Genomic DNA, 114,100 nt, shown 5'->3' with positions numbered 1-114,100 from the left:
CAGGATATCCGCAACCAAATCGTTACCATGTTCAATCCCTACAGACATGCGCACAAGACCAGGCGTGATACCCAATGCGTCCTTCTGATCCTGCGGCAAACGCTGGTGCGTCGTTGTCGCGGGATGGGTAAGTATCGACTTGGCGTCGCCAAGGTTGTTCGAGATGACCGGGATCGTGAGCGCGTTCAGGAACCGGAACGCAGCCTCTTGCCCACCCGCAAGATCGAGCGACAGGACTGTGCCCCCGGCCCCGCCCATCTGGCGAGCCACCAGATCGTGCTGAGCGTGGTCCGGATGACCGGGGTAAATCATACGCGCCAGCGCGCTATGCCCATGCAGGGCCTCGGCCAGTTGCAGCGCAGATGCGGCCTGTGCCCGTACGCGCAATTCCATCGTTTCCAGCCCTTTGAGCATCACCCAGGCGGTGAAGGGCGACATCGAGCCGCCCGTGTGCTTCATGTAAGGTTCGACCGTTTTGCGAATGAACTCTTGCGTGCCAAGGATCACACCGCCCAATGCGCGCCCTTGCCCGTCCACGTGTTTCGTCGTGGAATAGATGACAACATCCGCACCTTGGGCGATGGCATCTGAAAAAACCGGTGTGGCAAAGACGTTGTCGACCAGAACGGTTGCCCCGACAGCATGCGCGAGTTCGGACACCGCGGCAATGTCCACCACCTCTAGTGTCGGGTTGGAAATGGATTCGAAAAAGACCGCCGTGGTGCCCGGCGTAATGGCCGCACGCCACGCCTCTACATCTGTGCCGTCGACAAATTCAACCTCGACCCCGTAGCGGGTCAGGACTTCTTCCAGGACATACAGACATGACCCGAACAGCGCGCGCGCCGACACCACTCGGTCGCCAGCTTTCAACATGGACGTCAATGCCCCGGACACAGCCGCCATGCCGGATGCTGTGGCAAAGCCGTCTTCCGCCCCTTCCAGCATCGCAATCCGCTCTTCAAACATGCGTACGGTCGGGTTGCCGTAGCGGGCATAGATGAACTCGTCATCCCCCGCTTTCTCAAACCGCTGCGCGGCCTGTTCGGCGCTGTCATAGACAAACCCTTGGGTCAGAAAGATGGCTTCGCTCACCTCGCCGTACTGGCTGCGGCGGACGCCGCCATGGACGGCACGGGTGCGGGCATTCCACTTGTCGGACATGTTCAAACTCCATCGCGGGCCTGAAAGGGGTCAGGCCACAAAAAACCCCCAGACGCGGGTCAAGCGAAAGGGGGGCTTTCATCCTGACCTTTTAGCGGAAATGTTTAACGTGGCCCGCAATCCGGTAACAAATCGCCACTTGGCTGGATTACGCCTGCCCGCCAGGGGCGTCAACACCGTCACGGTGCTGTAACTTAAATTTCATGCCTGCGTCATATGGCTAGAGCATAGGAGCCCCACAAAATGTGGTAGGAGGTGCAGCATGCCCATCCTGAGACTGAACGCTGGCCCGGAGGGGCTTGTGCTGCATGGTTCCCCGGCCCCGGCCCTGCCCACGCTGCGGAACGCGGCGCGGGGCGACGGCCCAATCATCATCCTGATCCACGGCTTCAAATACGACCCCGGCACACCGCGCTTTTGCCCCCATGGCCGTATCTTCGGACGCACGCGCCACCCCGAAAGCGCGTATCACACACAGTGGCCGCGTGCGTTGGGCTTTGCTTGCGGCCATGCGGACGAAGGATTGGCGATAGCCTTTGGCTGGCGCGCCCGCGGAAATCTGTGGCGGGCACAACGCTCGGCATGGGCGGCAGGTGTCGCATTGGCGCAGGCGATCCATACGATCCGCATCGTTGCCCCCCGTCGTCCGATCCACGCCATCACCCATTCCATGGGGTCCGAGGTGATGTTCGAAGCATTGCACCACCTGCCCGCGCATGCAGTGCAGCGCATCATCACTATCACGGGCGCAAGCTATGCCAGCGCCGTGAAAACGGCGATGGAAACACCAGCAGGCCGCACTGCTGAGTTACTGAATGTAACCAGCCGCGAAAACGACGTGTTCGATGCCATGTTCGAAAAGCTGATTGCTGCTGACGTGCCACAAGACCGTGCGATGGGGGCGGGTATCAATCTGGCAAATGCGGTTACGTTGCAATTGGATTGCCCACGCACATTGGGCGCATTGACCCGGTTTGGTGGTCACATCCACATGCCCAAGCGCCGGGTCTGCCACTGGTCGGGCTACACCCGGCGCGGTGCATTGCAGTTCTACGCTCGTGCCCTGCGTCACAGCGAAGAGCTGCAATTGCATGCTCTGCAAGACGCCCTGCCGGATGCCTCTGCCCCCCGTTGGTCCCGCATCTTTGCAATGCCACATATGCCATCGGACTTGCTTGGATGGCAGAAAACCGCATCATGACCGCCGGACTGCCCGGAGGATTGCATGATCGACCTGTACTATTGGCCCACGCCCAACGGCTGGAAGGTCTCAATTGCGCTAGAAGAATTCGGACTTCCCTACAACGTCCACCTCATCAACATCGGCGCGGGCGATCAATTCAAACCCGAGTTCCTGAAGATCGCATCCAACAACCGGATGCCCGCGATCACCGATCCGGATGGACCGGACGGTGCGCCAATCTCGATCTTTGAAAGCGGCGCAATCCTGCAATACCTGGCCCGCAAGACGGGTCAGTTCGGAGGCAGGACCGAACGAAACCGTATCGCCATTGATCAATGGCTGATGTGGCAAATGGGCGGCGTTGGCCCAATGGCCGGTCAAACCCATCATTTTCTCAAATACGCGCCGCAGATGGGGCAGGACATTCCCTATGCCAAGGACCGGTACCGGAATGAAACCGCGCGCCTGTATGGTGTGTTGGACCGCCAATTGGCCGGGAATGAGTATGTGGCCGGGGATTACTCCATCGCGGACATGGCGATCTGGCCGTGGGCGTCGCTTTGGGAAGGGCAGGAACAGACCTTGGACGACAAGCCGAACCTGGCGCGCTGGTTGGACACGGTCGGCAACCGACCAGCCGTGCAACGGGGACATGCGCTGCATCTGGACCTGCGCACGACCAAGCAAAGCAAGTCGGCACAAGACACCTTGTTCAACACAAAGAACTGACCAAGACGCTCTGGGGGGAGAAACAAAACATGTTCATGGTCAGCGACTACGTGGCCCCTGAGGCGGTGATACTGTCCGCCGGTGCCGTCTTTACCATCGGCTATCTGATCACAAACCAGATCGTTCTGCGGCTCATGATCCTGCTGGGGACGTGCCTTTATACGTACTACTACTTCACCGCCGCAGACACGCCGTTGTGGGAGGCGATTTATACGTCGATGGTCATGGGCACCGCGAACCTTATCGGTCTGGGCAGCTTGCTCTGGCACCGCTCTAACCTGGCCGTGCCCGCAGCGCACCGCGATATCTATCCCTTGTTTGAAGGGCTGCCGCCAGGTGACTTTCGCGATCTGATCAAACGTGCACGTCGCCACGTGCTGGATGAACGAACGCAAGTGACAACCGAAGGGGTCCAGCCGGATAAGCTGTACTACGTGATTTCCGGCCCCATCCATATCACGAAACGGGGTGAGCGTTTTACGATGCCACCCAACCTGTTCGTGGGCGAAGTTGCCTATGCCACCCACCAAACAAGTGCCGCCACAACCCGTCTGGATGCGGGCAGCGAAGTGCTGGAATGGGACGTGGCCGAGCTGCGCAAGCGGGCGCAGAAAAACTCGCGCTTTGCGCTGGCAATCGAGGCGATGATCACCAAGGATCTGGCACTCAAGGTCGCGTTTGCGGTCGCGCCCCATTCCGGAGATTGGAACGAAGACGCGGCAAATGCGCGGAGTGCGCGGGCTTAGGCCCCCTTGGCATCCTCGTCTTCGTCCGAGATCATGTGATCCTGAAGGGCTGCGAACTGCAGAAAGATGAACAGCATCATCGCGATCGGAAATCCGAAGGTTTCGATCTTGACCCACGCATCCGTGGACATGGTCCGCCAGATGACCTCGTTCGCCACAGCAAGGGTGGCAAACATCGCACACAGCCTGCGGGTCAGGATCATCCACCCCTCGTGCCGCATGGGCACCGCATCACTCAGAACAAAGGCCAGCCAGCTTTGACCGCGCAGCAGGCCGATCCCCAGAAGCAGAGCGAACATACCGTAGACGATGCTTGTCTTCATCTTGAAGAACCGTTCGTCATTGAACCACGCGGTGAGCGCGCCAAAGAAGATGACCATGAACGCGGTGAAAATCTGCATCCGGCTCAGCTTGCCCGTCAGAGCCCACAGCACAGCCATGGCGATCAGTATGATGGGCACGAAGATCAGCGTGGCGACGATAAAGCCGGAATACTCGGTCCCCGCCATTTCATAGGTGTTGTCACGGATGCGCAGGTAGATCAGGAAAAAGACCAACGGTGGTCCCAATTCCAGCACCTGTTTCAACAGGGGATTGATCTCGCGCACGTCTGCCATGCTCTTCCTCAAGTTATCCGCCCATCTCGACGATGACCGCCCCGGCGGCGATCAGCGCCATCAAGGCAATTCTGCGCGGTCCTACCGTTTCTTTCAGCACCAGCCAACCGATGATTGCCGCAAACACGGTTGAAGTTTCGCGCAGCACCGCCGCCTCGCCCACTTTATCCAGCCGCGTCGCCATCATGATGGAGCCGAAGCTGAGAAAGGCAACAATACCGCCGATCACGCCGCGTAACATCAGTGGCGGCAGTGCGGGGGCATCCTGCATCCGGCGCCAGCGCATGTAAGCGATGGGCGGCATGAAGATACCGTCAATCATGAAGAACCACGCGAGAAAGGTGAACGGGTTCTCGGTCGCGCGGATGCCGTAGGCGTCGTAGGTCGTGTAGAGGGCGACGAAGAGGCCGGTGATGACCGCCAGACCCAGCGCCATGGGAAGCGTTTCGCGGTTGGTTTGGAGGTGGCGCAGGTTGTAGAGCGCGAGGCCGTAGATGCCTGCCAGCAAGACGCCGACACCCAGCCATTGAACGATGGTGAAGGTTTCAGAGAACAGGAAGTAGGCCCCGATGACGGTGAACAGGGGGCCGGTGCCCCGCACCACAGGATACACCACCGTGAAATCCCCCTTGGTGTAGGCCCATGCCTGCAACAGTTTGTAGCCCACGTGGATCACGAAAACGACGGCGAAGATGGGCCACATATGCGGCTCGGGCCAGGGCACCACGAAGAGGGCGAAGGGGGCAGCCATGAGGCCGTAGGAAGCGTCGATGGCCCCGCGGGTCAGCCAGGGGTCATGCCGCCCTTTTTGGAGCGCGCCAAAAACAGCGTGGAGAAAGGCCGCCAAAATGGCGAGGTACAGGGCCACGGTGTGCCCCGTTTCAGTGCCCTCAATGCTGGCCAGCCATGCGGTCATTCAGGGGCTGTCCCAGCATGGGACATTTTGCAACCCCCTGATAGAAAGCGATAAAACACCTTACAATCCCGTTAACGCGGCCGCGAAGTCCTCGGGGTCAAAGGGCGACAGATCGTCGATCTGCTCGCCCACGCCGATGGCGTGGATGGGCAGCCCGAACTTGTCGGCCAGCGCCACGAGAACCCCGCCCTTGGCCGTACCGTCGAGCTTGGTCATCACAAGGCCAGAGACGTCCGATACCTCCTGGAACACCTTGACCTGATTGAGCGCGTTCTGACCCGTGGTCGCATCCAGCACCAAGAGCGTGTTGTGCGGCGCGCTTTCATCCTTCTTGCGAATGACGCGGACAATCTTGGCCAGCTCTTCCATCAGGTCGCCGCGGTTTTGCAGACGGCCCGCCGTGTCGATCATCAGCAGGTCCGCACCTTCGGCTTGCGCCTTGGTCATGGCATCGAAAGCGAGGCTGGCAGGGTCAGTGCCTTCGGGCGCGGTCAGCACAGGCACCCCTGCCCGTTCACCCCAGACCTGCAACTGCTCCACGGCGGCGGCGCGGAACGTGTCGCCCGCGGCAATCACCACCGACTTGCCTGCAGCACGGAACTGGCTGGCAAGCTTGCCGATGGTTGTGGTCTTGCCCGAGCCGTTCACACCTACGACCAGCACGACCTGCGGCTTTTGCGGGTAGAGCGGCATTGGTTTGGCGACAGGATCCATGATGCGGGCGATTTCCTGCGCCATGAGTTCCTTGATCTCGCGCACGGACAATTTCTTGCCCATGCGCCCTTCGGCCATGTTGGCGGTGACACGCAGGGCGGTGTCGACGCCCATGTCGGCGGCGATCAGCAGTTCCTCAAGCTGTTCCAGCATGTCGTCGTCGAGCGTGCGGCGCATGACGGGGGCCGCTTCGCGGCGGCCCAGCAGGCGGCCGAGGATGCCGCGCTTGGGTTGGTCGGGCTCTGGTGCGTCGTCGACCAGCGACACGGGCGCGACCGCAGCGGGCATTGCCATCGGTTTCGGGGCAACCACTTCAGGCGCATCTTGTGCTGCGGCAACAGGTTCTTCGGTTGCGACGTCCGTCGGACGCGGTGTGGGCTCAGGCTCAGGCTCAGGCTCAGGCTCAGGCTCAGGCTCAGGCTCAGGCTCAGGCTCAGGCTCAGGCTCAGGCTCAGGCTCAGGCTCAGGCTCAGGAACGATTATCGGTTCCGGGTCGGGTGCAACAGGTGTTTCGATGGGTTCAGACACAGGCTCCGGGTCCGAAATCACCGGCGCTTCGACCGGCGCAGGTTCAGGCATCGGATCGGACACCGGCGGCATTTCGACCGGTGTAGGGGCCGGCGTTGGATCGGGTGTGGGCACGATCTCGGGGTCAGGTGCCGCAGCCTCTTCGACACCGCCGTCTTCGACAATCGCTTCCAGCCCTTCGTCAATCTTGGACGAGGACTTGAACAGCCGATCCTTGAGTTTCTTGAAAAATGCCATGATGCCCCGATACTTGATCTGATCCCTGACCTAATACGAGCGCACGGGCATGAAAAGGTATGAGTTCTGGGCCATCGCCGTGTTGGTCCTTGGGATATGGTCCCCGTTTGCTGTCCTGGCGCGGTCTCCGGGCACCTTATGTTCGACTGGCGCGCTTGGGCCCGTGGCGTGTATCCGACCCGAACACGCAGCGTTCGATATCTGTCAGCATATCGAGGGGGCAAGCCGCAGGCATTTGCTTGACCCCGGTTTCTTTGCCCGGCTGCTGTGGCAGGAAAGCCGGTTTGATGCCAATGCGCTCAGCCCGGCGGGCGCGCAGGGGATTGCACAATTCATGCCCGGTACAGCTGCGTTGCGCGGGCTGTCGGACAGTTACAACCCGGCCGAGGCGATGGAGCGATCCGCGCAGTATCTGGCGGAGTTGCTGCGCCGATACGGGAATGCGGGGCTGGCTGCTGTTGCCTATAATGGGGGCGAACGGCGTGCCGACGGGTTCATCGCGGGGGATGGTCTGGCCGGTGAAACCATTGACTACGTGCAAATCATCACGGGCCTGACTGCCGAAGATTGGCGCGATGCACCGCCCGAGCAGCACGACTTTCGCCTTGATCCGAGCAAGCCGTTCATGCCCGCGTGCCTCGCTATGGCGCGCAACCGAAAGGTCAGTGCGATCAAAGGGATACCGGGCAAGCCGACCCTTCCGAAATGGGGGGCGCAGATCGGATTTGGCAAGACCAAGGCCGCAGCCCAGAGCAAAGCCAAGGACGCGGCGCGATCTTGCCCCGCCCTCGTGGACGCGCACGTGGATATAGTGTTTGTCAAAAATCGCGTGCGGGGGCGACCCGGCTATCACATGGCGCGGGTGTCTGGACATGACCGTGGGGCCGTGTCGAAAATCTGCCAGAGTGTGCGGGCGCAGGGGTGCCCCTGCGCCGTCTACAAGAACTGGTGATCAGATTTCATCCCCGAAATGCTTCATCGTCAGCTTGATCGGGTTCGGGGCCGCCTGCCCCAGACCACAGATGGAGGCATCTGTCATGGCGGTGCAGAGTTCATCGAGCAGCCCCTGATCCCATGTGTCGGCCTGCATCAGCTTGACCGCTTTTTCGCAGCCCACCCGGCAGGGTGTGCATTGGCCGCAGCTTTCATCCTCGAAGAACTTGAGCATGTTGAGTGCTGCGTCGCGGGCGCGGTCCTGGCCCGACAGGACCACCACCGCCGCTGAGCCGATAAAGGTGCCGTGCGGTTGCAGCGTGTCGAAGTCGAGCGGGATGTCGTTCATTGAGGCCGGGAGCAGGCCCGAGGACGGGCCGCCCGGTTGGTATGCTTTGAACACGTGGCCGTCGGCCATACCGCCCGCTGCGTCGATGATGTCGGTGATCGTGGAGCCCGCGGGCAGCAGGTACACCCCCGGCTGCGCGACACGACCCGAGACGGAGTAGCTGCGCAGGCCGGTGCGCCCGTTCTTTTCGGTGCTGTTCAGCACTTCGGGCCCTTCGCGGCAGATGCGCGCGATCCAGTGCAGGGTCTCGACGTTGTGCACCAGCGTGGGCTGGTTGAAGATGCCAACTTGCGCCACGTAAGGGGGCCGGTGACGCGGCAGGCCGCGCTTGCCTTCGATGCTTTCGATCATCGCGGATTCTTCGCCGCAGATATAGGCGCCCGCGCCGCGCCGCAGGTCGATATAGCCGGGTTTCGCGATGCCTGCGTCTTCCAGCGCCTTGATTTCGCGGGCGAGGATGTCGAGCACGGCGGGGTATTCGTCGCGCATGTAGATGAAGCACGTGTCCGCCTCGACCGCCCAGGCGGCGATCAGCATGCCCTCAAGGAACAGGTGCGGGGTGCGTTCGAGGTAGTACCGGTCCTTGAACGTGCCCGGTTCGCCCTCGTCCCCGTTCACGGCCAGATAGCGCGGACCCGCGTTGGCACGGACAAAGCCCCATTTGGTGCCGGACGGGAAGCCAGCACCGCCCAGGCCCCGCAGGCCGCTTTCCTTGATCTTGGCCTGCACGTCTTCCCAATTGCCGCTGCCGCGCAGTTGCTTGAGGGCCGTGTAGCCCCCTGCGGCGGCGTAGGTGTCCAGCGTTTCGTAGTCCGGGATATGCGCGTGGGTGTCACCGGCCGCGATGGCCGCCTGCACCTTTTCCGGTGTGGCGTTGTCGATGTGGTTGTGGCCCAGTTCAAGCACCGGGGCCGTGTCGCACCGGCCCATGCAGGGCGCGCGGAGGACGCGCACTTGGGTCGGGTTAAGGCCATCTTCGAGGGCGGATTTGAGCGCTTGGGCCCCCGCCAACTCGCAGCTGAGCGAGTCGCAAACGCGGATGGTCAGGGCGGGGGTGGGACCTCGCCCTCTTTCACCACGTCGAAATGGGCGTAGAACGTGGCGACCTCGTAGACCTCGGCCATGCTGAGGCGCATTTCCTCGGCCAGCGCGCGCAGGTGGGCGGCAGAGAGGTGGCCATAGGTGTCCTGGATCAGATGCAGGAATTCGATGAGCAGATCGCGGCGGCGCGGTTGGGCGCCGAGCAGCGCTTGCACCTCTTCCCAGGCCTGATCCTTGAGCGCGCGGCCCTTGGGGCGGACACGCCCCTTGCCCTTGCCCGATTTCCAGACACCTTTGCCCTTTGCCGACTCGTCCAGCGCCATCACACGCACTCCTGCCCTGATTTGGCCGAAGAATATCAGCGCAGGCAAAGCGCGATCAGCCCAAAAGCGACGCCCCGGCACACAAATCACGCGCGTATCGTCACCATGTCGCCGCCAATGGGTCACGCTTTGGCAGCAAATTGAAGCTAAACGCATCCTCTGTCAGGCTATGATACCGTCCAACCGCGAAAACCGGAGTGATTCTGCATAGATGCCGCCGCTGCTGCCTTTTGTCGTTGCAAGCTTTTTGCCCGGTGCCTGCCTGGCGCTGGCCTGTTTGTTGGGTGGGCCATGGCCGATTGCCGCTGTGCTGGTCATCACGGTTGTTGTCTTTTTCCTCGACAAGCTGCCTGTGCGTCCAGCGCCCTCTGACGAATCCGGCCACCGGCTGTCCGAGGCCCTGGGTGTTGCCCATTTCATCCTGTTGGGCCTGACGGTTTGGGCCATGGGCACGGATCTTGCGATGCTCGACAAAGGGCTGATCGTCGTGGCCGCCGGGCTGTATTTCGGGCAGGTGTCCAACTCCAATGCGCATGAATTGATCCACCGTGCGGACCGCTGGGCGTTTCGTCTTGGCGCGGCCTGCTATGCCTCTATCCTCTTTGGCCACCACACCAGCGCACATCGTCTGGTGCACCATGTCCACGCGGCCACGATAGCCGACCCCGCCACAGCCCGTCTCGGGGAAGGCTTCTGGGCCTATCTTGCACGCGCGTGGATTGGTGGGTGTCGCGATGGCCTATACGCCGAACGCAAACGCCATGGCGGCGCGCGACTTCCGCGACCCTACCTTTTTTATGGTTTGGCGTCTGCGCTGAGCGTTGCGGTTGCTTATGCGTTGGCTGGTGGTGCGGGCATCTTCGGTCTGATCCTTGTCAGCGCGTATGCGCAGATCCAACTGATGCTGTCGGATTACGTCCAGCATTACGGGCTGATGCGGCGCAGCATGCCCGGGGGTCAGTTGGAGCCGATGGGTCCGGCCCATTCATGGAACGCACCACACTGGTACTCGGCGGCGATGATGCTCAACGCGCCGCATCACTCGGCCCACCATGCTCGCCCGGCGACAGCATTTCCACGTCTGGAACTGGACGCAGAGACCATGCCCATATTGCCCCACTCCCTGCCAGTGATGGCCGTTTTGGCGCTTGTGCCACCCCTTTGGCGGCGCATCATGGACAGGCGGGCGGAACGATGGACGGGTGCCGCGGTGCAAGGCAGGATAACGCCAGCACCCGCATGAAACGACACGTCCTCTGGCAGGTTTCGCACAGCTCTGCCACAGTGGGCGCATGATCATTCGCCTCTTGCTGATCCCGCTGGCCTTCATAGGCGCCGCCGCCATGGCAGAGCCAATGACGGCGGCCGAGTTCGAAGCCTATGTGACAGGCAAGACCCTGTATTATGGCCGGTCGGGCGAAGCCTACGGCGCTGAAATCTATCACGAAAACCGGCGCGTTACATGGTCCTTTCTGGATGGCGAATGCAGGGATGGGACGTGGTACAATGACGGCCCCCTGATCTGCTTTGTCTACGAAGACCGCCCGGATCCGCAATGCTGGACGTTTGAGAAGAGAGCCGGCGGATTGATCGCAACCTTCGAGAATGATCCTGCCAGCACCGAGCTGTACGAAGCGCAGGATGTCGGCGAAGAAATGATCTGCCTTGGCCCAAAGATCGGCGTGTGAGCCGGGCGGACGACACGTCCGCCTTACAGATCTTGCATCACCGCGCCACAGACAGGGTGTAAGGCGGAGGTCACCTCCGCCTTATCCGGCGCGAGCTATGCTATGGAGCTTTGCCCGTAAGGCGCATCTTGATGCGCCCTAGAACAGCGATCCCTGTTCTGGCGGTTTGGTTGCAGATTTCTGCGCAGTGCTTTTTCCGCCACCCAGTTTCATGCGCCCGTCAGCGAATTCGATCTCAAGGCCACTGGCCTGTTCCGCCGCGGCCCGGCTGGTCAGGATCTGCCCCTCGCCCCGCACAACGGCATACCCACGTGCCAGCGTCGCCTTGTAGCTGAGTGTTTCACGCAGCCGATCCATGGCTGCAAGCTTGCGGTGCAGCCCCTCTAATTGCCTCTGACCAGCGGCTTGCATGCGGGCCGTTGCATCCCGCAGCCGTTCCGACTTACGCGCTGCATCCTGCCCAATCCGCGTCGGGGTCAGGCGGGCCGTGCGCGCCTCCAACCGTTCGCGTTTCGCAGCAGCGACACGGGCCAAGGCCGGTTCAAGTCGCATAGACAAGGCATCAAGACGACGTCTTTCTGCCTCAAGGCTGCGTCGTAAGGTGGCCGGACGCAGGCTGCCCGACACCTCGGATAGCCGCACCTTGCGCCGTTGCACACCCGCGATCAGCGCGGGTCCAAGTTGGCCGCCCGTCACGTCAAGCCGTTGGCGCGGCCCTTCGACCAGCGCATCCGCGCGCGGCAAGGCGCGGGCCAGATCGCGCAACCGCTGTTGCCGTCGCTGCATCCCGCCACTCACCGCGCCCGTCATCCGTGCGCCTGCCTGTTCGACCCAGGCCAGCAGTTCGTGGCGCACCGGTACGGCCATTTCGGCCGCCGCCGTGGGCGTGGGCGCGCGCCGATCCGACACGAAGTCGATCAGCGTGGTGTCGGTTTCGTGCCCCACTGCCGAAATCAGCGGGATGTCCGAGGTAGCAGCGGCGCGTGCGACCGCTTCTTCGTTGAAGCCCCATAGATCTTCCACCGAGCCACCGCCGCGCGCCACGATCAGCAGATCGGGTCGGGGCATGCCGCCCCCGGGCGTCAATGCGTTGAAGCCTGCGATGGCGCGCGCAACTTCGGGCGCACAATTGGCGCCTTGAACTGCGACCGGCCAGATCAGCACCTTGCGCGGGAACCGGTCCCGCAGCCGATGCAGGATGTCGCGGATCACGGCCCCCTGCAGAGACGTCACAACCCCGATCACCTCGGGCAGATAGGGCAAGGGCCGCTTGCGGGCGTCGTCAAACAGCCCCTCGGCGGCGAGCGCCTTTTTACGTTTTTCCAGAAGCGCCATCAGCGCGCCCTGCCCCGCAATCGCGATGCGTTCGGCATTGAGTGAGAATTTGGATTGGAAGCCAGAGGCCGTCATGCGGCCTTCGGCCACGACCTCCATCCCCTCCTCGGGCATGGTGCCCAGACCGCTGACCTGTCCTTTCCACGTCATGCAGGACAGGACGTTGCGATCATCCTTGAGATCGAAATAGAGGTGGCCGGAGCGTGCCAGCACAACGCGCCCGACCTCGCCCTTGATCCGGACCCAGCCCAGTTCGCCCTCGATCAGCTTGCGCACCTTGCCCGCAATCTCGGACACCGAAAACTCGGGTGTGTTCGAACCGGGAACGGGATCGTCAAGCAGGTCCATGGGCCATCCTTGTGCTGCGGGTCCGGCCAGCTTAGAACGCGGCCAAGTGAAGGCCAAGGAGCAAGTGATGAACATTCTCATTCTGGGCGGCGGTGGCCGCGAGCACAGCTTGGCCTGGGCGGTGTTGCAGAACCCCAAATGCGACCGGCTGGTCGTAGCCCCCGGCAATGCGGGGATTGCGGCTATTGCCGAGTGCGCGAACCTGGACATCAATGATGGCGGCGTTGTCGCGACATTCGTGGAAGAAGAGTGCATCGATTTCGTGATTGTCGGTCCCGAAGCTCCGCTTGCCGCCGGGGTGGCCGACCGTTTGCGGGATGCAGGCGTGCTGGTTTTTGGCCCGAGCCAGGCTGCGGCGCAGCTCGAAGCGTCCAAGGCTTTCACCAAGGCCATCTGCGATGCAGCCAATGCGCCAACGGCCGCGTATGGTCATTTCACAGACGCGGCTGCAGCCAAAGCGTATGTCACCGAACAGGGCGCCCCGATTGTCGTCAAGGCAGACGGGCTGGCCGCGGGCAAAGGTGTCATCATCGCCGAAACCGTCGCACAGGCACATGCCGCCATTGATGACATGTTTGGGGGCGCTTTTGGCGGTGCAGGGGCCGAGGTGGTCATCGAAGAGTTCATGCAAGGCGAAGAGGCGTCTTTCTTTGTCTTGTGCGACGGGACCGACGTATTGCCCATCGGCACTGCGCAAGACCACAAACGTGTGGGCGAAGGCGACACGGGTCCTAACACCGGCGGTATGGGAGCCTATTCCCCGGCGCCCGTGCTGACCGATGACATTGCCGAACGCGCCCTTGAGGAGATCATCCGCCCGACAATGGCGGAGATGGCGGTGCGGGGCATGCCGTATCAGGGTGTGCTCTATGCCGGCCTTATGATCGAAAACGGCGCGCCGCGCCTTGTTGAATACAACGTGCGTTTTGGGGATCCGGAGTGCCAGGTGTTGATGATGCGCCTGGGCGCGCAGGCGTTGGACTTGATGCACGCGGCAGCTGAAGGCCGGTTGAACACCGCACAGGTCAATTGGGCGGAGGATCATGCCATCACAGTCGTGATGGCGGCAGAGGGATACCCCGGGGACTATGCAAAGGGGGCTGTGATCAACGGGCTCGACACGCTGCCCGCTACCGGCAGCCAGATGGTATTTCACGCTGGAACGTCAGCACGGGATGGCAAGATCACCGCATCTGGTGGGCGCGTTCTGAATGTCACGGCGCGGGGCGCATCCTTGCACGAGGCCGCCGACAGTGCCTATGCGATGATTGATGCCATCGACTTCCCCGGAGGCTTTTGCCGCCGAGACATTGGTTGGCGGGCGCTCGACTAGAACAAGCCCCGCCCCTTGCTTCCCTGTTTCAGAAAATCCCCGCCGGAGGCACCGTTCGGATGCAACCGGGCAGAGGAACTGCGACAGCTTACGACATTGGCGCTTGCGTGCAGGCCACCGGATCGTCGCTGATGTCCACAACCTCCTGCACCTCTCCCAGATCATCGGTTGAGGCGACAAACAGGCGTGCATCGCGCAGAAACGGGACCCAGCAATGCTGCACACCGGGCGGGTCGTCATCATAGTCGAAACAGACCTGACCATTGTCCGCCGTCACCATGCCAAAGGCGCAGGTCCCGTTTGCGCGAGCCCAAACAGTGCGATCGCGGGACAAGAACTGTTCGATCCCAACAGGCTGACGGTTTGGAAAGGTCGCGAAAGACGCAGTTCGGTTGGCAACCAGGTCCAGGAACTGCTCGGGCGTCAGGCGGTCCTGCGCAGCTGCAGGCGCTGCAGCAAACAGCAGGGCAACGGCCAGTCGCATCATTGGCAATCCATAGCGTGGGCAAAGGCTGGGCGGGTCGTGTCGGTGCCCAGGTACATGCGCTGAAACTGTGATCCATCCCAGCGGATGGCCACAAGGTCCGACCAGTTCGCGGTAGCCAGGATCATCTCGGGCACACCCGCGCAGGTGCGGATACCGCCTGCAATGTCCACCTCGCCGATCTTGTGGTTGGTGAGGCCCCGCAGGTCTGCGGCGGCGGTCAGCATGCCATCTTCGAAGCGCCAGATGCGCAATGTCTTGGCCAGATGCGGACGGTCGATATAGGCGATCTCGGTCACGCCATCCCCATCCAGATCAGCAGCACCAAGCGGGGCAAGCCAACGGTTGCGGGTTCCGATATGGGGCGTCTCGGTGATCTTACCCTGCGCGCCATAAATCGCAAAGGCAGCCCCGGCGGTGACATCGGCTTCGACCACCAGAACCTCGGGTGCGCCATCGCCATCCAGATCGGCAATGCGGGGGGCCACGTCTTCGAAGACGTGATCGCCGGGCAGGACAAAGCGGCGTTGCTCTCCGTCCTGCATCTCAAGCTCGAGAGCACCCCATTCGATCGCATCGCCAAGAATGCCATGAGCATACCGGTCGGTCGGATCGGCGTAGCGGGCGGCAACGATGACGTCGGCCAGGGCAGGCGCCAACGGTGCCACGAGCGCCAGCGCGGCCAGCAACACGCGCAGCGGTTGCAACGCGCCGCGGGCGGGCAGGCGCAAATGGCGCATCAGCAGACGCGGCGCCCTGATGGGCATCAGATCTGCTTTTCAGGCATCTGCACGACAAGCCCGTCCAGGGCATCCGTCACCTTCAGCTGGCAGGTCAGGCGCGAACGGGTCACATCCGGTTCGTAGGCGAAGTCGAGCATATCGGTTTCCATGTCGTCCTTCGTCGGCAATTTCTCGACCCAATCGGGATGCACATAGACATGGCAGGTAGAACAGGCACATGCCCCACCGCAATCCGCTTCGATGCCCGGAATGTTGTTGTCACGTGCGCCTTCCATGACCGTCAGGCCATTGGCCACGTCCACAACATGCTCGGTTCCGCCATGTTCGATATAGGTGATCTTGGCCATTCTCGTGCCCCCTTCAATCCGCATTCCGCATATCTCTACCGGGCAGGAGATAAGGCTGCCAGCCCCTTTTGCGACCCCCGACTTTTCCACTTGCGACATGGTACATTTGTTCTATTTTTGTTCTCATGCAGATCTACCCCTTCTCCCCGTCCGGGCATGCGCCCACATGGCCCCGTCCCCCGGCGTGTCTGCGCGCGGGCGAGCTGGATGCGCCACCGGTGAATGCGCGGGTGGCGGTGGCAGGGCTGGTGATCCTGCGGCAACGCCCTGGTACGGCCAAGGGCGTGATCTTTCTCACGCTTGAAGATGAGACGGGCGTGGTGAACGTCATCGTTTGGCGTCACGTCTACGAACGCTTTCGCCGTGCCGTGGTGGCCGGGCGCATGTTGAAGGTGACGGGCCGGATGCAGCGGGCCCACAACGTCACCCATGTGCTGGCCGAAGAGATCGAGGATATCTCGCCCCTGCTCGACCAGCTTCTGGCGGAAGGCACCGGGCGGCATATGGGAAGCGAGACACGCACAGACACCTGGGAAAGCCGCAAGGGCGACTGACGCAGCGGGGCTAGGCAGAGGCCGGGCCCGCAGCTATGTTGCCCTCAAAAGCCCAGCCAGAGGCCCGAGCATGACATTCAGACCCCTCTTCCCGGTTCTTGCCGCCGCATGCATTGTCGCAGCCTGCGCCGAAGATGGCGCAGTCACATCAACCGCAAATGTCGATCCCATTTCGCTGGCAACCGCCCCGCCCGGGGCGGCACCGGGCACATGTTGGGACAAGACGGTGAGCCCCGCCGTGGTCGAGACCGTGACCCGAAAAATCCAATTGCAACCCGCACAGATCAGCAGCGATGGGCGGGTTCAATCGCCTCCGATTTACAAGACCGAGACAAGCCAGCAGGTTGTCCAGCCGCGTCGGGAAACCTGGTATGAAATTCTTTGTGACGCTGATGTCACGCCCGACTTCGTTGCATCGGTCCAGCGTGCGCTGGAGGCGCGGGGGTTCTACAGCGGACAGATCACGGGCGAGATGGACGCCCGCACCCGGGCCGCAATCGGGCGATACCAGGCCGCAGAGGGCCTGGACAGCAAGACCCTTTCCATCGCCGCCGCCCGCAAGCTGGGACTGATCACCGTCGCCAATCCCACCGCAACCTGACGGGCGGGGCGCACCAACAGGTGCGCCTTACAGGCGGGCACATCGCTGCAAACCCTGAACGAGAAAGGCGCCCCAAGGGGCGCCTTACCTCTTCTGTATTGAGACGGTACTAACTTACTCGGCCAAACTGAGCGCCACGAAACGTGGATCACCCGCCCGACGCACCAGTAGCAGAAGCGACTTGCGCCCTGCTTCTTTCACGTCATCCAGTCGCGTCTCGAACTCGCCGATGCTGTTGACCTTTTGCTGCCCCGCTTCGGTGATGATATCACCCGCGCGCAGGCCCTTTTCGAAGGCTTCGCTGGTCTCGTCCACCTCGACAACGGCCAGACCTTCTTGATCCGCGTCAGCCCCCAGCTGTTCACGCAGCTCATCCGTCAGAGTGCTGAGCGTCAGGCCAAGCACGTCCTTGGTTTCGGCTTCGGCGGGGCCCTCTTCGGGTGCCGCAACGGCGGGCACGGCGCCTTCGGCTTCCTCGCGCCGTCCAAGCGTCACGCGCAGGGTAACTGTTTCACCATTGCGGAACACGACCACGCGCACCGTTTCACCAACGGGGCTGTTGCCCACCTGGCGCACCAGGCCGCGCGTGTCTGCAACATCAACGCCGGCAAAGCTGAGGATCACGTCGCCATCCTGCATGCCGCCATCCTTGGCCGGGCCGTCCGGGACGGATGTGACAAGAGCACCGGTTGTGCTTTTGAGGCCAATCGCTTCTGCAATGTCATCCGTCACGTCCTGAATGCGTACACCAAGCCAGCCGCGGCGGGTTTCGCCGAATTCCTGCAGCTGGTCGACCACGCGGATCACGACGTTGGAGGCCATCGAGAAGCCGATACCGATCGAACCGCCATTGGGCGACAGGATCGCTGTATTCACGCCAATCACTTCACCATCCATGTTGAACAGTGGACCACCGGAGTTGCCGCGGTTGATGGCCGCGTCCGTCTGGATGTAGTCATCATAGCTGCCGCTCAATGCGCGGTTGCGCGCCGACACAATGCCGGCAGAGACTGAAAAACCTTGACCAAGCGGGTTGCCCATCGCAACCACCCAATCACCGACACGCGCAGTGTCGCTGTCGCCGAATGGCACATGCTGCAGAGGCTCATCGGCCTCGACCTTCAGCAGCGCGATGTCCGTGTTCGGATCGGTGCCGACCAGTTCCGCAACCAACTTTTCTCCGCTGAAGAATTCGATCGTGATCTCGTCCGCGCCTTCGATGACGTGGTTGTTCGTGACGATGAACCCATCTTCGGAAATTACAAAGCCTGACCCAAGCGCCGACGAACGACGCGGCCGATCACCCTGGCCGTTGCGATCCTGGAATTCGCGGAAAAAATCTTCGAAGGGTGAGCCTTCGGGCACGATGCCTTGGGGGCCGGTCCGCCCTTCGATCACCGTGGATGTCGTGATGTTGACCACCGACGGGCTGATCTGTTCTGCCAGAGGGGCCAGGCTTTCGGGGCGCGCCTGCGCCATCAGCGCCTGCACCATAACAAAGGCCAGCGCCAAAGCGCCCAACCACAGGGCACGAAAGAGGGGCATTGGGGAAAGCCGTCCGGAGACGGCGATTGCCTGTCGCTGCATCAGGTTACTCCTGCATAGTCTTGTTGACCGTTTCGGTCATTTTGCACACGGGCGTGCGCACCTGCGCACACCGTGCATGTAGGGTTGCATCCTTGCAACATTAAAGATGGATCAGCGTCTCGTGGTTTCAACAGAGCGTGATGTGCACGTGAACATTCTGAAATGCATTGCCTTACAAACCAATAAAAAAAGCCAGCCAGATAAAGATCAGACCGGTTACGAGAACGAGCGCACCAAACAAGCGCCGGGCGCTTTCGGACATGGTGCGCAGCACCTCAAGCACGCGTTCAATGAGCGAAGGGGCCAGCACATAGGCCAGCCCCTCCACCAACATCACAAGTCCCAGGGCCAGAAGGACCCAAGCCATTACTGTCCCGCGGCAGCTGCTGCGGCAGCGGCAGCGGCATCCGCCGTCGCACCGGTCGGTGACTTCAGGTAGTTGAAGAAGTCAGAGTCAGGTGACAGCACCATGGTCGAGTTCGACCCCTGCAACGACCGCTGGTAAGCGGTAAGCGACCGATAGAATTCAAAGAATTCTGGGTCCGCGCCGAAGGCTTCCGCAAAGATTCCGTTGCGGCGGGCGTCTGCCTCACCACGAATGATCTCTGCCTGACGCTCGGCATCAGACGTCAGTTCAACAACTGTCCGATCCGCCTGCGCCCGCACCCGCTGCGCCGCTTCGTTACCACGGGCGCGTTCATCGGTCGCCTCACGCTCGCGTTCTGCACGCATCCGCTCAAAGGTGGCGTCAAGGTTTTCGGTTGGCAGGTCGGTCCGTTTCAGACGCACGTCCACCACTTCGATGCCCAGCGCGCGCGCTTCGGCGATGGCACCGTTGCGAATGCGCAGCATCAAGGCCGCCCGGTCCGAGCTGAGGATGTCGTTTGACGACACCGAACCCAGCACTTCGCGCAACTCGTTCCGCAGAATACCGTCGATCCGACGATCCGCCGACTCTTCGCCACCCGTACCAACGGCTTGCCGGAACTGGTTCACATCGGTGATCCGGTAACGGGCAAAGGCGTCGACAACGAGACGGCGATCATCAAGCGGTGTGACCTCAAGCGGTTCGACATCACGGCTCAGGATACGGTCGTCATAGCGCACGACCTCCTGAATGAGCGGGATCTTGAACGCAAGCCCGGGGTCTTCCTTGATGGCGACAACACGGCCAAACTGCAGGACAAGTGCCTTTTCGCGTTCATCCACGATGAACAGGGACGACAGACCGATGGCTGCGATTACAACGATGATGGGCAGCAGGAAAGTTGATCTCCGCATCAGTTCGACTCCGCTGGGTTACGGCGCAGCTCGTTCAGCGGCAGATAGGGCACAACCCCCTGCCCTCCGGCACCTTCGTTTTCATCAAGAATGATCTTGTCCACACGGCCAAGCACCTGCTCCATGGTTTCAAGATACAAACGCTTGCGCGTCACTTCGGGTGCTTTGGCGTACTCGCTCAGAACAGCGGAGAAACGGCTGGCTTCACCCTCTGCCTGGTTGACCTGCTGAGCACGGTAACCTTCGGCCTCTTCCAGAAGCTGGGCCGCCTGACCACGTGCTTCAGCGAGCACACGGTTGGCATAAGCGTCCGCCACGTTTTGCAGCCGGTCCCGCTCTTGTTCCGCCGCTTGCACGTCACGGAGCGCGTCGATCACGGATGCGGGCGGGTCCGCCTTGTCAAAGTTGACACGGATCACCGTCACGCCGCTTTGATAGCTGTCGAGCGTGGACTGGATCAGATCCTGCAAACGCCCTGCAATAGCACCACGATCCCGGTTCAGGATCGGTGCCAGATCGGATTGCGCGATAATCTCGCGCATCGCTGATTCCGACACAGCCCGAATGGTTGGGCGCGGATCACGCAGGTTGAACAGGAAGTTGGCCGGATCATTGATGTTCCAGACAACCTGGAAATCGATGTCGACGATGTTCTCGTCGCCGGTCAGCATCAGGCCGGCATCACCGCCACGACCACCGACGCCAATTTCTTCGGTTTGTTCGCGGGTCACGGGGATCACTTCGGCTGTCACGACGGGCCAAGGTGCAAAGTTCAGGCCGGGGCTGCCGATGGACGAAAACTCGCCCAGAAACAACTCAACAGACTGTTCTTCAGGCCGGACGGTGTAGAAGCTCGCCATCCCCCAAAGTACGAGTGCTGCAAGGGCCCCAAGGCCCAACGTGCCGCGCGTCAGGAACGGACCACCGCCGCCGCCTGAACCGCGACCGCTGCCGTTGCTGCCGCCACCACGGCCGCCCATGAGGACACGCAGCTGTTCCTGGCCCTTTTTGACCAGTTCGTCGATTTCGGGGATCTGCGGACCATCATCACCGGGCCCACGCCCGCCATTGCCGCGGCCGGGACCGCGAGAGCCATTGCCACGATCATCGTCGCCGCCGCCCGATTTGCCGCCACCCCCCCAGGGGCCGCCTGTATTGCCAGCCATGTGGTATTATTCTCCTCTTGCCGTGCAGCCAGTGCCGCACCTTGTGCATTACCTGTGATTTTTACCAGAAAATTCAAGCAGTCCGCATTGGCGTCCGCATGGTCACGATCTCTTCCGACATGGTCGGGTGCACCGCAACCGTCCTGTCGAAATCTTCCTTGGTTGCTCCCATCTTAACAGCGACACCCGCCAGTTGGATCATCTCGCCCGCATCCGGTGCGACGATGTGGCAACCCAGCACCTTGCGCGTTGCCACCGACACAACCAGTTTCATCAATACGCGATCGCTTCGTCCGGCAAAAGCCGTCTTCATCGGGCGGAACGACGTACAGTACACTTCGACTTCCTCCTGATCGCGGGCATCTTCCTCACTCAGGCCGACCGTTCCCATCTCGGGTTGGGTGAACACCGCCGATGGGATCAGGTCATGATCAACCGCTGTCGGGTTGTCTTTGAACACTGTCTCGACGAATGCCATACCTTCGCGAATGGCGACGGGAGTCAGGTTCACCCGGTTGGTCACATCGCCAATGGCATAGACGCTGTCAGCCGCGGTTTGGGAGTATTCATCCACGACGATTTCACCACGGCGACCGACCTCGATACCAACATCGTCAAGTCCCATATCAGTGCTATTCGGGTCGCGCCCCGTTGCAAACAACACCATGTCAAAAGCATTCTCGTGCCCCATCGTGGACTTGACCCAAATGGGGCCATCCCGGTGGCCCGCGTGTTCCGTGGTCGTGACACCACCATAGGCCATGACGTTGTCCTGCTGCGCGCCTGCACCCATTGCGGCATCAGATGCGGTCGGAATGGCGCCGGAATGGTCTTCCGATGCCGGTCCCATCTGAACAATGTTGGTGCCGGTATGCAGGTTGATCCCCCGGTCCCGCATGGATTCAGCAATCAGTCCCCGCGCCTCGTCATCGAAGCCACGCAGAATCTGGGCACCACGGTAATACTGCGTCACCTCCACGCCCAGCCCGTGCAGGATGCACGCAAACTCGCACGCGATGTACCCGCCACCAATGATCAGGATCGACTTCGGCAGCGTTTCAAGGTGAAAAATATCATCACTGACAATACCGAGATCGGCATTGGGTATGTCCGGTCGCACCGGTCGCCCGCCCGTGGCAATAAGGATCGTTTTGGCAGTCTTGGTCTCACCCGTTGACAGTTCGACCGTATGTTTGTCCTTCAGCTTTGCCCGTGCATCAAAGGTCTCAACACCCGAATTCTTCAGAAGACTGCGATACACGCCCTCAAGCCGATCCAGTTCAGTGTTCAGGTGGCCCCGGAACCCTTTCCAGTCAAAGGACCCAGCCGTCATCGACCACCCATAGGCTTTGCCGACCTCGGCCATTTCCCCGAACTCGCTGGCGAACACCATCAGTTTCTTGGGCACACAGCCCCGGATCACGCAGGTCCCACCATAGCGGTCTTCTTCGGCCAGTGCGACGCGCGCCCCGGCCTCACCCGCGGCCACGCGCGCTGCGCGCACACCACCAGAGCCGCCCCCGATCACAAAGAGGTCGTAGTCATAGTCCGCCATGTTTCGTGTCCTTAGTCTGCAAGGTCGGAGAACAGGTTGTCGCTTTCCAAGAAATCGAGCCGATCCTGTTCCACTGTGCCTTCATTGATATCTCGCACCTCGACCCGACCATCGCCGTAGCCGATGACAACGGCGTCACAAATATCGATGAACAAACCATTTTCAACCACACCCGGCATCTGGTTGATCACCAGGCTCAGCTGACGGGGGTTGCCAATGCGCTGCAGATGCAGGTCGAGGATGTAGTTCCCCTCGTCCGTCATAAAGGGGCGCTCGCCGTTCATGCGCAGGCTCGACTGACGGCCCAGAACGTCCATGGAGACAAGGGTTTCCTCGACCAGCGCCTGCGTGGTCTGCCAGCCAAAGGGGATGACCTCGATCGGCAGCGGGAAGGCGCCCAGATGTTCGACCTCTTTGCCTATATCGGCGATTACCACCATTTGATCAGAGGCGGTCGCCACGATCTTTTCCTGCAACAGCGCGCCGCCGCCACCTTTGATCAGGTTCAGGTCGCCATCGAACTCGTCCGCGCCGTCGATGGTGAGGTCGAGCCACCTGGCCTCGTCCAAGCTGATCACTTCGATCCCGACCTCGCGGGCCAGATCCGCCGTGCGGGTCGATGTCGGCACACCCTTGAACTGCAAGCCGCCCTCACGCACCTGTTCGCCAAGACAACGCACCAGCCAGGCGGCGGTTGACCCAGTTCCCAGACCTACGCGCATTCCATCCTCGACATAGTCGGCGGCGCGTTTCGCGGCGACGAATTTGGCCTTATCGATGGGCGACAGTTCTCCGGACATGTGTGCGACTCCCCAAATGCTGCTGGGCTTATACGCACGCGGGCGGGTTGTTGCGACCCCAAAGGATGCAATTTGCTGCACTGCGCGGCGGAAACAGACAGTCAGGCAGGCGCGCCCAGCAACTCCATCGCCTCCAGCACCTCCCCCAGGACCACTTGGTCGTCGCCGTTCAGATCAAAGGTCATCATCGCGCGCATGGCGGCCATGGCCGTTTCCGACATCCCGGCTTCCGCCTTTTTCGCGGCATGGCCCCGCAGCTCCGCCCATCGGACGGTGCCATCGCCGTCCGTGTCCGCGCTTCGATGCCAGACCAGCAACCGTCCCCGCATTGTGGCCGATGCGGCACGCAGCAGAACGTCCAGCTCGGCCCGGGTGACAGTCAGGTCATCATTCAGGTCGGCTTCGAGCAGGCGACGGATTTCGCGCGCCCGCAGGCGCGCCTGCTCCGCTGCGATTGCTGTCTCGATGTCGGCCGCGGTTAATCCTCGCGTCCCACCATAGCCAAGGATCAGGCCCGCCGCCTCCTGAACAAAGGCGTCAGGACGCGCACGCATCCGGTCCAGTGTCGCCCCCGGCGTTCGCGCAACCAGCACATCGACCAAATCCCGTCCGGACAGTTCCTGAGCAAATGTGGCCCGCCATGGCAACGCACAGACAGCCAGCGACATCAGCAATAGAATCCAGCGCATTCGACATCCTCCGTGCTTTAGGGAAGCGCACCAAGGTAAACGGGTCGTTAATCGTGGCCTTTTCTCCAACGAATTGGTCGTTTTGAGACATCGTTTGCGCCGTGGTCGAAGGTACATGGCATGCATGAGCTACGTTCTGCACTATGCGCCCGACAACGCGTCGCTGATCATCCGATTGGCGCTTGATACGATTGGCGTGCCCTACTCCACGGTCCTCGTGGATCGTTCAAAACAGGAACAGCGCAGCGCGACCTATCGCAAACTGAACCCGAACGGGCTGATCCCAACGCTCGAAACACCCAATGGCATACTGTTTGAAACAGGCGCGATCCTGCTCTGGCTTGTCGATACGCACGGCGTCATTGGGCCAAAACCCGGCGAAGCGACACGCACAGACTTTCTGAAATGGTTGTTCTATTGCTCCAACACGGTGCACCCGCACATGCAATTGCTGTTCTACCCGGACAAGTTGATGGGTAACGATCCCGGACTGCAACAGGCCGTGACAGAGGGCGCGCAACGCGCCCTGATGCGGGACTTTGCGATCCTCGAACAAGCGGCAAACCAAGCCTTCGGCGACGGTACAGCAACCGCCATTGATATTTATGTGGTCTGCATGCTGCGCTGGTGTGCAATCTATGGCCCGGACAATCGTGACTGGTTCACCCTTGCCGACAGCCCGCACCTGTCCCACATCTGCAAACGGGCGGACGCATGGCCCGCCACCGAGATCGCCAAACGGGCCGAGGGATTGGGCCCCGCACCGTTTACAGCGCCGCAGCGCCCCAACCCGCCCGAAGGATCCGCACTCTAGATGTTTCTGTCTGTATTCGAAATGTTCAAGGTCGGCATCGGCCCGTCCTCGTCGCACACCATGGGCCCCATGGTGGCCGCCGCGCGGTTCCTTGACATGATGCGTGCCTCGCCCTTCCAGTTTGCCGGGGTGCGGGCATCGCTGCATGGATCACTGGCCTTTACCGGAGTAGGCCATGCAACGGACCGGGCCACCATCCTTGGGCTTGCCGGGTTTGTGCCCGACACCTACGACCACGACAAAGCCGAAGCGACGCTGGTGGCATTGGCCGATACGCACACATTGCATCCCGACGACCTGCCTGAATTGCGTTTCAACCCTAAGACTGACCTTGTGTTTGACTACGACACGCCCCTGACCGGCCACGCCAACGGCATGATCCTGATGGCGACCGATGCACAGGGCGACATCACCCTGCAACAGGTCTTCTATTCCATCGGCGGCGGCTTCGTCATGACCGAAGAGGAACTGGCCGCTGGCAAGGCAACGGACGAAGGCGCCCCCGTCCCCTATCCCTTCAAAACTGCCGCCGAGATGCTTGAGATGGCAGACAGCTCTGGCAAGACCATTTCAGCCATGAAGCGCGCCAACGAAGTGTCACGCAACGGAGACCCGCACTTGCGGTCAGGTACAAAACGGCTGTGGCAGGTGATGAACGATTGCATCACGCGCGGCCTGACAACCGACGGCACGCTGCCCGGCGGTCTGAACGTCAAGCGGCGAGCCAAGGGCATCCATGACAAGTTGATGGAAGAGCGCGGCATGAACCTGACAGCGCCTCACACCATCAATGACTGGATGAGCGTCTATGCCATGGCCGTAAACGAGGAAAACGCGGCGGGTGGGCAAGTCGTCACGGCCCCCACCAACGGCGCGGCAGGCGTGTTGCCTGCCACCTTGCGCTACTATCTCGACCATGTTCCCGGCGCGTCCGAAGCGCATATCGAGGATTTCCTCCTGACAGCTGCCGCCATTGGAGGGCTGGTGAAGTACAACGCCTCCATATCGGGGGCCGAAGCGGGCTGCCAGGCCGAGGTGGGCAGCGCCGCGGCCATGGCTGCGGCGGGCATGTGCGCCGTCATGGGCGGCACACCACAGCAGATCGAAAACGCGGCAGAGATTGCGCTCGAGCATCATTTGGGCATGACCTGCGACCCCATACGCGGGTTGGTGCAGGTGCCCTGCATCGAACGCAACGGCCTTGGCGCGATCAAGGCGGTCAGTGCTGCCAGCCTCGCCTTGCGGGGCGATGGCACGCACCTGGTGCCGCTCGACGCCTGCATCGAAACCATGCGGCAAACCGGCGCCGACATGAGCGAGAAGTACAAGGAAACCTCGCTGGGCGGGCTTGCGGTCAACGTGCCGAACTGTTGATGCCTTCACCGTTCCGAAACACAGACAATCAGAGGGCCATGTTTTTGGGTCGGCGGGTGGGCGAATTTGCGCAGCAAAGAGTGCATCCGCAGACCAACAGTACGGCTAATCAAGCGAATTGACGCCAAATAGCGTCACCCAAGCCTCAATCCTTTTGTTGCACTCCGCCCGTCACTGGGTAGCGTGGCGCCATGACCCATGATCGCCCTCTTCTCGGCATCCTTTTGATGCTGGGCTTTTGCGTTGTCGCCCCTGTCGGGGACGCGGTGGCCAAGGTGTTGGGGCAATCGGTTCCTCTTGCCCAACTCGTTCTGGTCCGCTTCGCCGTGCAGGCAGTGATCCTGATCCCGATTGTCTGGTTCGGTCGACGGTTGTGGCGCATGCACGGACGGGTTTTGTGGTTAACACTATTTCGGACGGTGCTGCACATCCTCGGGATCGGTGCCATGTTCACAGCCTTGCAATACCTCCCCTTGGCGGATGCCGTCGCCATCGCCTTTGTCATGCCGTTCATCATGATGCTGCTGGGCAAATACGTTCTGGGCGAGGAAGTCGGCAGCCGCCGCGTCTGGGCCTGTGTCGTGGGGTTCTGCGGCACGCTCCTTGTGGTACAACCCAGCTTTGTCGAAGTGGGCTGGCCCGCTCTGCTGCCCCTTTTCGTGGCCGTGAACTTCTCTGTTTTCATGCTCGTTACACGCCAAATCGCCAAGGAAACCGATCCAATCGGCCTGCAAGCCGTGAGTGGGGTCATGGCTGTCGTGGTCATGGGGCCGCTGGTCTATTTCCTGCAGGGTAAGAACCTGCCGGGCATCGAGTTGATCACTCCGAACAGCTTTGAATGGACCCTCCTACTGGCCATCGGTGGTCTTGGCACAATGGCGCACCTGCTGATGACGTGGTCGCTGCGCTACGCGCCCTCGGCCACACTGGCACCCATGCAATACCTGGAAATCCCCTTTGCCACGATCATCGGTTTCCTCGTCTTCCGCGACCTGCCCAACGGGCTTGCCTCCGTCGGGATCTCGATCACGATTGCGGCGGGGCTGTATATTGTGCTGCGCGAGCGGGCCATCGCGCGTCTTGAGACGCCTGAACCAGCGCCTGCGTGAGCGTTGGCAGGCAGCGGCGCGGCGCAATCACGATCATCGCAGGGTCTGACATGGTGAGGGTGACAGCCCCTTCCGCTGCATTCGATGTACCAATGGCCGACATCGGGTGAAATGCCAGGCCGTCAATCGGCCAGCGCAACCCCGTCGACGTCCCTTCGACCGCCGCCAGCGGGTAAAGCGATACAACATCGCCGGGCCGTGTAGCCAAGGCCAGGCGCGCCGGACACAGAAAGACGATCTCTTCTCGCCCAATAAGAATACAGGGCCGGTCTGCATAGCGCACCAGGACACTGAAACAGGCCAGTTGATGATCCACCCGCCCCCCAAAAAGCCTGCGGCCAGAACCACGGGGGCGGAAATATGGCGCAGCGCCTTGTCAAAGTCGGTGCTGTTCTGCTCTGCGATATGATACTGACGATCAGCAGGCACCTGGCGCAATATGTCCGGCGTAACCGAGTCGAAATCACCGATTACGGCAGCCAGATCAATGCCCGCCTCAAGCGCAATCTGCGCGCCTCCATCCGCTGCAACGCATGGACCTGCAAGGGCTTGAACCTCGGCCACATCGGCCAAAGTGGCCTCACCACCGCCAAACAACGCAACGGGGTCAGAACTGTAAACAATAGGGGAAGTCATGCGGGATTAATGCAATTTTTGGAAACAGATCACAATGTCGCCTTGAAATGATACCCTCAACGGCACAGATTCGGGCAGCTTTAGCCCGGCGCGCCACCTAGGACGACCTTTGCGTATCAGCAGAGGACGAGCATCCGATGATGAATAACAATAAGATACTGACAGTCTCCTACGGCACATTCTCGTGCACGTTGGAAGGATTCGATGACAGCTTCGGCACCATGAAGGCGATTGCGGAGTACTTCCGCGATCTGGCGTCCGATGACAGATATTTCGGGGCAGAGCCCCCGCAACCCGATGCCGAGATGTTGGCCCGCATCGCCGAGCGCGAGATTTCGCGCCGCGTGGAAGCGCGCGAGCAGGAAGGCCGAATTGTTCTGAGCGCGGAAACGCAACAACCCGAGGCCAGCGTGGCGTCGCCGGTTGCCCTTGCCGCAGCAGCAGCCCCGATTGTCGCGCCCGCGCCCAAGACCGAAACGCCAGCGCCGACACCTGACGCGACGACGGACACCGACGCACAGATTGCAGACGCGGTGAGCGAAGCGGCAATCGACGTGGCTACAGACGAGACAACGGAAGACGACTCTGTCGATCTACCGATCGATCCTGCAGAAGCTGACGTTGCGACCGAAGCCGAAGCCGAAGCCGAAGCATTCTTTGCCCAATCGACAGTCGATACAACCCCTGTCGAAGCCGAACTGGTCGATGACGCGACCGCTGCGGACATGGCCGATGCGGCACCTGACAGCATTGCGGCAAAGCTGCAGCGCATCCGCGCTGTGGTCTCGCAAAGCCAGGACGAGGCAGAAGACGAAGAGATGTTCGAAGACGAACATGCCGAGGCCTTTGCCCCGGCAGTCGATTTCGAAGATATCACCGAAGCTGTAGACGAAGATGTTGCGGCTGAAGATATCCGCATCTCTGCCGCCGAAGACTTTGAAGCGGCCCATGACGCGCTGGCTGACCAAGCCGATGATGACGAAGACGACATCGGTGACATCCTGGCCCGCCTTGAAGCCGATAAATCTGATGCACCGGTAGAAGCAGAAGCAGAAGCAGAAGCAGAAGCAGAAGCAGAAGCAGAAGCAGAAGCAGAAGCAGAAGCAGAAGCAGAAGCAGAAGCAGAAGCAGAAGCAGAAGCAGAAGCAGAAGCAGAAGCAGAAGCAGAAGCAGAAGCAGAAGAGGTGATCGCGGCCGCGTCCGATTCGCAAGCAGATGATGATGATGATCTTGGTCTCGACACGCTGGCGGCACTGATGGCAGCCGATGACGATGCACCTGCATCGGAAGAGGACGTCGCCGACAACCTCTTTGACGACAGCGCAGAGGCCGATGCGCCCGAAGCGGAGGAGGCACCCGCCCACCCCCGCGCACGCGTGATCAAGGTCAAGCGCGCGGACATCGACGCGGCCATTGCCAGCGGTGCGCTTGAAGAGGTCGAGGACTTGACCGCCGAAAGCACCCTGTCGGCAGAAGATGAAGCCGAACTGCTGGCTGAACTGGCCGAGGTCGAGGCGGAGTTGCCGATATCAGAGGACGTCGACACAGACATTGACGGCGACGCCGACATTGATGAAGTCGAAGCTGAGGCAGACACGTCCGAAGAACCCGAAGCCGTCAAAGATGATGACGTGCAACGCCTGATGGCCGAGGCCGAAAACCAGATGGATGAACCGGAAGGGTCGCGCCGCCGCAACGCCTTCCAGCATCTCAAGGCTGCGGTCATGGCCAAAAAGGCGGATGCCGACATCGGCAAGAAGGACGAGGAAGAAGAAGGCGCGTTCCGCTCTGATCTCGCATCCGTCGTCAAACCACGCCGTCCCGAAGCCCGTAGCGAAGGTGCGAAGCGCCCGAGCAGCGACCGCCCTGCACCGCTCAAGCTGGTTGCGGAACAACGGGTTGACGTTGACGCGGCGCCCAAGGGTCCTGTCACACCGCGCCGTGTGGCTGCGATGGATGACGGCACAAGCACCGAAGACGCGGGCAATTTCGCTGACTACGCGTCCGAAATGGGCGCGCATGACCTGCCGTCCTTGCTGGAAGCCGCCGCAAGCTACCTGAGCTTCGTGGAAGGTCGCGATCAATTCTCGCGCCCGCAGCTGATGACCAAAGTGCGTCAGGTCGAACAAGGCGACTTCAGCCGGGAAGACGGGCTGCGCTCGTTCGGCCAGCTACTGCGCGCGGGCAAGATCGAAAAGATCAGAGGCGGCCGTTTTGCCGTGACAGGCGATATCGGCTACCGCCCGGACCAACGCGAAGCGGGCTAAGTCCAGCAAATGAACTCTTGAAAGGCGCCCTTGAACAGGCGCCTTTTTTCATGGCTGATGCGCATATGAGCTTTCCAGACCAACCCACACTGACCGGTCCCACCCTTCATCTGCGCCCCTTGCAGGCCGAAGACGAAGGCGCGCTTGCGCGCGCGGCATCCGATCCTGCCATCTGGGCGGTGCACCCGTCACCGGACCGCTACAAGCCAGAGGTGTTCGCGCCCTATTTCCAGATGCTTCTGCGCGAAGGCGGCACGCTTGTCGCCACGGACCGGGCCAGCAATGACATCATTGGCTGCTCACGCTACTACCCGGCCCCGGAAAGCCCTGGCGAATATGGAATCGGCTTCACCTTCCTGACGCGCGCCTATTGGGGCGGTGCCGCGAATTGGGAAATGAAATCTCTGATGCTGGATCATGCCTTCCAGTACATGGAGGCCGTCTGGTTCCACATCGGTACCGATAATGTCCGCTCACAAAAAGCCACTGCGAAACTCGGCGTCGATCACGTCGCAACCGAAACGCGGACGCTCAGCAGTGGAACAGCCATTTATGAATGCTACCGGCTCAGCAAAGCCACATGGCAGGCGCGTCAAGCGTCGGGGTCAGGCTGACCGATCCCCTTGAAGACAAACTTCAGGGGGAAGGCCCAGATGACACCCAACCCGACATAGATCAGCAGCTCAACAAGGATCGGGGGCCGGTCGAACAGCCCCACGATGGACACAGCCGCCACGATATAGAGCGGCAGCGCCACGATCAGGATCAACAGGGCGAGCCATTTCCGGGTCTTGTAGCGCAGCGCCATGCGAGGCTCCTCAGTCGGCAAAAGGGTCCCGCACCAGGATCGTATCCTCACGCTCGGGCGATGTGGAAAGTAGCGCGACAGGGCAGTCGATCAACTCTTCGACCCGGCGCACATATTTGATGGCATTGGCCGGTAGATCGGCCCAGCTGCGCGCGCCTTCGGTCGATTCCGACCAACCCGGCATCTCTTCGTAAACCGGCGTACAGCGCGCCTGTTGGTCTGCGGCTGTGGGCAGATAATCCAGCGTTTCGCCATCCAACTCATAACCCACGCAGATTTTCAGCGTTTCGAACCCGTCCAGCACGTCCAGCTTGGTCAGCGAAATCCCGTTCACGCCAGAGGTCGCACAAGTCTGGCGCACAAGGCAGGCATCGAACCATCCGCAACGGCGCTTGCGACCTGTCGTGGTGCCAAACTCATGCCCCCGCTCGCCCAAACGCTGACCATCGGCATCTTCCAACTCGGTCGGAAACGGCCCCTCGCCCACACGGGTGGTGTAGGCTTTGACGATGCCCAGCACGAAATCGATGCTCCCAGGGCCCATGCCCACACCCGTGGCCGCTTGCCCTGCAATCACGTTGGACGAGGTGACAAAGGGATAGGTGCCGAAGTCGATATCCAGAAGCGCGCCTTGCGCCCCTTCGAACAGGATGCGTTTCCCGGCCTTGCGCGCCTCGTTCATCACCTTCCAGACAGGGGCGGCATATTCGAGAATGGCGGGCGCCACCTCGCTCAGCTTGGCAATCAGCGCATCGCGATCCACCGGATCGAGGCCAAGCCCACGGCGCAGTGCATCGTGATGCACAAGGGCCCGATCCACCCGCAGTTCCAGTGTCGCGGCATCGGCCAGATCAGCCACACGCACAACGCGGCGCCCCACCTTGTCTTCATAGGCGGGACCGATGCCGCGCCCGGTTGTGCCAATCTTGGCCACGGAATTCTGAGCTTCGCGCGCCCGGTCCAATTCCCCGTGAATCGGCAGGATCAGCGGCGTGTTCTCGGCAATCATCAGCGTCTCGGGCGTGATCTTCACGCCTTGGGCACGCAGAGTCTCAATCTCAGACACAAGGTGCCACGGGTCCAGTACCACGCCGTTGCCAATGACAGACAGCTTGCCGCCGCGCACCACGCCCGAAGGCAACGCATGCAGTTTGTAGACCTCGCCATCAATGACCAGCGTGTGCCCGGCATTGTGTCCGCCCTGAAAGCGGGCGATCACATCGGCCCGCTCGCTCAACCAGTCGACAATCTTGCCCTTGCCCTCGTCGCCCCATTGTGCGCCGACAACCACCACATTGGCCATTTGATGCCCTTTCAGAAAGCAAACCCGCGTCCGTATAGCGATACGCACGGGCAAGGCAAACCCGTATCTGTGTTTCTTCTGACGAAAAATACCACCGCCGGAGGCACCTGCGGCTTGCGACCCACGCAGGTTTCAGGCCATCAACGCATCAGCACGATCCAAGGACCAACCCCCATGGGCTTTTTCGCACGCTGGCTTTTCGCCTTTGGCCTTCTGGCCGTCACCTATAATCCGACCGAATACAACTACGTCGCATGGGCCGCGCAACACGGGCCAGGCAACCTCTCGATTGCGGTATTGGCAGGCCTTCTTCTTCTGATCGGCTACATCATCTACTTGCGCGCCACGCTACGATCGATTGGCGGGTTCGGCATGGCACTGGTGCTGGCTGTCGTCGGCGCCGTGCTTTGGGTGCTGTATGATCTGGGCTTGCTCACATTGGACAACGGCAACCTCAACACATGGCTGGGCGTGTTCGCCCTGTCACTTGTGCTGGGGGTCGGCCTGAACTGGAGCCATGTGCGGCGGCGCCTGTCGGGGCAGGCGGATATGGACGACGTGGACGAGTAGCCACCGCGCCAAGATTTTTCGCCGAAAAATCTAACCCTTGGGGGCCAGCCCCCAAACCCCCGAAGTTTAACTGGCAAGATGAAGGATCATTCCAGTGTCACGGGCTGCCCATGTGGCGTGCGCAGATAGGCACCCTCCCACTCCGCGCGCATATCCGAAAGCGCAGCCGCTTCGGCGGCCCCTGTTTCGGTCAACAGCGCCTCGAGTGTTTCGAGCCACGCGACGAAGTAATCGTCCCCGCCATTCAACTCTTTCGCCAGGCCGTGCCGCTTTAACGTTGCGCCAAAGCGCGCAGCCCAGTCGGGCCAGGCAAAATGCCCTGCCTCGTTCAAATGCACGGTCAAAGCAAAGAGCTGCGCGTGCCATGGGGCTTCAAAACTCGGCTCGGGCGTCATGTGGCTGACAGGTAGCTTTGCCACAGGTCAAGGATCACCTCGTCCTCAGGATGTTCCGGATGCGCCCAGATGTCACGGGCCTTGACGGCCACCGCGTAGAGCGGTTCGGGCGCTTCGCCCATTCGGTGCGCATTGCTGTCTGGCAAAACATGCGTGCCATGCTGTCGCACGATCGTGCCCTGTGCACCTGTCGCATAGGCAGGCAGCCGGGTGTGCCCGCCGGGCACCTGCATATTCTCCGGCATTGATCGAATGCGCACAGTATCTCCTGCAACAAAGAGAGATGCGATGTTGCTGGGTCGATTTGCGGGACCACCCTTGGCCAGGACCCCGGCAACGGCAGCCGCTGGCAATCGCTTGTCCGCCAAATCGCTTGGCCCCAGCGCAGCCCCTTCCGCCAGCTCTTCGCGGGTCACCGCCCCCGTATCGACCAAAAGATCAGCCAGCGCTGCCATCCATTTTTCGTAGTAGGAAAAGCGCGCATAATCCTTGGGAGACAGACACTCCCGCGCGTGACGCGACACATCAATATTCCACAGCCCCAACGACCCGCAGGCCAGCGTGATGGCCAGCGCGCGCGGATGCCAGTCGGCGTGAAAGATCACGTCCTCCGCTTCGGGCACGACGGGGCCATCCCCGAAGCGACCGCCCATATCGTGCACACGCGTCATGGCAACACCGCCAAACCACACCCAATCATGCTGTCACGGGTCACCAGTTCCATCAGCGCGGCCTGGTCCATCCCTTCCGTCCCATCGGGTTGTTGCGGCAGAACAAGGTACCGCACCTCTGCCGTCGAGATCCCACACACGTAAGGCCTGCCCCTCGGGCAAAGTCACACCGAACTCGGCCAGCACCTTGCGCGGTTCACGCACGGCGCGGGATCGGTAGGCATCCGACTTGTACCAGCCCGGCGGAATGCCGAGCAAAGGCCACGGGTAGCAAGAGCAAAGCGTGCAGACGACCATGTTGTGCACAGCTTCCGTGTTCTCGACCACCACCATGTGCTCACCCTGCCGCCCGTAATAGCCCAGCTCGGCCAGCACCGGATCGGCGTCGTCCAGCAAGGCCGCCTTGAAATCGGGATCAGACCACGCCCGGGCCACCACGTGGGCGCCGTTCTTGGGGCCGATCTTGTTTTCATAGGTGTCGATGATCTCGTCCAGAGCGGCGGGATCAATCAGCCCCTTCTGGGTCAAAATGGTTTCCAGCGCCTTGACCCGCAACGCGGGGTCCGAAGGCAACAATGAATGCGGGTGATCGTGGTCGGAATGGTCATGTGGCATGACCTGATCATGGAACCCCGCGTACACAAATGTCCAGAGGCCGAAACCGCCCTTGCCCCGCTTCGCAAACTTGCATAGATACCGCCCATCGCGCAGCAAAGAGCCTTGAACGCTTCATGGAAAATGTCGTCCTGATCATCCACCTGATCCTTGCCCTCGGCCTGATTGCCGTGGTGCTGATGCAGCGCTCCGAAGGGGTGGGCTTGGCATGGGCGGCGGCGGAGGTGGTGCGGCCACGGGCCGACCAGCAGCGACCGCACTGGGCAAAGTGACCTGGATCCTCGGGATCGGGTTCACCATCACGTCGATCACGTTGACGATCATCGCGGCACAGAACGCATCCGGCACGTCCGTCATTGACCAGTTGGGCATCACACCGCCCGCGCAGAATGCGCCCGCCGACGATCTGGTGCCGCCAGGTGGCGACCTGTTGCCGCCGACCGGTGACGACGACGCGCCGCTGGTCCCCAGCGCCGACTAAACAAAACCTTGCGGGGATGCGAAAAGCTGCAACATCATGTTGCGGCCTCCTTGCCCCGTTGAACCGAATCCTGTTATACTGAGGCCCCGTGGGGAACGCTTTCACGCGTCTGCTCACAGTGGCCTTGAGGCCTGAATGAACCACGGGGGACTGCACCACATGGCACGCTACATTTTCATCACGGGCGGCGTTGTGTCATCGCTGGGCAAAGGGTTGGCATCGGCTGCCCTAGGCGCGCTTTTGCAGGCCCGTGGCTTTTCCGTACGGCTGCGCAAGCTGGACCCCTATTTGAACGTCGATCCCGGCACCATGTCACCCTTTGAGCACGGCGAAGTGTTCGTGACAGATGACGGGGCAGAGACCGACCTCGATCTTGGCCACTACGAACGCTTTACCGGCGTGGCTGCGCGCAAAACTGATTCCGTTTCCTCCGGCCGCATCTATTCCAACGTGCTCGAGAAAGAGCGGCGCGGCGACTACCTCGGCAAAACGATCCAGGTCATCCCCCACGTCACGAACGAGATCAAGGATTTCATCGAGATCGGCGATGACGAGGTCGATTTCATGCTGTGCGAGATTGGCGGCACCGTGGGCGACATCGAAGGTCTGCCATTCTTCGAAGCCATCCGCCAGTTCAGCCAGGACAAGCCCCGCGGCCAGTGCATCTTCATGCACCTGACGCTGCTGCCATGGATCAAGGCGTCCGGCGAATTGAAAACCAAGCCGACCCAGCACAGCGTCAAGGAACTGCGGTCCATCGGCATTGCCCCGGACATTCTGGTCTGCCGGTCAGAGGGGCTAATCCCGGAAAAGGAGCGCGAGAAGCTTGCCCTCTTCTGCAATGTCCGCCCCGACAGCGTGATCGCCGCACAGGACCTTGGCACCATCTACGACGCCCCCCTTGCCTACCACGCCGAAGGGCTGGATCAGGCCGTCCTCGACGCCTTCCAGATCAGCCCGGCGCCCAAGCCGGATCTGGCCAAGTGGGAAGACGTCAGCGACCGCATCCACAACGCGGAAGGCGAAGTGAAGGTCGCCATCGTCGGCAAATACACCCAGCTTGAAGACGCCTATAAATCGATCGCCGAGGCACTGACTCATGGCGGCATGGCGAACCGGGTCAGGGTCAAGGTCGAGTGGGTCGATGCCGAACTGTTCGACAACGAAGACCCCGCCCCCCATCTGGAAGGCTTCAATGCCATCCTCGTCCCCGGCGGATTTGGCGAACGCGGCACCGAAGGCAAGATCAAGGCGGCCGAGTTCGCCCGCACCCGCAAGGTCCCATACCTCGGCATCTGCCTTGGCATGCAAATGGCAGTGATCGAAGCGGCGCGTAACGTGGCTGGCCTGAAAACCGCAGGGTCCGAGGAATTTGACCACGAGGCGGGCAAGAAACGGTTTGAACCTGTTGTCTACCACCTCAAGGAATGGGTGCAGGGCAACCACAAGGTCGAACGCAAGGTGGGCGACGACAAGGGCGGCACCATGCGACTGGGGGCCTACGACGCCACATTGACGGCAGGCAGCCGCGTGGCCGAAGCCTACGGCACCACGACGATCGACGAACGCCACCGCCACCGCTACGAGGTCGACATCAAGTACCGCGAGCAGTTGGAAAAAGCGGGGCTCAGCTTCTCGGGCATGTCGCCGGATGGCCGCCTGCCAGAGATCGTGGAATGGTCAGATCACCCGTGGTTCATCGGCGTGCAGTTCCACCCCGAACTGAAATCCAAACCCTTCGACCCGCACCCGCTGTTCCAGGATTTCGTGCGTGCGGCCAAGGATATGTCACGGCTGGTGTGACCGCCAAACGGCGCGCGTGCTGTAAATCACTCGCGAAATTCTCGCAAAACGAGTAGTATCCTCCGCATTGAACACACTCAATTTCGGAGGGCGCCCATGTCGTTATTTCAAGTGGGGCACGATCGCTACGCCGCGGCGGGACACGGCGACAAATACGCGGCCATTGATCAGCGCGCACTTGCGCGGGTGGTCGGCAGTGTCGCGGTTGGATTGCCCATTATCCTGTGGATCGCGTCTCACCTGCCCTCGGACAATCCATATATCGACACCTGCTTCCGCTATTCGATCAGCCATTTCTACTACGCACCGCTCTGGGGCACTGTGTTTACAGGTGCACTATGCTTCATCGGCGCCTACCTGATAGTCTACCGTGGCGAAGACAGGCTGGGAGCCGAAAACCGACTTGCAACATATGCCGGGATCGGAGCCTTCGGTATCGCCCTCTTTCCAACCAGCGGCTGGGGGTGCGACGCCAACATTTTTGCGGCGCGGCCGAAACTGACTATGCGCCTTGTCGACGGTGCGCCCGCGCTGGACGGCGCCTTTGATCCGATCACCGCGTTTCGGCTTTTTGAATACGCAAGCGTCATCCACTACGCGTCCGCTGCCGTCGTGTTCTTCTTCCTCGCCTGGTTTTGCTTTTTTGTGTTCACAGCCGTGGATGACAACCAACGCGATGCACTCGGAAAGCCGACGCGGGTCAAGGTCATCCGCAACACCTTTTACTATGCTGCGGGCACTGTCATCGTGCTGGCGATCCTTGCCATGGGCAGTGCCGCGTTGATCCCATGGCTGACGGGCGTACCCTGGCCGTGGTGGGATGCCGGCAACTGGACCTTCTGGTGCGAGGCCGCCGCGTTGATTGCTTTCGGTGTCTCCTGGCTTGTCAAAGGCCGGTTCATCACCTGGATCGAGGACGAAACCTGAGCTCGTCCGCGCCGCAATCAGGACCCACTGTCGCGGATTGGCTGAAAAGAACGCCTGGCACATCACGACCCCGTGACCCCGGTTTATCCGACGTGATACTCTCTTACGTCATAGGCAACCGCCACCCGAGGAGACATGCCCATGACCACCTCATTCCACCGACGCACCGTTCTGGCCACCGGTACAGCCGCCCTGCTGACATCCGGTCTGACCGTCCCCGCCCGCGCCGCGGGCCTTGCCCCGACCCCGACCATGCGCGGCGGCGCCAATAACTACCGCCCCGGCGCGCCCATCGTTGACCGTATCGGCGGCGGCGGGTTTCTGATGACCGGCACCGTCCTCAACGCAGGTGACGGCGCGCCTATCCCCAACGCCCGTATCCAGATGTGGGCGCACACAACCGAAGGGCATGAACGGGACGAACGCAGCCACGGGGCCACGCTCACAGATGCACAGGGCCGGTTCCAGATGGACATGCCGCAAATCGTTCCGGCCTTTGGCCAACCGCACGGGCATCTCGCCTATGATGCCGAATTCGACGACAACGGCTTCCAAACCGTGTTCCTGCGCCCGATCATGTCCAGCGCCTCTGATACTACGCTCGACGTGCAGTTCGTCCTGCTACAGGGCTGACAGCCCCCATGCGCGGCATCATTCCGTGGACCGCGCTGGCTGCCGCAATTGCTGCACCATTGGTAGCCGCAGGGTTCAGCCCGCTCTTGCAATGGCGGGACGGTATCTACATCGCATCGGGCTTTGCGGGCATCTTCGGCATGACGCTCCTGCTGGTGCAACCGCTTCTCGCCGCTGGTGATCTGCCCAACCTGCCCCAGACCCGCGCGCGCCGCCTGCACCGCCTGACCGGTGTGCTTCTGTTGGGGGCTGTTGTTGGTCACGTCATAGGTCTCTGGATCACAAGCCCACCGGATGTGATCGACGCGCTGACCTTCACCTCGCCCACGCCGTTTTCGGTCTGGGGGTCATCGCCATGTGGGCCGTGTTCGCCGCCGCCCTCATGGCCGCCCTTCGCAAACGCATCACCGTCCGCCCGATGACATGGCGACGGGCGCATGTGGCGCTGGCCCTGACAATTGCCATCGGCACGGTGATCCATGTCCTGCTGATCGAAGGTACGATGGAGACCGTCACCAAGTACGGCCTGAGCGCCTTGGTCCTATTGGCCGCCCTCCGGATCGCCCCGCGTCTACGCCCCCGACGACGTTAACGAAGTGGCAGGATTTGGCAGCGCACGGCCCGTTAACCCGGCAAAAGCAGCGCAACCGGTGTACGGGGGTGCACAGAGGGTGCACGCGGGGTGACAGACCGATTCCCCTTGTTTTGCAGGCATTAACGCGCATATCCGCGTTGATGCACGGATCAGGCCGTTAACCGTTGCGCGTACGGTGCTCTGCGGGCCATAAGCCCCCATGCTCAGCTACCAGCACATATACCACGCCGGAAACCTTGCGGATGTTCACAAGCACAGCCTTCTGGCCTGGATGCTGGACTACCTCACCCGTAAGGACAAACCGGTCAGCTACATCGAAACCCATGGCGGTCGGGCACTCTATGACCTGTCGTCCGACGAAGCGCTCAAGACCGGCGAAGCGGCACAGGGTATTGCGCGGGTGCAAGACTGGTTTCCAAGTGATCATCCCTACATGAGATGCCTTCAGCAAACCCATGAAATACATGGTGAAAGTGCTTATCCTGGCTCTCCCATGATCGCGGCACAAACGCTTCGGGACAATGACGTGCTGACGGTGGCAGAACTGCACCCCGCAGAACACAACGCTCTGGAACTGGCGCTACCAACGGCCAAGATCCACCGCGCCGACGGCTTTGCCATGGCCCATTCAATCCTGCCTCCGACGCCGCGGCGCGGCCTGATGCTGATCGACCCCAGCTTTGAGGTGAAAGAAGATTACGCAACGATCCCTGGGCACATCAAAAAATACACACGTGCGTGGAATGTGGGCATTATCGTCTTGTGGTATCCGATCCTGACATCAGGTGCGCATAGCAACATGCTGAAGACGCTTGGAAAAGACCACCCAGGCGCACTGCGACACGAAGTGAGGTTTCCCCCCGCACGCCCCGGCCACGGCATGGTTGGGTCTGGCCTTTTTGTGATCAATCCGCCCTTCGGTCTTGCCGCACAGGCCGCAAATCTGAAAACTCGCTTTGACCAATTGAAGTGACACGCCATGTTCGAACGCCTTTTCCCCAAAAGACCCAAGGAAACCAAACCTTTGCCCGAACCCACGCCGCAACTCGCCCTTGGCGCGCTGCTGGTGCGGGTCGCGATGGCCGACCGCGAATACCAGGCACCGGAAGTGGCCGCGATAGACAAGATCCTGTCAGCGACCTTCGACCTGAAACCACTGGAGGCCGCAAAGTTGCGCGCCACCTGCGAGGCGCTGGAGCGGCACGCACCCGGCACGCCCGAATTCGCGGATATCCTAAGGGAAACAGTGCCTTATGCCGACCGACTTGGCCTTGCCATGGCCATGTGGCAAGTGTTGCTCGCCGACGGTGAACATGCCGGGATCGAAGAGGACGTGCTGCACCAGATCGAGGCCGCACTTGGCATCACGCCCGACGACAGCGCCGACATTCGCACCCGTGCGCTTGGCGAATAGGCCCAACCGCCATATATCCGCACCCATGTTCCAAGACCTCCTCAAACGGCTGATCCAGCCCGAGCCCGCCCCGATTGCCGACGCAGATGCGCGGCTGGCCCTAACCGCATTGCTGGTGCGCGTGGCCCGCTCCGACTACGATTACTCCGGCGACGAACGTGTATTGATCGATCAGATTACACAGGATCGATACGGGCTTTCACATAAGGAGGCCAATGCCTTACGAGCTGAAGCCGAGGCAATGGAAGCCGACGCCCCAGACACCGTCCGCTTCACCCGTGCGATAAAAGACGCCGTCGCCTACGAAGACCGTCTGGCCGTTGTCGAAGCGCTCTGGAAAGTGGTGCTTGCAGACGGACAGCGCGCGCAGGAAGAGGATGCGCTCTTGCGCCTTGTCACCAACCTGCTGGGCATCACCGATCAGGACAGCGCCAAGGCGCGCCAAAGGGTTACCGGGTGATTGCATCGCTCGGCATGTACGACATGCCACATCTGCGCGACGCCCATGACAGATACTGGGCGGGGATACGCACCGCCCTTGGCTATGGACCGGATCAGCTGAACCGCGGTGGAGCTCCTTGGACTGAATGGCAATCACCGGACCTGCTCCTTGCACAGACATGCGGGCTGCCATTCAGGGCACGACTCCATGAAAAGGTGACCCTCGTCGGAACACCGGACTATGACCTGCCCAACTGCCCATCGGGCCACTATTTCAGCTACCTGATCCGACGCCACGATGATCCGCGCGCCCTTACAGAATTATCTCGGCGAGGCGTGATGGCGTTCAATGATCCATTGTCGCAATCAGGCTGGGCTGCGCCATTGGCACACCTTGAAGAACGTAAGCTTCGGCCAAGAAAGACTCTGCAAACACAAGCGCATATCGAAAGCATCCGAACGGTTCTGAACGGACAGGCGGATTTTGCCGCCATCGATGCGCTGACTTTCCTTCTTTGGGCTGCCGAGCACAGTGACGCCGCCGCATATCTGGACGCCTTCGATCGCACGATGCCCACCCCGGCACTGCCCTATATCACGGCGCTGGAACGCGATCCGAAACCAATATTCGATTCCATCGCAACCGCTGTTTCAAACTTGACGCACGAAGATCGCTGCGCCCTGCGCCTAAAGGGCATCGTCAATCTCCCGCCATCCGCGTATCTCGCCTTCCCGATTCCGCCCGCACCTTGATCAAAGCGGGTTCTCCCTACGTCAATTTGCGCAAATGGCAGGCAAAACGTCCCTTTTGCCCGTGGACAAGGCACATGTTTTCCTCCCTTATACCGGCTGATCGAAACAAGCGCAGCCAACCCACGTGTCAGACACTTCCGTTATTGAAATCCGAAACCTGCACAAGGCGTACGGTCCGCTGGAAGTGTTGAAAGGCGTGGATATTCAGGCAAAACGGGGGGATGTCGTATCCCTCATCGGGTCATCCGGGTCAGGAAAATCCACGCTTCTGCGCTGCTGCAACCTGCTTGAAGACAGTCAGCAAGGCGATGTGGTGTTCAAGGGTGAGCAGGTGACGTGGAAAGGCAGCGACCATGGCCGCCGTCCGGCAGATCCCAAGCAAGTGCTGCGTATCCGTACGAACCTGTCCATGGTGTTTCAGCAGTTCAATCTGTGGGCCCACATGACCATCCTGCAGAACGTGATGGAAGCGCCCGTGACCGTCCTGCGCCGCGATCCGGCCGAGGTGGAGCAGGCGGCACGAAAATACCTCGACAAAGTGGGCATCGGCGACAAATGCGACGCTTATCCCGCCCAGCTATCGGGGGGCCAACAACAACGCGCCGCAATTGCCCGCGCGCTGTGCATGGAACCCGAAGCGCTGCTGTTTGACGAACCGACAAGTGCCCTGGACCCAGAACTGGAACAGGAAGTTGTCAGGGTGATCAAGGACTTGGCCGCCGAAGGGCGGACCATGCTGATCGTCACCCATGACATGAAACTGGCCCATGATGTCAGCGACCACGTCGTGTTTCTGCACAAGGGCCTGATCGAAGAACAAGGACCGCCAGATGAGTTGTTTGGCGCGCCCAAATCAGAACGACTGCGTGGGTTTCTATCTGCAACCCACGCCGCGTAACCAATAATCAACGGGAGAAACTCACATGAAATCCATCCTTCTTTCGACCGTCGCAGTTGCGATGACAGCCACCTTTGCCATGGCCGACGGCCACAGCGTCGTGCGCATGGGCACCGAGGGCGCCTACCCTCCCTACAACTTCATCAATGATGCTGGCGAAGTTGACGGGTTCGAACGCGAAGTTGGCGACGAACTGTGCGCGCGCGCCGAACTGACCTGTGAATGGGTCACCAACGAATGGGACAGCATCATCCCCAACCTCGTGTCCGGTAACTACGACACGATCATCGCGGGCATGAGCATCACCGACGAACGGGATGAGGTCATCGACTTTACCCAGAACTATCTGCCGCCAGAAGCCTCCCGCTACGTGGGCCTGTCCGAAGACGCAGACATCAACGGCATGGTTGCCAGCCAGGTCAACACGATCCAGGCCGGCTACGTGGCAGACAGCGACGCGACACTTCTGGAATTCGCAACCGCAGAAGAGTTGATCGCCGCCGTCAAGAGCGGTGAAGCGGACGCCGTTTTCTTCCAGGGCTCCTTCCTTGAGCCCATCGTGGCCGAAGATCCGGAAATCGTTTGGGTCGGTGAGCCCGTACCCCTCGGCGGCGGCGTCGGCATGGGCGTGCGCGAGACCGACGGTGAGATGAAAGCCAAGTTCGACGCGGCCATCACTTCGATGAAAGAAGATGGCACACTGAACACAATGATCACAAAGTGGTTCGGCGACGAAGCAGAACTCTTCTAAGCCAGCACAGGACGTGAAGGGGAAGGTCGCAGCCCTCCCCTTCACTCGCTTCACGACGCTGCGCGCCCTGAAATATTGAGGCCTCTCATCTTCAGCTTCTGCACAGACCCGAGCACCCTGCCGGATTGGCAGTGGATGGCCTGTTACCTGACCACGACGAAACACATTTCGCTCTATTGGTCGGTCCTGACCGTTCTGTTGCTGCTGGCGATTACGGCGCCTGCCGCCTTGGCCTTCGGATTTGCTGGTGCCTCTGCCGCACGGTCGCGTACTGCGCCGGTGTCCTGGATCGGCAGGGGGTATATCGCAGTTGTGCGCGGCGTGCCTGACGTCGCATTCTTCCTATTCTTCGTGATCGCCCTGGACCAGGGGATCGAATACCTCCGCCACAAGACGCTGTGCCCCGATTGGTCAGAGCCGATCCGCCAGGGCAACGACTTTGTCGTGTGCCAGGCAGCCAAGATGCCGCTGGGCAACGCGCCGCAATGGGTGCACGAAACCTATGGCTTCGCCATTGCCGTCCTGACCTTTGCCATCGTGTTTGGCGCCTTTTCGGCCAACGTTTTGTACGGCGCGATGCAGGCCGTGCCACGCGGTCAGCTCGAAACCGCTGAAAGCTACGGCATGACGCCGCGCCAGACCTTCTGGCGGGTCCTGGTGCCGCAGATGTGGGTCTATGCACTGCCCGGCCTGTCGAACTTGTGGATGGTGCTGATGAAGGCCACGCCGCTGCTGTTCCTGCTTGGGGTCGAGGACCTCGTCTATTGGGCGCGCGAGCTGGGCGGCATCAAGACCCCCCGTTTCACAGATTACCCCCATGGCGACTGGCGCATGTGGTACTTCCTCGCCCTTCTGATTTTCTACCTGCTTTTCACCCGTGTGTCCGAGATCGTGCTGGCGCGACTGATGACCCGGCTGAGCCACGGACAGGCCACGACCGCTGGCGATGCGCAGCGCAAGAGGACGCAAGCGTGAAGGGCTATACGTCTACAGAAGCTCAATCGAGCAAGGGCGGTATCACATGACCTGCCTTGAAACGATTCAGGCCTATGCGCTGCGGTCCATCGGTATCGGGGAGCGCCGCCTGCCCCGAGATGACTTTACCTTGTGCGAACAGGTCACGCTGATCGGTTCGGGCATGATCTGGAACATCTATTTCGGCGTGCTGGCGATGCTGGCCGGTTTTGTGCTGGCCACGGTACTGGCCCTGGGCAAGGCATCAACCACGCCGAGCCTGCGCAAGCCGTCGGAGTGGTTCATCTTCGTCTTCCGCGGCTCGCCGCTGTTCATTCAGTTCTTCTTTGCTTACTTCGTTTTCCTCAGCCTCAAGAACGTGCACCCGTTCTTTGGCCCATTCGCGGCAGCGTGGCTCGGGGCGCTGATCGTTCTGTTCTTCAACACGGCTGCCTACTCTGCCGAAATCTTTTTCGGGGCCCTGCAGTCCATCCCCAAAGGCGAGGTCGAGGCCGCCGATGCCTACGGCCTGACGGGATGGTCCCGCTTCCGCCGGGTCGTATGGCCCACGATGCTGCGGTTGGCGTGGCCCGCTTATACGAATGAGGCGATCTTCCTGTTTCACGCCACCACACTCGTGTTTTTCTCGGCCTTTCCGGTACGAGGACAGCAAGGCGATGCGCTGTACTACGCAAGCTATTTCGCAGACAAAACCTTCAACCCCTTCATTCCGTACCCGATCTTGGCGGCGTATTTCATCTTGCTGACACTGGTGATCATTGGCTTTTTCGGGGTCGTCAATCGTCGCCTGAATCGGCACCTGCCCGCCAACACGCGCCAGAAGATAAAGCTGCGCATGAACCTGATCCGGTGAAGATAGAATGCCTCCGGCGGTCGTATTTTTAGTCAGAAGAAGAACGTGATGCACGATTGGCTGGTTGATAACCCTGAAATACGTGCGATCCGTGTCGCAGCCGCCGATCTGAACGGTGTGGCGCGCGGCAAGCGGATGCCGGTGCGCTTTGCCAACAAGGTCACGGAAAGCGGAACGCGCTTTCCCATGTCTGTCCTCAATCTCGATATCTGGGGTGAGGACATCGAGGACAGCCCCCTTGTGATGGAGACCGGTGACCGGGACGGCGTATTGCGCCCGACCGAGCGTGGCTTTGTCCCGATGCCTTGGCTGAATACACCAACGGGTCTCCTGCCGATCTGGATGTTCCATGAAGATGGGCGGCCCTTCATGGGCGATCCCCGTCACGCGCTGGCGGCAGTCCAGAACCGGTTCGCTGCAAAAGGACTGACACCAGTTGTTGCCGTCGAGCTTGAGTTTTTTCTGATCGATGACACAGGCAGTCGCCTCCGCGTGCCCCCGTCGCCGCGATCCGGCAAGCGCCGCGTGGCCGGAGAGATCCTGTCCATGCGCACGCTCGACGCCTTCGACGACTTCTTTACCGAGCTCTATGACGCCTGCGAGACGATGGACATCCCCGCCGACACCGCCATTTCCGAAAGCGGGCTGGGTCAATTCGAAATCAACCTGATGCATCAGGCCGACGCGCTGAAGGCTGCTGATGACGCTTGGCTGTTCAAGATGCTGGTCAAGGGTCTGGCGCGCAAACACGGCTTCGCCGCGTCCTTCATGGCAAAACCGTATCCTGACTACGCAGGCAACGGGCTCCACATGCACTTCTCGGTACTGGATAAGAATGGCCAGAACATCTTTGACGACGGGACCGAGGCGGGCACAGATGCCTTGCGACACGCCGTGCAGGGATGTCTTGCCGCAATGCCCGGGTCAATGCTGATCTTTGCGCCCCATGCCAATTCCTATGCGCGGCTGGTGCCGGACGCCCACGCACCAACTGGCATCGCATGGGCCTATGAAAACCGCACGGCGGCCATCCGCATCCCGTCCGGCCCCGCGGCCGCCCGCCGCATCGAACACCGGGTGGCCGGAGGCGACGTGAACCCGTATCTCTCCGTCGCTGCCGTACTCGGCGCCGCCCTGAACGGGATCGAGGACGCAAAGGACCCGCCCGCCCCAATCACCGGCAACGCCTACGCGCAGGATCTGGAGCAGGTTCCCAGCACATGGGAAGACGCCATGGCGGCCTTTGCCGACAGCCCGCATATCGCACGCATCTTCGACGCTGAGCTGATCCGCAACATGGACATGACCAAGCGGCAGGAAGCGCGCTACATGGCCGAACTCACGCCAGACGAGCAGACGGAAATCTACCTCGACTCTGTCTGAACCGCGCACTATCTTCGGCCCGTAACCCTCAGGTGATCCATGAAAATCGGCATTCTGCAAACCGGTCACGCGCCCGACGAAGTGTTGGGAACGCTTGGTGACTATGACACCATGTTCGCCCGCCTGCTGGACGGGCACGGCTTTGAGTTCGAAACCTTCAACGTGGTGGACATGGACTTCCCGGACGGGCCGGATGTGTGCGACGGATGGTTGATCACCGGGTCGAAACATGGCGCTTATGAAGATCACCCGTTCATCCCCCCGCTCGAGGACCTGATCCGCGGCATCCACGCGGCAAGCCGCCCGATGGTTGGCATCTGTTTCGGCCACCAGATCATCGCACAGGCCATGGGCGGCAAGGTCGTGAAATTCGACGGTGGCTGGTCGGTGGGACGGCGGGAATACAACTACAAGGGCGAAACCCTTGCCGTGAACGCATGGCATCAGGACCAGGTCGTCGAAGTGCCGGAAGGGGCCGAGGTTATCGCTTCGAACGATTTCTGCGAGAACGCGGCGCTGGTCTATGGCGACCGCATCTGGACCATACAGCCCCACCCCGAATTTGGCGCCAACATGGTGGATGCACTCGCCACCCATCGCGGACCCGGAGTGGTGCCCGACCCGCTGCTCGACAATGCGCGGGCGCAGCTGGACGCCCCCATACAAAGCCAAAAGGTGGCCGATGAAATGGCGGCCTTTCTCAAGCAGGGGGCTCTAACACATGTCTGACGACTGGACATCCAAGCTGCCCGAAGCGGCGCGTGTCTACCTCGAAGGTAAACGGCTGGACGAAGTGGAGTGCATCATCGCCGACTTGCCCGGCATCGCACGGGGCAAAGCGGTGCCTGCCTCGAAATTCGTACGACAGGATTACTTCCACCTGCCCGACAGTATCTTCTACCAGACCATTACCGGCGATTGGGGTGAGGCCGCAGGCGAAGACGGGTTCATCGAAAAAGACATGATCCTCAAGCCCGACATGTCGACTGCAACAGCGGCGCCATGGACAGGTGACTGGACCCTTCAGGTGATCCATGACGCCTATGATCGCAAGGATCAGCCCGTGCCCTTCAGTCCGCGCAACGTGCTGAAACGGGTTGTGCAGCTCTACAACGACAAGGGGTGGAAACCGGTTGTGGCGCCAGAAATGGAATTCTTCCTGATCGCGCGCAACCTGGACCCCGCGCAGGAAATCAAACCCATGACAGGCCGCTCCGGCCGCCCGGCGGCGGCGCGACAGGCCTATTCCATGACGGCCGTGGACGAATTTGGCCCTGTGATCGACGACATCTATGACTTTGCCGAGGCGCAAGGGTTCGAAATTGACGGCATCACGCAGGAAGGCGGCGCAGGCCAGCTTGAGATCAACCTGCGTCACGGCGATCCGGTCAAGCTGGCGGACGAGGTGTTCTATTTCAAACGCCTGATCCGCGAGGCGGCACTGCGTCACGATTGCTTTGCCACCTTCATGGCCAAACCCATCGCGAACGAACCCGGAAGTGCGATGCATATCCACCATTCGATCATCGACATGGAAACAGGCCAGAACCTTTTCGTGGGTCCGCAAGACGGCGACACCGACGCGTTCTTCCACTTCATAGCGGGCCTGCAGAACCATTTGCCTGCAGCGCTTGCAGTCATGGCGCCGTTCGTCAACAGCTACCGCCGCTACGTGAAAGATCACGCTGCTCCTATCAACCTCGCTTGGGGCCGTGACAACCGCACAACAGGCATCCGTATTCCCCTGTCCGAGCCACAGGCGCGGCGCGTTGAAAACCGGATCGCAGGCATGGACTGCAACCCGTATCTTGGCATCGCCGCATCACTGGCCTGCGGCTATCTGGGTCTTATTCAGGAACAGCGCCCCTCGGCCCAATTCCGGGGCGACGCCTATGAAGGCGACGGAGACATCCCGCGCGTGCTGGGGTCGGCACTGGACCTGTTTGACCAAGCCACTGACCTGCACGCGGTGCTGGGCGAAGAGTTCGCGCGTGTCTATTCGATCGTCAAACGCGCCGAATATGACGAGTTCCTGCAAGTGATTTCCCCATGGGAGCGCGAGCATTTGCTACTGAACGTCTAAGTGGCAACCCGGCCCTTCGGGGAGGATTTTTCGGAAACAGGGAAGATGGACCTTCTGACCGCCAACGATCAACCGGGGGCTTATCCCGATAGCTGGTATGCCGCGACAGCCGATAGTCCGGCGCCCCGGGCGCCGTTACAGGGGTATCTACAGGCAGATGTGTGCATTGTCGGTGCTGGATATACAGGGCTGTCCGCTGCACTGCATCTGGCACAGGCCGGACGGCGCGTTGTTGTGTTGGAGGCGCATCGCGCAGGCTTTGGCGCCTCCGGCCGCAATGGCGGGCAATTGGGCACCGGCCAAAGGGTTGAGCAGCCATACCTTGAGAAGATCGTCGGATCCGAGACTGCACGGCGTCTTTGGGACATGGGGCTGGAGGCGACCGACCTTGTCCGGCACCTGATAGACACGCACCGGATCGATTGCTTCTACCGCCCCGGCATCGCCTGGACTGCGGAAGACGAAAGCGATGTGGCGGACCTGCACGCCTATGCAGATCACATGGACCGGCACTATAACCACCGCGTCGACGTACTGGACCGGGATGCCTTCCACGCCATCTGCCCCTCACCTGCCTATCGCGGCGGTGTCATTGATCACAAATCCGGCCACCTGCACCCGCTGCGCTTTGCCCTCGGGCTGGCGACCGCCGCGGAAAGGGCCGGGGCAACGATCCATGAAGGCAGCACTGTCACCGGCATCAAAAACGGTGCACGGATCACGCTCACGACCGACAATGGCTCTGTCACGGCAGATCACGTCATCCTCGCCTGCAACGGCTACTTGGGTGGGTTGAACGCCCCCGTCGCTGCCCGCGTCATGCCCATCAACAATTTCGTCGCCGCCACCGCGCCGCTGGACGACCCTGCCAGCGTACTGACACAAGACATCGCCTTATCGGATAGCCGCTTTGTGGTGAACTACTTCCGGCTGAGCCATGACAACCGCCTGCTGTTTGGTGGGGGTGAAAGCTATGGCTACCGCTTTCCCCGCGACATCGCGGCGAAGGTGCGCAAACCGATGACCCAAATCTTTCCGCATCTCGCTGATGTGCAGATCGACTATGCTTGGGGCGGAACGCTTGCGATCACGATGAAGCGTTTGCCTTACGTGGCCCGGCTGGCGCCCAACATGCTCAGCGCTTCGGGCTATTCCGGGCATGGCGTGGGTACAGCGACCCACGCAGGCATGCTGATGGCACAAGCGATCCAAGGGCACACAGATGGCTTCGACACTATGGCTGCCATCCCCACAACGCCTTTCCCGGGAGGGGCCAAACTGCGCAGCCCGCTCCTCGTCCTCGCCATGACCTGGTACGCTCTGCGCGACCGCCTCGGCCTGTAACGGCAAGCTTAATTCAGCTCAAACGTCACAAAACCGTTTCCTTTTGCGTCTATCGGATTTACAAAAACGAAAACCGATCATAAGGATTCTGAATATGTCTCTCCCCGACATGCACAGTGCCGAACCCATCCCCGCCGCCGCAAGACAAGAGATCGACCGCCTGCTGAGCTCCGGCGACCTCTTCCGCTACACAGCATCCGAAGGTGCACCCGTCTCGCTTCTCGAAGCCGAATTTGCAGAACTGATGGGCAGCAAGTTTGCCCTCGCCGTCTCGTCCTGCTCTGCCGCGCTTTTCCTGTCGCTCAAGGCGCTCAATCTGCCACGCGACGCGCGCGTCCTGATCCCCGGCTTCACCTTTGCCGCCGTGCCATCATCGGTCTTGCACGCCGATTGCCTGCCGATCCTGTGTGAAGTGGACGAAAATTACCGCGTCAACATCGATGACTTCGTTGAGAAGCTGCCAAGCGTACAGGCCGTTATCATCAGCCACATGCGCGGCCACACGTCCGACATGGACGCGATCATGACCCTGTGCACCGCCGCCGGCATCCCGGTGATCGAGGATGCGGCCCACTCGCTCGGCACCCTCTGGAACGGGCGCAAGATCGGCACGATCGGCACAATCGGCTGCTTCTCATTCCAGTCCTACAAGATGATCAATGCAGGCGAAGGCGGGATCATGATCACCGACGACGCCGATCTGGTCGCGCGCGCCATCATCATGTCGGGCGCATACGAACATAACTGGAAGAAACACCCGGTCCTGCAGGACGCCTTTGCCAAGCACCAGAACAAATGGCCGCTCTATAACCTGCGCATGTCGAACCTGAGTGCCGCCGTCATTCGGCCGCAGCTGCCCCACCTCGCCCACAGGGTCGAGGACGGGCGGCGCAACCATGACCATGTCGCCGCCTTGCTGGATCAAAGCCCGCATATACACGTCCCTGCCCCGCTGCATGGCGAGGTGCGCGCCCCGGATTCTGATCCAGTTCAACCTGATCGACATGAGCGATGCGCAGGTCGATAGTTTTGTTGCCGCAGCGGCGCAGACCGGGGTAAAAGTACAGGTGTTTGGCGCCAGCACGGACAACGCCCGCGCCTTCTGGAACTGGCAATTCATCCCCAACTTGCCAGAATTGCCAAAAACCCGTGCCATGCTGATGCGTGCCTGTGATGTGCGCCTGCCCGTGCATCTGCCCAAGGACACGCTCGACGCTGTGGCAGAGGCTTTGCTGTCCGCCGTGGCAACCGCAACAGAACAGCAAGCGGCCTAAGACCTTTCTCCGGCCCCAATGCGTTTCGGAACACGCATTGGGAAATGGGCGATGCGTGCCGGACTTGCAACAGACACATGGTGCAGTAGCGTGAGGGCATGACAGATCTCTCGCAGGGCGCCGCCTGGATGGCTGGCCACATCATCCCTATCTCAGACGCGGCTATTCCCGTCACCGACTGGGGGCTCACCCATTCCGACATCGCCTATGATGTGGTGCCGGTCTGGCGCGGCGCGTTCTTCCGCCTGAACGACTATGTCGACCGTTTCATCGCATCGCTGACGGCAGGCCGGTATCACATCAGCATGGACCACGCGGCGATTTGCGACGCACTCCACCAGATGGTCGCCGCTAGCGGCCTGCAAGACGCCTATGTCGCCATGGTCGCTGCACGCGGATGCAACCCAGTGCCCGGCAGCCGTGATCCACGCGACTGCACAAACCATTTCTATGCCTGGTGCGTGCCCTATGTGCACATCGTCAAGCCAGAGGCGGCAGAGCAAGGCACATCAGTCTGGATCGCCAAATCCGTCCGCCGCATTCCGGCAGACAGCGTGAACCCACGCGTCAAGAACTACCACTGGGGTGACTTCACCTCGGGCCTGTTCGAGGCCAAGGAACAAGGATTTGAAACGACGCTCCTGCTTGACCACGATGGAAACGTGACCGAAGGACCCGGCTTCAATGTCTTTGCCGTCTTCGGGGATCGCGTGGTGACCTCAGACCACGGCGTACTGCACGGCATCACCCGGCGCACAGTGCTGGAGATGTGCGTTGAAGCCGGACTGCAAACCGAAACCCGCCCCCTACCGCTTGAAGAGTTTCTGGAGGCGGACGAGGTGTTCCTGTCCTCCTCGGGTGGGGGTGTCATTCCTGTTGCACGGGTGGATGACCGGGTGTTTTCAAACGGCACGGCAGGCGCGATCGCATCAGACCTGCGCACCCGCTACTTTGACTGGATCACGCGCCCGCAGCACAGGATCGCTGTGGATTACATCGGTTGATGCAAAAGCATCATTGGATCAACGGTCAGTACCCGCCGTGCAGACCAAGCAGGCAATGAGGGGTATCGCTCCAGCCCATCTCCTCGCGTGGCGCAATATGTGTCTTGGAGAACTACCGATCCGCCGCATCATCGAAAACGGCCATCATGGCACCTCTCAGGCGCGCAACATCGTCGTCAACTGATGCGGACAGATCGCATTCGAATGACGGCAGTACCTCGATGCGGATCGTTCCGCTTCTGGGCAGGTGTTTGCCGCGCGGCAACAGGCGGTCGGAGGCATGAATGACGATGGGCCGTATTGTCCTGCCGGTGGCGCGGGCGACAAGTACCGCACCTGCCTTGAACGCGCCAAGACTTTCGGACCCGGTGCGCGTGCCCTCGGGGAAAAGCACGACAGAGCGGCGGGCGGGCATGGCGTGGACGGCAGCGGTGAGTGTCTCAAGCGCAACCGTACCGCTACTGCGGTCAATCTCCACCAGTCCCGCGCCCTTGAACCCATGGCGCAAGAGGGCCGCGTCGCATAACTCCTTCTTGGCGGCGAAGGTGATCCATTTGGCGTCGGGCATCACGTCCATCAGAGCGAAACCATCCAGGTGGCTGCGGTGGTTGATCACGATGATGCTGCCAGTGTCGGCGGCCAGCGCGGCCCTGTCGGCCTCTGTCATCTCTGTCCGGATGCTCAGCAGCCACAGAAGCCGCGAACAGGCACGTTTGACCAGTGGCCAGTACCAGCCGCGAAAACCCTGCCTTTTACCACAAAGCAGGGGCACAAAGGCGATATAGAGGAAGTAGAAGGGGCCCAGCAGAAACAACACGGCGCGCTTTATGACGCGCAGGCCAGCAGGGTCGGTGGCCGCTGGTGCGGCCCGTCCGTTCGGAGGTTGAAGTGACATGGCTCCCCGTCGCATGTGCTGTCTGCCGGGGATGTTCACGAGGGTTCTTCGTGGCGCTTTTGCCGCCTGCCCTCTGGGCGCGTGGCCCGACAAGCACCCTGCGCCCCGCCTCTATGCGGCAATGGGCGCGGCGCATCAACAGAAAGTCGGATACCGGTGATTGGCCTCAATGGCGGGGTTGGGCTCTTTGCGGACCTTAGCCCATCTAATGTCTATGGTCGGCAGAGCGGACTAGGCTGCCTTTTGGTAGTCTTCGACCAATGGCAGCTCGCAGTTGTTGAGCTCATCCTGCAAAGTCGGCTTTGTTGGCGTGGTGCAACAACTGTATACATGTCATAATTGCGGTCCAGTTCCGGTATACAATGCCTGCATGAAAGAACCAATCACGATCCAACCATCTCGGTTTCGCGTTGCTAGCCATGAAATCATTTTCTGTTGCATCGCCCTCGTTTGGCCTCTGATTTATGTGGTCGACATCCACTGGGCAGGTCACATTAATCCCTTTTCCAAGCTGATGTTTGCCGTTTTTGGCGTGGCTGGCTTAGGATGGGCGATTTTTAGCTCCCGCAGGATCTAGCGGATTTTCCAGTCTAAACGTGCATGGCGGGCAACCATCGGCAACGGCAGACTGCGGTGGGAATCGGGTATACCCTCCATGGGACTTCCGCTAGATATCGCATTGGCCGATATCGCGACCGCCATACAGGTCAAGACGTTCAAAACAGTCATCGACAGCGACGGTGAATACACAGAATTCGATGAATTCTACGAACTGCGTTTGACCGATGGGCGCGGGTTGTCATTTGATCGTGAAACCGTTGGAATTTATCCTGATCGTGTGTTCAAGGCATTGGAAAAACACGGTGTGACCTATGAACGCTGGCTGCAAAACACCACCAAACACAGTACCAATCATGCGCGCGTACGGGTCGATTAGCACTCCAAGCACGGAAACCAAGGTTTGATGGTTCAGTCATCGACGAACGCAAAGGCTGACATTCGTTACATCCGCAGCAATTGTCGAATGGGCTCAAACCGGACATCCGACACCAACGAAATACCCTGCATTCCTATCTCTAAAACCAACGTCATCAGGCGTTGAGACAACCGCTCCTGCGCCAACGAACTCCCCTCAGAGTCCAGAACGTCGCTCTCAGGCCAGTCGGTTCGCATGCGGGTCGACGCAGACCGCCATGACACGGTTCACTCTCCCCAAGACCCAGAGAGAGGCAAGCCATGTCACAGATCCGCACCCGATCCGGTGGTCGCGCCAGCCGGCGCGCCCTTCGCTCAGCACCCAATGTCACCATGCTCCCGGGGCTCAGGAATACCCTCCCCTGGTGCGAGATCATGGATGGGTCAAAGGTGGAACGGATCGATGCCGCTTCCATGGATATCCTCGAAAACGTAGGCGTCGTGTTCCGTGATGACATCGCGCTGGCCGACTGGAAAGCTGCCGGGGCCAAAGTGGTGGGCGAAACCGTCTATCTTGACCGTGGCCTTGTCCGCGACCTGATCTCGACGATCCCGTCGGACTTCACCTATCACGCCCGCGACCCTCAAAAGAACGTGCGTCTTGGCGGGCGGCACAGCATCTTTGTGCCCATGACCGGCGCACCGTTCCTGCGCGATCTTGAGGACGTGCGGCGCAACCCCACGCTCGACGATCTGGCGATGTTTCACAAGCTCAGCCACATGATGCCCAGCCTGCATTCATCCGCTCACCATATCGTCGAACCCTACGATCATCCGATCAGTCACCGCCACCTGCGCATCACTTATTCGTCCATGAAACATTCGGACAAGACGTTCATGGGCATGACCACCAGCCCCAAGAACGCCGAGGACGTGATGGACATGTGTGCGATCCTTTTTGGCGAGGATTTCATGGAGGATCACCCGGTCACGACGGGCAATTGCAACGGCAACTCCCCCTTGTGTGGGACGAAACCATGCTGGGGGCCATGCGCGCATTTTCCAAGCGCAATCAACCGGTTCTCTGCTCGCCCTTCGTGCTGGGCGGGGCCAACACCCCGGCCTCGGTAGCCGCATCCGTCGCACAGTTGAATGCCGAGGCACTCTCGGCCCTCGCCTACACCCAGGTGATCCGGCGCGGTGCGCCTGCGATCTATGGCCACTACCTGTCCACCGTGTCGATGAAGTCCGGCGCGCCGATGGCGGGTACGCCTGAAATCTCCATGATGAACTTCATGATCGGCCAGATGGCCCGGTTCTATGACGTGCCCTGGCGCACCTCGAACACGCTGGGCGGGGCCAAGACCTTTGATGCGCAGGCGGGGTATGAAAGCGCCACGACCCTGTCCGCCGTGATGCATGCGGGGGCCAACTACATCTGGCATTCCGCGGGCTGGAACGAGGCGGGTATGCACTGTTCCGTCGCGAAATTCATCGTGGACGCCGAACAATGCGCCATGGCCTATCGCATGGCCGAAGGGCTGAAATGGCACGACTTCGAGGTCGCTCTGGCCGCCGTGCCGGATGTGGGACCGGGCGGGCACTATCTGGGCCACCCCCATACGCAAGAGAACTTTCAGACAGCCTTTTTCATGCCAGACCTCTTCGACAACAACTCGATCGAGCAGTGGCAGGCCGAAGGATCAAAAGAGATCACGGAACGTGCCCTGGCACACGCCGTCAACCTTTTGGCAACCTATGAGGAGCCAAAATTGGATGAAGCCGTGGATGAAGCGCTGCACGACTACATCGCAAGACGGGAGCGGGAGATACCGGCCGCAGATGCGTTGAACCAGGACTACTGATATATGAAGGAATTGTGAGTAAAATGCTGATTTGTCTCTTTTTGAATATTTTGACGGTAAAGTCTGTGCGTGAGAGCCCCGCAAAGTTGACTTTCAACTACTCACCACCAGCCCGCCACTCCTTCCACCGCAAATAAGCGTTCGCACCAAGCGTCGCAAAAGGCTGCGGCGGCAGGCGTTTCGGCTCCGCTTCTGCCTCGAAATGATCCGCAATCTCAGACGGCTGACCACAGCACCGATCTGCCGCCGCGATGCCCGTCAACGTGCCCCGCGCCGTGCCCAATCCGTTCTGCACACAAGCACTGAACAACCCCTGCTCGATCTCACGTGCATGGGCTACACCGTTCAGAGACAGGCACAAATGCCCACCCCACACCTGGGCCTGACGCACACCCGTCAAATGCGGAAACCGCGCGGCAAAGGCGCGGGCATGCGCGCGTGCCGCCCGCCCCATGTCGCGGTCCGTCGGGTGCATTCCAGGCCGCACCGCCGCACAATTGCGGGTGACAATCCGGTGGCCACCCTGCCCCGTATCGATCCGGCGCACCGTTGTGCCCATGGGATCGGACGGCGTCACCCCCCAACGGGGCGCACCGCCCACCACCTGCGGATCCAAATCCTCGGTCATGGAGGCAAACAGGAACAACTGCACCAACCGCCCCCGCGCCACGCCAAAGCTCTCCAAATGCCCGTTCACGGCAAGGATCACACGCTCAGCCCTGACTGACCCCTTCGGCGCCCGCAGCACCCAATCCCGCCCCGCACGTTCAAAACGCAGAACCGGGCTGCGGTCATACACCTCCGCCCCGCGGGCCAGACCGGCTGCCAACCCACGCACATAGCCCGCAGGCTGCAACATGACGGTGCCCGGCGTGTACAGACCCGACCGATAATGCGCGGAGCCGGTCAACTCCTTCATTGCCGCGGCATCCAACCACTCATGGGGCTCTCCCAACCCCTCAAGGTGCTTGGCGTAACTGCGGTTATGCGCATCGCCCGCTTCTGTCGCTGCACCATTCACCTTGCCCGCAGGATCGAAATAGTCCGGCGAAATGTCGTAATCGGCCACCGCGTCGCGGGCAAATGCAATAGCCTCGCGGTTCAGCCGCGTCAGCGTGCGATCATCGCCCGCACCCGCATAGTCTTCGGACGCAAGATCATGCGGCAAATCAATCATGAAACCGGAATTGCGCCCCGCCGCGCCATCCGCCACACGCCACGCGTCCAGCACAGCAACCCGCGCCTGCGGCCAGTGCTGCAACACGCGACGCGCCGCAGACAGACCGGCGAAACCAGCGCCCACAACGGCCACATCTGCTGTCACCTGCGTCTCAAGCCGGGGAAAGGATGGCCCCGGCCCCAATATCTCCGCCCAACCTGCCGGGCCACGATGCCGCGGCAAACGCCGCGCGGCATATCTCATTCCACGGCCTCATCTGAATCATCGGACAGGTCCACCCAGATGGTCTTGATCTGGGTGTATTGATCATGGGCCTGCACCCCGTTGTCGCGCCCACCAAAGCCCGACATCTTCATGCCCCCGAACGGTGTCGCAATGTCACCCTCTCCATAAGCATTGACCGTCACGGTCCCCGCCCGCAACATCCGTGCCCCGCGCAGGGCGCGCTTGGCGTTGGAGGTGAACAGGGACGCACACAAACCATAGGGCGTGTCATTGGCAACCGCCATAGCCTCGTCAAACGACGCCACAGGGATCACCGCCAACACCGGGCCGAAAATCTCGTCTCGCGCCAGCGGATTATCCGAAGTAGCTGAGACAACGGTTGGAGAGACATAGGGTTTATCCACAGAACCACCCACAAGGATATCCCCGGCTTTTTCCACATATCCACAGACTTTATCAAAATGCGAACCACTCACCAGCGCCCCTTGCCGCGTCTCAGGGTCCAGCGGATCACCCACGGGCAAATGGCGCATATGGGCTTCGATCCGCGCCAGCAGGTCCTCCCGCACATCCTCATGCACGATCAGACGCGAGATGGCGGAACAGTTCTCACCCATATTCCAGAACGCACCGTTGACGATATGCTGCGCCACACGGTCAAGGTTCTCGGCATCGTTCATGACGACACAGGGGTTCTTGCCGCCCATTTCCAACACAACCTCTTTTGCATTGGACTCCGCGGCATAGGTCAAGAACTTCATGCCCGTCTCAGTCGACCCGGTAAAGCTGACCATGTCGATGTCCATATGGCGGCCGATGGGTTCCCCCACATCCGGCCCGTGTCCCGGCACAACGTTCAACACACCGCGCGGCACCCCCGCCTCCATGGCCAACTCCGCGAGCTGCAAAGCAGTCAGCGAGGTCTCTTCTGCCGGTTTCAACACCACCGAACAGCCAGAGGCGAGCGCAGGCCCGATCTTCCACGCCATCATCAGCAGCGGGAAGTTCCACGGCAAAACCAACCCAACAACGCCCACGGGCTCGCGCAACACCATCGCAATATGGTCATCCGACGCGGGCGCAACGGAATCGTAAATCTTGTCGATGGCTTCCGCATGCCACTTGATGCAGTGAATGGCCTCGGGCACGTCCACCGTCTCGCAGTCGTAAATGGTCTTGCCGCTGTCCACGCTTTCCAGCACCGCCAGTTCGCGGGCATTGCGTGTCATCAGCTTGCACAGGCGGATCAACACGTCCTTGCGATCACTCGGGTGCAACCGCGACCAGCGCCCGTCCTCAAACGCCTCGCGCGCCTTGGTCACCGCCACGTCAACATCCTCGGCCCCGCAGGCCGCTACCTGTGCAATCACGTCCCCGGTTGCCGGGTTCACGCTGTCAAAAGTCTTGCCGGATATCGCAGGCCGGAACCCACCATCAATAAAGGCGCTTGTGGCCGGTGTCAGATCGGCGGCGATGGCCTTGTATTCCTCGGTCGTCAGCATGGTTCAGCCCTCCGCTCTTTCTTGTCCTGCCGCTGGCTCGGCCTCGATCTGTGCGATGGTGGTCTTCAGCACGCGGATCACCTGTTCCAGCGCGCGCTTGTCATCCTTGTTCAGCGCCTTGAGCGGCGGTCTGATCGCGCCTGTCTCAATGCCCTGGAACGTCACACCATATTTGATGCATTGCACGAACTTGCCGCCCTGCTCCAGCACCCGCATCAGCGGCATCATGGCCGACATGATGCGGCGGCCCTTGTCGAAATCCCCTTCGACCACGCAGGCGCGCCACAAGGCAATATGTTCGTCAGGCAGGAAGTTCGATCCGCCACAGACCCAGCTTTTGGCCCCCCAGGCAAAGAATTCCAGCGCCTGATCGTCCATGCCACATGACATCTGGATATGCGGGTAATCCCGCGCCAGAAGGTGCACCCGATTGATATCGCCCGAGCTTTCCTTGATCGCACAGAAATTTCGTGACCGCCCCACGCGGTCCAGAAATTCCTCGCCCATATTCACGCCCATCCGGCCCGGATAGTTGTAGAGCATGATGGGCAGATCGACGGCCTTGTCGATGGCAAGGGCAGCCAGCGCGTTTTCCCGCTCGGTCGGCACGGCATAGGGCGGCGTGGCCACCAGCAGCGCATTGGCGCCCATGCCCTTACCGCCCATTGCCAGCGCCATGCTGTCGGCGGGCAGCATCGCGCCCGTGCCCATGATCACTGGCACCCGGCCCGCCACGGTCCTGATCGTCCGCTCTGCCACCTCAAGCCGTTCGGCAACGGTCATGGCATAGTTTTCGCCCGTTGATCCGCCCGAAATGAGGCCGTGCACGCCCGCCGCGATCAACCTTTCGAGCACCGCATCCAGCGCCGCGAAATCCGGCGAGTAATCCGCATTGAACGGGGTGACAACGGGGGTGTAGATCCCGTTGAACTCCATGACGGGCGTCATAGGCGCGCCTCCTGTGGGGGTGGGCCCAGCGGCAGATCAAGGCCGCCGGGCATGACAAACTGAGCGATCCGGTCGCGTGACAGCGCCCAATGGGCTTGCGCCAGCTCTCCGGCCCGCGCGGCATCGCGTGCGTCGATTGCCTCGATGATCTGTTCGTGATGGTCGCGAGCGGTTTTGATGGTGTTTTTGTCAGCGTCGGTGCGCGGAGCGTAGAACGTCATCGAAATACGAGCATGATCCAGCAGCAGACGATTGAAGCTGGGCAACAGGAACGGGTTGTCCGCCATCTCGCCCGTGACGCGGTGAAAGCGGTCATTGGCAAGCGCCCGATCTGCCGTCGATCCGTTGCGCAGCGCGCGGATAAAGATGTCCTGCGCTTCGGCCAGCTCAACGACCTGTGCCGGTATCCGGTTCTCGGCTGCGAGCTGCAGGATGGCTGCATAGATCATAGGGGCTGCGATGAAAAAGGCGCGGAGGGAGGCATGGGACATCTCCGACACCTGCGCCCCCCGATTCTGGCGCAGGGTGACATACCCCTCACCCGCAAGCTGCCGCAGCACTTCGCGCATGGGTGTACGGGACAAGCCATGTTCCGCACACAAGCGCACCTCATCAAGATCTGCACCGGGCGCCAGCTCAAGAGTCAGGATACCCGCGACAAGCGCATCATAAGCATTAGATTTCGGAGACGACTCGGATTGCATACAATATGTATACAAAATCTGTCCCCGCGGGGACAATCCAAAAAAGTAAGGCGCAGGTACTCCTGTGCCTCTTTCACTTTCTCAACCGTAAGGCGCACCTGACGGTGCGCTCCGCCGGTCAAACAAAACCGATATGTTTATTCATGGGCATCTCGCGAACCCGTTGCCCGGTCGCCGCAAAAATGGCATTGGACAGCGCCGCCGCCGCCGGTGGAACCATGGGCTCACCCATGCCACGCACGGTGTCGCCATTCTCCAGCCCGCGCACGAAAATCTCCGGCGATTGCGACAGGCGCATGCCTTCGAAATCATAATAATTCCGCTGCTCCGCCATGCCGTCTGCGATCGTGATCTCGGAGTTCATGGCATGGCCCAACGCCCAGACGATGCCGCCTTGCACCATGTTTTCAAAGTTGATCGGGTCGATCACGCGGCCAACCTCGGCAGCCACCCAGACCTTGTCGATCTTGATCGCACCGTCCATGTTTGTGACTTCGACCACTTCTGCGGTAGGGACGCCAAAGGACATGCAGAAAGCAACGCCACGCCCCTTGTTTAGTCCCAAGTCACTGCCCCAATTGGACATTTCGGCGACGGCCTCCAAGGTCTTGCGAGACGGATCGTGCCAACACAACCGCATCCGTTCCTCCATCGGATCTGCACCCGCCGCATGGATCAGCTCATCTAGGAATACATCGTGGAAAAACCCATTGGTCGACGCCCCGACCGACCGCCAGCTTGAGATCGGCGCCAGTTCCGGTGCCCGGTAGCCGGTCACACGATAATTCGGGATCTGCATCGGCTGTTCCCAAGCCCCCGCAACGATTTGCAGGTCAGGGCCCGGCACAGGCAGGCCCTGCCGCCCCATCTGGCTGGCCACGACAGAGGGCATGGCAATACCCAGATCATAGGCCTCAACCTTGCCATCACGCACCGCACCACGCCCACGGGCCATGGCGATCTGGCGGGTGTCGTTCTGCATGGTGTCCTCTTCCCGGCTGTAGGTCAGCTTGACGGGCGTGCCCTTCATTTGCATTGCGATTTCAGTGGCTTCGCGAACCACGCGGTCCTCAAGACGATGACCAAAGCTGCCGCCCATCATCAGCACATGGACAAAGACCTGATCCGCATCAAGCCCGGTCAACTTCGCCACATTGGTCTGCACAAAGCGTGGGATCTGGGTGCCGGTCCACACATCAGCTCGGTCCTCCGCGACCTGCACAACGGCAGAGATCGGCTCCAACGGCGCGTGGGCAAGGTAGGGTGCGCGGTACTCGGCCTCGACCACCTCGGCCCCTTCCAATGCAGCGTCGACGTCTCCGTCATCACGGAAGCGGCTGTCCTGATGGTCCGTGGTAAAGCTGTCGGACAGGGTCTGCCAGTGCTCTGCCTGCTCCGCCGGATAGGGGGCTGGTCCCCAATCCACATCAATCGCGTTCACGGCCTGAATGGCGCGCCATGTGTTGTCGGCCACGACGGCCACACCGTCCGTCACCTGCACCACGTCGATGACTCCCCGCATCTCGCGTGCGGCCTCTGCGTCAAAGCCGTTCATCATCCCCCTGCGGGGGCTGGTACGGACGCTCGCATGCACCATCCCGTCCATTTCGAAATCGATGCCATAGGCTTGCGTGCCCGTGGATTTGGCAAGGATGTCAACGCGCTCCATCTCTTTTCCGACAAGGCGCCAGGTGGAGGGATCGCGCAAAGTCACATCGTTGACCGGGTCCATGGACGCCGCAGTGGCCGCCAGTTCGGTATAGGCAAGCGTTCCACCACCGGGCAGGATCACCGCGCCTTTTTCAGTTTTGAGGTCAGAGACATCCGCACCTGTCTGTTTGGCGGCTGCGGCCTTCAACGTTTCACGCGCCACGGCCCCCGCAAGGCGCAGCTTTTCAAAGCTGTCGGGCACGGTGGTCGAACCGCCTGTGATCTGCATACCCATGAACTTCATCATCGCATCCATGATCCCGCGTGTCGTGTCAGCAGCAAACCCATCATCGGTGGATCGGAAGGGCGCCGCCTCGGCACTCAAAGCCGTGTTGTAGTAGGCCGGGTCAGGCATACCGGGATCGACGCCGACCTGATCCAGTTCGACATCAAGCTCCTCTGCAATCAAGGCGGCCTGAACGTGGTAGGCCCCCTGCCCGCTGTCCGCGCGCGGGGTGATGAGCGTGATGCCGGTACTGTCGATTTTGACGTAAGGCGTCAGCGCTGCTTCGCCTTCGGCCAGATCGTTCAGGAGCGGGTTCGAGACGGGGCGCTTGTAGGCATAGTAGCCAAAAGCGACGCCACCCACGACGGCAGCAGAGCCAACCAAGAAGGTGCGACGCGCGATTTTTCCGGTACGGCCCATGATTACGCCTCCTGCAGCTTGGTGGCGGCGGTTTTGACGGCGGCCCGGATACGGGAATAGGTCCCGCAGCGGCAGAGATTGCCGTTCATCGCGTCATCAATATCCGCATCTGTCGGTGCCGGGTTGATCGCCAGCAAGGACGCCGCCTGCATCATCTGGCCGGACTGACAGTAGCCGCACTGGGCCACCTGATGTTCCACCCACGCCTGTTGTACGGCGTGCATGGCGTCGGGGGTGCCGAGCCCTTCGATCGTGGTGACGTCGCCCCAGACATCTGCGGCTGCGGTCTGGCAAGAGCGCACCGCCTCGCCGTCAATATGCACGGTGCAGGCCCCGCATTGTGCGACACCGCAGCCGTATTTCACGCCCTTTATGTTCAGCTCGTCCCGCAGAACCCAAAGCAGGGGCATGTCATCTTCGACATCCACCTCGTGTTCTGTTCCGTTGACCGTGAGTTTCATCACGCGCTCCTGATTGGATCGATTTCACTTAGAAGATAGGTCAGGGCTGCCGGATAGTAACTTGCAGATCGCGCCAATCGAGGTGAATATGACGCCAAGTCATCTATGTGCGCGCATAGCGCACATAGGCGAAACGCGTTCCGTCCGGCGACCAGTTGGGCACGTTGATGGATCCCTGCCCGCCATGGAATTCAGCTAAGGTACGTGCCGCACCGCCGTCCTGCGGCATCAGCTTCAGTGCAACTTCCTTGCCGCGAGGGTGGCCCTCAACATCTTCGGGATAGGCCAAGTATAGCACGCGACGCCCATCCGGCGAAGGGTGCGGGAACCAGTTGACCGGTGCGTCATCCGTCATCTGCTGCAAGTCCGTGCCGTCGGTGCGCACTCGCCATATATCCGGGGTCGCGCCGTGGTGATCCGAGTTGAACCAGATCCATTGCCCATCGGCTGAATAATCCGGGCCGTCCTTGTGCCCGGGCCCGGAGGTCAGTTGCGTTTCGTCCCCACCCGTGACCGGGATGGTGCAGATCTGAAACAGGCCGTCGCGCCGTGCCGTGTAGGTCAGGGTTGTGCCCTCGGGCGACCAGCCGTGGAAATAGGATGGGACCACAGGTGTCACCTTGGTCGGAGTGCCGCCCGTGATAGGCAATGTGTAAATACAGGATGTGCCGCGCCCCGGGCTTTCGCTGACGACCAGCGTTTTGCCGTCCGGCGAAATCCCGTGATCATTGTTCAGCGCACGGAGCGCCCCGGTGTCGATCCAGTGGATCGCACCATCGGCAAGGGTCAGGCGAAACACCCGTCCCCCACCATTCAAAACCAAAAAGGTCCCGCAAGGGGACCAGTTCGGCGCCTCGATCAAATCGGGCGTTTCATGGACAACCTGCTCGACGCCAGTGGCGACGTCGTGCAGGACCACGAAGCTGTGTGGCGTCAAAACTCGACGACGGCGCGGATCGACTTGCCTTCGTGCATCAGGTCGAAGCCGTGGTTGATCTCGTCCAGGGTCAGTTTGTGGGTGATCATCGGGTCGATCTCGATCTTGCCGTCCATGTACCAGTCCACGATCTTGGGCACGTCTGTGCGCCCCTTCGCCCCGCCAAAGGCGGTGCCGCGCCAGACGCGGCCCGTGACCAGTTGGAACGGGCGTGTCGAGATTTCGGCACCCGCCGGAGCAACGCCGATGATGATCGATTCACCCCAGCCCTTGTGCGCCGCTTCCAGCGCTGTGCGCATCACCTCCACGTTGCCGGTGGCGTCGAAGGTGTAGTCCGCCCCACCGTTGGTCAGTTCGACCAGGTGCGCGACCATGTCGCCGTCGACCTTGGAGGGGTTCACGAAATCGGTCATGCCGAAATGCGTCGCCATTTCGACCTTGCTGTCATTGAGGTCCACGCCGACGATCTGGTCGCAGCCTGCCAGTTTGAGGCCCTGGATCACGTTCAGACCGATGCCGCCCAGACCGAAGACGATGCAGCGGCTGCCAATTTCCACCTTGGCCGTGTTGATCACCGCGCCGATGCCGGTGGTGACGCCGCAGCCGATGTAGCAGATCTTGTCAAATGGCGCGTCCTTGCGGACCTTGGCCAGCGCGATCTCTGGGACAACCGTATGGTTGGCGAAGGTGGAGCAGCCCATGTAGTGGTGGATCGGCGTGCCATCGAGCATCGAGAAGCGCGTGGAGCCATCAGGCAGCAGGCCTTGCCCTTGGGTCGCACGGACCTTCTGGCAGAGGTTCGTCTTGGGGTTCAAGCAGTACTCGCACTCGCGGCATTCGGGCGTGTAGAGCGGGATAACATGGTCGCCGACTTCAAGCGTCGTGACGCCCTCGCCCACTTCGATCACCACACCTGCGCCTTCGTGGCCGAGGATAGCAGGGAAGATACCTTCGGGGTCGGCGCCCGAACGGGTGAACTCGTCGGTGTGGCAAAGGCCGGTGGCCTTGATCTCGACCAGCACTTCGCCGGCGCGGGGGCCGTCGAGGTTCACCTCCATGATCTCAAGCGGTTTGCCAGCCTCAACTGCGACAGCGGCGCGGGTTCTCATCATGGTTTGTCCTCCCATTCGGTGTTTGGGGCATGTGAGCCAGTGGAAGGTCGGTCTGTCAATGGAAAGGGCTGGGAAAATGTCAGTCCGGCCCTTCGGGGAGGATTTTTGAAAACAGGGAAGACGGGGCCGTCATCCTCTTCCCTGTTTCTGGAAAATCCTCTGGGGTGAGGCCGTAAGGCCGAGGGGGCAGACAGCCCCCTTTGGCAAAACGGTTGCTAGGCGCGCGCCAGAACGAAGTCGTGCACGACCTCGTAGTACGGGCCGTCCATACCTGCATCAGCAATCTTGCCTGCATCTTCGATCAAGTCGAATTTCGCCATCAGGCTTTCTTTGACCCCAAAGACCGCATCGGAGTGGATATAGGGATCATCCGGGTCGAAGATGTGCGTCGTCAGCGTCTCGAACCCGTCGGCTTCGAGGATGTAGTGCAGGTGCGCGGGCCGGAACGGGTGACGGCCCAGCGCGCCCATCAGCTTGCCCATGGGGCCATCGTCGGGGATGGGGTAGTATTTCGGTTTCACGCCTTTGAAGTGATACGTACCATCGCCGCCTGTGCGGAACACGCCGCGCAGGTTGAAATCGGGCTGGATGCCTTTTTGCTGGACGTCATAGAACCCTTCGTCATTGGCCTGCCATACGTCGATCTTGACCTTGTCGATGGGGTTGCCGTCGGTATCCAGGATGCGCCCCTTGACCAGCATCGGCACACCTTTTTCATCAAGGCAGATGTTCGACCCCATGGGCAGTTCCGGGGCATCAGGCAGGTGGAAGGGGCCGAGCACCGTGGATTCCGAAGCGCCGGACGGTTTGCGGTTGTTGATTGCGTCCACCAGCATGGAGACACCGAGCGTGTCGCTGAGCAGGATGAACTCCTGCCGCCAGTCGGTGCACATGTGGCCTGTCTCGGTCAGGAACATGATTGCCTTGAACCATTCTTCGTCCGTTGGTTCGATCTCTTTCACGCAGGCATGCATGTGGCGCACGATTGCATCCATCACCTGCGCCAACCGTGCGTTATCGGTGGTGGTACGGGCGTTGACCACCTCGGCGGAGTTGTCTTCGGTGAAGTATCCGTCGTGGGTGTTGCTCATGCCATGGCCTCCTGCTTGGCGTGTGTGTTCTGGGCCAGAATCGCGCCGAGCACGCGTTCCAGTTCAGCTTGGGGATTGTCCATCATGCCCTCGGCACGCCACGCGACGTGGTGGTCGGGGCGCACAAGGACACACCCCGCCTCACCCACTTCGCGGGCGCGGGCCCAGTCGCCGGTATGATCAACGAGGGGTTGGCGCGGGCCTATGACATGGGTGGTCAGGTTGATGCCCATCTGACCCGCGACGGCTTGCGCGGCGTCGGCCCATGCCCGGCCATTGAGGCCCGTGATCAGGGCAAAACCGCCCTGCGTCAGATCGAGCGTCGAATGCTTGGTGCCGTGCTGATCGAAAAGCCAGACATGGGGCAACCGCGCGCCCGGCCATGTGGTGGGTTGGTAGTGCAGTTCGTGATCTAGATCGAAGGCCGGTTCCATCTGCCCGTCCGTTACCACCGCGTCCGAGCGGTAGCGCTGGTTCATCTCGACCCCGTGGGCATCGAATTCGTATTTCTTGAAGGCGATGGCCTCGCGCAGGGCGGCCCGTTGGGCCTCGGCCTCGGGCGTCGAGTCACAGCGTTTTTCCATGTTGGCCTGCATCACGTCGGGGTCGGTGTGGCCGATCAAGCCCAGCGCTTCGAAGATGGGGCCAAATTCGCCGATGGACTGGTTGGCGCGGGTGACGATCTGTTTCGCCACGGGCGCGCGTTCGGTGTTGTAGCTGTCAAGCAGCCCCTCGCCCGCCTGCCCCTTGAGCACGGCGGCGAGTTTCCACGAGAGGTTAAAGGCGTCCTGGATCGAGGTGTTGGAGCCCAGCCCGTTCGAAGGTGGGTGCCGATGCGCGGCGTCACCCATGATGAATACGCGCCCCTTGGACATTTGCGTGGCGTAGGCGTCGTTCACCGTCCAGTAGCTGATGCCTTGCATGTCGATCTCAAGCTCGGGATCGCCCACCAGATCGCGGATGATCTTCTTGGCCTCGTCATCGTTGAGTTCCGGCCGTTCACCTTCGATGTCGTAGCCCCAGATCGCCAGCCATTCGTTCCAGGGACGGACCATGCGCACGACACCCATGCCGATGCCACCCACGTTCGAGCCCGGTTGCATCACCCAGTAGAGGACCGAGGGGCGGTGGGCGACGTGTTGGCTGAGGTCAGCCTTGAAGAGCAGGTTGATGGAACCAGCAACACCCATCTTGCCCTCGATCGGCAGGCCGGTGTTTTCAGTGACCTGTGAGTTCCCGCCATCAGCGCCGATCAGATACTTTGAGCGGACCGTGAAGGTCTTGTTTGTCAGCCGGTCCAGCAGGGTTGTGGTGACGCCTTCGCCGTCTGCCTCGTGGCTTTGGTATTCGCAGGACATGCGTGCTTGCGTGCCGCGGGAGCAGGCGGTTTTGAACAGCAGCGGTTCCATGAAGGTTTGCGGCAGGTCATTCATCTTGCTGGGTGAACTCAGGTCATGTTCTGCGCGGCTGAGCGGATGTGTGCCCCATGTCTGGATGCGCCCCAACTCCTCGCCGGTGAGGCTTTCGCAGAAGACGTTGGAGCCCATGAGGTCCTGTTCCGTGGCGTGCATATAGGCCTCGTCCTCGACCTCGCGCCCCAGATCACGCAGCACCTCCATCGTGCGCTGGTTGGTGATGTGGGCGCGGGGGCTGTTGGCAAGCCAGCGGTAGCGGTTCACCACCATGTTCTCAATGCCATAGGTGGAGAGCAGCGCGGCGGTGGCGGACCCGGCGGGGCCTGTTCCGATGATCAGGACGTCTGTTGTGATGTCGGCCATGTGTTCCTCCCAGAATGGCGTCAGGTGGGTGCGGTGCCGGACCATGCGGCTTGCAGCAATTGGCGGATCCCGTCGCGCGTTATGGGCGCGGGGTTTGGATAGGGCTTTTGGGTGGCAAGGTCGGCGGCGTTGTCGAGGTTGTCCTGCGTGACGCCGAGGTCTTGGAGCGCGAGGGGCGCGTTCATTTTCGTGGCAAAGGCATGGAGCGCCGGGCCGGGGGCCGTGCCACCGAAGATATCGGTGACGGGTTTGAGCAGGTCGGGCACCGCTTGCGCGTTGTAGTGGACCGCGTGGGGCAGGATGATCGCGTGTGTATCGGCGTGGGGCAGATCGAAACTGCCGCCAAGCGTGTGGCAGAGCTTGTGATGCAGGGCCATACCGACCTGCCCCAGCACAGCGCCGCAAGCGTAGGCGCCGCGTAAGGTCTTTTCGCGAGCGCTGATGTTGGTGGGGTTTTCGAGAACAGCTGGGAGGCCGTCGGCGAAGTGCTGCATGCCTTCGACGGCCAAGGCAGTGCTGTGGTTCGTGCGGTTTTCAGCATAAAGCGCCTCGGCCGCATGGGCGACGGCGTTGAGCGCGGAGGTTACCGTCATCGCCGTTGGCAGCGAGGTGACGAGTTCGGGGTCGTAGAGAATGGTTTCGGGTTGAACCTTGGCGTCTGTCAGCGTGGTTTTGATGCCATTTTCGGTCTGGCCAAGGATGGGCGTCGCTTCGGACCCGGCATAGGTGGTGGGGATCACGATTTGCGGCACGTCCGTGCGCAGGGCGATGGCCTTGGCGAGGCCCGTGGTGGAACCGCCGCCGATGGCGATGACGCAGTCTGCGCCTGTGTCGCGCAGATGTGTGACCGCTTCGTCGCTGATCTCGACCGGCGTGTGCATCGTGGCGCGCGCAAAGATTCCTGCGGCCTTGTCACTCAGCGCTTCGGCGATGGCCATGGCACTGTCGCATTGCTGCGGGGTGGAGAGGACGAGGGCATGTTTGCAGCCCAGCCGCGCCACCTCCTCCGCCACCGTGTGGCGCAGTCCGGCACCGAAGCGCACGCGAGGGGACGAGGGGGCGGGTTGGGTGAGCATGTGGGAAGGCTACAAGGGTCAAACGATTATGTTGATACGATTTATGGGCCGCAATATAACCTGACGCTATGCAATTGGATCCCAATCATCTGGTCATGCTCGCCGCCGTGGTCGATGAAGGCGGCCTGACGCCCGGTGCGCACGCGCTTGGCAAGTCGCAGCCATCCTTGTCCCGCACACTGGCCGCGTTGGAGGCGCGGCTGGGTCAGCCTTTGTTCGAAAAGGGGCGTCGTCCGCTGGTGCCGACCGAATTGGGCGCGGCGTTGGCGGCGCAGGGCCGTGTCATCCGGCAGGCCAGTGGCGAGGCTTCGGTTCAGGCGGATTTGTATATTGGCGGCAAGACCGGAGCGGTGCGCGTTGCGGGGACGCCGGTGTTCATGGATGCCGTCATTGCCACGATGATTGCGGGGTTCCAGCAAGCGCATCCCAATGTGCGGATCGATCAGAGCTATGGTTACGCCGATACACTGATGCGCGACGTGGAAAGCGGGGCGCTTGATCTGGCCATCTGCCCCCTGCCCCCAGGCGACCTGCCCGAGCCGATTGCCTTTGAAGAGATTTTGCAGGGTCGCAACGTCATTGCCTGTCGGATGGGTCATCCCCTCGCCCGGAAGCGGGCGTTGCGGCTGGAGGACATCGCCAACTATCCCTGGATCGCACCGCCGACGAACAGCCCGCTTTACCAGGACCTGCGCGCCATCCTGCACGAGATCGAGGTGGAGGATGTGAAGGTCAGCTTCTCGGGCGGGTCCATCAGCGCGGTGCGCACGGTGCTGGAAGGGTCGGACAGCCTGACGATCCTGCCCTATTCGGTCATCTTCATGATGCGGCAGCAAAAGGCGCTGACGGCGCTGGACATCCGCATCAAACACGCGCCGCGCAACCTTGGGATCATCAGCCCGGCCGACCGGCCCGTGCGCCCCGCCGTACGTCGGTTTCATCGTCACATCGCATCCGAGTTCAAGGCCCTGGCGCGGTCGATCTCGCATGCGCAGCAGAATTCGGTGTGGCGGGCATGAGTTTCGGGACACGTGGACTGAAAAGACAGTGAACATGCCATGACGCTACCGGCCGCTTAGAGGCGCGCTTGAACAAGCGCGGGTCTATGCAAAGATCGGGCGGATAGGACGCGCTTCGGGCGTGAATTTGGATAGCGGCGCAGTGGACCTTCGGGAGAGCTGGATATTTATGCCACGAACATACCCTCGGCCGCAGGCTCGCGATTGCGGGAAATGTCCGCTTGGAGCCCAAAGGGCCACAGCGCGGATTTACCCCTTTGTCTGCGCATGAACCTGTTGCCTACCGCTGATTTCTGACCTCGTACAATAAACGAGCATGTTGGATGTCTGCATTCTCGCAAGACCCAATTTGTCCGAACGGGGGAACCGCTCGGCATACGCGCCTCGCAAGGCCTAGTCCGTGAAACTTTCCCGGATATTTGAACCCAATCGCTGAACACAGGCACCTATTGATCAGACAGCGATCAAGTGTGCTCGGTAATGCACATCTCGTCGTGGCCAGATTTACGGGTCCACAAAGGCATAAAAAATGAAACACGATATCAGAAGCAAATTCGGATTCATTGTTGCAAAAGCTGACTGGAACCAAACCGGCGCCATCGCGTCCATACGCGCACGTACCCAAGCGATCCTTGACAGCACCCTGATTGACAACTTCATCCTCGGGGTGATCCTGTTCAACGCAGTGGTTGCCGGCCTGCAGACCATTGCACCGGTGGTGACAGTGGCGGGGCCACTGTTCCCCAAGCTCGACACTCTTTGTCTCTCGATTTTTGTGGTTGAAATCACGGCGAAGCTGTTTGCCAGAGGCCGCGACTTTTTTCGGAAGAGCTGGAACATCTTCGACTTCATCATCATCGGAACCTCGCTGATCCCGGGATCGAGTGGGCTATCGGTGCTGCGAGCGCTCCGCATTCTGCGGCTCTTTCGGGTGCTGTCCGTGGCCCCCAGCTTACGTCGTGTGGTCGAAGGCTTATTCAGCGCTCTGCCCGGTATGGCCTCGGTGTTCGTGCTGATGGCGATGATGTTCTACATCGGCTCTGTCATGGCGACGACGCTTTTTGGACAGGCATTCCCGGAATGGTTCGGTGATCTTGGGCGGTCTGGATACACCCTATTCCAAATCATGACCCTGGAAAGCTGGTCCATGGGCATTGTGCGCCCCGTGATGGAGGTTTACCCATATGCGTGGATGTTCTTCGTGCCGTTCATTCTCGTGACGTCCTTCGCAGTGGTGAATCTGCTGGTAGGTCTGATCGTAAACTCGATGCAGACCGCTTACTCCGAGGAAGAAATTGCAGCGACGGACCGGTACCGCGAAGAGATGATTGCCCGGCTGGAGAAGATCGAGAAGACGCTCCAGGTGCGGGAATGAAGGCAAGGATTGATCACACTTTGGGCGTGAATTTCATAATCCAGATGGCGTTTTCTGCGGGTTGAGGTGAGTTGAAGGGTAACAGCCACTTTGTCCTGCGATCCCAACCTTAGCTGTCCAAAATGACGGTCGGGCCTGTCCTGCATTGTCGATATTTAAGGCAGCACGGCCCAGACCATCACCAGGTAGGTCCACTGGTGCAACGCTTGATCCAGCCCGAAGGCGCGCCAGAACCCGCCTTGGTCGGGTCCGTGGCCCGTATGTTCGGACCAGCGCCCCTTGCCCCAGTCGATGTGAAAGTGCACGACCCATTCGACCAGCGCCACGATCAGCGCCATGGCCACGGGCACGCCGACCAGCACCATCGCCACCAGAGACCCCACCCCGTGCAGCCCGGCATGTTGCAGCCGCCCCACATGCAGGTAGCGCCCGCGGTTCGCCAGCATCCTTGGCGTTTGCATGTAGAAGTCGGCAAACAGGTGCTTTGCCTGCAGCAGGAACAGCAGAACCAAAGCAAAGGTAACAGGGTCGGTCAAAGGGTGCCTTTCGCGTTTTCTCTGCCTTTACCCTAGGCCGCCATGTGTTTTGTCGCAATCCATGCCGTACCGTATGCTGTCGTGCCATTGATTTCCCGTGATCCCCGTTGTTAGGCTGACCGTGGGCGTAATTCCCGCCCCTTCAGGACGTGGACAGGCATCATAGAACGCTCCCTCTTTGGATTTATCTGGAAGTACTCGAAACGCGATCAGTTGATCCTGCTGGTGGTGACGCTGACACTGTTTCCGCTTCTGTACCTGACGCTGGAGCTGCCAAAGCAGATCATCAACGATGCGATCGGCTCGGGTTCTCCGACCATTTCGGCCTATGGCTACGAGTTCGATCAGATCACCTATCTGATGATGTTGTGCGGCGGCTTTCTGGTGGCCGTCCTATGTCATGGCCTGCTGAAGATGCGCATCAACACGATGAAAGGTGTGCTGGCCGAACGGCTTTTGCGGCGCCTGCGCTATACTCTGATCGCCCGCATCCTGCGCTTCCCGCAGCCCTATTTCGAGCGCACCAGCCAGGGCGAGTTGGTCAGCATGGTCACGGCGGAAAGCGAGCCGATGGGCGGCCTGATGGGCGACGCCATTGCGCAGCCGGTGCTGCAGGCCGGGCAGATGCTGACGATCCTTGGTTTTCTGTTCTTCCAGTCCATCGCGTTCGGCTTTGCCGCCATTGCATTGATTCCACTGCAGGCGTGGCTGATCCCCAAGCTGCAACGCCAGATCAACCTGCTGAACAAGAAGCGTGTGATACAGGTGCGTGCGCTGGCCGCCGAGATCGGCGAAGGCGCGGCGGGCGCAGGCACGTTGCGCGTCAATGGCGGCTGGCGTTTTCGCATGGCGATGATCGGGAACCGGCTGGGCAATCTCTTTGCAATCCGGTTCGAGATCTACCAGAAGAAATTCTTCATGAAGTTCCTCAACAACTTCATCACTCAGCTGACCCCGTTCTTCTTCTTTTCCATTGGTGGCTATCTGGTCATTCAGGGCGACGTGACCATCGGGGCGCTGGTGGCGGCCCTTGCTGCCTACAAGGACCTGTCCAGCCCGTGGAAAGAGCTGCTGGCCTACTACAACCAGGTTGCCGACATGTCCCTGCGGTGGGAGACGATCACCGAACGCTTTGCGCCTGCGGGCATGATTGATGACGACCTGTTCTATGGCCCGGCGCCCGAAACACCCCGGCTGACCGGGGACATCGTTCTGGATCAGGTCACCGTCAGCGATGGCGACGGCAATGCGGTGCTGGAAGACATCTCACTGGCTGTCCCAGCAGGCAGCAGTCTTGCCATCACCGCCCCCAATGATGAGGATCGGCGCGCCTTGGCGGAGGTGCTGACGCGTGAAACGCTGCCGACCAGTGGGACGGTGACAGTGTCCGGCCATGACATTCGGTCGCTGCATCAGACCGTGATTGCCAAACGCGCCGGCCATGCCAATTCGCGCCCTATCATGTTCCAGGGCAGCTATGGCCAGAACGTGATGATGCCGATGCGCCTTTGCCCCACAACCGCAGCCGAAGAGACCGAATTCAAGCGCGAGGCTGTCCGGGCGGGCAACACGCCGGACATGGTGGATGGCCAATGGCTGGACCCCACCATTGCAGGCGTTCCGGACAAGGACGCGCTGCGGGCGTGGTGGTACACCGTCATTGACAGCAGCGGGTCAGGAGATGCGCTGACCCGCCGGACGATGGATCAGACCTTTGACGAAAAGGCACACCCGCAACTTGCGCAGGCCCTAATCGACCTGCGCCCCAAAGTGGCTGCCGCCGTGGCCGAGGCGGGGCTTGATCGCTATGTTCACGCCTTCGATCCCGACACGTACAACCCGGCCCTGCCCGTTGCCGAGAACGTGCTGTTTGCCACCCCGCGTGAGGTCATCGGCCCCGAGATGATCGAGGCAGAGGTTGAATTCCTGCAGTTGCTGCATGATCTGTCGCTGGCCTCGAACCTTGAAATGATGGCCCGCAATATCCTTGAGATCCTGCGCCAGACCTTTGGCCCCAACGGCACGGATCACCCGCTGTTCCGCAAGCTGGGCCTAGAGGTCGATATCTATGAGGCCGCCCTTGAACTGGTTGATCGCAAGCCCGCCGGGTCCGATATTACGGACAAGGAACTGGCGCTGCTGCTGAGTATCCCCACCAACATCACGGCCGAACAGGTTGCCGCGGCCTTTCCCGACGATGTGCGCGCACGGGTGCTGAACATGCGGACCGAACATGGCGCGACCTTGCGCAAGCAGATGCATGAAATCTTTGTCCCGATCCAGCCCGATGCCCATGTGCATGGGTTGTCGGTTCTGGAAAATGCGCTTTATGGCAAGGTGTCCGACAGTGCCGGTGCACGGGCCGATGACCTGCGCCGCATTGTGGTCGAGGCGCTGACCGAGGCGGGTGTGAACCAGCTGGTGCTGGAACTGGTCTTTGACGTGCCGATTGCCCTGGGTGGTGCCAACCTGCCTGCCCTCTTTGCCGAGCCGTTGTCGATCAGCCGCGCCACGATCAAGCGGCCCGATATCCTGATCCTGGATGAGCCAATGGCCAGCTATGGAGAGGAAACGCGCGCCGCGCTGTTCCGCAACCTGCGTACCCTCTTGCCCGACGCGGCGCTGATCTTTCTGGGCACGTCATTCGAGGAAGAAGACGCGTTCGACGCGCATGTCGAGATTGTCCAAGGGCGGTTGCAGGGTGCAGAAGGCGAACGGGTCGAGGCAGGCACGGATGCCAGCGCGGACCTTGCCCGCAAGGTCGAGGCGTTGCGGCAGGCGCCGATGTTCGCGGGCCTCAAGCGCAAGCAGTTGCGCCTGCTGGCCTTCGGGGCGCGGTGGTACACGGCGCATCCCGGCGAATACGTGTTCCACAAGAATGACGACCCCACCGACGGCGCGTATATGGTCATCGACGGCGAGGCCGATCTGCTGCTGCCGCAAGAGGGGGCCGATGACACATTGATCGCCACCGTGGGTGCTGGCGCACTTGTGGGCGAGTTGGGATTGATCCGCAGCGAACCCCGTGCGCTGGATATGCGCGCCAAGAGCGAGCTGACCTGCCTGCGCATCGGCGAGGAAGAATTCATGGCCGTGGTCGAAAACGACGCTGCCACTGCCTTCCGTTTGCTGCAAGTTGTTGCCGGTTACGTCAAAACTTGACCACCCGCGCCATCAAGGCGCTGGAACCTTTGTCCCAGATTTGGCATGCACGTAGTGTAAGGCCGCGCGCTGCGCGCGGCGGAGTACTGCGATGTATCGGAATACCTGCCGGTTTTTGGCGGTCTGCGGTGTAAGCCTTGGCCTATCGGCCCCTTCCTGGGCTCTGGACGTGGTTGTACGTGCGCCTGAGGCGCTGACCGAGGAGTTGCGCGCAGCGTCTCTGACCGCCGGACTGCTGGAGGAAGAGGGCGCAGTCCGTTCCATCGACGTGATCAGTGCCGCACAGGCCGACTATGCCCGCCTGATCGCCCTTCTCTATGACCGAGGGTATTTCGGTCCCGTCATTTCGATCACCGTGGACGGGCAAGAGGCGGCGGGCCTGTCGCCCATCTCGGCTCCGCAAAGTGTTGGCACCGTGATCGTGACCGTGGAGCCAGGCAAGGTGTTCAGCTTTGGCACCGTCACCGTGCGCCCTCTGGCCCCCGGTGCCACCCCGTCCCCGCAAGTGCAAAGCGGAGAGACCGCGCGCGTATCCGCCCTGCGGGACGCGACCAGTGCAGGCATCGAAGGATGGCGGCAGGAGGGGCACGCCAAGGCAAGCGTCGGCGGCCAGCAGATCACGGCCAACCACCCGGCAGGGCAGCTGAACGCAGATGTCCGGCTGAACCCCGGCCCGCGCCTGCGTCTGGGGCGACTGGACCTGGAGGGCGACAGCGCTGTGCGTGAAAAGCGCATTCGCGAGATTGCAGGCTGGCCCAGCGGCGAGGTATTTGATCCCGACACGCTCGACAAGGTCGAAACCCGGCTGCGGCGCACGGGCACCTTTGCCTCTGCCACCCTGACCGAAGCGGAGACAGCCAACCCGGACGGCACGCTGGATGTCACCGCCCAGATCACCGACCGGTTGCCGCGCCGCTACAGCTTTGGCGCGGAGTATGGCACGACCGATGGCGTCAGCGTCAGTGCGCTTTGGTTGCATCGTAACATCTTTGGCGGGGCTGAACGCCTGCAGATCGACGGTGAAATCAGTGGTGTGGGCGGCGACACCGACGGCATTGATTTCCGTTTGGGCGCGCAACTGTCCCGTCCCGCCACGTGGCGCACCGATCTTGAGGCCGTTTTGCTGGCCGAGTTTGAGCAGCGCGATGATCCAAACCTGTTTTCCCGCACCGGGCGGCTTGAGTTCAGCACCGTCTATTTTGCCAGCGAGGACCGCGAATACAGCTATGGCCTAGGTCTGCGAAGGGCCGAAACACGCGATGACCTGGGCGAGCGTGACTACACGATCCTCACCTTGCCCTTCACCGCCAAGTTCGATCGGCGTGACGATCCCCTGAACCCGACGCGCGGCTACTATGCAGAAGCCTCGGTGCAGCCTTTTGTGAACATCGAAGGCACCAGCGAAGGCGTGCTGTCCACCATCGACGTGCGCGCCTATCGCAAGCTGGGTGACCGGGTTGTTTTTGCCGTGCGGGGGCTGTTGGGATCAGTGGCCGGTCCATCCATCGAAGAAGCGCCTGCCGACTTCCTGTTCTTTTCCGGCGGCAGCGGCACGGTGCGCGGTCAGGATTATCAATCCCTTGGTGTGGACCTGAGCCCGGGCGTGACCATCGGTGGTCGTGCCTTTGCCGGGATATCGGGTGAAGTGCGCGTCAAGACGGGCGACAAGTTTTCGGTCGTGGGGTTCTATGACGCGGGCTATGTCGGGCCGGAGAGCTTTATCGACGGGTCAGGCGAATGGCACACCGGGTTTGGCGCTGGCATCCGTTATGACACCGGGATCGGTCCCATTCGGTTGGATGTGGCTGTCCCCGGTTCAGGGCCGGGCGACAGTTCCGGGGTGGAGCTTTACATCGGCATTGGGCAGGCCTTCTGATGCGGTATGTGGCGATTTTCTTGATCCTGATCTGTCCTGCAGCGGCGCTGGCGCAGGACGATGATGAGGATCGCGGATTTCTGGTTGGTCTGCTGGAGAGCAGCCTGGGCGGCGAAGGGCGCATTGTGCGCATTGACGGGTTTGCGGGCGCACTGAGCAGCCGCGCGACGATCGAGCGCATCACCATCGCAGACGATCAGGGCATTTGGCTGACGATGGAAGACGTGGCGATGCAGTGGAACCGCGGCGCCCTGTTCCGTGCGGCCATCGACATTCAGGAGTTGCGCGCGGGGCGCATTGAATTGCCGCGCCTGCCCGTTGCCGCCCCGGGCGGCGACCTGCCCGCGCCCGAGGCGACCCCTTTTGCCCTGCCCGACCTGCCCGCATCGATCAGCATCGCACAGCTTGATCTGGCCGAGGTTGTGTTGGGCGCCCCGGTGCTTGGGGAAGCGGCCACGCTGTCCGTTGCCGGTTCGGCAACGTTGGCAGATGGCGCAGGCAACACGCGTATCACTGCGACCCGCACCGATGTGGACCTCGGGGTGTTCGATGTCGCGGCGGCCTATGCCAATGACACCCGCGACCTGTCCCTTGATCTGCAATTGCGCGAGGGCGCGGGTGGCCTGATCTCGGGCCTGTTGAACATCCCGGATCGCCCCAGCGTTGATCTGACCGTCGCGGGTGCGGGTGTGTTGAGCGATTTTGGCGCGACGCTGGATTTGCGCACCGATAACACGCAACGCTTGACCGGGACCCTTGAGTTACAAAGCGAAGCGGACGGGCCAATGGCCTTTGATGCTGCGCTGGACGGGGATGTTTCTGCCCTGTTTCTGCAGGAATACCGCGCTTTCTTCGGGACAGATGTCGCGCTGACCGCGCGCGGCAGCAGCGATGCGGATGGCGCTTTGTCTCTGGACGCCTTTGCCTTGGACACCCGTGCGCTGCAGCTGGCGGGGCGCGCCGAGTTGAACAGCGATGCGTGGCCAACCTTGCTGGACATCGAGGGCACCCTTGCCGACCCGGATGGCGCGCCATTGCGCCTGCCGGGTGACACGCGCCTTGCCGGTGCGTCGATTGCCGTCGATTTCGATGCAGAGCAGAGCGATGCGCTGGTCGCGCGTATCGATGCAACAGGTGTTGAGCAGCCGGATGCCACGGTGGATCAGGTTGCACTGAATTTTGACGGTACGCTGAGCGGTGCAGTGGGCACGATTGGCGCGCTGGCGGGGCGGTTGAACGTCGACACAACCGGAGTGGCGCTGAGCGATCCGGGGCTGGCGCGGGCCGTGGGCTCTGCCTTGTCTGGCGGGTTCGATATTGCCTATGCCGATGATGCTCCACTGGATGTGACCGATCTAACGCTTGCCAGTGCAGCCTGGGCGCTGACGGGTCAGGCGCAGGTGAGCGGGTTTGATGAGGGGTTCGAGACCACGTTCGATACGGCCCTTGTGACACAGGACCTGTCCGCCTTTGCGGACCTGGCCGGGCTGGACCTGTCGGGGGCCGGGGATCTGGCGCTGTCCGGGACGGCGGCCCTGGGTGGCTTTTTCGATATCGAGGTGCGGGGGCAGACGCGGGAGTTGGCGATTGGCGTGCCACAGGCAGATACGTTGCTGGCTGGGCAGACGGACCTGATCCTTGCCGCCCGGCGTGACACCAGCGGTACATTCGTCGACCGGCTGACATTGAAGAACCCTGCCCTTGACCTGACTGCATCGGCAGACCTGCGCACCGGCGGTTCGGTCGCGCGGTTCAATGCGGCACTGGCGGATGTGGCGCAGTTGACTAAGGCGGTGGATGGCCCGCTGACCGTGGACGGAACAGCCACCCAGACGGGCGAGATTTGGGATATCTCGGCGGGTCTGACCGGGCCCTTGGACAGCACGGCAACCGGTACGGCCCGCGTTGCGCCTGATCGCACCGAAATTGCGCTTGAGGCGGCGGTTGGAGACCTGTCACCCCTCGTTTCCCAGATCGAGGGTGGTGCAGAACTGACGGCGACGGCCCGGCAGGCCGACGGCATATGGCAGTTCGACAGCAATATCGATGGTCCCGCGCAGACACGGGCCGAAGTGACGGGGCAGTTTGACGGGACGAACGTGACCGCCCGCTATGACGTGAATGTGCCCACCATCGACGCCTTTGCCCCCGGTGTGCCGGGTGGTGCGACGCTGAACGGTGATGTGGCTCAGAGCACAGAGGGATGGACCTTCGACGCGGAGGTGACCGGGCCTTATGAAAGCGCGGGGACTGTCTCGGGCACATATGCGGACATCTTGACCTCGAATTTCGACCTGCGCCTGCCCAATGTTGCAGCCGTGGCACCGGGCGTGAACGGGCCTTTGGCGCTGGACGGCACGGTATCGCAAACCCCTGACGGGTGGGAAGTCGTCACAGATGTCGCTGGCCCCTACAGTAGTTCGGGCCGCGTCAGTGCCAGCCTACGGGACGGTGTACTGGGCGCGGGTTATGCGCTGACCCTGCCGAATGTGGGCCCGCTTGTGCCCGGTCTGGCGGGCAGCATGACGGTGAACGGCACGGCCCAACAGGACGGCGCGGACTATGACATCATTGCCCGCATTGCAGGGCCATCCGGTGCAACGGCAACGGCATCGGGACGGGTGCTGGGGGATGGGACGCTGGATCTCGGCGCACGCGGTCAGGTGCAGTTGGGCCTTGCCAACGCCTTCATCGCCCCACGCACAATCATCGGGACCGCTGATTTTGACCTCGCCGTGAATGGCCCCCCTGCCCTTGGGTCGGTTTCCGGCCAGATCACGACCCAAGGCGCGCAGCTTGCCACACCCAGCCTGCCCGTGTCCGTTTCGGACTTGTCCGGCGCGGCGCGCCTGTCTGGCGGACAGGCGGTGCTGGATTTCACCGGCGCCATTTCCGAAGGGGGCAGCATTGGCATTTCCGGCCCCATCACGCTGAGCGGTAGCTATCCGGCGCAGTTGGACGTGTCGCTGAACGCGGTGACATTGCGCGACCCGCGGCTTTACAACACGACTGTTGATGGGCAGGTCGCACTGCGCGGGCCGCTGACCGGAGGGGCCGCGATTTCTGGCCAGATCAATCTGGGCGAAACCGACGTGCGCGTGCCGTCGAGCGGTATTTCCACGTTCGGAGCGGTGCCTGACATCACCCATATCGGGGCCACGCGCCCCGTCATGCGCACCCGCGAACGGGCCGGTCTGGTGCAAACAAGCAGCGAAACCACGACCGGGTCCGCCTATCCGCTCGACATCCAGATCAACGCCCCCAGCCGCATCTTTGTCCGCGGTCGCGGCATTGATGCAGAGATGGGTGGGCAGTTGCGGGTGAGCGGCACCACGGCCGACATGATCTCGACCGGGCAGTTCAACTTGATCAGAGGGCGCATCGACGTTCTGACCAAACGGTTCGAGCTGACCGAGGGCCGCGTTGCCCTGCAAGGCCGGTTTGAGCCGCTGCTGCGCCTGGTGGCTGAAACACCGACCTCAACGGGCTCTGCACGCATCGTTGTTGAGGGGCCCGCAGACGATCCGGAAGTGACATTCAGAATCCACCCCGGACGCCCCACAGGATCAGGTCCTTGCCCAGATCTTTTTCGGTCGTGACATCACGCAGCTGTCGGCCTTTCAGGCATTGCAGCTCGCCAGCGCCGTGGCAGCCCTTGCAGGGCAAGGCGGCGAAGGGATCGTGTCGCGCCTGCGCGGCTCGTTTGGGTTGGACGATCTTGATGTTACCTCGGATGAAGATGGAAACACGGCTGTCAGAGCGGGCAGGTACCTCTCGGAAAACGTCTATACAGACGTCACGGTGGGTGGGGCCGACGGGCCGGAGGTGTCTCTGAACATCGACCTGACGCCCAACATCACAGCACGTGGCACCTTGGGTGCAGATGCCAATACCGGCATCGGTATCTTCATCGAACGGGATTATTGACCCGGCTTTGATTGGCACTGGTATCGCAGGCCCCCACATTGTATCCAACTGGATACACATTGGAGGCGATGCGATGACCGATCGAGATATGTCACAGGGCGAAACGGCCTATGCCCAATTGCTGGCGGCGATCCGCACGGGAGAGTTTGCACCGGGCGACCGGCTGCGCGAAACCGATGTGGCCGACCGGCTGAACCTGTCCCGCACCCCTGTCCGCGAAGCGCTGCGGCGCCTGGAAGCGGATGGCATCGTGGAACATCGCCCACGGCTGGGCGCGGTCATCCGACAACTCAGCCACGCCGAACTGGTCGAGCTTTACGAGATGCGGATCGTGCTGGAACGCACCGCTGCCGAGATGGCGGCCAAACACGCGGCTGCCGCCGAAATTGACGCCCTGCGCGATCTGAACAGCGCCATGTCCAAGGGCAGCCCGGCGGAAGCCGCGGCGCTGAACCAGGATTTTCACCGGGGCATCTACCTTGCCACGCGCAACCGGTTCCTGCTGGACGCAGCCCGCGCGTTGAACAACGCCCTGATGCTGATGGGGCCAACGACGCTGGCAGACAAGCAGCGCATCGAGGTGGTCACGGCACAGCATGACGACATCCTGACAGCCATCGCAGCCGGCGACAGCGCAGCGGCAGGCGAAGCGGCCGAGGCGCATTTGCAAACCTCGCTGCGGTATCGGCTGAAGGTGCTTGCCCGGTGATCCGGATCGCCATGACCTTTGCGATTGCGGGGCTGGGTGTCGCGCTGTTTCATGGGCTGTCCCTGCCCCTGCCGTGGCTTTTGGGACCAATCTTTGCCTGCCTGATAAGCGCCCTTGTGGGCGTGCGCATGACGGGCACGCCCTTGATCAACGAAGGCATGCGCACCGTATTGGGCGTCGCCGTCGGGGCCACGATCACCCCGGTTGTGCTGGCATCCATGCTGGGCATGTGGCCCACATTGCTGCTGATCCCCGTGATGGTCATGGTCATCGGGGCGATCGGTGTCCCCTATTTCCGCAAGCTCTGGGGTTTTGATTTTGTCACCAGCTATTACAGCGCGATGCCCGGCGGTATTCAGGACATGTTGGTGTTCGGGGAAGAGGCGGGTGGCAACCCGCGGACCCTTTCGCTGATCCACGCGACGCGGGTTCTGGTGATTGTCGTCGCTCTGCCCTTTATCCTGCGGGGGGTCTGGGACGCGGACCTGAGCAACCCGCCGGGTGTGCCTGCGGCGACGCTGGCACCCACGCAGTTGGCGCTGATGGTGCTGGCTGCACTTGTGGGGTGGCGCGGGGCCAAGGCGCTTGGCATGTTCGGCGCGTCTATCCTTGGGCCGCTGATCGTGGCAGCGGCCATGGCCCTTGCTGGCCTCTTGCAACACCGCCCCCCGGCCGAAGCGATCTGGGCCGCCCAATTCTTTATCGGGACAACCGTGGGCGTGAAATACACCGGCATTACCATGACGGAAATTCGGCGCGATCTAACGGCTGGGCTGGGCTTCTGCGGCATCCTGATCGTGCTGACGGTCATCTTTGTCGAAGGGGTCTATGCCGCCGGTCTTGCGCCGGGGATGGAGGCCCTGCTGGCCTTTGCCCCCGGCGGGCAGGCGGAGTTAACGGTGCTGGCACTGATCGTCGGGGCCGACGTCGCCTTTGTCATTGCGCACCATGTCTTGCGTATTTTTGTGGTGATCCTCGGCGCGCCGCTCTTTGCACGGATCTTCCGTTAGTCGCGGATGATCCGACGCGAGATGTCGGCCACGATCATGGCTTCCTGTTCGTCCGTCAGGTCCAGCTCGTGCTTGCCGTCGATTTCCAGAAAGGCATGGCCGTGTACGAACATGTGCAGCATCAGGCTGCGGCGCTCGATCTCGGACTCGGGGGTGTCGTCAGGCATTGCTGCGCGCACCTCGCGCTTGACGATGGCAAGGCATCCGTCGCCTCGCTCTCGCATCTCGGAATCGCGTTCATGCCCTTTGGTCAGGCCAAACATCAAGCGGAACACACCCGGTTCAGCCCGGGCAAAATTTGCATAGCAGAGGCCCAGCGCAGTTATGGGCGCCAGAGCGTCGCCTGACGCCCCCTTTGCAGCGTCATCCATCTGCTGGCGCATCCGCTCGATTCCCGCCAAGGCAACCTCGCGCACGATCTCTGCGCGGTCGTTGAAATGCTTGTAGGGCGCGGCTGAACTGACGCCAGCGCGGCGCGCGGCCTCGGAAATCGAAAACCCGTCAGCGCCCTTCTCCTCGACCAAAATGCGCACAGTTTCAATAAGATGCGCGCGCAGATCGCCGTGGTGATACTGCGTCCGGGGGCCTTATCCGTGGTCTGCTCCAAGTTTTTTTGCCTCTCTCCCTTGCCAAAGTAAGTGGCTATTACATATGTCTGTTACCATAAGTAAGCACCCCTTACTTCCTGTCAAGGAGTGGCACCATGCCTAAAGATCGCGCCAAGGATACACCGAAACCACCCCTTTGGAAGCGCACTGTGCGCGGGATCGTCACGCTGACCGGCACCGCGTCCGTCATTGCCATCGCCGCCGGTGTGGTCTGGATCGGCAGCGCCACATTGGCAACCCGTGCCGCCGCCGTCGACGCCCCTCCGCCCGCTCCGATCAGCACCGTTTCGGCAATCCGCGTGACACCGGCTGACACCATGACCGTCACCCGCGCCTTCCACGGACAGGTCGAGGCGGCACAGACTGTTGCCCTGAGTTTCGAGCAGGGCGGTCGCCTGAACGTCCTTGAAGTGGACGAAGGCGACCGCGTCAAGGCGGGCCAGGTTCTTGCCAAGCTCGACACCCGTATCCTGATGGCCGAACGCAGCCGCCTTGTTGCCTCGCGCGAAGCGCTTGAGGCGCAGGCGGAACTGTCCCGCCGTACGACCGATCGTCAGAAAGAGCTGCGCAATCGCGGCTTTGCCTCGGATCAGGCGGTGGACAACACGGCACTGAACCTTGCTGCGCTTCAGGCACAGATCGCCGAAATGGACGCAGCCATCACGCAGGTTGAGGTGCAACTGAGCCAGACCGAATTGCTGGCCCCGTTTGACGGTGTCGTGGGCGCGCGGAATGTCGACCCCGGCGCAATCATGGCTGTGGGGGCGCCCGTGCTTGATGTTCGCGAGGAAACCGCCCCGATCTTCCGTGTGGGGATCGACCCGAGGCTGGCGCAAAACGTGCGGGACACCGCAGCCGTCGTAACGCTGGACGGTGTGGACTACGACGCGCGTTTCGTCGGCTTCCGGCCCGACCTGGATGCGCAAACCCGCACCCGCACAGGGCTGTTCGAGATTGAGACGGATGATCCGGTCTACCTCGCCTCCGGCACACTGAAACTGCACAGCCAGATTGACCAGAACGGATATTCTGTTCCGCTGCGCGCCTTGCAGGATGGGGTGCGCGGGCTTTGGACCGTGATGGTTCTGAACCCGGGTGATGATGACCTTTACACCGCCAAGGCCGCCGCCGTCGAAGTGCTGCAGGTCGAAGACGGTACGGCCTTTGTCCGTGGCACGCTACAGGGTGACGCCATGATCGTGCCCGATGGCACCCACCGCCTTGTCTCGGGCGACCGGGTGCGCGTGGTCGGAGTGGAGTGATGGAAACCCTCACCTTCCGCCAACCCCGCCTTGTTGCCCTTGCCCTTCTGGTCATCATCGCGGCGGGCTTGTCCTCGCTGCTGGCCATTGGACGGCAGGAAGACCCCACCATCACCAACCTCTTTGGCACTGTCACCACTGTGGTGCCGGGTGCAGACCCCGCCCGGGTCGAGGCGCTGGTCACCCAACCCATTGAGGACATCCTGCGTGAGGTGTCCGAGGTCGACGTGATCGAAAGCACGTCCTCGACCGGTATTTCCATCGTCTCGGTCGAGTTGGGCGTGATGGTGCCGGACAACCGCATTGAACAGGTCTGGGCCGAGATCCGCGATGATCTGGCCGAGCTGTCCCCCAGCCTGCCCGCCGACGCCTTCGAGCCGGAATTCGACACCGAGGGCGGCAGCGCCTTTGCCGCCATCGCGGCCCTTTCGGCCGAGCCGGGCATTTCAACCACGATCCTGGGCCGCTATGCCCGCGACCTGGCCCAGGATCTGCGCAACATCCCCGGCACCGAACTTGTCGAGTTGTTCGGTGCGCCCGAGGATGAGGTGCTGGTCACGCTCGACCCCGTGGCCACCGCCGCGCTTGGCCTGACGGCAAGTGACGTCTCCCGCGCCATTGCACAGGCCGACGCCAAGGGCCCTGCCGGACGTGTGCGCCCGGCGGGGTCTGACCTGCTGATCACTGTCGCGGGTGAGGTCGAGGCGCTGGACCGTTTGGGCGAGATTGTCGTGCGTCGCTCGGACACCGGGGCGGTCACCTATCTGTCCCAAGTGGCCGAGATCACGCGCGGCCCGCGCCTGCCAGAAGCCGAGTTGGCGATCTACAATGGCAACCCTGCGATCCTTGTGGGCGCAAAGTTGGAAAGCGGGCTGCAAGTCGACAAATGGGCTGCCTTTGTCCGTGAAGAGATCGCCGAATACCGGTCCAACGTCCCCTTGGGCGTCTCGCTGGACCTGACCTTTGACCAATCCGGCTACACCGCAGACCGCCTGCAGGAGGTCGGCCTGAACATGGCCATCGGCGTTGGCCTTGTGGTCGGTGTGCTGCTGCTGACCCTTGGTTTGCGGTCCGCCATGATCGTGGCGCTGATCCTGCCGGTCGTGACCCTTGCCACGCTGTTCACCATGAATTTCATCGGCCTTGCCATCCATCAGATGAGCGTCACAGGCCTGATCGTGGCCCTTGGCCTGTTGGTCGATGCGGGCATCGTGATGACAGACGAGGTCGGTCAACGGCTGGAAAAGGGCGTGAGCCGCATCAAGGCGGCGGGCCAGTCGGTCAAACGGCTCTTTGCGCCTTTGCTGGCATCAACCGTGACCACGGCCCTGTCCTTTACACCCCTGATCCTGCTGCCCGGCCCTGCAGGTGATTTTGTGGGCTCCATCGCCATCGCTGTGGTGATCATGCTGGGCTGGTCCTTTGTCGTGGCGATCACGCTGACACCGGCCATCGCAGGTCACCTGCTGCCCGCGGATGGGACACGCGGCGGCATGAACAGTGGTGCATTGGGCCGTGTCTTTGCCGCGTCGCTGCGCTGGTCCGTGAAAAACCCTGTCCGGTCTATCGCGCTGGCGCTGATCCTGCCCGTCACTGGATTCCTGTCCATGCCAACACTCACGGCACAATTCTTTCCCGGCGTGGACCGCGACCAGTTCTATATCGAGGTGGATTTGGCCCCCGGTGCGGGCGTTGCCGACACGCAGGACGTTGTGGCGCGGCTGAATGACCGGCTGCTCGGGGATGACAGGATTGAACAGGTGATGTGGACTGTCGGGCGTTCCGCGCCTGCCTTCTACTACAACATCGTCGGTGCCCGCGAAAACGCACCCGGCCATGCGCAAGCGCTGCTCACCACCCAATCGGCGGAGGCGACCGAAGCTGTCCTGCGCGACCTGCAAGGCGATCTTGCCCTGACCGCGCCCGAGGCCGAAATCCTTGTTCGTGGTCTGGTACAGGGCCCGCCGGTCAATGCCCCCGTCGAGATCCGGCTTGTTGGCAAGGACCTCGAGGCGCTGCGCGAAACAGGGGACGAGGTGCGGCGCATCATGTCCGGCGTCGATTCTGTGCTTGTGACCCGCGGCACCATCGGTGGCGGTGCGCCCAAGGCCGTTATCACGGTGAACGAGGCGCAGGCGCAAATCCTTGGCCTCGACCTGCGCCAGATTGCCGGGCAGTTGCAAGCCGGGCTTGAGGGGGTCACGGGTGGCTCCATGGTCGAAGGGGACGAAGAGTTGCCCATCCGTGTCCGTCTGGGCGACGCCACGCGCGGCTCGGTTCAGGCTATCCGCGACCTGCCGATCCTGCGCCCCGATGCGGCTGCGCTGTCGGCCCAAGGGCGCTGGCCCGCCCTGCCCTTGTCCGCCGTGTCGACCATCGAGTTGGAGCCAGCCGCCAGCAGCATCACCCGCCGCAACGGCGAACGGGTCAACACGGTTCAGGCCTTTATCCTGCGGGATGTGCTGCCCGAAGAAGCCTTGGTTGAGGTGCAGGCCGCCCTGGAGGCCAACGGTTTCGCTGTGCCAGCCAATATGCGGCTTGAACTGGGCGGTGACAGCGATGCGCGGGCTGACACGCTCAGCGATCTGCTCGCTTCCCTTGGTCTGATCGTCACCCTTTCCATTGCAGCCATCGCACTGACCTTCAACAGCTTCCGTCTGACGGCGGTGGTGCTGGTCGTGTCGGGCTTGTCCGCAGGTCTGAGCCTACTGGCGCTCGCGATTTTCCAGTACCCGTTCGGGATCAACGCGATCATCGGCGTGATCGGTTCGATCGGTGTGTCGATCAATGCCGCGATCATCATCCTGACGGGATTGCAAGAGGACGACCTGGCCGCTTCAGGTGACAAGGACGCCATGGTCGATGTGGTCATGGGATCCAGCCGCCACATCGTGTCGACCACCATCACGACCTTTGGTGGCTTCCTGCCCCTGATCCTTGCCGGTGGTGGGTTCTGGCCCCCCTTCGCGATGTCCGTGGCAGGGGGCGTGTTGTTGTCGACCGTGGTGAGCTTCTACTTCACCCCACCTGTCTTTGCCTTGATCCACCGGGTCCGCCGGACGCCTGAGGCACCCGCGGAGCGGGACAGCGACAAGGACGTGCCTTTCGTTCTACATCCCCCGTTCAGCCAGGCCGCGGAATAGGCGGAATAGGTAGCCCAACCCAGGGCACGCTCTCGATACGATTCCCCGAGCTTTCGGCCAGATGCGCAGCGCTTCCTGAAGCAAGCCGGTACCGCCAGTTTGGCGAATCCAATCCACAAGCATGTCTGGCTTAGTGTCGCTTATCCGGACAAGGCGTCACTCATTCAGTTCACTGACCAGACCGGAATAAAGCCGAAGGCGCCAGTTCAACACAAGCCCGCCGGTACGGGCTTGTGTTGAACTGGCTCGAGGGCGGCTGCGCACACGAGAGCTGCCGTTCTGAAATCTGACTGTCGATTGTTTAAACTTCCACCAACTTCAATACCTCAAGCCCTTCGACTTCGGGCAATCTGGTATTGTGGTAAATCCAGACACTCATATCAAAACCAAATGAGACGAAGCATTCTCTACCAAGATGGAATACAAATGCCTGCGATTTTTCCGTTAGAAAATCCTCAATGAAACAAGTCAGATCTTCTTTTCTAAAGACCGGTTCCACAAGTGGTTCGAAGTATTTTTTGTCGTCCAAAGGTGGATGCGGTTCGCTCATCTCCATGACGAGAAAAAAATCACCAAACTCTTTGAAGTACTTCTCAAAATCTTCCCTGATGGCGTGCTGCTTTGCCGGAAGCTGTTGTTCGAAGCTTAAATCAGCGTCTGTCCAGCCTTCGTCTTCCCATTCTTCTTGAGAAATCGCTTTTCCAAATGGTGAAAGCAAACTGCACCGCCATCCATCAGGGAGTGGCCCCCACTGGATTTGACCTAAATTGACAAGGTTGCCCAAATTTCATACTCGCCTCAAGGAAATCACAAAATGCTTGCTTGGCTGGTGCTTGGCAACTTCATACAAGCCTAAAAGCTCGTGAAACAGACTTAGAGTATGGCGTTCGTTTTGGACTGCAAGCCGACGTACTCTGCATTTCTAACAAGTGGATAACGCAAGTGCCAACGCTATCCGACGTTTTACACGCCACCCAACATTTGCCAGGCCCCTCACCCCTCTACCTGCTTGCCAATCCCGCCGGAGTAACCAACACTCATAGGCAGAAAAGCAAATGGGGAGATTTCCATGAAAGTCACGTCATTCCTATCCGCCGCGCTGCTGCTGTCGAGCACAGCACTGGTCAGCGCCGAAACGCTGAAATGGGCCCGCGCGGGTGACGCGCTCACCCTTGATCCGCACTCGCAGAACGAGGGCCCGTCGCACACTATCCGCCACCAGATGTACGAGCCGCTGATCATCCGCGACACGACTGGCGCGTTTGAACCCGCACTCGCCACTGAATGGGCGCCCAAGGCTGATAATCCCAATGTCTGGGTGTTCAAACTGCGCGAAGGCGTCACCTTCCATGACGGTGCGGCCTTCAATGCCGAGGACGTCGTGTTCAGCTTTGAGCGTGCGATGCAGCCCAATTCCGACATGAAAGAGCTGATCGGGTCGATCACCGAAGTGCGCGCGGTTGATGACTATACTATCGAGATGGTCACCGATGGCCCAAACCCGATCCTGCCGTCGAACCTGACCAACCTGTTCATCATGGACAAGGACTGGACCGAGGCGAACAACACCGTCAACGTGCAGGACTTTGAAGGGGGCGAGATCACGTACGCCACCACCAATGCCAACGGCACGGGCGCGTACGTGCTGCAAAGCCGCGAGCCTGACGTGAAAACCGTCATGACCAAGAACGAAAACTACTGGGGCATCGATCAGTTCCCGATGGAGGTGACGGAAATCGTCTATACCCCCATCCAGAACGCGGCGACCCGTGTGGCGGCCATGCTGTCGGGAGAGATCAACTTCCTACAGGATATGCCCGTTCAGGATCTTGAGCGTGTGAACGCCGCTGATGGTCTGGTGGTCAAGCAGGCCCCGCAGAACCGGGTGATCTTCTTTGGTATGAACCAGGGTGCGGATGACATCGAAGCCGACAATGTGGACGGTGCCAACCCGCTGGCCGATGTGCGCGTGCGCAAGGCGATGTCGATGGCGATGAACCGTGACGCGATCCGTCAGGTCGTGATGCGTGGCCAGTCACAGCCCGCGGGCATGATCGCGCCCCCCTTCGTCAATGGCTGGACCGAAGCGATGGACGGTGAGTCCTCGACCGACACCGACGGGGCCAAGGCCCTGCTGGCCGAGGCTGGCTATGACAGCGGCTTCTCGATCCGTCTGGATTGCCCGAACGACCGCTATATCAACGATGAAGCGATCTGTCAGGCGGCTGTCGGCATGTTGGGTCAGATCGGCGTGACCGTGAACCTGGATGCCAAGCCCAAGGCGCAGCACTTCCCGCTGATCACAGATGGGCAGACCGATTTCTATATGCTGGGCTGGGGTGTGCCGACATACGACTCGGAATACATCTTCAACTTCCTTGTCCACGGTCGTGAAAGCGATATCGGCACCTGGAACGGCACCGGGTTCGACAACGACGAGATCGATGCCAAGATCAAGTCGCTGGCCTCAAACACCGATCTGGAAGCCCGCAACGCCGACATCGCCGATATCTGGCGCGTTGTGCAGGACGAACAGCTTTATATCCCGCTGCACCACCAGGTCCTGAACTGGGGCATGGGCGAAGGCGTCGGGATCGAGGTTGACCCCGAAGACCAGCCCAAGGTCAAATACATCACCATGAACTGATCATGGACGGGGGCCGCACATGCGGCCCCCTTTTCGTTTTGACCCCGAATGCGCGCCGGGGTGTTGCCTGTTTTTCACCGATTTTATTGAAACCGCATCAAGGACCAAGACATATGATCCGCGCTTTCCTTCTGGCCAGCACCGTTCTGGCCGCACCGGCCATCGCCGAAGAATTCAAGTGGGCCGAAACCACCGACCCGCAAACCATGGACCCGCATGCCGTCAACTCGGCCGCCGTACTGGGATTTCTCAACAACGTGTACGAGGGGCTTGTCCGCCGCGGCAAGGACATGACCATCGAACCGGCACTCGCCACATCGTGGGAGCCGATTGGCGCGGGCGAAGGCTGGCGATTCACCCTGCGCCAGGGTGTGACCTTCCACGACGGGGCCGCATTCAGCGCGGATGACGTGATCTTTTCCTACCAGCGCGCCAGCGACGAAGCCTCGGACACGCGCAGCTGGTTCGCCCCTGTTTCCGAGGTCGTCAAGGTCGATGACTACACTATCGATATCATGACCACCGCGCCCAACCCGATCTTCCCCGACAGCATCGCCAACTGGATGATGATGGACAGCGGCTGGGCCGAAGCCAACAACACCACCCTGCCCGACAAGGAAAGCGGCAACTACGCCACGCTGAACACCAATGGTACGGGGGCATTCAAGGTGACGGCACGCGAGCCTGGCCTGCGCACTGTTCTTGAGCCAAATGGCGACTGGTGGGACACCGCCGAACACAACATCACCCGCGCCGAACTGACCCCGATCCAGAACCCCGCCACCGCCGTTGCAGCGCTGCTGTCCGGTGATGTGGACCTGATCAACCCGGTGCCCATTCAGGACGCCGAACGCCTTGCCGCCAATGACGCGGTCAAGGTGATCCAAGGGATCGAAGCGCGGATCATCATGCTGGGCTTCCCACACGAAGCCGACGCGCTGAAATATTCCAGCGAAACAACCGATGCCAACCCATTTGCAGACGCACGGGTGCGTCAGGCGGTGGCCCATGCCGTCAATGTACCTGCCATCCTGCAAACAATCATGCGTGGCAATGCCGAACCCGCCAGCCAGCTGGTCAGCCCGGCCATGCGCGGCTATTCCGCATCGCTGGCGGACCGGCCGGAGTACAACCCGGATCAGGCCAAGGCCCTGCTGGCGGAGGCCGGTTACCCAGATGGCTTCTCCTTCGGCCTCAAATGCCCCAATGACCGTTACTTGAACGACGAAGCGGTCTGTCAGGCCGTCACAGGCATGCTGGCGCAGGTCGGCATCACAGCCGTCCTCGACGCGATGCCGGTCCAGAACTACTGGCCCGAACTGCGCGAGGACAACTACGATATGTACCTGCTGGGCTGGTCGCCGGGCACGTTCGACGCCGAACACCCGATCCGTTTCCTGGCCGCAACCCCGAACGAGGAAAAGAAGCTGGGCAGCTGGAACTTCGGCGGCTTCTCGAACCCGCGTGTGGATGAGCTGTTGCCCATGATCCAGTCCGAAATCGACGATGCCAAACGTCAGGCCATGCTGGATGAAACCACCAAGATCCTGCAGGACGAAGTGGCCTATGTGCCCATGTACGTCCAGCCGCTGGTCTGGGGGGCAAAGTCCAGTGTCGATCTGACACAGCGCCCCGACAACTTCTTTATCCTGCGCTGGGTGACGGTGAACTGATCCGGCAACCCCGGAAAAGAATGGCCCATCCCGCAATCCGGGGTGGGCCTTTTCATTGCACCAATTATTACTGAAAACAGCGGGTCTGCTTAACAACTCAGCGCAAAAACCATGCCCCGCTCGTACCCATCGCGCACGTGATAGGTACCGTCCTTGAGCTGGCATGTCGTCTTGGATTGGGCCACCTGCCGTGCCTTTGCCGTCAGGTTAAAGCGCTGCGCCCCGACAGTGTGCGAGGCATTGTGCGCGACAATGAAGTTATGGGTATCAACCCGAACCTGACGAAACTTCAGCCGGTACTTGCCCAAAGTGACAAGTTCACTGTCGCCTTTCTCCCAGAAAGACGTGCGCGCACGGAAGGCATCCATCGCCGCCGAACGCTCGCTGGTCGAACGCCCACGCTTGGCGTAGGATCTTGTTTGCTCTTGATAAAATGGCAGGTTCGAGGTTTGCGACGCAGGCACTTGTGCTGCGGGAGCCCGCTCCGCGACGGTGGCTGTTTGGGACGCGCCCGGCGTTGAAAACCCAACGCCCTTCTGCTGGGGCGCGGGGGCCCCGCAAGCTGAAACAACGCATAGTGCAGCAACAATGATCCGGGGGTTCACGGGATATCTCCATTCAAAGGGCCGTTCCCGCGAGAGTGGAATGCAAAACAGGCGAAGAAAGGGCAAAAGCAAGAAAAGATGCGCTCGCGGCATCAACCGTTGGCTGGCTGCTTCACCTGCGTGCAGAACGTGAAGTTCCTTCAAAAAACAATCCTGCCCGCGCGGTGCGCATGTCTGCGGTCCCTTGACCAGGCCCGCGCATCTTGCGAGACGGGGAAATGCTTTCCTTCATTCTCCAGCGTGTCGCCCAATCCGCCCTCGTTCTGTTGGTCGTGGGCCTTGTCGCCTTTTCCATGTTCCGCTTTGTCGGTGATCCCATCGACAATATGCTGGGACAGGAACGGACCATCGAGGATGTCGAGCGCCTGCGCGCACAGCTTGGTTTGGATCAACCCTTTGCCGTGCAGTACTACCGCTTCCTGGAAGGGGCGGTGCAGGGCAATTTCGGCGTCAGTTACCGGCAGGGCAGACCCGTGTCTGACATCCTGTTGGAGCGGGCGCCTGCAACATTGGAACTGGCCGCCGTCAGTGGCTTTCTGGCCATCTCCCTCGGCATCGCGCTTGGCGTCTTTACCGCCATCCGACGAAACGGGCTCTGGGCAAATGTGATCATGTCGGCATCCCTGATTGGCGTGTCCCTGCCCACCTTCCTCATAGGTATCCTGCTGATTTACCTGTTCTCGGTCGAACTGGGCTGGCTGCCCAGTTTCGGACGTGGCGAGACGGTCAAGATCGGCAATTGGTCCACAGGGTTCCTGACAGCCAGCGGACTCAAGGCCCTCATTCTACCCTCGATCACCCTCGGCCTCTACCAGATGACATTGATCATGCGCCTTGTCCGATCCGAGATGCTGGAAGTGCTGCGGCAAGACTACATCCGCTTCGCCCGTGCCCGTGGGCTCAAGGAACGGGCCATCAACTTCCGCCACGCGCTCAAGAACACGCTTGTGCCGGTGATCACGGTCACGGGCCTACAATTGGGCTCCATCATTGCCTTCGCCATCATCACCGAGACGGTGTTCCAATGGCCGGGCGTGGGCCTCCTGTTCATCAACGCGATCCAGTTCGTCGATATTCCGGTCATGGCCGCCTACCTGATGCTGATTTCGGTCATGTTCGTGGGCATCAACCTGATCGTGGACCTGCTATACTTCGCCATCGACCCGCGCCTGCGTGTGGATCGGGCGGGAGGACATTAAGATGACCGATACGGCCCAAACCCCGACCAAAGCCCCCACCCGCCTGCAACGCTGGGCGGATTCGGATTTCTTCTACCTGTTCAAACGCTCCCCCGTCGCTATTGTCAGTTTCGCCGTGGCCCTGATTTTGGTCCTGAGCGCGGTCTTCGCCCCGCTCATCGCGCCTTACAATCCGTTTGATCCCGCCTCGCTCAACCTGATGAACGGTTTTTCCCGCCCTATGACGCCCAACGCCTTCACCGGTGACAGCTTCTGGCTGGGCACCGATGATCAGGGGCGCGACGTCTTCTCGACCATCCTCTACGGCATGCGCATCTCGCTGTTTGTTGGCGTTGCCGCCGTGCTGTTTGCCATGGTGCTGGGCATCTCCCTTGGCCTCATCGCGGGCTATGTCGGCGGCTGGACCGAGACGGTCATCATGCGCATCGCAGACGTACAGCTGACCTTCCCCAGCATCCTTGTCGCCATGCTGATCTTCGGGATCGCCAAGGGTGTGACCCCGATCGAATACCGAGATCAGATGGCCATCTGGGTCCTGATCATCGCCATCGGCCTGTCAGACTGGGTCCAATTCGCCCGCGTCGTACGCGGCGCCACGCTGGTCGAAAAGAGCAAGGAATACGTGCAGGCCGCCCGGCTCATCGGCCGCAGCGGCCCCGCCATCATGGTCAAACACATCCTGCCCAACGTCCTGTCGCCGGTGCTGGTGATCGCCACGATCTCGCTGGCCCTCGCCATCATCGCCGAAGCCACCCTCAGCTTCCTCGGCGTCGGCGCGCCCCCCACACAGCCCTCACTCGGCACCCTGATCCGCATCGGCCAAGGCTTCCTGTTCTCGGGCGAATGGTGGATCCTCTTCTTCCCCGCCTGCACGCTCCTGGCCCTGGCGCTCAGCGTCAACCTGCTGGGCGACTGGCTGCGCGACGCGCTTAATCCAAGGTTGCGGTGATGTTTGACATTCGGCTTGAACAATCGACCGATGACAAAACCTGCGAGCATATGCAGGGAAAGGTCAAACTCGGCGACTATGAGGAAACCTTTTTCGCATCTACAACACGGTTGACAGCGTCCGAATACCTCAACCAGTGGGTTTCGGCTTTGGACACGCTCCTAAATCATCGAACCTTTTCAGTGCTTTTTTCCAGCATTGAATTGGATGACATTGGTGTTGGCCTTCTTCGATACTACGGGCTGACACCTGCCGAGAACGAGGAAGTCAATCCTGAGACCGGCGTTTATGTCACTGAAGGCTTTTGCGCCGTTACAAACAATCCCAAGGCATTCCAAATGGATCGTGTTTTCGAACCGGACAGCTTGGCCTCACGCCTTGGGTTACACTTCTTAGATACTACCAACCCGACCCGGATTTACCCTTGCTTGGACACACCGGTGATGAGTGGCTCCTTCTGGCACTACTCAAACAGCGACCTTAGAGCCTGCCGTAACCGTGTAGCTGCTCGCCTGAACGACGAGTCAAACACCCAATGACCTCCCTCCTCAACATCTCCGACCTCTCCGTCCACTACCCCACCCGCAAGGGCACCTTCGTCGCCGTCAACGGTGCCGACCTAACCGTCGCCCCCGGTGAAATCCACGGGCTCGTGGGCGAATCCGGTGCAGGAAAATCCACCATCGGCGCCGCTGTCATGGGCCTGATCGACCCGCCGGGCCACATCGCCGATGGCACGGTCAGCTTCCGGGGCGAAGCCATCAGCGGCCGCGACGCCGCGGGCATGCGCGCCCTGCGTGGCGCAAAGATCTCCATGATCTTCCAGGACCCGCTCACCTCGCTCAACCCGCTGCTCACGGTCGAAGACCAACTGACCGAAACCATCGAAGCGCATCTGAAACTCGGCGACAAAGCCGCCAAGGCCCGCGCCGTGGAACTGCTCGACCGCGTCGGCATCCCGGACCCGTCCGAGCGGGTCAAACAATACCCCCACCAGTTCTCCGGTGGCATGCGCCAGCGGGTGGTGATCGCCCTCGCCCTCTGCTCGGAACCCGATGTCATCATCGCGGACGAACCCACCACGGCGCTCGACGTTTCGATCCAGGCGCAGATCCTCGACCTGATCAAGGAACTCGCCCGCGAACGGCAAGTGGGCGTGGTCCTGATCACCCACGACATGGGCGTGATTGCCGACACGACCGACCGCGTGACGGTCATGTACCAGGGCGCAGTGGTCGAAAGCGGCACAACAGCCCAAGTCATGGGCGCCCCCGAACACGAGTACACCAAGTCGCTCATCGCCGCCGTGCCTCGCGCCACGCTCAAGGTGCACCGCTTCCCACAACTCTCCTACGGCGGGCGCAGCACGAAGTTCGCCATCGAAGACCTCGCCCGCAACTGGCCCACCCCACCCAAATCCAAAACCGGCACACTGGTGCAGGTGGACGGGATCACCAAAACCTTCGTCCAACGCGATTCCATCATCCCCGCATGGCGCAAAATGTTCACAGCCGTGGACGAGGTCAGCTTCGACATCCGCGAGGGCGAGGTGTTCGGCCTTGTGGGCGAAAGCGGTTCGGGCAAATCCACCGTCGCCCGCATGATCGCCACGCTCTACGAAACGAACGGCGGCCATATCTATTTCGACGGCACCGACGTCACACAACTGGCCTCGCGCGAAGAACGCGACGCCTACCGCCGCCAGATCCAGATGATCTTTCAAGACCCGTTTTCCAGCCTCAACCCGCGCATGCGGGTGGACGCCATCGTGGCCGAACCGGTGCTACACCACAAACTGCTCGAAGGGCGCGCCGTTCAGGACCGCGTCGACGAACTGTTGGACCGCGTGGGCCTCGGTGCAGACGCAGGCCGGAAATACCCGCACGAATTCTCCGGCGGCCAACGCCAACGCATCTCCATCGCCCGGGCGCTCGCCACACAACCACGCTTCCTGATCTGCGACGAACCCACCTCCGCGCTCGACGTGTCGATCCAGGCGCAGGTGCTCAACATCCTCAAGGATCTGCAGGAACATCTGGGCCTCACCATGCTGTTCATCAGCCACGACCTACCCGTCGTCCGGCAAATGTGCGACCGCGTGGGTGTCATGCGGCAGGGCAAGATGGTCGAAGTGGCGGACACCGAACAGCTCTTCGCTGCCCCACAAGCGGACTACACCAAGGAACTCCTGCGCCTGATGCCCAAGCTCGAAGGCCTCTCAACCGAAGGCCTCGAAAACGCCTGACACCTTCTTCTGGCCAACAATACCTTCGGGGAGCTCGAGGGGGCAGACAGCCCCCTCGTCAGCAAAAATGAATCGCGTGCGCGGCAGCGCGCCTTTGGATCACCGCCCCATCCTGAGTGACAAGGCCCAGGCCAGCGCGGTCAGCGCAAGCAGCACCACTACTGCAACGGTCCAGCCCTGCGTGGCAAACACCTGCCCAATGACAAAAGCCCCGGCAATCCCACCCAGATAATAGCTGGCCAGGTACAACCCGTTGGCTGCCGCTTGATCATGGGTGGCGGTGCGCCCGACATATCCGGTGGCGACAGACTGGGCAAAGAACAACCCCGCCCCAACCAGCGCAAGGCCCAACAGAAACATCGCCAGAACAGGCGTCAGCAACAACACCAGCCCCACCAACGACACGGCAATCGCGCCGTGAAAGCTCGCCCGCGCACCGTACCGCGCGACGGACGCGGCCGCCAAGGGTGTCGTCAGGATCGCCGGGGCAAAAACGAAGTATACCAACCCAATCATCGTCTGCGGCAAGTCAAACGGGGCCTGCGCCAGAATGAAATTGGCATAGGTGAAGGTCGCGACAAACACGAACAATAGGATGAACCCAATGCCCACCATCGCCACCAGCTTGGCGTTCTTCAGATGATCCAACCACGCCTCGATGACCGAGGGCCCGTCGGCAGTATCATGGCCACGGCTGTCCCGCGCCCCGATATAGAAATATGCAACCACAGCCCCCGTCAGGTTCAGCGCTGCAAAGCCATAGAAGCTTTCGGCAAGGCCGAAATTCCCTGCAATTTCGGACGCCAGAAGTCGCCCCAAAAGGTTCGACGCGACATTCCCCGTAATATAGGCGGCCATCGCCCCACCAACGGCGGTCAGCGAACACTCCTCGCTCAGATAGGTCAGCGTCAGGGTAAAGGCGGCAGACATGAACACGCCCTGCGCCACCCGCAGCAAGGTAAAGGTGGTCAAATCGTCGGTTGTCGCCAGCAGCATGGTCGGGATGCTCAGCAGCGCCAGACACATCCAGATCCCCCGCTTGCGATCGATCCGCCGGGCAAAGATGGCCACCACCAGCGAGGCAAACGCCATCCCGATGGTCGACGCATTGACGGCAAAGCCCATCGCCGCTGGCGACACGCCATAGGTCTCCACCAGCGTGGGCAGCAAAGCCTGCGAGCCAAAAAGGTCAATCAGCGTCAAAAAGGCGATCAGCGCGATCATCGTTGACCGGCGGATCACCATGCGGCGATCTTCCGGCGTCTTTTCGGCCAATTCAGGCGCAAGGCCCGTCATCTGGGCAGTCACGGCCATGGGTCATGCCTCCGAGGTTTCGGCGCCGCGCAGTCGCGGTGTCCACGGGTTAAAAATTGGTTAGCGTAGCCAGCAAATCATTGAATTTGCAAACTTTCATGTGTTTGTCCCCGCGGGGACACCCCACACCGGACCGGCTTCACTATCCTTTTCTCGATTTCAGGTCCACCGCATTTGCGCCCTGAGGTGCCCCGAAATCATCGAACATCTCGCGCAGATCCAGCGTGCTTTCCCTCTCGATCTTGTCGAAATTGGAACTCAACCATCGGTCCGCATGTTGCCGCCCCAGATCGCGCAAATGGATCAGAAACGCCCATTCCGAATTCAGCTTGGATGATGCATCAAGCGCCAGCATGTCGTCGCACCCGTCGATCATGTGCATGTTCATCACGCGGTACTCGTTGTCAGACAGCGCCCCGTCTTCGATCAACCGGTGCACCAGATCAATCGTGCGCAGGTCGCGCAGAAGCGAGGCGTTGAACGTGATCTCGTTCATCCGGTTCTGGATATCCCGCGCACGGCGGGGGGTGCCGGGACGTTTCAGTGGGTTGATCTGCACAATCACGATGTCCGAAGACGGCGAGTGATCGATAAAGGGGAACAGCACCGGGTTGCCCATGTAACCGCCATCCCAATAGGGCACGCCGTCAATCTCGACCGCCTTGAACATGTTGGGCAGGCAGGCCGAGGCCATCACCACGTCCAACGTCACCTCGTGCCGGTGAAAGACACGCGCCCGTCCCGTTTCGACATTGGTCGCCGAGATGTACAGCCCCATGTCATCGCATTTGGCGACCTTGTCGAAGTCGATGAAATCCTCAACCACGTCTCGCAATGGGTTCAGTCCCAAAGGGTTCAGGTCGTAGGGCGAGGCCATCCGGCTCATCATGTCCATCATCACGTAACCGGGAGAGGCATCGAGCGACCAGGACCCCAGCATCATGTCGAGCGGCGTGCGCTTGATCGGGCTGCCCTGCCCTGCGCGGCTGACCGCGCGCCAGAAATCCTCAAGCGTCTGCCGCGCTCCGGCCGCACCCGCGTCGTACATTCCTTGCGTCGCAACCACTGCATTCATGGCCCCGGCAGAGGTGCCGCTGACCGCCTCGATCCACAGACGGTCTTCTTCGAACATCCGGTCAAGGACGCCCCAGGTGAAGGCCCCGTGCGATCCCCCACCCTGAAGCGCGAGGTTGATGGATTTCTCATGACGCTTTGCGCGCCCGTTGGTGGCTGACATGACCCGGCCCCCTACTGCGCGACCCAACCACCATCGACCGGCATGGCGATGCCGGTGACAGAGGCTGCGGCCTCGGAGGCGAGGAACGTGCACACCGCACCCAGCTGTTCCACGGTCACGAATTCCTTGGTGGGTTGGGCCGCCAGCAACACATCGCGTTTCACCTCTTCCTCGGTGATGCCGCGCGCCTTGGCGGTGTCAGGAATTTGCCCCTCAACCAGCGGGGTCAGCACATAGCCCGGGCAGACCGCGTTGACGGTAACACCGTGCTGCGCGGCCTCAAGGGCGACGGTCTTGGTCAAACCGACAATCCCATGCTTGGCCGTGACATAGGCCGACTTGTAGGGCGACGCGACAAGGCCGTGGGCCGAAGCCACGTTGATGATCCGCCCGAACCCACGCTCTTTCATCCCCGGCAGAGCGGCACGAATGGTGTGGAAGGCCGAGGACATGTTGATAGCGATGATTGCGTCCCATTTGTCCAACGGGAACTCTTCGACCGGGGCGACGTGTTGGATCCCCGCGTTGTTCACGAGGATATCGACAGCACCGAACTGCGCTTCGGTTGTCGCCACCAGATCGGCGATCTGGTCCGGTTTGGTCATGTCGGCGCCGTGGTAGGCAACCGTCCCCGCGGATTTGGCGTCAAGGTCCGCACGCGTCGCCTCAATCTCGTTCGCGTCGCCGAACCCGTTGAGCATAATGTTGAAGCCTTGGGCGGCGAAAGCCTCGGCAATGCCGAGCCCGATGCCGCTGGTTGATCCGGTGATGATGGCGGTGCGTGTCATGGGTGACCTCTCTGGACAATGCTGCGGCGCGGAAAGCCGTGATTGTCCAACAGGTAGGGCCGCTTTGCATGTGCAGCAACTCTTTGGCGCTCACCTCTCTACCACGTGAGAAATGCCGCTAAGTGTTACTGCCGGAACCGGCTGTTTTCGCCGTTTTGCCTCATATTTGAGCGCAGGCGATGGCGCTTTGTTACAGTGTCGGGTCCTGCGTAGGTCCGACATCAAGCCGCGTAATATGGTCGGCCATCGCCATTGGGAAGTACTGGCGCACCAACGGGTCATGGCCCGGCACGACAAGTTTCCGCGCACTTGCAAGCCTTTGGATCGTGGCAAACCCGTCCAACATGTCCTGCATATCCACCACGATGGGAAAGGGTGTTCCAGTCAGGAAGTTGCCGTAGAAATGCGCCGCATCCGAGGCCAAAACTAGCCAACCCGCCTGCGTACGGACGCGCACGGCCTGCATCCCCTTTGTGTGCCCGCCAATGCGGTGCACGGTGATGCCATCGGCAATCTCGCTGTCGCCATCGTGAAAGACCACCTTGCCGGAATAGAGCCGCTGCACCGCAGCAACAACGTGGCCCACGGTGAAGGGTGCGCGGAGCGCGTCGTGGCACATGCAGGGGCCGGTGGCATAGGCCATCTCGGCCACTTGCAGATGCAATTTTGCATTCGGGAACAGGTGCAGACCGCCCGCATGATCGAAATGCAGGTGGGTGACGATGATCTCGGTCACGTCTTCGGGCTGCAGGCCAAAGGGTTTCAGCGCCTCGCCTGGATCAAGGCGGATGGGTCGCCCCCGCGCCTGCCCTTCGGCAGCGTCAAAGCCGGTGTCCACAAGGATCACGCGCCCCTCCCCCCGGATCAGCCACATGTAGAAGTCGATGGGATCAGGGGCGTCGTGATTGTCGTCGAACATGTAATTGTCACCACGCACACGCGCCGTCTGTTCAGCGTATTTGATGGCGTAGACTTCGTAGGTCATCTGTGGACCAGTTCAAAGGTGTTCAGGGTCTTTTTCGCAACCATGTCCGCGATCTTGGGACCGGTTTCGAGGTAGTGCGGCGTCTGCTGATGCGCCTCGAACGCCGCAAGATCGTCGTAGAGTTCATAGAGAAATACTGTGTCAGGCTGGCTGGGGTCTGTGCACACGTCAAAGTGCTGGCACCCGGGTTCGTCGTAGCGCGAGCGGCGCGCGTTGCGGATGATGTGCGACAAGAACGTGTCCCGCGTTCCCGGTTTCAGGTCGAAGATGACGGTGACAGCATATGGCATGGGGTGCCCCTTTTTCTTGCCCTCCGCAGTGAATGCGGCCAGGTATTTGATAATTCATACATTAATGTATACACAAGCGCATACGAGAAGCGAGTCGCTTTTCACCAGCCTATGCCGAAAGGGGCCCGCGCCATGCACAGAAGTTTTGATATCGCCGTGTTTCAAGGGGATGGCATTGGCCCCGAGATCATGGCCCCCACGGTTGAACTGTTGGGAAGCTTGGCAGCGGGGTCTGGCTATGGCCTGAACTGGATCGACCTGCCTGCGGGGGCTGCGCATTATGCCAAGACGGGAGAGAGCCTGCCGCCCGCCTCAATGGAAGGGGCGCGAGCGGCCGACGCAATTCTGCTGTCGGCCATGGGACTGCCCAGCATCCGTTACCCGGACGGGACCGAAATTGCGCCGCAGATTGATCTGCGCAAGGCGTTGACCCTGTTCGCCGGCGTGCGTCCCGTCACGATCCGGCCCGGGCAGCCAACCCCTTTGGCGACGGACAAGCCCGTGGATTTTGTCCTTATCCGTGAAAGCACCGAGGGGCTGTTTTATACGCAAGGCCGCGGCGAGGTTGAGGCCGACGAGGCACGCGAGACCCTGCGCATCACGCGAGAGATTTCAGAGCCCCTGTTCCGCTTTGCCTTTGATATGGCCCATGCCCGCAAGGCGTCCGGGCAAGGGCCGGGCAAGGTGACCTGCGTGGACAAGGCCAACGTCTTCCGTGCCTTTGCCTTCTTCCGCGAGATGTTCGATGCCGAGGCGGCAAATCACCCCAACATTGAAGCCGATCACGCCTATGTCGATGCCACCGCCTTGTGGATGGTCGAGCGTCCGTGGTCCTTTGATGTCATGGTGACCGAGAACATGTTTGGCGACATCCTGTCCGATCTGGGGGCTGGTCTGATGGGCGGTCTTGGTTTGGCCCCGTCCGCCGACATCGGGGCACACCACGCGGTGTTCCAGCCGTGCCATGGCTCAGCCCCCGACATTGCGGGCCAGGGTGTCGCAAACCCGATGGCAATGATCCTGTCGGGCGCGATGATGCTGGAATGGCTGGCCAGTCGGCATGACATGCCAGCGATGGCAGAAGATGCCAGGCGTTTGCGCGATGCGGTCGATGCCGTTGTGTCCGAGGGACGCGTACTGACCCGTGATCTGGGCGGAAGTGCCGGGACAGCGGAGGTCGCCGCTGCTGTAAAAGGAGCGTTGGCATGATCCGCGTGGCCTGCGTCGGCGCAGGCTATTTCAGCCAGTTTCACTATGGCAGCTGGACCCGCATGGATGGTGTCGCGTTGGTCGGGGCGTGCGATCTGGATATTGAAAAGGCGCGCGCCACCGGCGCGCCTGCCTTTGACAATCTGGGCGAGATGCTGACGGAGGCAGCACCCGATCTGCTGGACATCATCCTGCCCCCGCCCGCCCATGCCGCCACCATTCGGGCGGCCCTGACGGCAGGGATCAAATGGATCATCTGCCAAAAACCGTTCTGCATGGATATCGATGAGGCGCGGTGCATCGTTGCGGAGGCAGAGGCAGCAGGCGCGCGATTGGTTGTGCACGAGAATTTCCGGTTTCAGCCATGGTATCGGGCGATCAAGGCTGAACTTGAAGCCGGGTCGATTGGGGAGGTGCTGAACGCGACATTCCGTTTACGCCCCGGCGACGGACAAGGGCCAGAGGCCTATCTGGACCGTCAGCCTTATTTCCAGCAGATGCCCCGGTTTCTGGTCCATGAAACGGCGGTGCATTGGGTGGACACCTTTGCCTATCTCTTTGGCCCCGCCAGCGCCGTCTATGCCGATCTGCGCCGCATCAATCCCGTGATCGCGGGCGAAGATGCGGGCCACGTGATCTTTGACCATGGGCCGGTGCGGGCGCTGTTTGATGGGAACCGGCATCTGGACCACGTGGCCGACAACCTGCGCCGGACCATGGGCGAGGCGTTGATCGAGGGGACACAGGGCATACTTGCATTGCACGGTGATGGATCTGTCACGCGGCGCGCCTTTGGCTTGTCAGAGGTCGAAACGATCCTCGGCCCCGACGCATGGGACGGGTTTGGCGGCGATTGCGTGCACGCGCTGCAATCCCATGTGATCCGCGCAATGACAGAAGGCACGTCGCTTGAGAACACGGCCCGCGAGTACCTGCGGGTCATTGCGGTGAAGGATGCAATCTATGCTTCGGCCAAGGAGGGTCGAAAGGTCACTTTAGAAGAGGTGGAGTAATGGGGGCCATGAGCAATGTGGAACGGGCCGTATCGGCCCTGCGCCAGATGATCTTCGCCGGAGAGTTGCCGCCCGGGTCTGACCATCTTGAGAGCGAGCTGGCCGAACAGCTGGGTATGTCCCGCACGCCCGTGCGCGAGGCCGCGTTGATGTTGCAGGCGCAGGGTTTGGTCGAGATGCGCCCGCGCCGGGGCATCCGTATCAGTCCGGTGTCCGCCACCGACATGGCCGAGATTTATGACATTCTAACGGAATTGGAGAGCCTTGCCGCCGCCCGCGCCGCAGAGACGCAGTATTCCAAGTCGGACCTTGCCACACTGGCCACGGCCATCCGCGATATGGATGCCGCACTGGCGGCGGATGACCTGCGGGCCTGGGCCGAAGCGGATGACCGGTTCCACCGCGAGCTTGTCCGCCTGGGCCGCAATGCGCGACTAAGCATGGTGGTGTCCGTGATGCGCGATCAGGTGCGGCGCGCCCGTGCCACCACCCTGTTCATGCGCCCCAAACCCAAACAATCGAACGAGGATCACCGAATCGTCTATCAGGCGATCGCGCGCGGGGATGCGAAGACAGCGCATGACACGCACCATGCCCACCGGCAGGCGGCGCGCGATATGCTGGTGGCGCTTCTCGAGAAGCACCAGTTTCACGGGTTGTAAGTTACGACGTGTGCAGCCGGGTCAACTCTTCCGCGCCACGACGTAGGGCCGGCAGGAAGTCGATCAGGTCCACAAGGCTGCGGCGCTGAATCGGCGCGTGGGCCGACAGGGTGGCCAGCAGTTTCCCCTGCCCATCCCAGATCGGGACCGCGACGGCGGCCATGCCGGACATGAATTCCTCATTGTCCGTGGAATATCCGCGCATGCGTGTCGTTTCCAACTCAGCCTTGATGCTGTCCATGTCGACCAGCGTGCCATCGGTATGCGCCTCGAGCGGACGCGTCGTGAGAACTGTCCGCAGGATGTGGGGGCGCAGGGTCGACAAGTACATCTTGCCCGATGCCGTGCAATGGAACGGCACCTGCGTGCCGATGGGCAACTGAATGCGCAGGGGCCATTCGGTTTCGACCCGGTCGAGATAGGTCATCCCCTCGCGGTCAGCGGTGGCAAGATTGCAGGTCTCACCCACCTCCTCCGCCACGCTGCGCAGGATGGTCAGGCGCGCCGTGCGCAGATGCTCGGATGACATGGTGCTGACGGCCAAGGCCCGCAGACGCGGGCCCGGACCATAGCTGCGCCCGTCAAGGTCGCGCTGCAGGAACCCCTCGGCCTCAGCCGTCTGCAGCAACCGGTGCACGGTGGGTTTCGGCAGACCCAATGCATCGATCAGGTCTGTCGGTTTGACGGCCACCCCACGCTTGGCGACTTCCTCCATCACCATCAGCAGGCGCAGATTGGTGGGGATTTGGTGGTCCTTGCGGGGGCGGTGATCGTCAGGCATGGCTCTACGGCGTTATCTTTCTGGCAGTAGGAACAGCGCGAGCTCAGGTGTCAACGACACGATGATCCACACTGAAATCAGGGCGAAGAGATAGGGCACCGTATACCGCAGCAAGCGGAAGTAGGGAACGCCTGTTACGCCTGACGCCACGTAGAGGTTCAGACCATAGGGCGGTGTCACAAAGCCGATGGATGCACCGACAAGGAAGATCACGGCAAAGTGGACCGGATCGACGCCCACGCTCGCCGCAATCGGCGCAAGGATCGGCGCAAGAATGATCGTCACCGGCAAGGATTCCAGCACCATGCCGCAGATGAACACGATGCCCATCGCCGTAAACAGAATCGGGTAGTAGCCACCCATCGACGTCACAAAGTCGCCAATGACCTGCTGTGCGCCCAAAAGGGACAGGATCTGCTGCATCACAACAGAGATGGCGATCAGCGGCGCAAGAATGCCGGTGATCTGCGCCGAGCGCATCGTAATGCTCGGGATTTGCGGAATGGTGAACCCTTCGACGACCAGCATCGACAGGGCCGATTTCTCGGACCAGTCCTTGGTCTGATCCATGCGGAACACCTTGGATACAACCCAGCTGACCAGGCCCGCAATGATCCCGAAGCCGACGGTCACACCCGCCGCCTCGGTGGGCGAGAACTTACCGGTATAGATGCCCCAGAGCACAAGACCGATGGCGAAGAAGCCAAGCCATGCGCCAAGAGCGGTCTTGAACACCCGGAATGGGCTAAGCGCGATCAGGTAGCCCCACCCGTTGCGCCAGCAGATGATGAAACAGGCCAGCATCATGCCGCCCACCATCAGGGCACCGGGAATGATACCCGCGACAAACAGGTCCGAGATCGGCAGGTTCATGAGGAAGCCGTAGACGATGAAGATAATCGACGGCGGGATGATGATCCCCACCGTACCGCCCGCCGCCGCCGTGGCGGCCGAGAAGCGTTCGTCATATCCGCCCTTGACCATTTCCGGATGCAGCATCGAACCGATGGTGGCCGTGGTGGCCGAGTTCGAGCCCGAGATCGCAGCAAACAGGCCACACGCGCCAAGGGACGCCATGGCAAGACCGCCACGGATCCAGCCGAGGCAGGCATAGGCAAAGTCGGACAGGCGCCGCGCGATGCCGGAGCGGTTGATCAAGTCACCGGTCAGGATAAAGAGCGGCATGGCCAGAAGGGCGAAACCGTCGGTGAATACGTCCTGCAGGGCTGCACCCATGTTCAGAAGCTGCAGCTCAAGGACGAACGACATGCCGATCACCCAATAGGCGATGACAAGGAACACCGGCACGCCCATCATGAACAGGATGGTCACCGCGATGGAAATCAGGGTGATGAGTGTTGGATCGCTCATGCGTCACCTCCGATCACTGCGGCTTCAATCATTTCGTTGCCGTCGCGGTATTTCTTGAGATCAGCGGCGAGGTTTTCCATCACGCGTGCAGTCAAGAGGATGAATGCGATCGGCACGGTGCCAAGGAACCACCACTGCATCACGTTATCCGTGCCCAGCATGATGGCGAAGTTGGCGGCGGCACGCACAGTTTCCTGCGCGGTTGTCACGACCACGATCCAGGCGAAACCGAACCAGAGGATGGCGTCGAGAACCAGCAGGGCCATCTGTACTCCGCGTGGCGCGGCCTTGCGAAACTCGGCAAATGCGAGGTGTGTGCGCAGCTTGACGTTATAGCTGCATCCGACCCACGTCATGATGAGGAACAGGAACGGCGGCAGGGTCGTCGACCAAGCCGGTTGACCGCTCAGATAGAACCGCTGCACCACGCCCGCAAAGATGATGTAGCCGATCGCCAAATAGGCAACGACCATTACGGCAGGTTCGAAGTGGCGTTCGATGAATGGGACAGCACGGTAGAGCATCGCAACCAAAGCGCCGCCCACGAAGGTGGCGATGAAGCCCAGTGGCCACATCCCGGCATTGCCGCGCAGCGCGGTCTGCAACTCGAATGAGTCGCCTGTCATCAGGGCGGAGATGATTTCTCCCATGCCCGCAATCAAGTCCATGCTGCACCTCCCTCGTGCCTGGCAAATCCGTTCCGGCATCTTGTCGCGTCAGGATACGGAAATCCATGCCGGTGTTACGCGACATGGATAGCTGCTTGGGCGATATACGCCCAAGCCATTGATTTTGTGAGAAATCCGTTTCCGGATTAACCGCGCCACCAGCGGCGGGGTTCGACGTTCTCGGCCAGGGTATGCGGGTTCTGGCGAACACCGTCGTAGATTTCCTGGTATGTGTCGATGCCACCGGCCCAGCCATTGATCCGCTCGCGCCACTGCTCCCACAGCTGCGGTTGGAACTCGGGCGAGCACTGCTCTTCCGCTTTCTTGATCTCTGCGTCGGACAGTGCGGCGACACGCACGTTGTTCTGGGCAAAGATGGTGTCCGGACCCTGGTGCGGGTGCGAGAAACCAACAGTGTTGACCAGCGCGGCTTCGTTTGCGGCCTGGACGTGCACCTGTGTCAGGTAGGACGATTCCATGACAGCATCCTGCAGCTCACCGCCAAGACCGTCGAAGGTTTGTGCGTTCATCGCGGTGTGTTCCGTACCGCAGAAGAAGCGCAGGTCCACACATTGGCTGACCACCGGCGACATGTTGGCGTAGGCCACGGCCGATGCCCAAGTTTCGGCACCGTCGATCAGGCCCTGCTTCAGACCATCAAGGGTTTCTTCCCAAGCGACCGGCACAGGGTTCAGACCCAGCGCGTCCATCGCGATACGGCCAAGCTGTGTGCCCGTGACGCGGTTCTTGGTGCCGCGCAGAACGTCGATGTTGTCGACCGTGGGCTTGTCTTCCCACGACAGACCCAACTGGATGCCGCGCAGTTCAGCGTGCGTGAACAGGAACTTCAGGCCGTGGCGCTTTTCGAACGGGTCGCGCAGGATGCGCTGGCTGTCCGGGCTGTACATGAAGTGGTACTGGTCGGCCCGGCTGCGGAACATGTACGCATAGTCGAGCACGTTCAGATAGGGCGCACCACCGGCCGAGTTCTGGGTCGAGGCGGCATAGATGTCGACGATGCCCTGTTGCGCTTTCTCAACGCAGGACAGCTGACCACAGATCTGGTTGTTGCCGATGAACTCAACGCGAATCTCACCATCGGTGCGCTCTTCGAGATCGCGCGCGAATTCGAGACAACCGGCGCGCTCGATCAGCAGGTTCTGCTGGTTGAAGCCGGCTGCACCGAATTTCAGTGTGTGCTTGGGCTCTTTCGAGAACCGTTTGTCGTATGTTGATTCCGCGGCGGCCGCCAGATTGGCAACACTCATCGCACCGCCAAAGCTACCCGCTGCAAGCAGCGTGGAGCTGAGGCCGTAACGACCAGCCACACGGAACAGATCGCGGCGCGAAATGCCCGCGAGGTTTTTCCCAAGTTTCATGCAATCCTCCCTGATACACATTATTGAGACGTTTTATCTCAGAAAAGGCTAGCGCAGCTTGAACAATCTGCCTAGTCTTTTTTGACTTTAAGTAAGGGAGGGGTCGTTTTGGAAGCCGATTATGTCATCGTGGGTGCCGGAAGTGCCGGCTGCGTGATCGCAGAATCGTCTCAGCGCGGACCCAAACACCAAGGTTGTGCTGCTTGAAGCGGGCGGCCGGGATTGGAACCCGTGGATTCATATTCCGGTCGGGTATTTCAAAACCATTCACAACCCAAACGTGGACTGGTGCTACAAGACCGAGCCCGATCCGGGCCTGAACGGTCGCTCTATCGAATGGCCCCGCGGCAAGGTGCTGGGCGGGTCGTCGTCCCTCAACGGATTGCTCTATGTCCGGGGACAACCGCAGGACTATGACCGCTGGGCACAGATGGGCAATCGCGGCTGGGCGTGGGATGATGTCCTGCCCCTGTTCAAGCGATCCGAGAAGAACGAGCGCGGCGCTGACGACTTCCACGGCGATCAGGGCAACCTGTCGGTTTCCAACATGCGCATCCAGCGCCCGATCACCGATGCGTGGGTCGCTGCGGCCCAGTCAGCGGGCTACAAATTTAACCCCGACTACAACGGCGCTGATCAGGAAGGTGTTGGATTCTTTCAATTAACTGCGCGCAACGGACGGCGCTGTTCGTCTGCCGTGGCGTTCCTGAACCCGGTCCGCAGCCGCGAGAACCTCAACATCGTGACCCATGCTCAGGTCGAGAAAATCGAGCTGGACGGAACCAAGGCGACCGGTGTGTCCTACCGTGACCGCAGCGGTGCGTGGCAGACTGTCAAAGCCCGCAAAGAGGTCATCCTGTCGGGCGGTTCCATCAACTCTCCGCAGCTTTTGATGCTCTCCGGAATTGGGGAAGCGGCACAGTTGCAAGAACACGGGATCGACGTGGTTGTCGACCTGCCGGGCGTCGGTAAAAACATGCAGGATCACCTGCAGGCGCGGCTGGTCTACAAGTGCAACGAACCCACCCTGAATGACGAGGTGTCGAGCCTGTTCGGACAGGCCAAGATCGGCCTCAAATACCTGATGTTCCGGGCCGGTCCGATGACCATGGCGGCAAGCCTTGCCACCGGCTTTATGAAGACCCGGGACGACCTCGAGACCCCCGACATTCAGTTCCACGTCCAGCCCCTTTCTGCGGAAAATCCCGGCAAGGGTGCTGACCCATTCTCGGCCTTTACGATGTCCGTTTGCCAGTTGCGGCCCAGAATCGAAGGGCGAGATTCGGTTGGTCAGCAAGGATGGGCGCACCTATCCGAAGATCATTCCGAACTACCTCAGCACCGAAACGGACTGCCGGACAGTGGTTGAAGGGGTTAATATTGCGCGGCGCATTGCCCGCCATGCCCCTCTGACATCCAAGATTTCGGAAGAATACCGCCCACATGCGGACCTGCCGATGGATGATTACGATGCCACGCTGGACTGGGCGCGCAGCAATACTGCGTCAATCTATCACCCAACCGGGACCTGCAAAATGGGTCAGGACAAGGCGGCGGTGGTCGATGAACAGTTGCGTGTACGCGGGATTACAGGCCTGCGCGTGGCCGATTGTTCGATCATGCCTGAGATTGTCAGCGGCAACACCAACGCCCCCGCCATCATGATCGGTGAAAAGGCATCGGATCTGATCCTCGGAACTGCCTAACTGCTGCGCCACATCGGCTCTGGTTCATGCAACGTCTGCAATTGATCGACCGGCACACCTGACACCCGGTCGATCAACAGACGCGCCAGTTCGCGGCCAGTGGCCACCAGGTCTTCGGTTACCGTATCAATCTGCGGGTAAAGCGTTGGCAGAATCGGCGTTGTCTGACGACAGATAAGATCATAGTCGCGGCCCAGCACCTGCCCCTGATCGGCCAGCCCGCCCATCAACGCCAGTGTGGCCAGTTCATTGTTGCTGATGATCGCGTCAAATGGGTCACTGCGCTGCGCGAGCGTCTGCCCGAACTCCCGGGCTGTGTCGGTGGAAATCAGGATACCCGTTTCGGTCGCGACCTCTCCGGTCATGCCATGCCGGGCCAAAGCCCGGTGAAATCCACCGGTGATCTTGGCAAAATTGGTCGTCGCGTCGTCTTCGGCGACCAGGACAAAGCGTTTGCGCCTACGCTCAATCAACCGCTCGACCGCCATCTCGACATAGCGTTCGGCATGGAAGTCGTGAAAAGCATGGGCCGCGTAGAATTCAGTTCGCCCATGCGACACGAACGGGAAATCGGCATCAATCAGCATCTGCACCCGCGGGTCGCGCGCGCTGGTGTGGGTCAGGATGATGCCGTCAGAAGTCCGATTCTGCAGAACATAGCGCACCGATTCTTCGGGTGTGGCCCCTTGCAGGTCGGGAATAACATTCAAATGGTACTTGGTGCCGGACAAATGCGCCCCGATCCCTTCGATCATCTGGCGTGTGTAGTCGATCGTATTCTTGGCGGGCGACAGTACAAGCGTCAGCACGTTGGTCTGACCCGTACGCAGGCGTACGCCCGCACGGTTGGGCACATAGCCAACCTCGGCAGCCGCAGCTGCAATCTTGTCCCGTGTTTCCTTTTTCAAACGGGACCCGTCGCGCAAAGACAACGACACGGTCGACAGGCTGAGGCCCGTGATCTCGGCGATTGTCTTGAGCGTTGGCGGTTTACGGGTCGGGTCGGCCATGGCCTGCCTTGCGGTTTGGGTCGGTGAACACTGTGATTATCAGAACAGGAGGCGCCATGTCGATCAACACCGAATCGGGTTGCATCGTTGCAATTTTTGCACGCCTTCCTTCGCCGCAGCGCGGCAAAACAATGATATTTATTGGGTTTTTTAAAAATAGTGCGGCAAAAATAATTGTTGCATCGTTGCAATTATCTGCGACCATTTATGGCAGGTTCCGTTCGGATGCTGCGCAGGCGACCGGATCAAAAGACGACAAATGGGAGGACACCACATGTACGCAACCAAAGGTCTGATGGCCCGATTGGCCACCGGCACCGCGTTAAGCCTTGTGCTGGGCGCAAGCGCCGCGATGGCCCAAGACATCCGTTTCTGGACCACAGAGGAACAGCCGGAGCGCCTTGCCAAGCAGCAGGAAATGGCGGCGCAATTCGAAGAAGCCACGGGCAACAGCGTCGAAGTGATCCCGGTCTCGGAGACCGAGCTGGGCACGCGCACCACGGCCGCCTTTGCTGCCGGTGACCTGCCGGACGTCATCTACCACCCGCTTCAGTACGCCCTGCCGTGGGCCGAAGCGGGTATTCTGGACACGGAAGCTGCGACTGATGTGGTGGACGGCTTGGGCCGCGACACATTCGCATCCGGCCCGCTTGCGATGGCAGATTATGATGGCGACATCGCGTCCGTCCCCGTGGATGGCTGGACGCAGATGATCGTCTACCGCGCCGACCTGTTTGCCGAGAAAGGGCTGGAACCGCCCAACACATTTGCGAACGTTCAGGCCGCGCTGGAAGCGCTGCACAACCCGCCGGAGATGTATGGGTTTGTCGCTGCCACCAAGGTGGACGAGAATTTCATGTCCCAAGTGCTGGAGCATGTCTTCCTGGCCAATGGCGTGAGCCCGGTGGGTGATGGCGGTTTCCAGGAACTGGATGCAGCGGCCACCACGGAAGTGTTGGATTTCTACAAGGCGATCACCAAAGCGTCTCCTCCGGGTGAGCTGTATTGGAAGCAATCGCGCGAGATCTATTTTGCTGGCGATGCAGCCATGATCATCTGGTCACCCTTCATTCTGGATGAACTGGCCGGTCTGCGCGACAGTGCCGCCCCTACCATCAACGACGACCCCACGACCAAGGAACTGGCGGCCAAAACCGGCATCGTGACCAACTTTGCAGGTCCGTCGAACCCGGATGGCGCGGCCTGGGGTGATGTACGGTACTTTGGCATTACCAACGATGCGGACACTGAAATCGCTCAGGCCTTTGTCGAGTTCTCGATGAACGACGGCTACATGCAGACGCTGTCCATCGCGGCCGAGGGCAAGTTCCCCGTCCGCACCGGCACCGCAGATGAGCCCGGCAAGTTTTCGGCCGCGTGGTCGGAAATCCCGGTGGGTGTGGACCGCAAGGCGCCCATGAAGGATCTCTATGCCGCCGAGATGCTGGACGAGATCGTGGGTGGTCTGAAAGTCGCCCAGCGCTGGGGCGTCGAAGAAGGGCAGCTCGCGCTGGCGTCCAAGATGATCAACAGCCAGGCGATCAACCGCATCGTGCGTCAGTACATCGATGAAGAGATCGACGCCGCTGCCGCGATTGCGGCGATGAACAGCGAGCTGTCTTCGATCAACTAAGCCCTCCCATAGGCTGCGAGGGGGCGGATCGCCCCGCCCTCTCACCCTGAACCCCTCAGTCCGAGACATCCCATGACGGTCCCTACTCCACCGACCACCCGTGGTGCGCTTGAGCGCCGCGAGGCGCGGCTGGCCTGGTCCCTGCTGCTGCCCACGATCACCATCGTGAGCCTTGTGATCATCCTGCCGCTGCTGGCGATCTTCTGGATCAGCTTCAAACCTGTTGGTCTTGCTGACCTGCGCCCCGTGGCCCCCGTGATCCGCGAAAGCCTGCGCGAGCGATCCGGCGAAATGGTGATCGAGTATCGCGTCCGCAACTCCTCCCAGCAGAAAGAGATTGTGGGGCTGGGATTCACCGACACGCTGCATGACGGTGTGACGCCGGGTGCACTGCCCGAGCAGTGTTCGGTCGAGGGTGGCGCGCTGCGCTGCGACTTTGGCGATGTAGAAGGCGGGTTCAATGAACGCATCCGCATTCCGGTCACATTGGATGGCGATCTCGACGCACTGGAAGAGATTGTCGAAGGGACCGAACCCTCAGGTTATGGTGTCGGCGACAACATCCTGACAAACTCCGAGTTCACGCTTGAGAATTTCGCGCGTATTTTTGACGGAGACGAGTTCTGGTCGGTCCTGTGGGCCACTGTCTTTTACACCGTGTTCGGCACCATCGGCGCGCTGGTCGTCGGGCTGTTTGCGGCACTGTTGTTGAACAAGTCCTTCCGTGGCAAAGGCGTGCTGCGCGGCCTCTACCTGTTTCCTTATGTCTCGCCCATCATTGCCGTGGCTTTCACCTGGGTCACCCTGCTTGATCCGTTCTCGGGCTCGCTGAATGCGTTGCTGATCCAGATGGGTGTCGTTGAAAGCCCCATCAACTTCTTCGGTCAACGCCCGCTTGC

General features: G+C 61.1%; 102 protein-coding genes, 7 pseudogenes and 1 riboswitch (2 of these 110 cut by a window edge). Of the genes and pseudogenes, 60 read left to right on the top strand and 49 right to left on the bottom strand.

What is annotated here, in order from left to right; all coding sequences use genetic code 11:
- Positions 1-1,164 carry the 5' portion of an O-succinylhomoserine sulfhydrylase gene (gene metZ, locus ACZ1HN_RS10330; protein ID WP_472727432.1) on the bottom strand. The gene continues 24 nt to the left of window position 1, outside the view, so only the first 1,164 of its 1,188 coding nucleotides appear in the window; it begins with the start codon at positions 1,162-1,164; the stop codon falls past the left edge of the window.
- A gap of 71 nt (positions 1,165-1,235) precedes the next feature.
- Positions 1,236-1,313: riboswitch (SAM riboswitch) on the bottom strand.
- A 113-nt stretch (positions 1,314-1,426) separates the two neighbouring features.
- Between metZ and ACZ1HN_RS10325 the strand changes: the two genes are divergently transcribed.
- Genes ACZ1HN_RS10325 through ACZ1HN_RS10315 form a run of 3 tightly spaced genes read left to right on the top strand, consistent with a single transcriptional unit; the run spans position 1,427 to position 3,822 of the window.
- On the top strand, positions 1,427-2,365 hold the full coding sequence (locus ACZ1HN_RS10325) for an alpha/beta hydrolase (protein ID WP_472727431.1): 939 nt from the start codon (positions 1,427-1,429) through the stop codon (positions 2,363-2,365).
- 24 nt (positions 2,366-2,389) lie between these two features.
- On the top strand, positions 2,390-3,076 hold the full coding sequence (locus tag ACZ1HN_RS10320) for a glutathione S-transferase N-terminal domain-containing protein (protein WP_472727430.1): 687 nt from the start codon (positions 2,390-2,392) through the stop codon (positions 3,074-3,076).
- Between the two features lie 29 nt (positions 3,077-3,105).
- The gene (locus ACZ1HN_RS10315; RefSeq protein WP_472727429.1) at positions 3,106-3,822 is read left to right on the top strand and encodes a cyclic nucleotide-binding domain-containing protein; all 717 of its coding nucleotides are present in this window, start codon (positions 3,106-3,108) and stop codon (positions 3,820-3,822) included.
- Here ACZ1HN_RS10315 and ACZ1HN_RS10310 read toward each other — a convergent pair.
- The 3 genes from ACZ1HN_RS10310 to ftsY are packed head-to-tail and all read right to left on the bottom strand — an operon-like array spanning position 3,819 to position 6,834.
- The gene (locus ACZ1HN_RS10310) at positions 3,819-4,439 is read right to left on the bottom strand and encodes an inner membrane-spanning protein YciB (RefSeq protein WP_472727428.1); all 621 of its coding nucleotides are present in this window, start codon (positions 4,437-4,439) and stop codon (positions 3,819-3,821) included. The two genes, ACZ1HN_RS10315 and ACZ1HN_RS10310, sit on opposite strands and share 4 nt — an antisense overlap.
- Before the next feature lie 13 nt (positions 4,440-4,452).
- Positions 4,453-5,355 (bottom strand): EamA family transporter, encoded by a 903-nt coding sequence (locus ACZ1HN_RS10305; protein WP_299771883.1) that lies wholly within the window; start codon positions 5,353-5,355, stop codon positions 4,453-4,455.
- Between the two features lie 60 nt (positions 5,356-5,415).
- Entirely contained in the window at positions 5,416-6,834 is a 1,419-nt protein-coding gene (gene ftsY, locus ACZ1HN_RS10300; RefSeq protein WP_472727427.1) for a signal recognition particle-docking protein FtsY, read from the bottom strand.
- A gap of 49 nt (positions 6,835-6,883) precedes the next feature.
- On the opposite strand from ftsY, the gene ACZ1HN_RS10295 reads away from it, so the two are divergent.
- Positions 6,884-7,786, top strand: a complete 903-nt coding sequence (locus ACZ1HN_RS10295) for a lytic transglycosylase domain-containing protein (RefSeq protein ID WP_472727426.1) — start codon at positions 6,884-6,886, stop codon at positions 7,784-7,786.
- Here ACZ1HN_RS10295 and ACZ1HN_RS10290 read toward each other — a convergent pair.
- A pseudogene (locus tag ACZ1HN_RS10290) lies at positions 7,787-9,480 on the bottom strand (NAD(P)H-dependent oxidoreductase subunit E).
- 211 nt (positions 9,481-9,691) lie between these two features.
- Here ACZ1HN_RS10290 and ACZ1HN_RS10285 point away from each other — a divergent pair.
- Positions 9,692-10,723 (top strand): alkane 1-monooxygenase, encoded by a 1,032-nt coding sequence (locus ACZ1HN_RS10285; protein ID WP_472727425.1) that lies wholly within the window; start codon positions 9,692-9,694, stop codon positions 10,721-10,723.
- Positions 10,724-10,772: 49 nt separating this feature from the next.
- Entirely contained in the window at positions 10,773-11,168 is a 396-nt protein-coding gene (locus ACZ1HN_RS10280; protein WP_299773029.1) for a hypothetical protein, read from the top strand.
- Between the two features lie 138 nt (positions 11,169-11,306).
- Here the strand turns inward: ACZ1HN_RS10280 and xseA are convergent, their stop codons facing one another.
- Positions 11,307-12,851: an exodeoxyribonuclease VII large subunit gene (gene xseA, locus ACZ1HN_RS10275; RefSeq protein ID WP_472727424.1), complete on the bottom strand. Its 1,545-nt coding sequence runs from the start codon at positions 12,849-12,851 to the stop codon at positions 11,307-11,309.
- 67 nt (positions 12,852-12,918) lie between these two features.
- Between xseA and purD the strand changes: the two genes are divergently transcribed.
- Positions 12,919-14,184, top strand: a complete 1,266-nt coding sequence (gene purD, locus ACZ1HN_RS10270) for a phosphoribosylamine--glycine ligase (RefSeq protein ID WP_472727423.1) — start codon at positions 12,919-12,921, stop codon at positions 14,182-14,184.
- Between the two features lie 88 nt (positions 14,185-14,272).
- On the opposite strand, the gene ACZ1HN_RS10265 is transcribed toward purD, so the two are convergent.
- Genes ACZ1HN_RS10265 through ACZ1HN_RS10255 form a run of 3 tightly spaced genes read right to left on the bottom strand, consistent with a single transcriptional unit; the run spans position 14,273 to position 15,758 of the window.
- Positions 14,273-14,671, bottom strand: a complete 399-nt coding sequence (locus ACZ1HN_RS10265; protein ID WP_299603979.1) for a hypothetical protein — start codon at positions 14,669-14,671, stop codon at positions 14,273-14,275.
- Positions 14,668-15,435, bottom strand: a complete 768-nt coding sequence (locus tag ACZ1HN_RS10260; RefSeq protein ID WP_472727422.1) for an FG-GAP repeat domain-containing protein — start codon at positions 15,433-15,435, stop codon at positions 14,668-14,670. Before ACZ1HN_RS10260 ends, ACZ1HN_RS10265 begins: the two co-directional genes overlap by 4 nt.
- On the bottom strand, positions 15,435-15,758 hold the full coding sequence (locus tag ACZ1HN_RS10255) for a 2Fe-2S iron-sulfur cluster-binding protein (protein WP_299211857.1): 324 nt from the start codon (positions 15,756-15,758) through the stop codon (positions 15,435-15,437). The genes ACZ1HN_RS10260 and ACZ1HN_RS10255 overlap by 1 nt, the downstream gene beginning before the upstream one ends.
- A gap of 125 nt (positions 15,759-15,883) precedes the next feature.
- On the opposite strand from ACZ1HN_RS10255, the gene ACZ1HN_RS10250 reads away from it, so the two are divergent.
- Together ACZ1HN_RS10250 and ACZ1HN_RS10245 are read left to right on the top strand one after the other, a co-directional pair.
- The gene (locus tag ACZ1HN_RS10250; RefSeq protein WP_472727421.1) at positions 15,884-16,312 is read left to right on the top strand and encodes an OB-fold nucleic acid binding domain-containing protein; all 429 of its coding nucleotides are present in this window, start codon (positions 15,884-15,886) and stop codon (positions 16,310-16,312) included.
- A gap of 70 nt (positions 16,313-16,382) precedes the next feature.
- Positions 16,383-16,913, top strand: a complete 531-nt coding sequence (locus ACZ1HN_RS10245; RefSeq protein ID WP_472727420.1) for a peptidoglycan-binding domain-containing protein — start codon at positions 16,383-16,385, stop codon at positions 16,911-16,913.
- Positions 16,914-17,027: 114 nt separating this feature from the next.
- On the opposite strand, the gene ACZ1HN_RS10240 is transcribed toward ACZ1HN_RS10245, so the two are convergent.
- The 7 genes from ACZ1HN_RS10240 to ACZ1HN_RS10210 all read right to left on the bottom strand — a co-directional run bounded on the left by ACZ1HN_RS10240 (position 17,028) and on the right by ACZ1HN_RS10210 (position 23,991).
- Positions 17,028-18,500 carry a Do family serine endopeptidase gene (locus ACZ1HN_RS10240; protein WP_472727419.1) on the bottom strand — a complete coding sequence of 491 codons (1,473 nt, stop codon included), beginning with the start codon at positions 18,498-18,500 and terminating at the stop codon, positions 17,028-17,030.
- A gap of 172 nt (positions 18,501-18,672) precedes the next feature.
- Positions 18,673-18,867: a DUF2065 domain-containing protein gene (locus ACZ1HN_RS10235; RefSeq protein WP_472727418.1), complete on the bottom strand. Its 195-nt coding sequence runs from the start codon at positions 18,865-18,867 to the stop codon at positions 18,673-18,675.
- The gene (hflC, locus tag ACZ1HN_RS10230) at positions 18,867-19,781 is read right to left on the bottom strand and encodes a protease modulator HflC (RefSeq protein ID WP_472727417.1); all 915 of its coding nucleotides are present in this window, start codon (positions 19,779-19,781) and stop codon (positions 18,867-18,869) included. Before hflC ends, ACZ1HN_RS10235 begins: the two co-directional genes overlap by 1 nt.
- A complete protein-coding gene (hflK, locus tag ACZ1HN_RS10225; RefSeq protein WP_472727416.1) occupies positions 19,781-20,947 on the bottom strand; it encodes an FtsH protease activity modulator HflK in 1,167 nt (388 codons plus the stop codon). The genes hflC and hflK overlap by 1 nt, the downstream gene beginning before the upstream one ends.
- Positions 20,948-21,020: 73 nt before the next feature.
- Positions 21,021-22,502 (bottom strand): FAD-dependent oxidoreductase, encoded by a 1,482-nt coding sequence (locus ACZ1HN_RS10220; RefSeq protein ID WP_472727415.1) that lies wholly within the window; start codon positions 22,500-22,502, stop codon positions 21,021-21,023.
- A gap of 11 nt (positions 22,503-22,513) precedes the next feature.
- Positions 22,514-23,302 (bottom strand): ribose-5-phosphate isomerase RpiA, encoded by a 789-nt coding sequence (gene rpiA, locus ACZ1HN_RS10215; RefSeq protein WP_189369556.1) that lies wholly within the window; start codon positions 23,300-23,302, stop codon positions 22,514-22,516.
- 101 nt (positions 23,303-23,403) lie between these two features.
- A complete protein-coding gene (locus ACZ1HN_RS10210) occupies positions 23,404-23,991 on the bottom strand; it encodes an EF-hand domain-containing protein (RefSeq protein WP_472727414.1) in 588 nt (195 codons plus the stop codon).
- A gap of 124 nt (positions 23,992-24,115) precedes the next feature.
- Here ACZ1HN_RS10210 and ACZ1HN_RS10205 point away from each other — a divergent pair, with 124 nt between their 5' ends.
- The 3 genes from ACZ1HN_RS10205 to ACZ1HN_RS10195 all read left to right on the top strand — a co-directional run bounded on the left by ACZ1HN_RS10205 (position 24,116) and on the right by ACZ1HN_RS10195 (position 27,288).
- Positions 24,116-24,805 carry a glutathione S-transferase family protein gene (locus ACZ1HN_RS10205; protein ID WP_472727413.1) on the top strand — a complete coding sequence of 230 codons (690 nt, stop codon included), beginning with the start codon at positions 24,116-24,118 and terminating at the stop codon, positions 24,803-24,805.
- Entirely contained in the window at positions 24,806-26,179 is a 1,374-nt protein-coding gene (locus ACZ1HN_RS10200) for an L-serine ammonia-lyase (RefSeq protein ID WP_472727412.1), read from the top strand.
- A gap of 191 nt (positions 26,180-26,370) precedes the next feature.
- The gene (locus tag ACZ1HN_RS10195) at positions 26,371-27,288 is read left to right on the top strand and encodes a DMT family transporter (RefSeq protein ID WP_472727411.1); all 918 of its coding nucleotides are present in this window, start codon (positions 26,371-26,373) and stop codon (positions 27,286-27,288) included.
- Here the strand turns inward: ACZ1HN_RS10195 and ACZ1HN_RS10190 are convergent.
- On the bottom strand, positions 27,206-27,604 hold the full coding sequence (locus tag ACZ1HN_RS10190) for a hypothetical protein (RefSeq protein WP_472727410.1): 399 nt from the start codon (positions 27,602-27,604) through the stop codon (positions 27,206-27,208). The genes ACZ1HN_RS10195 and ACZ1HN_RS10190 overlap by 83 nt on opposite strands.
- Positions 27,605-27,702: 98 nt before the next feature.
- Positions 27,703-27,924: pseudogene (locus ACZ1HN_RS10185) on the bottom strand (thiamine pyrophosphokinase); the annotation flags it as partial.
- Positions 27,925-28,061: 137 nt separating this feature from the next.
- Between ACZ1HN_RS10185 and ACZ1HN_RS10180 the strand changes: the two are divergent.
- Together ACZ1HN_RS10180 and ACZ1HN_RS10175 are read left to right on the top strand one after the other, a co-directional pair.
- Positions 28,062-30,191, top strand: coding sequence for a hypothetical protein (locus ACZ1HN_RS10180; protein WP_472727408.1), 2,130 nt, complete (start codon positions 28,062-28,064; stop codon positions 30,189-30,191).
- Positions 30,192-30,256: 65 nt separating this feature from the next.
- Positions 30,257-30,805, top strand: a complete 549-nt coding sequence (locus tag ACZ1HN_RS10175) for a GNAT family N-acetyltransferase (RefSeq protein WP_472727407.1) — start codon at positions 30,257-30,259, stop codon at positions 30,803-30,805.
- Here the strand turns inward: ACZ1HN_RS10175 and ACZ1HN_RS10170 are convergent.
- Together ACZ1HN_RS10170 and ACZ1HN_RS10165 are read right to left on the bottom strand one after the other, a co-directional pair.
- The gene (locus ACZ1HN_RS10170) at positions 30,784-30,999 is read right to left on the bottom strand and encodes a DUF2842 domain-containing protein (RefSeq protein WP_299210703.1); all 216 of its coding nucleotides are present in this window, start codon (positions 30,997-30,999) and stop codon (positions 30,784-30,786) included. The genes ACZ1HN_RS10175 and ACZ1HN_RS10170 overlap by 22 nt on opposite strands.
- Before the next feature lie 10 nt (positions 31,000-31,009).
- Positions 31,010-32,302, bottom strand: a complete 1,293-nt coding sequence (locus ACZ1HN_RS10165; RefSeq protein ID WP_472727406.1) for an adenylosuccinate synthase — start codon at positions 32,300-32,302, stop codon at positions 31,010-31,012.
- A 174-nt stretch (positions 32,303-32,476) separates the two neighbouring features.
- Between ACZ1HN_RS10165 and ACZ1HN_RS10160 the strand changes: the two genes are divergently transcribed.
- On the top strand, positions 32,477-32,872 hold the full coding sequence (locus tag ACZ1HN_RS10160; protein ID WP_472727405.1) for a DUF6524 family protein: 396 nt from the start codon (positions 32,477-32,479) through the stop codon (positions 32,870-32,872).
- An 86-nt stretch (positions 32,873-32,958) separates the two neighbouring features.
- On the opposite strand, the gene ACZ1HN_RS10155 is transcribed toward ACZ1HN_RS10160, so the two are convergent.
- From ACZ1HN_RS10155 to nthA, 3 genes and pseudogenes are all read right to left on the bottom strand, one after another.
- Entirely contained in the window at positions 32,959-33,267 is a 309-nt protein-coding gene (locus ACZ1HN_RS10155) for a nitrile hydratase accessory protein (protein WP_472727404.1), read from the bottom strand.
- Positions 33,264-33,938, bottom strand: coding sequence for a nitrile hydratase subunit beta (nthB, locus tag ACZ1HN_RS10150; protein ID WP_472727403.1), 675 nt, complete (start codon positions 33,936-33,938; stop codon positions 33,264-33,266). Before nthB ends, ACZ1HN_RS10155 begins: the two co-directional genes overlap by 4 nt.
- Positions 33,935-34,553, bottom strand: a pseudogene (nthA, locus tag ACZ1HN_RS10145) (nitrile hydratase subunit alpha). Before nthA ends, nthB begins: the two are co-directional and overlap by 4 nt.
- A 116-nt stretch (positions 34,554-34,669) precedes the next feature.
- On the opposite strand from nthA, the pseudogene secG reads away from it, so the two are divergent.
- From secG to ACZ1HN_RS10045, 20 genes and pseudogenes are all read left to right on the top strand, one after another.
- Positions 34,670-35,034, top strand: a pseudogene (gene secG, locus ACZ1HN_RS10140) (preprotein translocase subunit SecG).
- A 159-nt stretch (positions 35,035-35,193) separates the two neighbouring features.
- Positions 35,194-36,837 (top strand): CTP synthase, encoded by a 1,644-nt coding sequence (locus ACZ1HN_RS10135; protein WP_472727402.1) that lies wholly within the window; start codon positions 35,194-35,196, stop codon positions 36,835-36,837.
- 96 nt (positions 36,838-36,933) lie between these two features.
- Positions 36,934-37,764, top strand: coding sequence for a hypothetical protein (locus ACZ1HN_RS10130; protein WP_472727401.1), 831 nt, complete (start codon positions 36,934-36,936; stop codon positions 37,762-37,764).
- A gap of 141 nt (positions 37,765-37,905) precedes the next feature.
- Positions 37,906-38,397 carry a peptidase associated/transthyretin-like domain-containing protein gene (locus ACZ1HN_RS10125; RefSeq protein ID WP_472727400.1) on the top strand — a complete coding sequence of 164 codons (492 nt, stop codon included), beginning with the start codon at positions 37,906-37,908 and terminating at the stop codon, positions 38,395-38,397.
- 8 nt (positions 38,398-38,405) lie between these two features.
- On the top strand, positions 38,406-38,819 hold the full coding sequence (locus ACZ1HN_RS10120) for a hypothetical protein (RefSeq protein ID WP_472727399.1): 414 nt from the start codon (positions 38,406-38,408) through the stop codon (positions 38,817-38,819).
- The gene (locus ACZ1HN_RS10115; protein ID WP_472727398.1) at positions 38,816-38,989 is read left to right on the top strand and encodes a hypothetical protein; all 174 of its coding nucleotides are present in this window, start codon (positions 38,816-38,818) and stop codon (positions 38,987-38,989) included. Before ACZ1HN_RS10120 ends, ACZ1HN_RS10115 begins: the two co-directional genes overlap by 4 nt.
- Before the next feature lie 202 nt (positions 38,990-39,191).
- On the top strand, positions 39,192-39,965 hold the full coding sequence (locus ACZ1HN_RS10110; RefSeq protein WP_472727397.1) for a 23S rRNA (adenine(2030)-N(6))-methyltransferase RlmJ: 774 nt from the start codon (positions 39,192-39,194) through the stop codon (positions 39,963-39,965).
- A 6-nt stretch (positions 39,966-39,971) separates the two neighbouring features.
- Positions 39,972-40,406 carry a tellurite resistance TerB family protein gene (locus tag ACZ1HN_RS10105; RefSeq protein ID WP_299210727.1) on the top strand — a complete coding sequence of 145 codons (435 nt, stop codon included), beginning with the start codon at positions 39,972-39,974 and terminating at the stop codon, positions 40,404-40,406.
- Positions 40,407-40,431: 25 nt separating this feature from the next.
- Positions 40,432-40,866 (top strand): tellurite resistance TerB family protein, encoded by a 435-nt coding sequence (locus ACZ1HN_RS10100; RefSeq protein WP_299210728.1) that lies wholly within the window; start codon positions 40,432-40,434, stop codon positions 40,864-40,866.
- Positions 40,863-41,600 carry a phosphate/phosphite/phosphonate ABC transporter substrate-binding protein gene (locus ACZ1HN_RS10095; RefSeq protein WP_472727396.1) on the top strand — a complete coding sequence of 246 codons (738 nt, stop codon included), beginning with the start codon at positions 40,863-40,865 and terminating at the stop codon, positions 41,598-41,600. The genes ACZ1HN_RS10100 and ACZ1HN_RS10095 overlap by 4 nt, the downstream gene beginning before the upstream one ends.
- 124 nt (positions 41,601-41,724) lie before the next feature.
- A complete protein-coding gene (locus ACZ1HN_RS10090) occupies positions 41,725-42,498 on the top strand; it encodes an ABC transporter ATP-binding protein (protein WP_299705238.1) in 774 nt (257 codons plus the stop codon).
- A gap of 25 nt (positions 42,499-42,523) precedes the next feature.
- A complete protein-coding gene (locus ACZ1HN_RS10085; protein ID WP_299604109.1) occupies positions 42,524-43,249 on the top strand; it encodes a transporter substrate-binding domain-containing protein in 726 nt (241 codons plus the stop codon).
- Positions 43,250-43,336: 87 nt separating this feature from the next.
- The gene (locus tag ACZ1HN_RS10080; protein ID WP_299210780.1) at positions 43,337-44,224 is read left to right on the top strand and encodes an ABC transporter permease; all 888 of its coding nucleotides are present in this window, start codon (positions 43,337-43,339) and stop codon (positions 44,222-44,224) included.
- Between the two features lie 46 nt (positions 44,225-44,270).
- A complete protein-coding gene (locus ACZ1HN_RS10075; RefSeq protein WP_472727395.1) occupies positions 44,271-45,077 on the top strand; it encodes an ABC transporter permease in 807 nt (268 codons plus the stop codon).
- 48 nt (positions 45,078-45,125) lie between these two features.
- Positions 45,126-46,460: a glutamine synthetase family protein gene (locus tag ACZ1HN_RS10070; RefSeq protein WP_472727394.1), complete on the top strand. Its 1,335-nt coding sequence runs from the start codon at positions 45,126-45,128 to the stop codon at positions 46,458-46,460.
- Positions 46,461-46,499: 39 nt separating this feature from the next.
- The gene (locus ACZ1HN_RS10065) at positions 46,500-47,189 is read left to right on the top strand and encodes a type 1 glutamine amidotransferase (protein ID WP_472727393.1); all 690 of its coding nucleotides are present in this window, start codon (positions 46,500-46,502) and stop codon (positions 47,187-47,189) included.
- Complete coding sequence (locus tag ACZ1HN_RS10060) at positions 47,182-48,543, top strand: glutamine synthetase family protein (RefSeq protein WP_472727392.1); 1,362 nt, start codon at positions 47,182-47,184, stop codon at positions 48,541-48,543. Before ACZ1HN_RS10065 ends, ACZ1HN_RS10060 begins: the two co-directional genes overlap by 8 nt.
- A 45-nt stretch (positions 48,544-48,588) precedes the next feature.
- The gene (locus ACZ1HN_RS10055) at positions 48,589-49,887 is read left to right on the top strand and encodes an NAD(P)/FAD-dependent oxidoreductase (RefSeq protein WP_472727391.1); all 1,299 of its coding nucleotides are present in this window, start codon (positions 48,589-48,591) and stop codon (positions 49,885-49,887) included.
- 94 nt (positions 49,888-49,981) lie between these two features.
- Positions 49,982-51,161 (top strand): annotated as a pseudogene (locus tag ACZ1HN_RS10050) (DegT/DnrJ/EryC1/StrS family aminotransferase).
- 98 nt (positions 51,162-51,259) lie between these two features.
- Positions 51,260-52,165, top strand: a complete 906-nt coding sequence (locus ACZ1HN_RS10045) for an aminotransferase class IV (protein WP_472727390.1) — start codon at positions 51,260-51,262, stop codon at positions 52,163-52,165.
- 112 nt (positions 52,166-52,277) lie between these two features.
- Here ACZ1HN_RS10045 and ACZ1HN_RS10040 read toward each other — a convergent pair whose 3' ends face one another.
- Positions 52,278-53,060, bottom strand: coding sequence for a lysophospholipid acyltransferase family protein (locus ACZ1HN_RS10040; protein WP_472727389.1), 783 nt, complete (start codon positions 53,058-53,060; stop codon positions 52,278-52,280).
- 655 nt (positions 53,061-53,715) lie between these two features.
- On the opposite strand from ACZ1HN_RS10040, the gene ACZ1HN_RS10035 reads away from it, so the two are divergent.
- Together ACZ1HN_RS10035 and ACZ1HN_RS10030 are read left to right on the top strand one after the other, a co-directional pair.
- A complete protein-coding gene (locus ACZ1HN_RS10035; RefSeq protein ID WP_472727388.1) occupies positions 53,716-53,997 on the top strand; it encodes a hypothetical protein in 282 nt (93 codons plus the stop codon).
- A 299-nt stretch (positions 53,998-54,296) separates the two neighbouring features.
- Positions 54,297-55,840: pseudogene (locus ACZ1HN_RS10030) on the top strand (trimethylamine methyltransferase family protein).
- 97 nt (positions 55,841-55,937) lie between these two features.
- Here the strand turns inward: ACZ1HN_RS10030 and ACZ1HN_RS10025 are convergent.
- The 11 genes from ACZ1HN_RS10025 to ACZ1HN_RS09975 all read right to left on the bottom strand — a co-directional run bounded on the left by ACZ1HN_RS10025 (position 55,938) and on the right by ACZ1HN_RS09975 (position 69,210).
- Positions 55,938-57,263: an NAD(P)/FAD-dependent oxidoreductase gene (locus tag ACZ1HN_RS10025; protein WP_472727387.1), complete on the bottom strand. Its 1,326-nt coding sequence runs from the start codon at positions 57,261-57,263 to the stop codon at positions 55,938-55,940.
- Positions 57,260-58,747, bottom strand: coding sequence for an aldehyde dehydrogenase (locus ACZ1HN_RS10020; RefSeq protein WP_472727386.1), 1,488 nt, complete (start codon positions 58,745-58,747; stop codon positions 57,260-57,262). The genes ACZ1HN_RS10025 and ACZ1HN_RS10020 overlap by 4 nt, the downstream gene beginning before the upstream one ends.
- Positions 58,748-58,750: 3 nt before the next feature.
- Entirely contained in the window at positions 58,751-59,695 is a 945-nt protein-coding gene (locus ACZ1HN_RS10015) for a dihydrodipicolinate synthase family protein (protein ID WP_472727385.1), read from the bottom strand.
- Entirely contained in the window at positions 59,692-60,399 is a 708-nt protein-coding gene (locus ACZ1HN_RS10010) for a GntR family transcriptional regulator (protein ID WP_472727384.1), read from the bottom strand. The genes ACZ1HN_RS10015 and ACZ1HN_RS10010 overlap by 4 nt, the downstream gene beginning before the upstream one ends.
- Before the next feature lie 118 nt (positions 60,400-60,517).
- Positions 60,518-62,755 carry a xanthine dehydrogenase family protein molybdopterin-binding subunit gene (locus ACZ1HN_RS10005; protein WP_472727383.1) on the bottom strand — a complete coding sequence of 746 codons (2,238 nt, stop codon included), beginning with the start codon at positions 62,753-62,755 and terminating at the stop codon, positions 60,518-60,520.
- Positions 62,756-62,757: 2 nt separating this feature from the next.
- Positions 62,758-63,216 (bottom strand): (2Fe-2S)-binding protein, encoded by a 459-nt coding sequence (locus ACZ1HN_RS10000; RefSeq protein WP_472727382.1) that lies wholly within the window; start codon positions 63,214-63,216, stop codon positions 62,758-62,760.
- Positions 63,217-63,319: 103 nt separating this feature from the next.
- Entirely contained in the window at positions 63,320-64,135 is an 816-nt protein-coding gene (locus tag ACZ1HN_RS09995; protein WP_472727381.1) for a TolB family protein, read from the bottom strand.
- 14 nt (positions 64,136-64,149) lie between these two features.
- Positions 64,150-65,262 (bottom strand): S-(hydroxymethyl)glutathione dehydrogenase/class III alcohol dehydrogenase, encoded by a 1,113-nt coding sequence (locus tag ACZ1HN_RS09990; protein WP_472729305.1) that lies wholly within the window; start codon positions 65,260-65,262, stop codon positions 64,150-64,152.
- 218 nt (positions 65,263-65,480) lie between these two features.
- On the bottom strand, positions 65,481-66,356 hold the full coding sequence (locus ACZ1HN_RS09985; RefSeq protein WP_472727380.1) for an intradiol ring-cleavage dioxygenase: 876 nt from the start codon (positions 66,354-66,356) through the stop codon (positions 65,481-65,483).
- The gene (locus tag ACZ1HN_RS09980; RefSeq protein WP_472727379.1) at positions 66,353-68,134 is read right to left on the bottom strand and encodes an FAD-dependent oxidoreductase; all 1,782 of its coding nucleotides are present in this window, start codon (positions 68,132-68,134) and stop codon (positions 66,353-66,355) included. Before ACZ1HN_RS09980 ends, ACZ1HN_RS09985 begins: the two co-directional genes overlap by 4 nt.
- Before the next feature lie 20 nt (positions 68,135-68,154).
- Positions 68,155-69,210, bottom strand: a complete 1,056-nt coding sequence (locus ACZ1HN_RS09975; protein ID WP_472727378.1) for a maleylacetate reductase — start codon at positions 69,208-69,210, stop codon at positions 68,155-68,157.
- Between the two features lie 68 nt (positions 69,211-69,278).
- On the opposite strand from ACZ1HN_RS09975, the gene ACZ1HN_RS09970 reads away from it, so the two are divergent.
- A complete protein-coding gene (locus ACZ1HN_RS09970) occupies positions 69,279-70,229 on the top strand; it encodes a LysR family transcriptional regulator (protein WP_299210755.1) in 951 nt (316 codons plus the stop codon).
- 529 nt (positions 70,230-70,758) lie between these two features.
- Positions 70,759-71,604 (top strand): ion transporter, encoded by an 846-nt coding sequence (locus tag ACZ1HN_RS09965; protein WP_472727377.1) that lies wholly within the window; start codon positions 70,759-70,761, stop codon positions 71,602-71,604.
- A 155-nt stretch (positions 71,605-71,759) separates the two neighbouring features.
- On the opposite strand, the gene ACZ1HN_RS09960 is transcribed toward ACZ1HN_RS09965, so the two are convergent.
- Positions 71,760-72,140 carry a DUF3307 domain-containing protein gene (locus ACZ1HN_RS09960; protein WP_472727376.1) on the bottom strand — a complete coding sequence of 127 codons (381 nt, stop codon included), beginning with the start codon at positions 72,138-72,140 and terminating at the stop codon, positions 71,760-71,762.
- A 216-nt stretch (positions 72,141-72,356) separates the two neighbouring features.
- On the opposite strand from ACZ1HN_RS09960, the gene ACZ1HN_RS09955 reads away from it, so the two are divergent.
- From ACZ1HN_RS09955 to ACZ1HN_RS09930, 6 genes are all read left to right on the top strand, one after another.
- Positions 72,357-75,302 carry an ABC transporter transmembrane domain-containing protein gene (locus ACZ1HN_RS09955; protein ID WP_472729304.1) on the top strand — a complete coding sequence of 982 codons (2,946 nt, stop codon included), beginning with the start codon at positions 72,357-72,359 and terminating at the stop codon, positions 75,300-75,302.
- Positions 75,303-75,393: 91 nt separating this feature from the next.
- Complete coding sequence (locus ACZ1HN_RS09950; RefSeq protein WP_472727375.1) at positions 75,394-77,178, top strand: autotransporter assembly complex protein TamA; 1,785 nt, start codon at positions 75,394-75,396, stop codon at positions 77,176-77,178.
- Positions 77,178-80,777, top strand: coding sequence for a translocation/assembly module TamB domain-containing protein (locus tag ACZ1HN_RS09945; protein ID WP_472727374.1), 3,600 nt, complete (start codon positions 77,178-77,180; stop codon positions 80,775-80,777). The genes ACZ1HN_RS09950 and ACZ1HN_RS09945 overlap by 1 nt, the downstream gene beginning before the upstream one ends.
- Positions 80,761-81,105, top strand: a complete 345-nt coding sequence (locus ACZ1HN_RS09940) for a translocation/assembly module TamB domain-containing protein (protein WP_472729303.1) — start codon at positions 80,761-80,763, stop codon at positions 81,103-81,105. The genes ACZ1HN_RS09945 and ACZ1HN_RS09940 overlap by 17 nt, the downstream gene beginning before the upstream one ends.
- Before the next feature lie 73 nt (positions 81,106-81,178).
- Positions 81,179-81,814, top strand: a complete 636-nt coding sequence (locus ACZ1HN_RS09935) for a GntR family transcriptional regulator (RefSeq protein WP_299772964.1) — start codon at positions 81,179-81,181, stop codon at positions 81,812-81,814.
- Positions 81,811-82,824: an AbrB family transcriptional regulator gene (locus ACZ1HN_RS09930; RefSeq protein ID WP_472727373.1), complete on the top strand. Its 1,014-nt coding sequence runs from the start codon at positions 81,811-81,813 to the stop codon at positions 82,822-82,824. Before ACZ1HN_RS09935 ends, ACZ1HN_RS09930 begins: the two co-directional genes overlap by 4 nt.
- Here ACZ1HN_RS09930 and ACZ1HN_RS09925 read toward each other — a convergent pair.
- Entirely contained in the window at positions 82,821-83,357 is a 537-nt protein-coding gene (locus ACZ1HN_RS09925) for a TetR/AcrR family transcriptional regulator (RefSeq protein WP_472727372.1), read from the bottom strand. The genes ACZ1HN_RS09930 and ACZ1HN_RS09925 overlap by 4 nt on opposite strands.
- A 170-nt stretch (positions 83,358-83,527) precedes the next feature.
- Between ACZ1HN_RS09925 and ACZ1HN_RS09920 the strand changes: the two genes are divergently transcribed.
- Positions 83,528-84,694, top strand: a complete 1,167-nt coding sequence (locus tag ACZ1HN_RS09920; protein WP_472727371.1) for an efflux RND transporter periplasmic adaptor subunit — start codon at positions 83,528-83,530, stop codon at positions 84,692-84,694.
- On the top strand, positions 84,694-87,837 hold the full coding sequence (locus ACZ1HN_RS09915) for an efflux RND transporter permease subunit (protein WP_472727370.1): 3,144 nt from the start codon (positions 84,694-84,696) through the stop codon (positions 87,835-87,837). Before ACZ1HN_RS09920 ends, ACZ1HN_RS09915 begins: the two co-directional genes overlap by 1 nt.
- A gap of 301 nt (positions 87,838-88,138) precedes the next feature.
- Here the strand turns inward: ACZ1HN_RS09915 and ACZ1HN_RS09910 are convergent, their stop codons facing one another.
- On the bottom strand, positions 88,139-88,621 hold the full coding sequence (locus tag ACZ1HN_RS09910) for a hypothetical protein (RefSeq protein WP_472727369.1): 483 nt from the start codon (positions 88,619-88,621) through the stop codon (positions 88,139-88,141).
- Positions 88,622-88,906: 285 nt separating this feature from the next.
- On the opposite strand from ACZ1HN_RS09910, the gene ACZ1HN_RS09905 reads away from it, so the two are divergent.
- Both ACZ1HN_RS09905 and ACZ1HN_RS09900 read left to right on the top strand, forming a co-directional pair.
- Entirely contained in the window at positions 88,907-90,484 is a 1,578-nt protein-coding gene (locus ACZ1HN_RS09905; RefSeq protein WP_472727368.1) for an ABC transporter substrate-binding protein, read from the top strand.
- 113 nt (positions 90,485-90,597) lie between these two features.
- On the top strand, positions 90,598-92,157 hold the full coding sequence (locus ACZ1HN_RS09900; RefSeq protein ID WP_472727367.1) for an ABC transporter substrate-binding protein: 1,560 nt from the start codon (positions 90,598-90,600) through the stop codon (positions 92,155-92,157).
- Positions 92,158-92,246: 89 nt separating this feature from the next.
- Here the strand turns inward: ACZ1HN_RS09900 and ACZ1HN_RS09895 are convergent, their stop codons facing one another.
- Positions 92,247-92,762, bottom strand: coding sequence for a hypothetical protein (locus ACZ1HN_RS09895; protein WP_472727366.1), 516 nt, complete (start codon positions 92,760-92,762; stop codon positions 92,247-92,249).
- Between the two features lie 218 nt (positions 92,763-92,980).
- On the opposite strand from ACZ1HN_RS09895, the gene ACZ1HN_RS09890 reads away from it, so the two are divergent.
- From ACZ1HN_RS09890 to ACZ1HN_RS09875, 4 genes are read left to right on the top strand one after another with little or no spacing between them, the layout of a single operon-like run.
- Positions 92,981-93,961, top strand: a complete 981-nt coding sequence (locus ACZ1HN_RS09890; protein ID WP_299210136.1) for an ABC transporter permease — start codon at positions 92,981-92,983, stop codon at positions 93,959-93,961.
- Between the two features lies 1 nt (position 93,962).
- Positions 93,963-94,910, top strand: coding sequence for an ABC transporter permease (locus ACZ1HN_RS09885; RefSeq protein ID WP_472727365.1), 948 nt, complete (start codon positions 93,963-93,965; stop codon positions 94,908-94,910).
- On the top strand, positions 94,910-95,449 hold the full coding sequence (locus tag ACZ1HN_RS09880; protein ID WP_472727364.1) for a hypothetical protein: 540 nt from the start codon (positions 94,910-94,912) through the stop codon (positions 95,447-95,449). The genes ACZ1HN_RS09885 and ACZ1HN_RS09880 overlap by 1 nt, the downstream gene beginning before the upstream one ends.
- Positions 95,446-97,155, top strand: coding sequence for an ABC transporter ATP-binding protein (locus tag ACZ1HN_RS09875; RefSeq protein WP_472727363.1), 1,710 nt, complete (start codon positions 95,446-95,448; stop codon positions 97,153-97,155). The genes ACZ1HN_RS09880 and ACZ1HN_RS09875 overlap by 4 nt, the downstream gene beginning before the upstream one ends.
- 99 nt (positions 97,156-97,254) lie before the next feature.
- Here the strand turns inward: ACZ1HN_RS09875 and ACZ1HN_RS09870 are convergent, their stop codons facing one another.
- From ACZ1HN_RS09870 to ACZ1HN_RS09850, 5 genes are all read right to left on the bottom strand, one after another.
- Entirely contained in the window at positions 97,255-98,469 is a 1,215-nt protein-coding gene (locus ACZ1HN_RS09870) for an MFS transporter (RefSeq protein WP_472727362.1), read from the bottom strand.
- A gap of 142 nt (positions 98,470-98,611) precedes the next feature.
- A complete protein-coding gene (locus ACZ1HN_RS09865) occupies positions 98,612-99,706 on the bottom strand; it encodes a patatin-like phospholipase family protein (protein WP_472727361.1) in 1,095 nt (364 codons plus the stop codon).
- 11 nt (positions 99,707-99,717) lie between these two features.
- Positions 99,718-100,494 carry a 3-hydroxybutyrate dehydrogenase gene (locus ACZ1HN_RS09860; RefSeq protein ID WP_472727360.1) on the bottom strand — a complete coding sequence of 259 codons (777 nt, stop codon included), beginning with the start codon at positions 100,492-100,494 and terminating at the stop codon, positions 99,718-99,720.
- 190 nt (positions 100,495-100,684) lie between these two features.
- A complete protein-coding gene (locus ACZ1HN_RS09855; protein ID WP_472727359.1) occupies positions 100,685-101,479 on the bottom strand; it encodes an N-acyl homoserine lactonase family protein in 795 nt (264 codons plus the stop codon).
- The gene (locus ACZ1HN_RS09850; protein WP_472727358.1) at positions 101,476-101,769 is read right to left on the bottom strand and encodes a putative quinol monooxygenase; all 294 of its coding nucleotides are present in this window, start codon (positions 101,767-101,769) and stop codon (positions 101,476-101,478) included. The genes ACZ1HN_RS09855 and ACZ1HN_RS09850 overlap by 4 nt, the downstream gene beginning before the upstream one ends.
- A 132-nt stretch (positions 101,770-101,901) precedes the next feature.
- Here ACZ1HN_RS09850 and ACZ1HN_RS09845 point away from each other — a divergent pair, with 132 nt between their 5' ends.
- Genes ACZ1HN_RS09845 through ACZ1HN_RS09835 form a run of 3 tightly spaced genes read left to right on the top strand, consistent with a single transcriptional unit; the run spans position 101,902 to position 104,653 of the window.
- The gene (locus ACZ1HN_RS09845; RefSeq protein WP_472727357.1) at positions 101,902-102,978 is read left to right on the top strand and encodes an isocitrate/isopropylmalate dehydrogenase family protein; all 1,077 of its coding nucleotides are present in this window, start codon (positions 101,902-101,904) and stop codon (positions 102,976-102,978) included.
- On the top strand, positions 102,975-103,991 hold the full coding sequence (locus ACZ1HN_RS09840; RefSeq protein ID WP_472727356.1) for a Gfo/Idh/MocA family protein: 1,017 nt from the start codon (positions 102,975-102,977) through the stop codon (positions 103,989-103,991). The genes ACZ1HN_RS09845 and ACZ1HN_RS09840 overlap by 4 nt, the downstream gene beginning before the upstream one ends.
- 8 nt (positions 103,992-103,999) lie before the next feature.
- Positions 104,000-104,653 (top strand): GntR family transcriptional regulator, encoded by a 654-nt coding sequence (locus ACZ1HN_RS09835; RefSeq protein WP_299210158.1) that lies wholly within the window; start codon positions 104,000-104,002, stop codon positions 104,651-104,653.
- A 1-nt stretch (position 104,654) separates the two neighbouring features.
- Here ACZ1HN_RS09835 and ACZ1HN_RS09830 read toward each other — a convergent pair whose 3' ends face one another.
- The 4 genes from ACZ1HN_RS09830 to ACZ1HN_RS09815 form a co-directional block, all read right to left on the bottom strand.
- Entirely contained in the window at positions 104,655-105,434 is a 780-nt protein-coding gene (locus tag ACZ1HN_RS09830) for an IclR family transcriptional regulator (RefSeq protein ID WP_472727355.1), read from the bottom strand.
- A gap of 12 nt (positions 105,435-105,446) precedes the next feature.
- On the bottom strand, positions 105,447-106,805 hold the full coding sequence (locus ACZ1HN_RS09825) for a TRAP transporter large permease (RefSeq protein ID WP_299210162.1): 1,359 nt from the start codon (positions 106,803-106,805) through the stop codon (positions 105,447-105,449).
- The gene (locus ACZ1HN_RS09820; protein ID WP_299772938.1) at positions 106,802-107,473 is read right to left on the bottom strand and encodes a TRAP transporter small permease; all 672 of its coding nucleotides are present in this window, start codon (positions 107,471-107,473) and stop codon (positions 106,802-106,804) included. The genes ACZ1HN_RS09825 and ACZ1HN_RS09820 overlap by 4 nt, the downstream gene beginning before the upstream one ends.
- Before the next feature lie 146 nt (positions 107,474-107,619).
- Positions 107,620-108,852, bottom strand: a complete 1,233-nt coding sequence (locus tag ACZ1HN_RS09815; RefSeq protein ID WP_299210166.1) for a TRAP transporter substrate-binding protein — start codon at positions 108,850-108,852, stop codon at positions 107,620-107,622.
- A gap of 108 nt (positions 108,853-108,960) precedes the next feature.
- Between ACZ1HN_RS09815 and ACZ1HN_RS09810 the strand changes: the two are divergent.
- Positions 108,961-110,558, top strand: a pseudogene (locus tag ACZ1HN_RS09810) (GMC family oxidoreductase).
- Here the strand turns inward: ACZ1HN_RS09810 and ACZ1HN_RS09805 are convergent.
- Positions 110,555-111,568 carry a LacI family transcriptional regulator gene (locus tag ACZ1HN_RS09805; RefSeq protein WP_472727354.1) on the bottom strand — a complete coding sequence of 338 codons (1,014 nt, stop codon included), beginning with the start codon at positions 111,566-111,568 and terminating at the stop codon, positions 110,555-110,557. The pseudogene ACZ1HN_RS09810 and the gene ACZ1HN_RS09805 sit on opposite strands and share 4 nt — an antisense overlap.
- Before the next feature lie 56 nt (positions 111,569-111,624).
- Here ACZ1HN_RS09805 and ACZ1HN_RS09800 point away from each other — a divergent pair, with 56 nt between their 5' ends.
- From ACZ1HN_RS09800 to ACZ1HN_RS09790, 3 genes are all read left to right on the top strand, one after another.
- A complete protein-coding gene (locus tag ACZ1HN_RS09800) occupies positions 111,625-111,864 on the top strand; it encodes a hypothetical protein (RefSeq protein ID WP_472727353.1) in 240 nt (79 codons plus the stop codon).
- Positions 111,843-113,201 (top strand): ABC transporter substrate-binding protein, encoded by a 1,359-nt coding sequence (locus tag ACZ1HN_RS09795; RefSeq protein WP_472727352.1) that lies wholly within the window; start codon positions 111,843-111,845, stop codon positions 113,199-113,201. Before ACZ1HN_RS09800 ends, ACZ1HN_RS09795 begins: the two co-directional genes overlap by 22 nt.
- 72 nt (positions 113,202-113,273) lie before the next feature.
- A protein-coding gene (locus tag ACZ1HN_RS09790; RefSeq protein WP_472727351.1) for a carbohydrate ABC transporter permease crosses the window boundary here: on the top strand, positions 113,274-114,100 show its 5' portion. 406 nt of this gene lie beyond the right edge of the window; 827 of the gene's 1,233 nt are visible here — the first part of the coding sequence; it begins with the start codon at positions 113,274-113,276; the stop codon falls past the right edge of the window.

The sequence above is a fragment of the Tateyamaria sp. GN1-10 genome, from assembly GCF_055693845.1.
The sequence above is the reverse complement of the archived record's forward strand: the minus strand, read 5'-3'. Positions and strand labels throughout refer to the sequence as shown.

Bases quoted from the DNA above. Each gene is read 5' to 3' on its own strand.
- ACZ1HN_RS10325 (WP_472727431.1), top strand. From the start codon at position 1,427: ATGCCCATCCTGAGACTGAACGCTGGCCCGGAGGGGCTTGTGCTGCAT.
- ACZ1HN_RS10320 (WP_472727430.1), top strand. From the start codon at position 2,390: ATGATCGACCTGTACTATTGGCCCACGCCCAACGGCTGGAAGGTCTCA.
- ACZ1HN_RS10315 (WP_472727429.1), top strand. From the start codon at position 3,106: ATGTTCATGGTCAGCGACTACGTGGCCCCTGAGGCGGTGATACTGTCC.
- ACZ1HN_RS10310 (WP_472727428.1), bottom strand. From the start codon at position 4,439: ATGGCAGACGTGCGCGAGATCAATCCCCTGTTGAAACAGGTGCTGGAA.
- ACZ1HN_RS10305 (WP_299771883.1), bottom strand. From the start codon at position 5,355: ATGACCGCATGGCTGGCCAGCATTGAGGGCACTGAAACGGGGCACACC.
- ftsY (WP_472727427.1), bottom strand. From the start codon at position 6,834: ATGGCATTTTTCAAGAAACTCAAGGATCGGCTGTTCAAGTCCTCGTCC.
- ACZ1HN_RS10295 (WP_472727426.1), top strand. From the start codon at position 6,884: ATGAAAAGGTATGAGTTCTGGGCCATCGCCGTGTTGGTCCTTGGGATA.
- ACZ1HN_RS10285 (WP_472727425.1), top strand. From the start codon at position 9,692: ATGCCGCCGCTGCTGCCTTTTGTCGTTGCAAGCTTTTTGCCCGGTGCC.
- ACZ1HN_RS10280 (WP_299773029.1), top strand. From the start codon at position 10,773: ATGATCATTCGCCTCTTGCTGATCCCGCTGGCCTTCATAGGCGCCGCC.
- xseA (WP_472727424.1), bottom strand. From the start codon at position 12,851: ATGGACCTGCTTGACGATCCCGTTCCCGGTTCGAACACACCCGAGTTT.
- purD (WP_472727423.1), top strand. From the start codon at position 12,919: ATGAACATTCTCATTCTGGGCGGCGGTGGCCGCGAGCACAGCTTGGCC.
- ACZ1HN_RS10265 (WP_299603979.1), bottom strand. From the start codon at position 14,671: ATGATGCGACTGGCCGTTGCCCTGCTGTTTGCTGCAGCGCCTGCAGCT.
- ACZ1HN_RS10260 (WP_472727422.1), bottom strand. From the start codon at position 15,435: ATGCCCATCAGGGCGCCGCGTCTGCTGATGCGCCATTTGCGCCTGCCC.
- ACZ1HN_RS10255 (WP_299211857.1), bottom strand. From the start codon at position 15,758: ATGGCCAAGATCACCTATATCGAACATGGCGGAACCGAGCATGTTGTG.
- ACZ1HN_RS10250 (WP_472727421.1), top strand. From the start codon at position 15,884: ATGCAGATCTACCCCTTCTCCCCGTCCGGGCATGCGCCCACATGGCCC.
- ACZ1HN_RS10245 (WP_472727420.1), top strand. From the start codon at position 16,383: ATGACATTCAGACCCCTCTTCCCGGTTCTTGCCGCCGCATGCATTGTC.
- ACZ1HN_RS10240 (WP_472727419.1), bottom strand. From the start codon at position 18,500: ATGCAGCGACAGGCAATCGCCGTCTCCGGACGGCTTTCCCCAATGCCC.
- ACZ1HN_RS10235 (WP_472727418.1), bottom strand. From the start codon at position 18,867: ATGGCTTGGGTCCTTCTGGCCCTGGGACTTGTGATGTTGGTGGAGGGG.
- hflC (WP_472727417.1), bottom strand. From the start codon at position 19,781: ATGCGGAGATCAACTTTCCTGCTGCCCATCATCGTTGTAATCGCAGCC.
- hflK (WP_472727416.1), bottom strand. From the start codon at position 20,947: ATGGCTGGCAATACAGGCGGCCCCTGGGGGGGTGGCGGCAAATCGGGC.
- ACZ1HN_RS10220 (WP_472727415.1), bottom strand. From the start codon at position 22,502: ATGGCGGACTATGACTACGACCTCTTTGTGATCGGGGGCGGCTCTGGT.
- rpiA (WP_189369556.1), bottom strand. From the start codon at position 23,302: ATGTCCGGAGAACTGTCGCCCATCGATAAGGCCAAATTCGTCGCCGCG.
- ACZ1HN_RS10210 (WP_472727414.1), bottom strand. From the start codon at position 23,991: ATGCGCTGGATTCTATTGCTGATGTCGCTGGCTGTCTGTGCGTTGCCA.
- ACZ1HN_RS10205 (WP_472727413.1), top strand. From the start codon at position 24,116: ATGAGCTACGTTCTGCACTATGCGCCCGACAACGCGTCGCTGATCATC.
- ACZ1HN_RS10200 (WP_472727412.1), top strand. From the start codon at position 24,806: ATGTTTCTGTCTGTATTCGAAATGTTCAAGGTCGGCATCGGCCCGTCC.
- ACZ1HN_RS10195 (WP_472727411.1), top strand. From the start codon at position 26,371: ATGACCCATGATCGCCCTCTTCTCGGCATCCTTTTGATGCTGGGCTTT.
- ACZ1HN_RS10180 (WP_472727408.1), top strand. From the start codon at position 28,062: ATGATGAATAACAATAAGATACTGACAGTCTCCTACGGCACATTCTCG.
- ACZ1HN_RS10175 (WP_472727407.1), top strand. From the start codon at position 30,257: ATGAGCTTTCCAGACCAACCCACACTGACCGGTCCCACCCTTCATCTG.
- ACZ1HN_RS10170 (WP_299210703.1), bottom strand. From the start codon at position 30,999: ATGGCGCTGCGCTACAAGACCCGGAAATGGCTCGCCCTGTTGATCCTG.
- ACZ1HN_RS10165 (WP_472727406.1), bottom strand. From the start codon at position 32,302: ATGGCCAATGTGGTGGTTGTCGGCGCACAATGGGGCGACGAGGGCAAG.
- ACZ1HN_RS10160 (WP_472727405.1), top strand. From the start codon at position 32,477: ATGGGCTTTTTCGCACGCTGGCTTTTCGCCTTTGGCCTTCTGGCCGTC.
- ACZ1HN_RS10155 (WP_472727404.1), bottom strand. From the start codon at position 33,267: ATGACGCCCGAGCCGAGTTTTGAAGCCCCATGGCACGCGCAGCTCTTT.
- nthB (WP_472727403.1), bottom strand. From the start codon at position 33,938: ATGACGCGTGTGCACGATATGGGCGGTCGCTTCGGGGATGGCCCCGTC.
- ACZ1HN_RS10135 (WP_472727402.1), top strand. From the start codon at position 35,194: ATGGCACGCTACATTTTCATCACGGGCGGCGTTGTGTCATCGCTGGGC.
- ACZ1HN_RS10130 (WP_472727401.1), top strand. From the start codon at position 36,934: ATGTCGTTATTTCAAGTGGGGCACGATCGCTACGCCGCGGCGGGACAC.
- ACZ1HN_RS10125 (WP_472727400.1), top strand. From the start codon at position 37,906: ATGACCACCTCATTCCACCGACGCACCGTTCTGGCCACCGGTACAGCC.
- ACZ1HN_RS10120 (WP_472727399.1), top strand. From the start codon at position 38,406: ATGCGCGGCATCATTCCGTGGACCGCGCTGGCTGCCGCAATTGCTGCA.
- ACZ1HN_RS10115 (WP_472727398.1), top strand. From the start codon at position 38,816: ATGACATGGCGACGGGCGCATGTGGCGCTGGCCCTGACAATTGCCATC.
- ACZ1HN_RS10110 (WP_472727397.1), top strand. From the start codon at position 39,192: ATGCTCAGCTACCAGCACATATACCACGCCGGAAACCTTGCGGATGTT.
- ACZ1HN_RS10105 (WP_299210727.1), top strand. From the start codon at position 39,972: ATGTTCGAACGCCTTTTCCCCAAAAGACCCAAGGAAACCAAACCTTTG.
- ACZ1HN_RS10100 (WP_299210728.1), top strand. From the start codon at position 40,432: ATGTTCCAAGACCTCCTCAAACGGCTGATCCAGCCCGAGCCCGCCCCG.
- ACZ1HN_RS10085 (WP_299604109.1), top strand. From the start codon at position 42,524: ATGAAATCCATCCTTCTTTCGACCGTCGCAGTTGCGATGACAGCCACC.
- ACZ1HN_RS10075 (WP_472727395.1), top strand. From the start codon at position 44,271: ATGACCTGCCTTGAAACGATTCAGGCCTATGCGCTGCGGTCCATCGGT.
- ACZ1HN_RS10070 (WP_472727394.1), top strand. From the start codon at position 45,126: ATGCACGATTGGCTGGTTGATAACCCTGAAATACGTGCGATCCGTGTC.
- ACZ1HN_RS10065 (WP_472727393.1), top strand. From the start codon at position 46,500: ATGAAAATCGGCATTCTGCAAACCGGTCACGCGCCCGACGAAGTGTTG.
- ACZ1HN_RS10060 (WP_472727392.1), top strand. From the start codon at position 47,182: ATGTCTGACGACTGGACATCCAAGCTGCCCGAAGCGGCGCGTGTCTAC.
- ACZ1HN_RS10055 (WP_472727391.1), top strand. From the start codon at position 48,589: ATGGACCTTCTGACCGCCAACGATCAACCGGGGGCTTATCCCGATAGC.
- ACZ1HN_RS10045 (WP_472727390.1), top strand. From the start codon at position 51,260: ATGACAGATCTCTCGCAGGGCGCCGCCTGGATGGCTGGCCACATCATC.
- ACZ1HN_RS10040 (WP_472727389.1), bottom strand. From the start codon at position 53,060: ATGTCACTTCAACCTCCGAACGGACGGGCCGCACCAGCGGCCACCGAC.
- ACZ1HN_RS10035 (WP_472727388.1), top strand. From the start codon at position 53,716: ATGGGACTTCCGCTAGATATCGCATTGGCCGATATCGCGACCGCCATA.
- ACZ1HN_RS10025 (WP_472727387.1), bottom strand. From the start codon at position 57,263: ATGAGATATGCCGCGCGGCGTTTGCCGCGGCATCGTGGCCCGGCAGGT.
- ACZ1HN_RS10020 (WP_472727386.1), bottom strand. From the start codon at position 58,747: ATGCTGACGACCGAGGAATACAAGGCCATCGCCGCCGATCTGACACCG.
- ACZ1HN_RS10015 (WP_472727385.1), bottom strand. From the start codon at position 59,695: ATGACGCCCGTCATGGAGTTCAACGGGATCTACACCCCCGTTGTCACC.
- ACZ1HN_RS10010 (WP_472727384.1), bottom strand. From the start codon at position 60,399: ATGCAATCCGAGTCGTCTCCGAAATCTAATGCTTATGATGCGCTTGTC.
- ACZ1HN_RS10005 (WP_472727383.1), bottom strand. From the start codon at position 62,755: ATGGGCCGTACCGGAAAAATCGCGCGTCGCACCTTCTTGGTTGGCTCT.
- ACZ1HN_RS10000 (WP_472727382.1), bottom strand. From the start codon at position 63,216: ATGAAACTCACGGTCAACGGAACAGAACACGAGGTGGATGTCGAAGAT.
- ACZ1HN_RS09990 (WP_472729305.1), bottom strand. From the start codon at position 65,262: ATGAGAACCCGCGCCGCTGTCGCAGTTGAGGCTGGCAAACCGCTTGAG.
- ACZ1HN_RS09985 (WP_472727380.1), bottom strand. From the start codon at position 66,356: ATGAGCAACACCCACGACGGATACTTCACCGAAGACAACTCCGCCGAG.
- ACZ1HN_RS09980 (WP_472727379.1), bottom strand. From the start codon at position 68,134: ATGGCCGACATCACAACAGACGTCCTGATCATCGGAACAGGCCCCGCC.
- ACZ1HN_RS09975 (WP_472727378.1), bottom strand. From the start codon at position 69,210: ATGCTCACCCAACCCGCCCCCTCGTCCCCTCGCGTGCGCTTCGGTGCC.
- ACZ1HN_RS09970 (WP_299210755.1), top strand. From the start codon at position 69,279: ATGCAATTGGATCCCAATCATCTGGTCATGCTCGCCGCCGTGGTCGAT.
- ACZ1HN_RS09965 (WP_472727377.1), top strand. From the start codon at position 70,759: ATGAAACACGATATCAGAAGCAAATTCGGATTCATTGTTGCAAAAGCT.
- ACZ1HN_RS09950 (WP_472727375.1), top strand. From the start codon at position 75,394: ATGTATCGGAATACCTGCCGGTTTTTGGCGGTCTGCGGTGTAAGCCTT.
- ACZ1HN_RS09945 (WP_472727374.1), top strand. From the start codon at position 77,178: ATGCGGTATGTGGCGATTTTCTTGATCCTGATCTGTCCTGCAGCGGCG.
- ACZ1HN_RS09935 (WP_299772964.1), top strand. From the start codon at position 81,179: ATGACCGATCGAGATATGTCACAGGGCGAAACGGCCTATGCCCAATTG.
- ACZ1HN_RS09920 (WP_472727371.1), top strand. From the start codon at position 83,528: ATGCCTAAAGATCGCGCCAAGGATACACCGAAACCACCCCTTTGGAAG.
- ACZ1HN_RS09915 (WP_472727370.1), top strand. From the start codon at position 84,694: ATGGAAACCCTCACCTTCCGCCAACCCCGCCTTGTTGCCCTTGCCCTT.
- ACZ1HN_RS09905 (WP_472727368.1), top strand. From the start codon at position 88,907: ATGAAAGTCACGTCATTCCTATCCGCCGCGCTGCTGCTGTCGAGCACA.
- ACZ1HN_RS09900 (WP_472727367.1), top strand. From the start codon at position 90,598: ATGATCCGCGCTTTCCTTCTGGCCAGCACCGTTCTGGCCGCACCGGCC.
- ACZ1HN_RS09890 (WP_299210136.1), top strand. From the start codon at position 92,981: ATGCTTTCCTTCATTCTCCAGCGTGTCGCCCAATCCGCCCTCGTTCTG.
- ACZ1HN_RS09885 (WP_472727365.1), top strand. From the start codon at position 93,963: ATGACCGATACGGCCCAAACCCCGACCAAAGCCCCCACCCGCCTGCAA.
- ACZ1HN_RS09880 (WP_472727364.1), top strand. From the start codon at position 94,910: ATGTTTGACATTCGGCTTGAACAATCGACCGATGACAAAACCTGCGAG.
- ACZ1HN_RS09875 (WP_472727363.1), top strand. From the start codon at position 95,446: ATGACCTCCCTCCTCAACATCTCCGACCTCTCCGTCCACTACCCCACC.
- ACZ1HN_RS09870 (WP_472727362.1), bottom strand. From the start codon at position 98,469: ATGGCCGTGACTGCCCAGATGACGGGCCTTGCGCCTGAATTGGCCGAA.
- ACZ1HN_RS09865 (WP_472727361.1), bottom strand. From the start codon at position 99,706: ATGTCAGCCACCAACGGGCGCGCAAAGCGTCATGAGAAATCCATCAAC.
- ACZ1HN_RS09860 (WP_472727360.1), bottom strand. From the start codon at position 100,494: ATGACACGCACCGCCATCATCACCGGATCAACCAGCGGCATCGGGCTC.
- ACZ1HN_RS09855 (WP_472727359.1), bottom strand. From the start codon at position 101,479: ATGACCTACGAAGTCTACGCCATCAAATACGCTGAACAGACGGCGCGT.
- ACZ1HN_RS09850 (WP_472727358.1), bottom strand. From the start codon at position 101,769: ATGCCATATGCTGTCACCGTCATCTTCGACCTGAAACCGGGAACGCGG.
- ACZ1HN_RS09845 (WP_472727357.1), top strand. From the start codon at position 101,902: ATGCACAGAAGTTTTGATATCGCCGTGTTTCAAGGGGATGGCATTGGC.
- ACZ1HN_RS09840 (WP_472727356.1), top strand. From the start codon at position 102,975: ATGATCCGCGTGGCCTGCGTCGGCGCAGGCTATTTCAGCCAGTTTCAC.
- ACZ1HN_RS09835 (WP_299210158.1), top strand. From the start codon at position 104,000: ATGAGCAATGTGGAACGGGCCGTATCGGCCCTGCGCCAGATGATCTTC.
- ACZ1HN_RS09830 (WP_472727355.1), bottom strand. From the start codon at position 105,434: ATGCCTGACGATCACCGCCCCCGCAAGGACCACCAAATCCCCACCAAT.
- ACZ1HN_RS09825 (WP_299210162.1), bottom strand. From the start codon at position 106,805: ATGAGCGATCCAACACTCATCACCCTGATTTCCATCGCGGTGACCATC.
- ACZ1HN_RS09820 (WP_299772938.1), bottom strand. From the start codon at position 107,473: ATGGACTTGATTGCGGGCATGGGAGAAATCATCTCCGCCCTGATGACA.
- ACZ1HN_RS09815 (WP_299210166.1), bottom strand. From the start codon at position 108,852: ATGAAACTTGGGAAAAACCTCGCGGGCATTTCGCGCCGCGATCTGTTC.
- ACZ1HN_RS09805 (WP_472727354.1), bottom strand. From the start codon at position 111,568: ATGGCCGACCCGACCCGTAAACCGCCAACGCTCAAGACAATCGCCGAG.
- ACZ1HN_RS09800 (WP_472727353.1), top strand. From the start codon at position 111,625: ATGTCGATCAACACCGAATCGGGTTGCATCGTTGCAATTTTTGCACGC.
- ACZ1HN_RS09795 (WP_472727352.1), top strand. From the start codon at position 111,843: ATGTACGCAACCAAAGGTCTGATGGCCCGATTGGCCACCGGCACCGCG.